Source organism: Bacillus cereus group sp. MYBK139-1 (assembly GCF_051916915.1).
Taxonomy (GTDB): domain Bacteria; phylum Bacillota; class Bacilli; order Bacillales; family Bacillaceae_G; genus Bacillus_A; species Bacillus_A pacificus.
This window is the reverse complement of sequence record NZ_JBQAHO010000001.1, coordinates 1,556,110-1,671,452: the sequence shown is the minus strand read 5'-3', so window position 1 is coordinate 1,671,452 and position 115,343 is coordinate 1,556,110. Positions and strand designations below refer to the sequence as shown.

Here is a 115,343-nt window from a genome sequence, read left to right as displayed (position 1 = left end):
AATTACATTTACGTATTAAGTAATGAAAAAGAGCATCTGTAAAAGGTGCTCTTTTTATATTTGTTTATTACTTTAAAATATTGGGAATTATGTGATAAAATAACGAAGAGAGGATGTGAATGATGAATGAACTTCTTCGAAAGTAATATATTTACATTGATATATACTTGTTTAGTAATCGGACTTATAGTTTTGTTTTTCATATCATTTACTTTGTTTATTAGAAGAGTATTACAAAGCGGTGCTGCAAAGAAACACCACGCGATTAATATGAACCAGAAGCTAGATCGAATTATTGAATTGTTTGAAAAAGATAAGAAATAGTGATAGAAGAAGTATGAAAAGGGGAAAGAGAATGGCCAATTATATAAAAGAATTACGTGAAAAAGTAGGACATGATTATGTTTTCTTAAACTTTGCCGGTGGTTGTGTATTTAATAAAGAAGGAGAAGTATTACTGCAAAAAAGAGGAGACTTTAACGCCTGGGGCTTTCCTGGCGGGGCAATGGAAATTGGAGAATCGGCTGCAGAAACCGCAATTCGAGAAATAAAAGAAGAAACCGGGTATGATGTAGAAATAAATGAGCTTATTGGAGTGTATACAAAATATTTTCAATCATATCCAAATGGAGACAGAGCTCAGTCAATTGTGATAGTCTTTTCATGCTCAATTGTTGGAGGAGAGAAAAGAGCAGACGGTGATGAAACGTTGGATTTGCAGTTTTTCCCGTTAGACGACATGCCACCGTTATTTTGTAAACAGCATGAAGATTGCTTGCAAGATTTATTGGAGAAAAGAGTAGGGGTATATCGTTAACATATAAAAAAGAAGCTAAATGAGATTAGCTTCTTTTTTATGTTTTACTTACTTCCACCAATCATCAAACATAGATGCTGGAACTTGTCTCTTATGTTCGCTCACTGTGTAACGTTTTTCAATTTTTTCTGCAACGTCAGTTGGAACTGCTTTACCTTCTAAATAGTCATCAAGTTGATCGTATGTAATACCTAACTCTGTTTCATCAGCTTGACCTGGTTTTTCATCTAATAAATCAGCTGTTGGCATTTTTAAGTACAGTCGCTCGTCTGCACCTAACTCTTGTAATAACGCGCGTCCTTGGCGCTTCGTTAATCCCGTTAATGGTAATAAATCTGCACCACCATCTCCGAATTTTGTAAAGAACCCTGTTACAGCTTCTGCAGCGTGATCTGTTCCGATAACAAGTAGCCCTTTTTGTCCACCGATTGCATATTGTGTAACCATGCGGATACGTGCTTTCACGTTGCCTTTATTGAAATCTGTTAATGATTCACCTAATAAGTTTTCATATTGATTTGAAAAAGCATCAACAGTTGAAGCAATATCAAATGCAACAGATTGATCTGCTTGAATGAATTGTAATGCTAATTGTGCATCATCTTCATCTTTTTGTACTTTATAAGGAAGACGCACGGCGATAAATGTTGCATTACCACCTTCATTACGAATTTCTTCAACTGCAAGCTGGGCTAAACGTCCCGCTAATGTAGAGTCTTGTCCGCCACTAATTCCAAGTACAAATCCTTTCGCACCTGTTTTTTTTACATAATCTTTTAAGAAATCAACACGTTTACGGATTTCTGCTTTTGGATCAATTACAGGTTGAACGTGTAATGCTTTCATAATCTGTTCTTGCAATGTCATTATGTTTTCCTCCTATTCATATTAAAGCGGTAAATAAGTTTATATGTATATTGGTACATACTTCTATCCTTTATTATTTCGCAAAATTAACGAATATACAATAGGATGTGTGTATGAATATGAATGTAGTCATTATAATGAAACTGCATCGTTTAAGCAATTTTTTTGAAACCTTTCAATAATGTAAGGTTTTTGTCATTTGAATCGATGGAAGCTATTTCCGCATTTTACTAATATAAGAACATAGTTAGTAGAAGGGCGGAGAAGTAATATGAACATTAGAGAACTCGCATATCGGAATGTGACGCGAAATAGAAGAACATATTCAGCATATTTTTTAAGTAGTGCATTTGCTATTATGGCTTTTTTTGTTTATTCATTTTTCGCGTTTCATCCGGCGTTAAGTGCTGGAAAATTAGGCCGGTACGTATTTGTAAGTATGTCTTTTGCACAGTCCATTATTTACTTATTTACGTTTTTCTTTATTTTATATTCAATGGGAATGTTTTTAAAAACGAGAAAGCGTGAATTAGGGATTTTAATGATGTTAGGTATGACAAAATATCAATTAAAGCGTCTGATCTTTTTTGAAAATATTATGATTGGGATAGGGGCAATTATTTTTGGGATTCTTGCAGGAATGTTATTTTCTGGAGTATTAATGTTTGTAGCTCCCATGATATTAAAGTTAGATATTTCCTTACCTTATTACATTCCAATGAAAGCCATTGTTGTAACGAGTATTATGTTTTTCGTATTATTTATGATCATTTCATTGTTTAGTGCAGGAATGATTCGAAAGAATAAAATTATGAAATTGTTTAGAGGATCAGCAGAAGCGAAGCCGGAACCGAAAGCATCCATTATTTCTTCTATATTAGCAGTCATATTGCTTAGTGTGGGATATGCGGGAGCACTTATGTCACACGGTGCAATGGTATTTATCATGATGATTCCTGTTACAACGGTAGTCATTATTGGTACGTATTTGCTGTATAAGCAGTTGAGTGTCTTTATTATTAGACTGTGTAAAAAAAGTAAACGTTTCTATTGGACACAGACAAATATTATTACGTTGTCCGATTTAGCTTACCGTATGAGAGATAACGCAAGAATGTTCTTTATTGTAACCATAATTTCAACTGTAGCATTTTCAGCAATAGGTACATTAGTTGGCTTTACATCAATGACAAAGGCGATTATGGAGAGACCAATTGCGTTTCACTATCATTCTAAGCAAGGAAATAGTAATGAATCACAGCATTTGAAAATGATTGACGAAGGATTAAAGAAACATAATATAGTAGCTTCTAAAACGAGTGTTTCAACGAAAAAGGCGGAGGAGCAGTCATTAAGCAGTGCCGTTTTTATAAAAGAATCAGATTATGAAAAATATGCGAAATTAACAGGAGAACCATTTCAAACTGTTGCAAATAAAGAAGCTCTATTTTTAGCAGTCGATATACCAGGACCACCGATGAAAGAAAGAAAAGAAATTACGTTACCGCATTTGAATGAACCATTAAAAGTGAAAAAAGTTACTACTTCTTCATTAAGTAAAATAATAAGAGGTAACGTTTATGTAATCTCTAACAATCAGTATGATGTATTACAAGATGGATTTAAAGAGGAAAAAGATTATGTGTACAAAACAGAAGGAACGAAAGATGAAGTTGAGGTTGGTAAAGAACTAACGCATCAGATGAATCCTTATGAAGAACATACAACGTTTAGTGCAGAAGAGTACGAACAAAACCAAAGTTTACAAATTGCAGGACCAATTCTGTTTGTAGGTTTCTTTATTGGGATTGTATTTTTCGTATGTGCAGGAAGCTTCCTTTATTTCCGTTTGTTTTCTGACTTGGAGGATGATACTCGTTTGTTTGAAATGATTCGAAAAGTAGGCTTAACAAGTGGAGAATTATCGAAAGTAGTTACAATTCGATTGGGACTTTTATTCTTCGTTCCAATAGGTGTTGCAACATTACATGGGGCAGTAGCGTTAACTGCACTCGGACAGATGTTTGAGTACTCATTATTTAAAGAAAATGCGATTGTATTAAGTATTTTCATAGGAATTCAAGTTGTATATTTTTTACTGATTCGATCTCGTTATTTAAAACAATTGAAGGAGAGATTACGTATTCGTTAAATGTGTTTTTTTAACTTGAGTACAAAATTTTCTAAAAAGAGGCAGGTATTACCAAAAAGTGATAAAATGGAAAAAGCGAGGTGAAAAAATTAATAAAAAGTAAGGGAGGAAGTAATATGAAAGCAACAGGAGTTATTCGAAAAGTAGACGAATTAGGACGAATTGTAATTCCTAAAGAATTACGTGATGTATTGGGAATACAAATCAAATCACCGCTTGAAATTTTCGTAGAAGAAGACAAAGTCATTTTACAAAAATATCAACCTTACAATGCTTGTCAAATAACAGGTGATGTTTCAAATCAAAACATATCATTAGCAAATGGAAACATTACTGTTAGTATAGATGGAGCGAAATATTTAATAAAAGAAATAGAAAAGTTTTTAAACAAGAGTGAGGTTTAGTCTTAATTTAAATTATTTTTAAAATTCCATATCATTCTTTAAAAACTATAAAAGGACCATTCAATTGGTCCTTTTATTTATCTCGTAATTTTTCGTGTCTAAAAATTACGAGATAAATAAAGTGAAACTTTAATCAGCGGGGGGTTCTTTATCCCCACTGATTATCAGCCCTCACCGATCGGGCGGCCTATTAAAGCGGGATAAAAGAGTAGTATAAAATTCGTAAGCTTTATTGAGAAACATTTTTAAGGAAGGAAAACGAAACACATAAAACGAATGTTAAATGTAAGTGTTTTCAAAAGTGGTCTGAAATGAAAATAATATATTTTCAGGAGGGATTACGATGAATAGTAGTACAGCGAATAAACAAAAAGGTATACAATTGATTCCTTTTACAGTAGATAAGGTGGTTGAACAAGTAAATGAAATTCCGCCAGGTGTACAACTCATTCACGCTCCGCAAGTATGGGAGAAGAGTGCGAAAGGAAAAGATATTGTCGTTGCCGTATTAGATACAGGGTGTGATACGAATCATATAGATTTAAAGGATCGTATTATCGGCGGAAGAAATTTCACGAAAGATTACGAAGGAGATCCAAATATTTATCTTGATAATAACGGACACGGTACTCATGTAGCGGGGACAATTGCAGCGACTGAAAATGGAATCGGTGTTTTAGGAGTGGCACCACTTGCTAAAATGCTAGTGTTAAAGGTTTTAGCAGGGGATGGTTCTGGAAGTTATGAGCAAATTATTGAGGCGATTCATTATGCTGTAAATTGGAGAGGGCCTAATAAAGAAAGAGTTAGAGTCATTTCCATGTCACTTGGTGGCCCGCAAGACGTTCCGGAATTACATGAAGCAATTCAAAATGCGGTAAAGCAAGATGTTCTCGTCGTATGTGCTGCTGGGAATAATGGAGATTGTAATGATAACACGGAGGAACTAGATTTCCCAGGTGCATACTCAGAAGTAATTGAAGTCGGCGCTGTCAATTTAGATCGGAAAATCGCATGTTTTAGTAATTCAAATCAAGAAATTGATTTAGTGGCGCCAGGCGATGAAATATTATCTACGTATCCTGAAGGGAAATATGCGGTATTAAGTGGTACTTCTATGGCGACACCGCATGTCGCTGGAGCACTGGCATTGCTCATAAAGCAGTGTGAAAGGGAATATGGTAGAAAGTTATCAGAACCAGAAATATATGCACAACTTATTAAAAGAACTGTACCTTTAGGATATGAACGTACATCTGAAGGGAATGGTTTATTAGATTTATTAAAAGAATAGAAAATACTAAAAAACATTTCATATTCATATGAGATGTTTTTTAGTATGGTTCTGTCGCATATATCGTGGAATCTAGTCTTGAATTCTTTTTCAAGAAATGTTTGTCGTAGCTACATCTATTTTTTTGAAGTAGAAGTTATGCATACAATAAAATGGAAAGATTGAGTTACTTACGGGACAATTCTATCGGGATTTTTTTAGACATTCGTTAATTATTTCGTATTCTTTGCTCGGTAGTGATATCAAAAAAGTGTGCTTTCGCTAAACTAAAAGCTAATGGAAGTGTATCGTTAGTTTTAATCTCGGAACGAGCGTTAATTCGCGCAATAAAGTTTTGGTTTGAAAGTTTTCCATGAATCATCGTTTCAGCACCTAATAATTCAGCGACTTCTACTGTAATTTCGACTGTGGATTCAGGAGAAGATTGAAGAACGATAGGTTCATCATGAATGTCTTCAGGACGAATACCGAGTATGATTTTTTTTCCATTATACCCTTTTTGCTTTAATGTCTTTAGTTGACCATCTGGTACTTTGAAGCGGATATTTTCCATGTGAAAATAGCTATCTTGTAATGTACCGGTAAAGAAATTCATAGCTGGAGAACCAATGAATCCGCCAACAAATATGTTCTCAGGAGTATCATATACCTCTTTTGGAGTTCCAACTTGCTGGATGAGCCCATCTTTCATAACAACAAGGCGTGATGCCATTGTCATTGCTTCTGTTTGATCATGTGTCACATATATAGTGGTCGTATTTAAACGGCGGTGAAGTTTAGAAATTTCTGATCGCATGCTTACGCGTAACTTTGCGTCTAAATTTGATAGAGGTTCGTCCATTAAAAATACTTTTGCATCACGGACTATAGCTCTTCCTAGTGCAACCCGTTGGCGTTGTCCACCTGATAATGCCTTTGGTTTGCGTTGTAAGTAATCTTCTAGTCCTAAGATTTTCGCCGCTTCCGTTACTCGACGATTAATTTCATCTTTTGGAAGTTTACGTAGTTTCAAGCCAAATGCCATATTATCATAAACAGTCATATGCGGGTAGAGTGCGTAATTTTGAAATACCATTGCAATGTTGCGATCTTTTGGAGCGACATCATTCATACGATCTCCATCAATATAAAACGAACCATCAGAAATGTCTTCTAGACCTGCAATCATACGTAGAGTTGTTGATTTTCCGCACCCAGAAGGACCGACAAATACAATAAACTCTTTATCTTCAATATGTAAATTAAAGTCAGAAACGGCAGTGATTTTATTATCATACACTTTAAAAATATGATCTAATACAAGTTCGGCCATAAATATCCACTCCTTTTTTGTAATTAATAGAATTATAAGATTATTAAAAGCGTAAGTAAATTGGCATTGTGCACAAAAGAATGAGGAGCTTTTATGCAAGTTTACATATTTAAGATATGAGAAAGCTTCTGTAGAACTTAAGTTCATCTATAGATATGGGAAGAAAGTATCCTTTTTTTCGTAGAAAAACAAGTTAATAGAGTTTCCGAACCACACAAGATACTATAAAACGATGATGATATAAGGGAAATGAATATTGTATCGTCTTTCATGAGATATCTAAAGAAAGAAATGCCATATAAACTGTTACTGCACCTTCAAAAGTTTTAATATTAATTCCTGTTTTTTCAATGAATTTATCAATTCGATACTGCAAAGTATTACGATGTAAATATAATTGTTTAGCTGCAAGAGAGACATTTAAGTTACATTGGAAGAATACTTTAACGCTATCTATTAGTTCTTTATCATTTGAAATATGTGCCAATAATTGATGCGTATATTTTCCTCTTTCTTCTTTCGGTAATGAAATCATTAATTGATAAGGGAGCAGTTGTTCAATGTATGTAATTTTTTTTGATAAATAGGGAGAAAGAACAGAAAATAATGTTCGTTCCCATTGATACAGGTAAGTAAATTCAGCTGTTTGCGTATAACGTCTTCCAACAAAGAAGGATAGGGATATAAAAAAATCTGTTTCTAGTGTATCTAAGGCTGTTTGCAATACAGATTCCGTTATGTTTTCTTCTAAGATGAGAACACCAGCTTGCGAGGTTTCCCATATCATTGTAGTAGTAAAAGAAAACATAGACTGTAAAGCATCTTGAAATTCTTCTCTTTCTACAATAGATTGTGTTGTGAAAAAGTGTAAAAAACGAACGGACCGTATAGGGATGTTGTTATTTCTGTATAATGCTTCATACCACGATTTTTCTTTTTCTGTTTTATAAAATGTATCAGTATGAATGGGTGTTAAGATGGATGAAAGCAATTGATGTTCCCTTTGATGTAATCGAATTTTTCGGATTCCGACTTTGTTTCCTTCAACTAAAAACCAGCTATAATCTTCTGACAACACAGCTTCATTAATTTTTATATCCTCACCATAATATGTTTTTAATTGTTGAATCATAGGAACACTCTCTTTCCAAAATAATAGTAACAATACATTAAAGAAGTATAGGTTCATTGCATGTATCTTTAAATTTTTGCACTAGAATCTAGTTTATTTTTGCTAGTATTTATAGCGTTTCTGTATTGTGAAGGAGATAGATTTGTTTCTCGTTTAAATGATTGTGCAAAGAATGATTGGGAAGAAAAACCGGTAATGGTTGAAATATTAGAAATCGAATAATTAGTAGTTTCTAGCAAAATTTTACTTTCTCTAATACGAGTTTGAATTAAATATTCAATAGGCGACACACCGACGAATTTCCTAAAGGAATGGGATAGATAATATTTATTAATATGACTAATGCTTGCTAATGTATCTAGGCTAATATTTTCGTGAAAATGCTGCTTAATATAGTTTTTAATAAATTCAATATCTTTATTAATTTTTTGAGTAGATGTTTTCTCTACATTAAAAGATTTTTTTCTCATCATCTTAAGTAGTAAAATTTCCAGAATATTTTGTATAATTAAGTCATAATCTTCTTGGTGGTTTTCCACTTCCTCCACCAATTGCTGAAGATAGAAGAGAAAGTTTTTTTGATCCTGGCTATAATTATGGATAGTGACTGGGCTAGGATTTTCTAAAGATGAAAAAGACAGACCTTGAATACCAAGTGCGATGTATTCAAGCGGGTAATCCGTATCAGACTTTTCCGTGTGCTCGATATTTGGATTAATGATAATCAAATTGTGTTCTTGGACAGGGATTTCTTCTTTGTAAAATATAAAAGTTCCTTTGCCCTTAGTAATATACAATAGCTCTGTAAAGTGATGAGCGTGAATGGTGCTATGCCAATCTTTATCGTATTTTGATTTTGTTATATAAAGAAGTTTTACTGGAAGATGGTTTCGTTGAAATTGTGGAATCTCATATACTTCATTGGACAAATGAATCCCTCCTTCGTAGACTTTTTATCTATTTTATAAAGATTTTAGTGGGATATTCAGTAAAAAGCAAGATATCTAAAAAACAGAACAAGATGTTTATTGTGAAAGCGTTATCTGTTTTGTATTCTTTAATTATGAAAGGAAGATTAGGAGATGGGGGTAAATAGAGATGAAAAAAAAGTTATTGTTGTCTGGGATGACAGCTTTGTTATCTTTTAGTTTAATAGCTTGCCAAGGTAATACTACAAAAGTTGATAACGCTAAGGATGGTAAAGGCTCCAGTGAAAAACAAACCCTTCATGTGGCAACACTTGAATCGGCTTATGGTAAAGAGATGTGGAGCAAAGTGATTGACGCATATGAAGCTGCTAATCCAAAAGTTGATGTTAAATTGACAGTGGACAAAAATCTTGAGGATGTCATAGGCTCAAATATGAAAGCAGGAAAGTATCCGGATGTTGTGTTGTTGGCAACCGGGAGAAAACAGGCGCTAACAGAAACTTTGATTAAAGATAAAGCATTAGAAGACATTACTGATGTTTTTGATAAAAATGTTTATGGTGAAGATGTTAAAGTCAAAGATAAGTTAGTACCAGGGCTTACTGGTACACCTGCAACTAATCCTTATAATGACGGTAACATTTATATGGCACCGATGTTCTATAGTCCAACTGGATTATTTTATAATGCTAGTTTATTTAAAGAAAAAGGTTGGGAAGTGCCGAAGACTTGGGACGAAATGTGGGCTTTAGGAGATAAAGCGAAAGCAGAAGGGATTTCATTATTTACTTACCCTACTACAGGCTACTTTGATACATTCTTCTACTCTTTACTACTAGGGGTGGGCGGGCCTGAGTTATTTAATAAAGCTATGAAATATACAGATGGTGTTTGGGAAACTTCTGAAGCAACAAAATCTTTTGAAATTATCGGAAAATTAGCAAAATATACAGAACCAACTACTGTTGCGAATGCAAATGATAAAGACTACAAGAAAAATCAACAGTTGATTCTCGATAACAAAGCTTTGTTTATGCCAAATGGTACGTGGGTAGTTGGTGAAATGAAAGAAGCTCCTCGATCTAAAGGGTTTGAATGGGGCATGATGGCTTTACCGACAATTGATGCTAATAGCGACCGTTATGCATTTACTTTCTTTGAACAAATGTGGATTCCATCAGCAGCTAAAAATAAACAACTTGCTAAAGATTTCATGACGTTTGTTTATTCGGATAAGGCAGCTGAAATTTTTGCTGAGTCGAGTGCGATCCAGCCTATCAAAGGCCTTTCTAATAAACTGACAGGTGAAAATAAATCATTCTATAGTATCTATGATAATGGAGTGAAAGTGGGAATAGGTGGATTTGCTGCAACGAAAGCTGTTGAAGGTGTAAGTATGCCAGATACATTATTTAGAACGATTGACAGTGTTGTTTCTGGTGATAAAAAGGTGAAAGATTGGCAAAGCTCTGTTGAAAAAGTGAGTGACCAATTACGGTCTGCATTAAAATAAATTCGTTTTCACTATGTACAATGGTGAGTCGCCTAGTCTCACCGTTGTACTTATTAACTGAGGTGATGGCATGAATAAGAAGACAGAAAAAAGAATTTTTATTTTTGTTTGTACTGCACCAGCACTAATCCTGTTAGCCATTTTTATGATTGTTCCTACGATTGAGGTATTCAGGATGTCCTTATATAAGTGGGGAGGATTTTCTAATAATAAGGTATTTGTTGGGCTCGAAAACTTCAAGATTTTATGGAATGATATGAACTTCTTTCGGTCTCTCCAAAACAGTATAGTCTTGATTGTTATCGTCACACTCATCACGATGGTGATGGCGATTTTGTTTGCCACTTTGTTAACAAGAGAAAAAATAAAAGGAAAAAGCTTCTTTCGAATTATTTTTTATATCCCTAATATTTTATCGGTTGTAGTTATCGCGGGAATATTTTCTGCAGTTTATGACCCAACTACAGGGTTGTTAAATAATTTACTTGCTTTATTTAACCTGGAACACCTACAAAAGATGTGGCTCGGAAATCAAAAAATTGCCATTTACAGCATTGGAGGGGCACTCATTTGGCAAGCGATTGGTTACTATATGGTCATGTATATGGCGGCAATGGCAAGTATCCCGGAAAGTTTTTATGAAGCATCTGCTTTGGAAGGTGCTGGACGGTTCAGACAATTTTTTAGTATTACTTTACCGTTAATTTGGAACAACATTCGGACGACGTTAACTTTCTTTGTTATTAGTACGATTAATTTAAGTTTTCTTCTCGTTCAAGCAATGACTGGCGGCGGACCTGATGGATCGACGGAAGTGTTTTTAAGCTACATGTATAAGCAGGCTTACACGAATTCTTCTTACGGTTACGGTATGGCTATTGGGGTGGTCATTTTCTTATTCTCATTCGCATTATCTGCAATTATCAGTGGTGTCACTAAAAGGGAAGTGTTGGAGTATTAAGGAGGTCCAAAAACGATGGAAACACAAAAAAGAATGACTACAGAAACAGTTTATCGAGATCCAAAAACGATAGAAACACAAAAAGAAATGACTGTAGAATCAGCTTATCCAGCCCCAAAAACAATGAAAACACAAAAAGGAATGACTACAGAAGCAATGTATCGCTGTTTTATCTACGTAGCACTTATTACGTTAGCAATTTCAATTGTTATTCCTGTTGCGTGGGTTTTCTTAGCCTCAGTGAAGCAAAATTCGGAGTTTTATGGAAGTCCTTGGGCCATGCCGAAAAGTTTCTATTTTCAAAACTTTATCGATGCTTTCCAAAAGGCAAACATGGGTACCTATATGTTGAATTCAGTAATGGTAACGGCGTTGGCCCTTCTTATTTTATTGATTGTGGCTTTACCAGCAGCTTATGTGTTGGCAAGATATACCTTTAGAGGAAGCAAATTAATAAATACTTTTTTTAAAGCTGGATTATTCATCAATGTGAACTACATTGTTGTGCCAATTTTCTTGATGTTATTGGACGGAGATAACTTTTTACGAGGCCAACTAGGTGATGGATTGCTACTAGACAATTTATTTATTTTAGCTGTGGTATATGCGGCGACGGCGTTACCATTCACGATTTACTTGCTGTCTAGTTTTTTTCAATCGCTTCCATCCACGTATGAGGAAGCTGCATTGGTTGATGGTGCTGGATATTTCAAAACAATGATTTCAGTTATGATTCCGATAGCTCGTCCAAGTATTATTGCCGTCATTTTATTTAATTTTCTTGCCTTTTGGAACGAATACATTATTGCTTTAACATTAATTCCAGGGCCGAATAAGACGTTACCTGTTGGGTTAATGAACTTGATGGCAGCTCAAAAATCTGCTGCAAACTATGGTCAAATGTATGCAGGAATGGTTCTTGTCATGCTACCAACTTTGATTTTATATATCATTGTTCAAAAAAAATTAACACAAGGAATGACCCTTGGTGGTTTAAAGGATTAGAGGAGGATTTACATGAAAAGGAAAAAAGGCCGAGTTACTTTACCGAGTGAAGAAAATTTTCTTAAGGAAACGAAAGAATTAATGGAACGATGGGGTGCAGATGCGATTCGCGATAGTGATGGAACGAAACTAGATGATGATATTAAACAATTGGATGCGAAAATTTATACGACTTATTTTGTTGCTCGAGCTCACAATGAGTTCGCAGAGAAGCATATGGATGAATGCCAGCAACTTTATTTAATGAGCTTGTTCAATACGGCGCTTACTGACACCCTCGAAATTGATTTTATGAAAGGCTACTTTGAGGAACAATTAAAACCGGATTATGTTCACAGTCCAAAAAAATACTGGGAGGTTATTGATCGGACAACAGGAGAAGTTGTTGACGTTAATGATTGGGAAGTAAAAGAAGATCAAAATCGTGTTTTGATTACGAAGGCGATTCCTTGGCATGAATATACGGTTTCATTCCTAGTCTATGCGATTTGGGATCCAACCCAAATGTACAATCATATTACTAATAATTGGGGAGATAAGCCACATGATATTCCTTTTGATGTCAGGCAGCCACATTCTAATGAATTTATGAAAAACTATTTAAAACAATGGCTGACAGAAAATCCGGATACAGATGTAGTCAGGTTTACAACGTTTTTCTATCATTTTACCCTTGTGTTCAATAATCTTGGCAAAGAGAAATTTGTCGATTGGTTCGGATATGGTGCAAGTGTTTCAGTTGCTGCTTTGGATGCTTTTCAAAAAGAAAAAGGCTATCGCTTAAGACCGGAGGACATTGTTGATCAAGGTTATTATAATACTTCGTTTCGAATTCCAACTCCAGCTTTTTTAGATTATATAGATTTTGTTCATAAGTTTGTTGCTGAAGAAGCAAAGAAACTTGTGGATATTGTCCATGAAAGTGGAAAAGAAGCAATGATGTTCCTTGGTGATAACTGGATTGGTACAGAACCATATGGGAAATACTTTGAGAATATCGGATTGGATGCAGTTGTAGGCAGTGTGGGCGGTGGGGCTACATTGCGTATGATTGCAGATATACCACATGTTCGATATACAGAAGGGCGTTTCTTACCTTATTTCTTTCCAGATACTTTTTACGAAGGTAACAACCCGGCGATTGAAGCGAATGAAAATTGGCTAACGGCGCGTAGAGCCTTACTGCGTAATCCTGTTGATCGTATCGGCTATGGGGGGTATTTAAGTCTAGCGTATCAATTTCCAGAATTTATCTCCTATATTGAAAAAGTCACTGAGGAATTTCGTGAAATTCATGACACAATCAAAGGTGTGAAGCCATACTGCGGTCTTAAAGTTGCGATTTTGAATTCTTGGGGCAAGTTGAGAACTTGGCAAACACATATGGTTGCTCATGCACTATGGTATAAACAAATTTATTCTTATTTAGGTGTTTTAGAGTCCTTGAGTGGGGCTGCAGTGGAAGTTACGTTCATGAGTTTTGATGATGTCATGAATGATGGGATATCTGAGGATATTGACGTCATTATTAATGCCGGTGATGTGGGAACAGCTTTTTCAGGAGGTGCTAACTGGATTAATGAAAAGTTAGTCACTACAATCAGAGCTTGGATGTATAATGGCGGAGGATTCATAGGTATTGGGGAACCTACAGCTTATCAGCATGAAGGACATTATTTTCAATTGGCGAATGTCTTAGGCGTTGATAAGGAACTTGGATTTAGCCTATCAACAGATAAATATTTTATTAATCCTGTCGAAAATCATTTTATTTCTGCTGACAGCAGCCAATTTGATTTTGGCGAAGGAATGAAGAATGTTTATGCGTTATCAGAAGAAACCGAAATAATTGAATATTCAAATGGTGAAGTTCATCTTTCTACTCATCCGTTTGGAGAAGGCAGAGCTGTCTATATAGCAGGGCTTCCATACAGTGAAGAAAATACACGTCTGCTGATGCGTGCTTTATACTATGCTGCCCATAAAGAAGAGGAATTTCAAAAGTATCATGCGAGCAATATTTATTGTGAAGTTCATGCATATCCATCCATCCGAAAAATGGCGATTGTTAACAATTCGATGGTCGAACAAATGACGTTTGTCTACGATGGACAAGGAAACAGGGTAGAAGTGACGTTGGCACCTAGTGAAATCAGGTGGGAGGATTTTTCAAATGAAGGCTAATATCGTATTCGTTATTAAAATTGTTGTGTTTCTCGTATGCCTATCTTTCATTATCGTCTACCAAAAAACAGCTGGTAAATTTGAACTGGGTATGATGTTGATTGGATTAGCTGGTCTTTTAGGGCTGCTTTATAATTACAATCGGAAATACGTATAAATCAATTAGGGCAAGTGGATTGATCAATGAACCGCAAATATATGTTCAACGATAACAATTGTAGAAAATTACTCAATACTTTAAATACAAACCTAGGGGTGCAGACAAATGAAAAAGGCAGTCGGCATTGATGTTGGGGGAACAAAGATTGCAGCGGGAGTTATTTCAGATACAGGCGAACTGCTTGAACGTACCGAAGTAAAAAGTGATCCTTTAGACCGGGAAAAAATGTTTGGTAGAGTTGTAGAAGCTGTGGAACAAGTTCTTAGAAAATCATCAATTTCCATCGCTGATATCGAGGGTATTGGTGTTGGAGTACCGGGAAAAGTGGATTGTGAGAATGGAATTGCCGTTTTTCAAAACAATTTACCGTGGAGCCAGTTTCCTATTTCAGTCCGTTTGCAGGAGCAATTTGGAATCCAGCGGATCACGATTGACAATGATGTCTATATGGCGGCTTTTGCTGAATGGAGAGCAGCACATGTAAAAGGAAATGAAACCTTTGTCTACGTGACTATAAGTACGGGAATATCTTGTTCTATCATCAATAAAGGCTCATTTTTTAGGGGGGCAGGGTTTGCTGGAGAACTAGGTTTGATCCCTGTTCTATCGAAGGAGGGGATCAATGAACGATTAGAAAAAATCGCTGCTGGACCAGGGATCCAGAGAATAGCCGAAAGAGACTTACAGGTAGATACTATTTCAACAAAAGATGTTTTTGCTAGTTATATAAACGGAGTACCAGAATATCAGTCCATTATCAATGAGGTAACTGATTATTTAGCTCAAGGTCTTTATAAGATTTCCTGTTTATTAGATCCGCATAGAATGGTTTTTGGTGGCAGTGTCATTGTGAAAAATCCATTTCTACTAGAGTTGATTAAAGTGAAGCTAAAGAGTTTTCAGCTGCCTGAGCAACAACATCTTTTGGAGCAGATGAGCATCAGTACATTGGCACAAAATAATGGAGTTGTTGGTGCAGGATTACGAGTATTTGAAGGTAAGTAATGGGGCGGCGTCGATCTTCATTTATGGAGAAAATGATGGCAAATAGGTAGAGGAGTGAACGAATATGTTTACATTAAGTCAAGAAAAATTAGTTTCGTTAGGTGCATTGATAACAACGGTGGAAATAAGACGGCAGCCTGATTTATGGATTGAAACCTTTGCTTTGTATATGGAGAAGAGCGAGAGAATTGATGAGTTTTTGCAAAAAATAGTAACGAAACATAATCGGGTTCGAGTTATTTTTACAGGCGCTGGAACGTCTGCTTATGTTGGTGATACAGTCACCCCTTATGTAATAGAAAAAGTAGATGAACAACAGTGGGAAGTACTAAGTATCCCGACAACTACGTTAGTTTCAAATCCTTACCAATTTTTCAAAAAGGATTTTCCAACCTTACTCGTTTCATTTGCTAGAAGCGGGAACAGCCCAGAAAGTGTCGCTGCCGTACAATTAGCTGAGCAAATAGTAAGCGATTTGTATCAAATCACGATTACTTGTGCGAAAGATGGAAAATTAGCTAAACAGGCCGTGAATAATGACAAAAACTTATTGCTATTGATGCCTGAAAAATCAAATGATCATGGTTTTGCAATGACAGGAAGTTATACTTGCATGGCGTTAACGGCATTACTTGTTTTTGATCCTATATCGACTGAAGAAAAATCAAAGATAGTGAAAGAAATTCATCAAATGGGTGAAAGTGTCATTCAAAGGGAAGGCGCTATCCAAAAGATAGTAGATTTGGATTTTGACCGAATTATTTACTTAGGTTCTGGTAGTTTAGAAGGTTTAGCAAAAGAATCACAATTAAAAGTATTAGAACTGACAGCTGGAAAAATTGTCACCGCTTTTGATTCACCGCTAGGATTCCGGCACGGTCCAAAATCATTTGTAAACGAAAAATCATTAGTTTTTGTGTTTGTTTCTAACAATCCGTATACACGTCAATATGATTTAGATATGTTAAACGAAATGCAACAAGACAACATTGCCAGCTATATATGTGCCATCGAGGTTAATGGAGAAACGAATTACGCTGGGAATATGTTTGTATTTGGTAGCGAGGCACAGTCTGTACCAGATGCTTACTTAGCATTACCTTTTGTTATGATTGGGCAAACAATATCACTGTTAGCCTCCGTGAAAGTAGGTAATACACCAGATACGCCTTCACCGACAGGAACGGTGAACCGTGTCGTTAAAGGTGTTACTATCTACGAATATGAGTAACTAGGTTAGGGGAAACATACATGTCTATTTTTATCTTTGCAGATAAGTTCTTTCTTGAGGAGAAGGTTGTAGGTCCTGGTTTTTTGGAGATAAAAGATGGGAAATTCGGTATATTTTTAGAGAACAGGCCAGAAGAAGCGGAAGAAATCATCGATTATGGAGGATATTGGATTGCTCCTGGTCTAGTGGATACACATATTCATGGTTTTAGAAATCACGACGTTATGGACAATAATTTTGAAGGACTAAATCAAATATCGGTAGGACTCCTTTCTTGCGGCGTTACATCCTTTTTACCGACAACTTTAACATCCTCAATAGAATCGTTGAATAATGTCGTTGAAATGATTGGTGCCAATTACAAGAAAGTACAGGGCGCAAAAATTAAAGGTATCTTTTTAGAAGGACCGTTTTTTACTGAAAAGCATAAAGGAGCACAAAACACGAAATATTTTTGTGACCCTTCAGTTGATATGTTGAAAGGTTGGCAGAAATTATCAAATGATTCTATTAAAAAAATTGCGATTGCACCTGAAAGAAAAGGAGCAGTGGAATTCATTGAATATGCTGTAGGAGAAGAGATTATAGTGGCATTGGCCCACAGTGATGCAACTTATGAAGAAACGAAGCAAGCTAGTGAAAAAGGTGCATCCATTTTTGTTCATACTTTTAATGGTATGAGTCCGCTGCACCATCGTGAACCAGGGATGGTTGGAGCAGCCATGAATTTAAAAGATGTTTTTGCCGAAATCATATGTGATGGACATCATGTTCATCCTGTTGCCTTAAATATTTTAATGAATGTTCGCGGCAGAGAAAAGGTTGTAATGGTATCCGATTGTATGATGGCCGGAGGTATGCCTGAAGGAACGTATCAATTGGGAGAATTTCCTGTGAAAGTAAAAGATGGGATGGCTCGTTTGGAAAGCGGAAGTTTAGCAGGTAGCATTTTGCAATTAAAAGATGCTGTAAAAAATGTCGTCGATTGGGGAATTGCCGCGCCCGAGCAAGCAATTTATATGGCGAGTACTGCACCAGCTAAAAGTATTCAACTAGATGGCGAATGTGGGAAAATCGCTGAGGGATATGTTGCTGACTTTATAGTACTGACGCCAGCGATGGATTTAGCAGCTACCTATCTTGATGGTGTGTGCCGTTTTCAAGCTTAAATATTTTTCTGAAAGAGGGATTTCAAATGATTTTATCTGTCACCATGAATCCATCTGTCGATATTTCCTATTCGACTCATGAATTAAAGTTAGATGTTGTTAACCGTGTGGAAACAGTTCATAAAACTGCTGGTGGAAAGGGCTTGAATGTGGCGCGAGTGATCGCTCAAATGGAAGAAGCTGTTCTAGCGACAGGTGTGCTTGGTGGTACGATTGGCGAATACATTGTTCAAGAATTAAATAAAAGCAATATTCCAAATGACTTTTTAAAAATTAAAAAAGAATCAAGAAATTGTATTGCCATTCTTCATGAAGGGATGCAAACAGAGATTTTAGAATCAGGACCGACATTATCCAACGAAGAAGGGGCAACTTTTTTAGAAAAATTTGAATGTCTGCTTACAAAAGCTTCACTTGTGACAATTTCGGGCAGTTTGCCGAAAGGGTTACCGAATAACTTTTATTATCAAATGTTAAAAATCTGTAATAACAATGGAATTCCAGTGATTATAGATTCGTCAGGAGAATCTTTGAAAAACGCCTTGGTGCATAAAGAAAAACCATTTGCCATTAAACCAAATAAAGCGGAATTATCTCAGTTGTTGGGCATTAACATGGAAATGGGAATCATAGATTTGAAGCAAGCATTAGACCATGAACTATTTACTGGAATTGAGTGGATTATCATGTCGATGGGTGGTGAAGGTGCTTTAGTTAGGCATGGCGAGGACTATTACAGAGTTACGATTCCGAAAATAGAAGTGATCAATCCTGTTGGGTCTGGTGATGCGACAGTTGCAGGATTAGCTGTGGCATTATATCAAAATCAAACGGTTGAGACTGTTCTTAAAACGGCGATGACTACAGGAATATTAAATACGATGGAAGTTGGTACTGGTTATATTAATATAAATAAGTTTAAACAATACTTTGATCTCATTAAAATTGAAAAAATAGATTGGTAGAGGAGAATGTTGATGTTAGAACTAACCAAGAATAAATTGGAAGCTCTAAAACGTTTATCTGCTGAAAATGGCATAATTGGAGCATTGGCTATTGATCAACGCGGTTCGTTGAAAAAAATGATTGCGTCTGGCGGTGCAAGTCATGTTGGAGATGAGGGCATTATCCGTTTCAAAGAATTGGTTTCTGAGGAATTAACACCATTTGCAACAGCAATTCTTTTGGACCCGGAATACGGACTGCCAGCGGCAAAGGTCCGAGATAAAGAATCAGGCTTAATAGTAGCGTATGAAAAAACCGGATACGATGCGTCAGAAGTAGGACGGTTACCAGATTTATTATCGGAATGGTCAGTGAAACGATTAAAGGCAGCAGGTGCCGATGCTATTAAATTCTTACTCTACTATGATTTCGATGAAGATGAAAAAATTAATAACTATAAACATGTCTATATGGAACGTATCGGATCTGAGTGTGCTGCTGAAGATATTCCATTTTTCCTGGAGATTGTTACTTATGATGCTGAAAATGATGATGCGAAAAATAAAGAGTACGCAAAAATAAAACCACATAAAGTGATTGAGGCTATGAAGGAGTTCTCGAAATCTCAATACCAAGTAGATGTTTTAAAAGTAGAGGTTCCGGTGGATATGAATTTTGTGGAAGGGTATACGACAGGTGAATTCGTTTACAGAAAAGAAGAAGCTGCTTCTTTTTTCAAAGAACAAAGTGAAGTAACTGAGCTGCCGTTTATCTTCCTAAGTGCAGGTGTAAGTGCTAAATTATTCCAAGAAACATTGAAATTTGCTAAAGAATCCGGTTCTACCTTTAACGGAGTGTTATGTGGTCGAGCAACCTGGAAGGACGGTGTGGCACCTTTTGCTATAAGCGGCGAACAAGCAGGTCGTGATTGGTTAAAAGATACTGGTAAAAGGAATGCTGAAGAACTAAATCTCGTGTTGAAAGAGACAGCCAACTCATGGTTTGCTAAAGTAAAACAAACAGCGGAGCTTCAAAGTTAGTACGATATCTTTCCTTCTATTTGTCCTTTATTTCTTTCTAGCTTTAAGTGATAATTGCATCAGAATCAATTTTTAAACGGAATGAAAAATTAAGAGCAGACATTCGTCTGCTCTTTTTTTAGTGTGTCCAACATGGTGAAAACCCTAGAATGAAAATCGAGAACAGCAAGGGCAGTAGTAACTATAGCTTCAGGTAAAGGTATATGGGGACCCTTTATATATAAAGAAAATGGTAAGTACTAATAGCCATGTACAATCAAACTAATTGAATTTTAGTGGGGTTTCGCCAAAAAATACACTTGAAAAAGCTAACAATATCTTTGTCTTGTAAGCGTTTTTAAAAAGACAATATACCTAAAAAAAGAAACAATATCTTTATTGTGTAGGCACTTTAAAAAAACTATTCTAAACATAAGTGAAAGCGGTGCCTTTCAGGTTTTTGTTTATTTAAAAATTAATGTGCAGGTATCGTCTTTAACCAAAATTTTAAATTCAAAGGAGGAGAAGAATTGGAAAATAAGCATTTCAAGAGAGTTTTTAATACCCTTCTTGCATGTATGTTGATTGTGCCAACACTTTTAGTAAGCATGATTGTGCCGCTACATGTAGGGGCAAATACGTCTAATCCATGGGTTACAATTTCATCTGTTGGAAACGAAATTAATGCATTAATAGAACAAAATGGTAAGTCATATGCAAGGCTTGGAGCAGGTGCTGGCAACGATAATGGGGCTAAAGCTGCAGTTTTTCAAGAGCAGAATAAAGTCGCTAAAGAATCAGGAACGATGGAATATAGTTTTATTCCAGAAACAAAGGGAGAAGATACTAGGTTCGGTTTCTATCCACATTATATTGACAATAATAATTTCGTTTTTGTAGGCTACGACTCACTTGGATGGTTCTACGAATACAAATATCAAGGGAAAGGTGATTGGTTAAAAACTAGACCTAATGTTCCACTTCCAGAGTCTGGAACTTCGCACTCTATTAAAATTGATTATAATAAAACCAATTTGAATATTACATTAGATGGAAAAGATTTATTTGGACCGGTTACGTTATCTAATGATGTAAATAACCTTCTTACAGGTAAGGAAGCGATTAAACTTGGTGCTTATGGAGATAAAAATAGTCAAGTGCTCATTGAATTAGGAAAGGCGTCTGGGGATGGAGGCACAGATCCAGGAAATGAAAAACTTGTCGACATTACGGATAATAAATTGGAAGAAGGCGACTTGAAAATTATCTCAGGTGACGGAAAAGTTACCTATAATGAAGATGGTTCAGCCACTTTCGGTGTTACATCTACCCAAAAGAATCGAATTGTCTACAACCAAATGAAGGCGATTAAAAATGGTGTTTTTGAAGCGGATGTTACTACTAATACTGATAAGATGAATCGTTTTGGATTCATCTATCGTGTTCAAAATTCATCTACATACACATATGTGGGAACAGGGGATACGAACGATCAGTATTTTGGAGAAACTTTTGGTCCTATAAACAATTGGACGTCGATGACTTCAAACGTGCCGTTAAAAGCAAAACAAACATACCATTTACGTTTAGTATTCATGGACGATGTTGCGACATTATACATTGATGGTAAAAAGGTAGATTCTTGGACTTTAACAGGTGGTGTAGATCAAGCTGGCTTACTAGGATTTGAAAAAAGCCGAGGTGCTGCCGATATTACGATTTCAAATGTCAAAATAAAGGAATATAGTGCACCAAAGCCTCCAGATACTCAACCAGTAGAAAATATAATAAAGTCAAAGTATATGGACGTCACAATTGACCAAGTATTCCCGCGGATTGTGAAATACAAAGTAGGCGATAAAGTAATGAGCGGACAGGAGGCTCCTGTTTACGGATTGAAAGTAAATGGTGGACTATACTATCCTAAAGTAAACTTTGAAAAGTTAAACGATAGTGAAGCACTATATACATTAAAAGTTGTAGATGAAATGAAAAACCTTGATGCGGTATTTAAGGTATCTGTAAAGGTGAATGATAATAAGGTTATTTATAGCTTCGATGAAATTAAGAATAATGGTAGTGCCAAAATCGAGACGGTTGAGTTTGCTGATATGAACTTTATATCGGTAAATTCGGAACAAAAAGGTGCAAAAGCTAAATTAACGAATATTAGTACAGATGTTAGGAAAACAGGTGATGTAGATGTAAGCGTAGATTCTTCTATGGGAGAAATAGGTACATCTACTAAAAATTATATAGCATTCTTGTCAACTGACGAATTGAGCGCAGGTGTATGGTCTAGTTCAGAAGTGGACGGCTATAAAAATTTAGTTGCAAATCGATATGTAAATAAAAATGGTGCTAAAGCAATGGGAATCGGTTCTAGTGCACTTTATTATCAAAGAGATTTTATGCCAGAACCACAAAAAGATAAACCAACTATTAAAATAGCTATTGCTAAAGATTTGAATAATGATAATAAGGCAGACTGGCAAGATGCGGCGATTGCATACCGTGATATTATGCAAGACATTAAAGGATACCAAGATGTAAACAATAATGTTGGAATGCGTATTGCAATGAATTTCGGCTCACAAGCGCAACAACCATTCTTAAAAACATCTGATAATGTGAAAAAGGTTGCTCTTGCTACAGATGAATTGGGGCAAGCGGTCATATTAAAAGGATATGCAAACGAAGGGCATGATAGTGGTCATCCAGATTATGGTGATGTGGGCGAACGTATGGGAGGCGTTAAAGATTTAAATACGCTTATTAAAGAGGGGCATAAGTATAATACCCAATTTGGTGTCCATATAAATGCTCAAGAAACTTATCCAGAAGCGAAAGCTTTCAATAATGATTTTATTGATCGTCCAAGTTCATTAGGATGGGGATGGTTAGATCAATCTTATACAATTAATAAATTAAAAGATTTGTATTCTGGATCGCGTGCGAAAAGACTAGATGAATTGAAAACGGCTGTTCCTGATCTTGACTTTATTTATTTAGATGTATGGTATCAAAATCAATGGGAATCAAATAGAATAGCAGATCAATTTAAAGATAGAGGTTGGAGATTAACAACGGAATTTGGTGGTTCTATGGCCAATTACTCAACGTGGCAACATTGGGCTACTGATAAAAACTACGGTGGACCGGAAAGTAAAGGGATTAACTCAGAAGTACTGCGCTTTATTAGTAATCACCAAAGAGATTCTTGGGTGTTGAATTGGCCTGAAGTAGGTGGAACCGCTGATCACCCATTGCTCGGTGGATTTGAATTAGCTGGTTTCGAAGGATGGCAATCTGATAAGAATTTCGATAACTTTATTCGTATGACATTTGATACGAATTTACCTACTAAATTCCTACAAAAATATTATGTAACGAACTGGACAAATGTAGAAGGGGATAAAAGCAAGACGAACTTAGAAAAGGAAATAAAATTGAAGGACCCAAGCAATGGGGATGTTGTCGATGTAACTAGAAAAGACAATGCTAGAGAACGTGTTATTAAGCTAAATGGAAATGTTATACTTGATGGCCATGCGTATTTAATTCCTTGGGTGAAACAAGACTTTAAAAATCCAACTGCTGATTCAGAAAAATTATATCACTGGAATTTAGAAGGTGGTACAACGACTTGGACACTTCCAGATGAATATAAAAATGCCACTACTGTTTATGTATACAAATTGACAGATCAAGGTAGAACAGATGTGAAAGAAGTAAAGGTCGTAAATAATAAGATAACTTTGACGGCTAGTGCTGCAACTCCTTATGTTGTCGTACCAAAAAGAGATAAGGGTTTGGAAATCCTTGACTACAATTGGGGCAAGGATGCTCATATATATGACGCGGGATTCAATACAGGAAAAGTAAGCGCATATACAACTATTGAGGGTGATAATAAAGCAGTAAGCGTCATCAGAACGAATCAAACTGGAAACAACCGTAATGTAAGTAGTGGAGATTACTACTTAAACATTGATAGTCCATCAAAAGATACAACTGTTTCCCGTGTCCTTACTGGTTTGGAACCGGGTAAAGATTATGTAGCAGAGGTATATGTTGAAAACAATAGTGATGTAAAGGCTGGAATTACAGTAACAGGTGGGAAAGAAGATGCTAGCAATTACACACTTCGCAGCCTGCAAAAAAACTATGTTAAGGCAGATTCACATGCCACAAATGATGGGTACAATAGCAAAATGCAAATCATGCAAGTGAGCTTTACAGCTGTATCTAATAGGGCTAAATTAACTCTAAGCCGTGATTCTGGGAAAGGAAACACAAAATTTGATGACATTCGAATCGTTCAAAAGTCTTTAAAAAATAATGTCTCACCGACGGAATTTAAACAAGATTTTGAATCGGTAGTACAGGGTATTTACCCATTTGTTATTGGCAATACAGAAGGTGTAGAAGACAACAGAATTCATTTGTCTGAATTGCATGCTCCATATACGCAAAAAGGATGGGCAGGTAAAAAATTAGTCGATGATGTATTAGGTGGGAATTGGTCCGTTAAAGTAAACACTGGAAATAAAGGTTTGCTGTACCGTACTATTCCTCAAAACTATCGTTTTGAACCAGGCGTAACTTATAAAGTATCATTTGACTACCAAACAACAGCAAATGCATTCCGCTTTATTTCAGGGGATCAAGAAATTGATGTTCGAGACATCGCAAGTGCAAAGGGACTAAGTGTGAATAACACTCTTACTGCATCTACTGACACAAAAACAGCAGAGTTTACTGTGACAGGTTCTGAGAATGGTCAAACTTATGTTGGAATTTTCAGTGATGGAACGAATTTAAACGGAGATACCGGAGCGGGTACGTTTATTTTAGATAATTTACGTATTGAAAGGGTGACTTCTGGTGGAGCGTTACAGAGATAAATAATCTAAATTTAAGAAAAAGGTAGTTTTATAGCTAGTGTAATATCGTAAATTAGAGGCCTATCTCGAAGGAGATAGGTCTCATTGTATTCATAAAATCATCGGAAACTGCTTTTGAAAAATGTTCTTTTGTATGTTTTTAGTGAGATGGTAAAAGTGAAAAGCAAGATGTCTAAAAAATACGACAAGATGTTGATTGTAGAAGTGTTTTTACGTACGTATAATGTAACAAAATAGCTTGCTAAACGAGCGATTCTAGTATGCTAATAGCTTCTTCGGAGAAAGCAAAACGTATATTCGAATGGTGGTTATCCCATACGTCCGTTCATAAAATGATAAAAGGTACATAGAACTTGCATCGTAACAACATAAACCGCTATAAGGTTAGAGGAGGTATATACTGATGATATATCAAGCTATCCAGCAGTTAATTGATCGTGCTATTGAAGTTCAATTGATTGAAAAAGAAGATGAAATATATACAAGGAACCAAATCCTTTCCTTACTTCGTTTAGATGACTTTGTAGTGGAAGCGTCAGCACCTGCGGCCGCAAAGAAAGTAATTTCGGAGTTATTGGAAGAGTTAATTGAATATGCTTGTATGCATAAAGTCATTGAGGCAGTAATGGAAGAGAAGGAGATTTTAGCAAGTGCAATTATGGATGTATTTATGTCCAAACCGTCCGTTATCAATTCTCTATTTTATGAAAAATACGAACAAAATCCGAAGGCTGCGACAAATTACTTCTATGAATTAAGTAAAAACAGCAACTATATCCAAATGAAGCAAATTGCCAAAAATATAAATTATAAAGTAAATACGGAATATGGTGCCATTGATATAACGATTAATTTATCAAAACCAGAAAAAGACCCTAAACAAATTGCTAAAGAAAGAGTATTGGAAAATACAAATTATCCAAAATGTTTACTCTGTATAGAGAATGAAGGATATAGGGGCAGAATTGGACATCCTGCACGCTCGAATCATCGTATGATTCGAATGAATATTACAGATGAAAGCTGGTTTCTACAGTATTCTCCGTATATATACTTCAATGAACACTGTATTGTATTGTCCTCAGACCACCGGGAAATGAAAATTGATCGTCAAACATTTTTACGCTTATTAAAATTTGTAGAAAAATTCCCGCATTATTTCCTCGGTTCCAATGCAGATTTACCAATTGTAGGAGGATCTATTCTAACACATGATCACTATCAAGGTGGAAACTATGAATTTGCTATGGCAAATGCAGCGAACGACCTAAATTTTGAACTAACTAAATTTCCAGAAATGCAATGTTCGATTATTAAATGGCCTATGTCAGTTATTCGCTTAAGAAGTAACGACATAGAACAAATAGTAAATGCAGGGGATTACATACTAGAGAGGTGGAAGGAATATAGTGATCCTTCTGTTAATTTATTTGCATTTACGAATGATGTTCCACATAATACGATTACTCCTATTGCTCGTTACCGGAATAATATGTACGAATTGGATCTAGTTTTACGGAACAATCATACAAGTGAGGAGCATCCATTGGGTATTTTCCACCCTCATGCGGAAATACAACATATTAAAAAGGAAAATATCGGTCTGATTGAAGTAATGGGGCTAGCTGTACTTCCTGCTCGTTTAAAAACAGAACTTCAGGAAGTGGAGAAATTCTTACTTAATATTCCAAGTAATATTTCAACACCTCATATACAATGGGCAGAACAATTAAAAACCAAATATGAAAATAGGATGAATGAACAAAATATACAGGAGATTATGAGAGAAGAATTGGGACGGAAATTTATTCAGGCGCTTGAAGATGCTGCTGTTTTTAAACGAGATGAAGAAGGGATATTAGCGTTCAAACGTTTTATTCAGACTTTAATTTAGGAAGGGACTTGGTAGTTATAGTGAGGAACAAAATCCTCAATGAATAAAGCTTCACAGTATTAAAAGAATAGAAAAACTAAAAAACATCTCATATTCATATGAGATGTTTTTTAGTATGGTTCTGTCGCATGTATTATGACATCTAATAAACCGGGGAATCTAGCATTTAAGTCATCTTCACGAATTGAAATGAAACGTTGAGTTCCTTCAAGGCGTGTATACATAACACCGGATTCACGTAAAACTTTGAAATGGTGTGATAAAGTTGATTTCGCGATTGGAATGTTTAACGCGCCACAAGATTGTTCGTTTTTTTCTAGTAGCATAGTTACAATTTGTAAACGAATTTGATCGCTAAGTGCATATAGAACAGAAGAGAATTGAATTTCTTCTCGATTTGGATGATAGAGAGTACGCATTTTTTCACCTGCTTGTATAAGTTAATATATTTGCACTATAACATATAAAGTGGTATATTTCTATTGTTCGAATATATTCGAACAATAGAAATATAGGGGGAGAAAAAATGAAGTATACAAAATTGCAAAAGGCAGGACTACATATTTCAAAATTGGGGTTAGGAACAAACGCTGTAGGGGGACATAATTTATATGCTGATGTGAATGAGGAAGAAGGAAAACGATTAATAGAAGAAGCTATCGGGCAAGGGATTACATTTTTTGATTCGGCAGATTCATACGGTTTCGGTAGATCAGAGGAATTGGTGGGAGAAGTATTGAAAGGAAAACGCCATGAAGTTGTACTTGCTACCAAAGGTGGAATACAACCGTTATTAAATGGAGAGGTTTATATGAATAATGAACCGAGCTATTTAAGAAATGCTGTAGAAAATAGCTTAAGAAGATTACAAACTGATTATATTGATTTATATTATTTACATTTTACAAACCCAGAAACAAGTTACATAGATTCAATTGGAGAACTTACTCGCCTAAAAGAAGAAGGGAAAATTCGTTCAATTGGAATATCTAACGTAAACGTAGAGCAATTAAAAGAAGCGAATCAGCACGGACACATAGATGTTGTACAATCACCGTATAATATGTTAGATCGTACTGCTAGGGAAGAACTTTTGCCATATTGTATAGAATCAGGTATTTCATTTATTCCTTACGGGCCTCTTGCTTTTGGGATACTAGGTGGTAAATATACAGAAGATTTCAAATTGAATAAAGGAGATTGGCGTCAAAGTGTAAATCTATTTGAAGAGAATACATATAAGAGTAACTTTAAGAAAGGTGAAAAATTAAAAGACTTAGCTAAAGAAAAGAATCTCGAATTATCGCATTTAGCTTTAGCGTGGTTATTAAACCAAAAAGGAATTGATACTGTTATTCCTGGTGGGAAACGAGCGGAGCAAATAAGAGAAAGTGTAAGAGCGGTGGAAGTTTCATTGAATGAAAAAGTCATGAAAGAGATTGAATCTATTTTAGAAGATTAATTGAAAGGGGGATAGTTTCCTCTTTTTATCCCGCTTTAATGGGCAGTAAGACCCCCATCTCAAAATTCAGCGAAAGTAAAGAAGGTAGGTGGGGGGGATCAACTGCCCATAAAAGCCCGATTGGTGAGGGCTGATTAAAGTTTCACTTTATATAAAAGGAGAAGATTTAAATGAAAAGAGTACTAGCTGTATTCTTTACAATCATGTTTATGATCGGTACAGATACTTTCTTAATTTCACCACTTTTACCAACTTTACAACAGGTGTATCATATTTCAACTGAGTTGTCAGGGTGGATGGTAAGTTCATATGCTTTAGGATATGCTGCATTTGCACTTATCGCTGGTCCTATATCAGATGGCTTAAATAGAAAAAAAGTGATGGTAATAGGAATGAGTTTTTTTGCTTTAAGTACGTTTTTATGTGGGATGGCACCGAGTTTTCTATGGATGTTAACATTTAGATTTTTAGCAGGTGTGAGTGCAGCCTTTGTATCTCCACAAGTGTGGGCATCTATTCCGCTCCTTATAGAGAAGGAACAAATTGTAAAGGCAATTGGGATTGCAACAGCAGGGTTATCAATCTCTCAAATTTTAGGGTTGCCAGTTGGATCGTATTTGGCAATGATACACTATACAACGCCATTCTTCGTCATCGGTATATTATCAGGATTACTTGTCATTCTTATTTATGTAGCATTACCAGAAATACAACCGGTTCATATAGGTGAAAGTAAAACAAACATCTTAGAGCGCTATAAACAATTACTTACAGATTCAAAAGTTTCACTTTCTTATTTTGCATATTTTGTTTTTCAAACTGGTAATTTTGCTGCATTTTCATTTTTCGGTGTGTGGCTGTCTATTCAGTTTGGCTTGCGAATTCATGAAATAGGAACAGCTATGCTCGTATTAGGATTAGGAAATTTAACTGGTAATATTTTTGGTCCTAGAATCGTAAATAAAATTGGTTATAACCTTTCTTTCTATGGTGGAATTATATTTACAGCAGTGCTATATGTATTACTTCCACATGTAAATAACATTATATTTGTGGAGTTATTATTTTTTGTTTTATTTTTTATGACAGGAATTTTGTTTGTATTAATGATGAGGCATTTACAAAACATGTCTAGTGTAGCAAGAGGAACAGGAGCCGCTCTAGCGAATGCTTCTATGTATATTGGTCAAATGATTGGCGCGGCAATGGCAGGAATGTTATTTGCGGCATCTCACAATTTTATATTTGTAGGTAGTTTTACTGCGTTATTATATATTATAGCTTTATTTCTGTTTAGAAAAAGTGAAAAGCTTACTGAAAATAGTGAAACAGGAATTGCGTCATAAAGTCTTTACAAATAAAAAAGAGCCCAAAAATAAAAATCCCTATAGAGATAGGGATTAATATATCGGCATATAGTTCCTTGGAAAAGGATATACTGAGTATAACATATAGGACTACTTATAATTGTGAAATAGATGTGAAAGTAATGTGAAAAATAACATAATAAAAAGCACTGTTTTAGCTAATGAACTAAAACAGTGCTTTTCTTTTTGATTGAACAGTTGCTGCATTTTCATCATGTATGCCTGCATCTTTAATAATTCGTTGTTTTGCTTTATTTAATAGATGGTTTACTGCTTCACCAAAATAGTTAGCTTCGCTTTTTGTGCGGGCTTCTCGTAAACATTTATAGTTTTCTAGCAGTTCCTCTTTTTCAGTGTTTGTTAAGAAATCTTCTATTTTCTTTTTTGTCATACGAAACACCCTTTCTTCTGACAAACGACGCAATAGAAAATATTTATTGTTTATTATAGCAATAATTTTTAAAGAAAGTACAGACTAACGTCGTAATAATTTGTCAATTTCTTGAATCTTCTCATCAGCTTTCCCAATTTGTTTATTTTTAGCCTGCTCACCACCGAGTGCTTGGTGTAGTAAGAAAGTCTGACCGGAAATAGCAGTCACAATGGATACTTTAATAATTTCTTTTATTAAGGTGACATCGAATAAAACGAGTCCAAGAAGTGCAGCTAGACTACCAGTGAAAATATCAGTCAAAAACCCAAAGTGAAAAAAAGTTTTCAAACGGCGTGGAAGCAATAACTTACCTTGGTTATTGATTAGATGGGAAACGAAACCGGTAATGCCACCAACGAGAACAGCAGTTAGCCATTGATACATTTCCATCGAATCCACTCCTTTTAGTGAATAAGATTCGATTATTTTATATTGATTCCTTTTAATATTTCATAGAAGCATATTGAGAAAGTTTGTTTGGTTTTTTTCTATATTCAATTTAATTATATCAGAAAAATCTGATATATATGAGTCTATTATATGAAGCAGTTATTCCTTAATATGAATGTAGAAAGGGGTGCGTGATATGAATATAGATTACCGAATAAGAAGTGTGGATGGTTATACAAAAAATATAGGGGAATTAGTCAGCATGCTGGAGCATACGAGGGCTGTAACATTACAGGAAATTAGCAATCTATCAGTTGAGCAATTAGACTCAATGCTAAGTGGTGGAAATTCCATCGGAGCTTTATTAAAGCATATAGCAGCTATCGAAAAAGCACATCAGCTTATTTCATTTCAAGAGCGTGACTTTACAAAGGAAGAATTAGAAATATGGAAAGACGCACTCTATTTAGGAGAATCGGGGAAAACGATTCGTGGTCATGAAATAAAGTATTATGTACAACTTCTACAAAGTGTTCGAGAAGAATCTCTGAAGTATTTGAGTAAACAAGATGATGAATGGCTTATGTCAGAAAGAAAGTGGCCTAACGGTGTAGCGCATAACCAGTACTATTTGTGGTTTCACGTGCTAGAAGATGAGATTAATCACCGTGGGCAAATTAGAATGATGAAAAAATTATTTGAAAATTTCGTTAAATAAAGTGGCTTTTTAAATGAATATTCCATATAATGAGAGTAATTAAAATGAGAACGGGGTGATGTATTATGGCGAACATAACTTATATGAATAATAAACCAAATACAAAGGTGGATGGAAAGGGCGAGACTGTATAAGTTAGCGCACGATCCTTCCGCTTAGCTTACACTAGGGAGGATATCAATTTGAATCAAAATATTTTAGAATCGTTCGGCTGGGATTCTTTTTTTGAGGAACAAGCTGTAGAGAACTTTGAAGTAGGGCGTATTTTACTCGAGCATAAGCATATATATCGAATTATTTGTAATGATGGTGAATATATGGCAGAGCTGTCTGGTAAGTTTCGGCATGAAGCAGTAACGAAGGGTGATTATCCAGCGGTTGGTGATTGGGTATATATAAAGAAAATAGAGAATGAAAAGAAAGCAATTATTCATCGTATTTTTCCAAGAAGAAGCTCTTTTTCTAGACAAGAGGCTGGTACTCGAACGGAAGAACAAGTAATAGCAACAAATGTAGATTATCTATTTTTAGTGAATGCACTTAACCATGATTTTAACGTAAGAAGAATAGAGCGCTATTTACTATTAGCGTATGAAAGTGGTGCAATGCCTGTTATTGTTTTAACAAAGAGTAGCTTATGTGAGGACGTGGAACAGAAAATCGTTGAAACAGAAGCTGTAGCAATTGGTGTTCCGATCTTCGTTGTTGATAGTTTAGAACATACTGGTATTGAATCGTTGCAGCAATTTGTTTCTTCAGGAAAAACAATTGCTCTAGTCGGATCATCTGGGGTTGGAAAATCCACTTTGTTAAATGCACTTATAGGAATTGAAGTAGCAAAAACGGGTGATATTCGTGAGGAAGATAGTAAAGGAAGGCATACGACAACTCATCGTGAATTGTTCCGATTACCGAGTGGTAGTTTAGTTATTGATACTCCTGGTATGAGGGAGCTACAGCTTTGGGAAGGAAGCGATGCAATTCAAACAACATTTTCTGATATTGAAGAACTAGCAAAAACGTGCCGTTTTAGGGACTGTAAGCATGAAAATGAGCCAGGGTGCGCAGTGCATAGTGCAATTGATAACGGAATTGTGACGATAAATCGTTTACAAAGCTATAAAAAATTACAAAGAGAACTAGCGTATTTTATGAGAAAACAAGATGCTATTCTTGCAAGGGCAGAGCGTGATAAGTGGAAAAAGATTTCTAAACAGCATAAAAAAATGTGAAAAGTCAAAGGGTGGTTCCCTTTGGCTTTTTGCATTTGTAAATTTTATAATAATATTATTCATATATATAGACAAAGGGAAATAAATTGTTTAAACTTTACAAAGTATTCATCATAATAGGTTATGAAAATAATAATTAGGGAATGGGAAATATTTATAATTCGTTAGATTTAACTTTTAAAATTGAAAAGCAGGAGGTTTGTAATGGGTAGACTATTAAATTGGTTTCGTGATATGAAAGTAGCAAAAAAACTATTAATTTCATTTTTTGTTATTTTAATTGCGGCTGTCTCTATTATAGGAGGCATGTCTTATCAAACAGCTAAAAAGAATTTTGAATCACAAATTACGAGCAGTGCTCACGACAATATAAAAATATTAGATAATTTAATCAATCAAATGATTGAGGCGAAATTTAATGATGTAAATAATTTTGCACGGGTGATTCAAGGGAATATGTATCAAGGGGATAATCAAGAGGAATTAAGAAAAATATTATCACAATATATCAATTTGAATAAAGATGTTGAACAAGTATATGTTGCTGGAAACGATAAAAAATTTGTACAAGAACCAAATATACAAATGGCAGCAGACTACGATCCAACAGAACGTTCTTGGTATAAAGATGCAGTAGCAAAACAAGGTGGTATTGTAATTACTGAGCCGTATAAGGCAAAAGGAAATGGACATATTGTCGTAACGATTGCAAAACAAGCAGAAGATAAAAACGGTGTTGTAGCGGTAGATTTAAGTTTAGATAATTTATTAAAAACAACGAAGTTAATTAATATTGGTAAAAAGGGATATGCTTTCATCTTAGATGGGAAACAAAAAATAATTGCACACCCTCAAGAAAAATCAGGAGAAAAAGCAGCCGATTCTTGGGCAAAGAAAATTTATGAAGATAATCATGGGGCTTTTTCTTATACGTATGACGGTAGCGAAAAACAAATGGTATTTGCTACAAATGTAAAAACAGGTTGGAAAATTGGCGGGACTATGTACTCAAATGAAGTAATTGAAGCTGCGCAGCCTGTATTTTATAATATGTTAATTGTTATGTTCATTTCATTAGTTATAGGTGGGGCACTTATTTATTTTGTGACACTTTCTATAACAAAGCCCTTAAAAAGATTAGTTGTCACTTCTAAAGAAATAAGTGAGGGAGATTTAACGCAAACAATTGATATTCATTCTAATGATGAAATCGGTCAACTTGCAAAAGGATTTAATGAGATGACAGATGCATTGCGAACATTAATCGGAAGAATTAATACTTCGGCTGGACATGTTGCAGCAGCATCAGAAGAGCTAACAGCAAGTGTAAGACAGGCGAGTGAAGCGACTGAGCAAATTACGATGGCAATGGACGAAATATCAAGCGGAGCAACAACGCAAACGACAAGTGTAGAAAATGGTGCAATGTTACTATTTGATGTAACAGAAGGCATTCAGCATGTAGCAAATAGTTCATCATCAATTAGTACGGCTTCTGCTCATACTCGTGAAAAAGCAGAAAATGGTGGGAAACTAGTCGGGAAAACAGTAAATCAAATGCAGTCAATTGCAGAATCTGTTTCACAATCAGATGAGGTTATTCAGTTACTAAATAATAAATCAAAGCAAATTGGTGACATATTAGAAGTAATTCAAAATATTGCAGATCAAACAAATCTTCTAGCTTTGAATGCGGCAATTGAAGCTGCAAGAGCGGGAGAGCACGGAAGAGGATTTGCAATTGTTGCAGATGAAGTACGTAAATTGGCGGAGAAGTCTAGCGTATCTTCTAGTGAAATAAGTAAATTAATATGTGAAATACAAGATGACATGAGTAAGACGGTAAAGTCTATGGGTCATGTAAATGAAGAAGTTCAATCTGGACTTGTTATTGCAAATGAAACGAAGCAAAACTTTACTGAGATTTTACAATCTACAAATGAAATTGCCGATCAAATTAAAACGATGGTTGAAACGGCTAACGGGATGTCAAAAGGTGCAAATGAAGTGTCTATTTCGGTAGGACAAATTGCAATGACAGCACAGAATAATGCGACGAGTACTCAAAACGTTGCAGCATCAGCAGAAGAACAATTAGCGTCCATTGAGGAAATTAGTTCTGCGGCGGGTACATTATCTCAAATGGCTGAAGAATTACAAGGGTTAATTGAAAGATTTAAAGTGTAATAAAGGACAGACTACTCCAAAATAGCAGTATGCGATTTTGGAGTAGTCTGTTTTTACTATGTAACATGAAATGTGATAGAGAGTATGTTTATGATGTTTAAAGGTATATCATGTATAATATTTGTCGAAAAATAGAGGTATTTGTTAACTTTATGTATAATTATAATCATATAGAATGCAAATAAAGGAGATTATTAATATGGGAGTGTACTGGGGGACCAAAAGACATTCTTGGCTTAGTTATGTCTCATTTTGGTTAAGTATTTCGTTTTTCATGGTTTTTCTCATTGAAGTGTTTATTTTAAAAACACTTTCAAATAGTTCGGTGCAAATTGTTAAATACTTTTATTTTATATTTGTACCAGTAAACATCTTTCTTAGTTTAAAGTTACTCTTTAAGAAGAATGAAAAGAAAGCATTACCTATTTTTAGTTTCATTGTATCCTTATTGTTTACAATTTTAATACTAGTATTAGCATTAGCAGCTACGGGGAAATTCTTTTAAGGAGAGTGTTATAAGTCACTCTTCTTTTTTGTTGTTGCAAGGAAATAATAAGTGGAGGATGGACAAAGAAAGCATTTCCTTAAGTTTGATATGATTTGAAAGCTTTAGAAGGGTATTAAGAAATGAATTAAGATACAATCCACAAAGTAATACAGAGAATCAGGTGTTTTATATGCAGTTATGGAGCAAATGAATACGGTAAAAACGGCGATATATGGTACAATACATATGGATAGTGATAGAGATAAAGGGTATATAAAATACTCATCGTTTTTTAGTAAGAGAGGGGTTATCTTATGCTATACGAGGATTTGATGACATTGTTTCAAGCAGCTCCGAAAGAAGAAGGTAGAGGCGGCTGGAAATATATAATCCAGGAACGAAATGATAAATATGAAATTGTTAATGAAATGTTGAAAAATCAAATGAGTGTTGAATTGTATTTTAATGAATATGATGAGGTGAAAATCACTTTATATAAAGATGGAATGCCTATTTCGACGATGCAAAGAATTGCGATTTCAAAAGTTGAATTAGACGAAGAAGAAGAAGGGATTCAATTCGTTTTAGAACGTATGCCTAGTCGGATGATTCGGTTGCAATTAAAGCCGTATTTAGCACTCGAAATGGGGCCGTACTGGGAAGTATGTGATGATTGTGAATGAACATATAAAAGAAGCATCCAATAACATGGATGCTTCTTTTATGTTTTTTGAAGTTGTTTAAAAGCAATAATCGGAAGTAAAATGATGCTGACCCACCCGATTATAGGATATAGAATGTGGAGTAATTCACTGTAACCAACGTAACTAAAGCAATAACTTATTAGTAAAATGAAGAAAATAATATTGTTATTTTTCCAGCCAGTGATGGATTGCATTTGTTTTGTCATTCCGAACACATTGCCAACTAAAGTTGTGAATACTTCACCGAAAATGATAAGAACAAAGAAAAAGTGAAAAGTGGCATTGAATTTTCTTATGACTTCAGCCATTGGAATGTTATATTGATAAAATTGGTCGACTGATAAGATAGCTAAATGGCTACATAATAATATTAAAGAAAGTCCTGCCCCACCTAAAATACCGCCCCATAAAATGGCCTTTCGATCTTTTACTTCACTGGCTAACGGGACGAGGACGCTTTGGGCGAGAGAAAGATTTAAGGCGACATATGTAATAGGACTAGTTATCCACTTCATATTCCAGGTTTCTGCAGGAATAGTGTTACTAATAGGAGTTGTACCGTGAAAAAACGTTGTAATAGCAAGTCCGATAATGAAAATCATCATAATAGGTACGACAAGTGTATTAACTTCAAAAACCCCTTGTAATCCGCGACTACCTATAATGAGACAGGCGATTACTGTAATGAAAATACCGAGTTGTCTTGGTAAACGAAGTTGCTCTTCAAATACCGCTCCAGCGCCTGATAACATAACGCTCGTTACACCAAATAATACGAGTAATAATAGTGTATTTACAACATTTCCAAATACATCCCCAAATAAGTATTTGTTAAATTCTTGCGCTGAAAATGCACCGATTTGTGAGGAGAGTAACATCATCTTTGTGCCAAGCCAAATAAAAAAAAATCCACTTACACATATACCAATAGTTCCATAAAATCCGTTCACTGTAAAAAATTCAACAATTTCTCGTCCAGTAGCAAATCCAGCTCCAACGACTGTTCCAATATAAGTAGCAGCAACTTTCTTTGCTACTTGCCATTGTTGATTGTCCATGTTATCCCTCTTTCTACTACGATGAGCTTGATTTACTATTATGCATATGTATGAGCTTGGACAATTAGACGTATGAACTGTTAGAAAACATACATGAATGAAAAGATATTAGGGAAGTATTAAAGGTGTTAAAACTTTGTTACATATGAGCCAATCGTTCGAAAGGATAGGAAATGTATGGTAATATGTAACTAGGTTCTTAAAAGATAAACATTATGAAATGATAAGAGGAGTGGATTGTATGAGTACGAAAACAAATGTTGTTGAAGTATTAAACAAGCAGGTAGCAAACTGGAATGTGTTATATGTGAAACTACATAATTATCATTGGTATGTGACAGGGCCACACTTCTTTACATTACATGAGAAATTTGAAGAGTTTTACAATGAAGCTGGAACGTATATTGATGAATTAGCAGAACGTATTTTAGCATTGGAAGGTAAGCCGTTAGCGACAATGAAAGAATATTTGGCAACATCTAGTGTGAATGAAGGGACAAGCAAGGAATCTGCAGAAGAAATGGTGCAAACATTAGTGAATGATTACTCTGCATTGATTCAAGAATTAAAAGAAGGCATGGAAGTTGCTGGTGAAGCTGGCGATGAAACATCAGCGGACATGTTGTTAGCAATTCATACAACATTAGAACAACATGTATGGATGCTAAGTGCGTTCTTAAAATAAAGTGAAACTTTAATCAGTGGGGGGCTTACTGCCCATTAAAGTGGGATAAATATAAGAATATAAAGAAAAAAGTCATTGAAAAATTCTTTCAATGACTTTTTTGTGATTTTTCAGTTTTCTTTTATGCTATAATATAGTAAAAAGGAGGCGATGCGATGTTTCGCTTTTTCAAAACTGGAAAAGAAGAGCGTGAAATTACGAAAGATGAATTGGAACAAGCGATGGCCAAGTTTTTAGAAAAGAATGCTAATATCGTTTATACAGTATTAGTAAATGATGATTATACAGTGAATTATGATTTGTTAAAGCCGTATTTACCTGCATTTCCAACAAACCATTTTCTTATTACGAAGGAAACGCTTGAGGTATTTGAACATACAGAAGAAAACTTAAACTTAGTGAAAGAAATTGATATCGTACAAAAGGCAGTAGATCAGTATGTAACAGAAAAAGAAATGTTTCCAATTGTAGAAGGTAGTGAAGATCGCCTCATATGCGGAATGAAACTAGGACCTTACTTAGATCGTATATTAAAAAGAGACTTATATATTTCAGAAAAACATTATTTAGTTTCAAGTAAACCAGATAGAAAAAAACAAAAGAGTGGGTAGATGTATTGAGAACAACAATAAATATATTGTTGTCTTTTTTTGTGTGATGAACTATTAAAAGAAGCTATTAAATATATAGAAGACAAAAGTAATAAGTAGTAAGAAAGGGAGATGCATCATAATGGATGTATCTCCCTTTTATCCTTATAAATGAAAAGCATTCGCTAGTAAGCGATAAGAATTTAATTTATCTTCAAATCGATGAGTAATTGTGACAATCATAAATTCATCAGTATTGTACGCTTTGCTTAAGTTTACGATTTGTTCTTTCACAGAAGAGGGATCACCGACGATCATACGTTGACGATTCTCTTTTATACGGAATAAATCATAGGCGCTGTATGAATAATTTTGTGCAGTTTCAATAGAAGGTGTACCAGTTGTACGCTTTCCTTGTTCTAGTAATAAGATTGATAAATCTAAACTAGAAGCAATTTTTTCCGCCTCTTCAGTTGTTTCACCGCAAATAACAAAAATAGCGACGATTGATTTTGGTTTATCTCCTAAATAGGAAGGTTGGAATTGTTTTTGATAGGCCTCCATTACCTCGGGTCCACCGTATCCGTTTATGAACTGTGCGAATGCAAAAGAAGCACCTTGTTGTGCGGCAATCTTTGCACTCTCTCCGCTAGAGCCAAGCAACCACATGTCAGGAGATGTGGGAATTACAGGAGTAGCCTTTAAATTTGCATAATGATGGTTTTCTGGTACTTGATCATGTAAGTACATTGCAACATCTGCAATTTGCTCTGGATATTGATCAAGTGAGACCATTTTTCCTTCTTGAAGCGCGCGAGTTGCAATTGGCATACCGCCAGGTGCTCTGCCGACACCAAGGTCAATACGATTTGGATAAAGCGCTTCTAAAACACGGAAATTCTCAGCAACTTTATACGGGCTATAGTGAGGTAACATAACACCACCCGAACCGACTCTCATCCGCTCCGTTTTCGCTGCAATATGAGAAATAAGTATTTCTGGACTTGAGCCAGCAAGGCTTACAGAATTGTGATGTTCTGATACCCAAAAGCGTGTATATCCGAGTTTTTCAACTTCTTGCGCAAGCGTAACTGTATGTGAAAAAGCTTGGGCTGCCGTACTACCATCTGAAATAGGGGATTGGTCTAATACACTTAATTTGATCATAGAATATACCTCTCAATCTTAATGTACATCCTATTATATATTTACTTACGAAAAATGCGTAATGAAATGCTCAAAATAAAAAGTGGATAAATTACATATCCACTTTTAACGTGAAAATCCTCGTTCATAATGATTCATTTCGACTACATTTAGAATATATTCGTAGTTATCAATCTCAAGTTTTAGTTGTTCACGTTCTTTTTTAGATAGATGCATATTACTAAGTTTGTTGCATAGCTGTTGTTTCTTTTCTTCTAAATACTTCTTTGTAGCATTGTAGTCGTAAGTTGGTTTCATATTCAACCACTCCTTATTTGCTGTTGCTATATTATACGAAGCGTAAAGAGATGTGAGAGCTATCTCTTATGTATTTTTAGTGAATATTTAACTTGCTCTGTTGTTATGTTTATAGAAATTTATGAATAAAATGCACTAAACGACTAATGCCCATTTGATGAAGTAAGGGGTGGAATTGTGCAGAAAGATATAATGTATAACACGGAGATGGATGAAACGTTAAAAATTATAGATAAAGGATTAAAGGAGACGACGAGCCCGAAACAAATTATTGTAGTAGGGGCTGGCATGGCTGGATTAGTTTCGGCATCTTTATTAAAAGCTGCGGGACATGAAGTGAAGATTTTTGAAGCAAACAACCGGGTAGGCGGCCGCATAGAGACAGTTAGAATGGAAGATACCGGTTTATATTTGGATGTAGGGGCAATGAGAATTCCGTATTCGCATACATTAACGATGGCATATATAAGAAAATTTGGGCTACAGGTAAGCCCTTTTATTAATAGGAATGAGACTGATATTATTTACGTAAACGGCCGAAAAACGACATTAAAACAATATGAAAAAGATCCAAATATATTAAAGTATCCTGTGGAAATGAATGAAGTTGGGAAAACGTCTGAGGAGCTATTATTGTTAGCGGTGCAGCCTATTATAAATTTTATTAAAAAGAACCCAGAGAAAAATTGGGATGTTGTAGTAAAGGATTTTGGGAGATACTCTACAGGACAATTTTTAAAATATCACCCTTATCAATATAATACTTACTTTTCACCAGTAACAATTGAGATGATTGGCGTTTTGTTGGATTTAGAAGGTTTTTTAGAAAGGTCATTCGTTGAGACATTACGTTTTTTATACATTATGCAAGAGGAGAGCGGATTTTGTGAAATAATAGGCGGGAATGATAGATTGCCAAAATCTTTTTTACCACAATTAGAGGAAGATATTATATATAATCAAAAATTAATGAAGCTACATCAGCATGATAATGGTGTGACAGCTTTCTATCGAAACGAAGAAACGTTTGAATATAGTAGTATTACAGGGGACTTAGTTATTGTGACCATTCCGTTTTCAACAATGCGGTTTGTAGAAGTAGATCCATTTGATTCTATATCGCATGAGAAATGGAAAGCAATTCGTGAATTGCATTATATGCCTGCGACAAAAATAGGAATTCAATTTAAAAGTCGATTTTGGGAAGAACAAGGACAATTAGGTGGCAGAATTATAACGGATTTGCCAATTCGTTACGCCTATTATCCAAGCTATGGAATTGGAGGAAAGGGACCAGCAATGATGCTAGGAAGCTATACGTGGTCATATGATGCGTTGTTATGGGATGGATTATCAAAGGGAGATCGTATTTATTACACATTACAAAACTTAGCAACGATATTAGGTGGTCAAGTATATGATGAATTCTTATCTGGTATATCAAAAAGTTGGACGTTGGATCCATATGCACTTGGAGGGTTTGCTCTATTTCAGGCAGGTCAAGAATCAGAGTTGCAACCAGCGATTGTCAAACCAGAGGGAAGAATATTCTTTGCTGGAGACCATACAACGTTATATCACGGATGGATACAAGGGGCAATTGAATCTGGCGTTCGTGTTGCGGTAGATGTAAATGAATTAAATGTATAAAATTCAGAAATTTCTTTACTGTATAGTTTGAGATGGATATTATTATATATAAAAGAATTATAGGGAGTGTTGAAAGTGAATCCGTTATTATTCGATTTTCCTTCTGAATTTTATACTGGAAGGCTATTGATTCGAATGCCGAAACCGGGTGATGGTAAAGCTGTATACGATGCCATTCAAGCTTCTATGAAAGAATTAAAACCATGGATGGTTTTTGCACAAAAAGAGCAAACAGAGGAAGAAGTAGAAGTGAGCATTAGAAAATCGCATATTCAATTTTTGCAGCGTGAGGATTTAAGGTTACTAGTTTTTTCGAAAGAAACAGGTGAGTTTATTGCATCAGCTGGATTGCATCGTATTAATTGGGATATACCTCAATTTGAAATCGGGTATTGGATTGATTCAAGATTTAGTGGACAGGGCTATATGGTAGAGGCTGCAAAGGGGATAACGGATTTCGCCTTTTCTGAACTAAAAGCAAATCGCGTAGAAATTCGTTGTGATGCTTTAAATAAGAAGAGTAGAGCGATCCCTGAAAAATTGGGCTTTAAATTAGAAGGTACGTTAGAAAGTGCGAGTGTTGCAGTAGATGGAAATGGATTAAGGGATATGTGTGTATTTGCGATGACTAGAAATACATATGAAAAAGAAGAGCTGTAGAGAAACGGCTCTTCTTTTTGTGCATTATGGTACAGGATGTCCGTTAGAGCTTTCAAAAATTGTAAACCATTGTTGACGGTCTAAGTTAACTTTTGTAGCAAGTGCGGCCGTTTTAACACGATCTAATTTACCAGAGCCGACGATGGGCATCATATTAGCTGGATGTGCAAGTAACCAAGCATACATAACCGTATCGATACTAGAAACACCTAGCTCAGTAGCAACTTTTTGCACAGTTTCACGTACACGTACAGCACGTTCTGATTGACCAGTAAAGATTTCTCCGCCAGCAAGAGGTGACCAAATCATTGGATTGATTCGTTTTTCCTGACATAAATCAATTGTTCCCTTTTCAAAATGCTCAAGCTGCAGAGCTGATACTTCAATTTGGTTTGTAATAAGCGGGAAATCTAAGTATGAACTTAACATATTGAATTGGGAAGGTAAAAAGTTAGATACACCAAAATGACGAACTTTTCCTTCTTGTCTTAAGCGTGAGAACGCTTCTGCCACTTCATTTGGATCCATGAAAGGATCAGGACGATGGATAAGTAATACGTCAATATAATCTGTATGTAAATTTTTAAGTGAAGCTTCTGCACTTTGAATAATATGTTCTGCACTAGTGTTGTAGTGAGCAACATAACGCTCTGGAAATTTTGGTGATGGGGGAGCGATTCCACATTTTGTGATGATTTGCATGTTTTCACGTAAGGAAGGCTTTAGTTGTAATGCCTCTCCGAACAGTCCTTCACACGTATAACCGCCATAAATATCAGCGTGATCAAAAGTAGTAATTCCCATATCCATACAATCTTCAATGAAAGAAAGTAATTCTTGTTTCGTCATATTCCATTCTGCTAAACGCCAAAAACCTTGAATAATACGAGAAAATTCTAGCGTTTCGGCCATTTGAACTCGTTCCATTATAAGTACCCCCTTGATGAATGATTATTATTTTGAAAAGGCTTTCTTACTACATGTTATTATATAGTTAATTAGGTGTACATACAATAAATATGTTTAGCCACAAAAACGTTTTTCTCTATATGTTATAATGTAGAAATATATAGCTATAAGGAGATGTAAGGCATGATTCCAGTAACAATATTAACTGGTTTTCTTGGATCAGGGAAAACGACATTATTAAATCGTATTTTATCAGAGAATCACGGTCAGAAATTAGCGGTGATCGTAAATGAAATCGGGCAAATTGGTATTGATAATCAGTTGATTATGAATGTTGAAGAAGAAATTATGGAAATGACAAACGGCTGTTTGTGCTGTACTGTACGTGAGGATTTACTCGTTGCGTTAAAACAATTACTGGACGTAAAAGCAGAAGGGAAAATGGACTTTGATGGATTAGTAATTGAAACGACTGGTCTTGCAAATCCAGGTCCTATTATTCAAACATTCTTTTTAGATCCTGTTATTCAATCTGCATACCAAATTAATGGTGTTGTAACAGTAGTAGATAGTTATCATATACATAAACATTTTGAAAAAGGGCTAGAAGCAAAAGAACAAATTGCATTTGCTGATGTTGTATTAGTGAATAAGTTAGATTTAATTGAAGAGAGTGAAAAAGAAAATCTCTTACATGAACTTCAAGGAATAAACCCGACTGCAAAGTTAATTCAGTCGACTAATTGTGATGTGGATATTCCATCGTTACTACAAATTCAAACGTTTAAAACGAAAGATACGTTACAAATTTATCCTCATACAGAGCATAATCATTTAGAAGGTGTAAAATCGTTTGTACTACGCGAAGAGCGTCCGTTAGATTTACAAAAACTAAATGAGTGGATGTCAGCTGTCGTTCAAGAACTAGGAGAATACTTATATCGCTACAAAGGAATTTTATCGATTGATGGAGTGGATAAACGTATCGTTTTCCAAGGTGTACATACGTTATTTGCTGCTTCGTATGATAGAGAGTGGCAAGAGGGCGAAGATCGAGTAAGTGAAGTTGTTTTCATCGGAAAAGATATTAATAAAGAATGGTTCCAAGCACATTTTGAGGAGTGTGTGAAGTAAGTCTGCGCATATTGCAGGCTTATTTTTTGGATTAACTAAGCACTTTGTAGAGAAATGCTAGATTGCAAAAAATGAAGGATAATAAAAAAGCCTGTTTTCACAGGCTTGTATGTTCATCTAAAAGTAACTCCATTACAACACCTACAACAGGGCCTTCATCATCAATATCGCCATTTAAACGGAATCCAAATGATTCATATAATCCCATTGCAAGTTTGTTATCTGGATGTAAACTTAAATAAATTGTTTTACATTCAAATTTATTTTGTAAGAATTGAATAAGCAAGCGAAGGAAACGTTTTGCGTATCCTTTTCCTTGATATTGTTGGTCAATCATAAAGCGGTCTAACCATACGCTTTTACGTTTTTCACAATACCATCCATACATTGCATATCCTACAAGTGTTTCTCCATCATATAAACCTACTGACGTTCCGTTTCTCTCATATAATGATTCTGCTAGAGAAAACGCATTGCTTTCAATAAATTGCTGCTGGTCTTCTGCGACGTTTAAAGCAGCTACCGAACGCCAATTTTTTTCTGTTACTTCACAAATGTGAAGAGTCATAATTCCAACTCACCTTCTAAATTGATATAGCTTGAAAGCTAATATGGATAATTTTACTTGTTATTTTGGTCAAGTCAAGTAGAAGCACATAAAAAAGAAGAGGTTGCCCAAAAATAGCTGAATAGCTACTTTTGGGCAACCTCTTTAATGTTTATGCTTCATTATGTTAATAAGAGCATCTCCATTGGTGAGCTCAATATTTTTATTCACTGCACATTGCACTCGTTGAAGGGGCACTTGGTTTTGTATTGTCTGCTGTATGTAATATCCTACAGGAGAAATTCTGGATTGTGTTTTTAGGAACAAATTGATCCTTATATTTATCAATTTGGATAACTAGTTAAAATAAAGATGCTGGTTTAGGATTTGCTATTGTTACAAAATAGGTAAGGCTTATAAAAGCAGAACCCTTATAAGGTTCTGCTTTTATTTGGTGTAATTAATTGTCTATATCTAGTGTAAATCCCCATATAGGTTTTTTTTCTTCAATTAACTCAACATCTGTCCTATTTACTTCCATATGAAATTCCCCACGACCTGGTACAGACATATTTAGTTCGTGTCCTACCTGTGGATTATTTGTAGCAATAACTACTTTGAATTCGCTTGCAGTTAGTACTCCGAAATTATGTCCTTTATATTTTGCGAATAATGTAACATTATAGGCAGCATCTAAATCTGACTTTTTAACTTGTTTTATCAATAGATTATTATCCCACGCATGAGGTATAAACCCATTTTTTAACTCCGCAATGTCTCTTGAAACAATATTAATGAATTCACCATCTTCTTTACCTAAAGAATACTCTTTGCCTTGATACACCCCATATAAACCTTTTCTAATCACAAAAAACAACCTCCATTATTTATTTTTGGTAGCAGGTATAAATCTATCTAAATCACTACTAAATACTCCTACCAATGTCTCTTCTCCATTTATTACAGTATAAATCTCGGCACCATCACTAGGTGACATATATTGCCCCCATGCTGTTTCGTATTCTGGAATAATGTGTCCGTTTTCGGCAGCTGTAAAACCATTTCCTGTTTGAGGAAATGTAACATACTCATTTGGTTTTACATTTAAAGAATCTCCAAATGATTCAGCGTAAGGAATTTTCATTTTATCAACTTGATTTGTTTTAAATCTAATAGTTGCGTAATCACTAGTTGTAGTGTAAGGTGTTCCTTCATAATCTAAGCGTAGTGATTCATATACATCCTTAGGGGAGTGAATTTGTTTCACATCTTCCATTTTAGCTACACAACCTCCTACGGAATTAAAATATTCAGTTTCCTTCAGGTAATTTTCGACACTGTCCAAACTAATTACTTTTTGTAATAATGTATCTTGATTTGGTGCTGGAACAGAATCTCGTATTTTTTTCATAATTTGAATTTCTTCAGCATTCAATTCAGTGTAATGTTTCACTTTAAGGTTATGGAATTGTTCGTTTGATATATTTGCCTCTTTTAAAACATTATCTATTTGCGAAGCAAATCCCTCGCCTATATGTTCCGATAAATTTTCACGGTTAAAACTTGGAGTAACCTCTACAGCTTTTGGAGTAGTACCTATATTACCTTCACCTTTAGCAAACTGGTAGGTTGAAAGTTTTTCTTCGGCTTGTCTAAAAGCAGCACTATCAAATACAGATCTACCACCATTACCGCCTGCGAAAGCCAAATTATCGCCTTTATTAAATAATTGTCCAGCTTTTGAGATACCTTGAGAGAATTTAGCCCCTTGTGCTAGTTTTGCAGCCTTACTAACCCCTTTATCTCCAAGAAGACCTAATCCAATTTGTGTTAAAGCATAAGATCCCCATCTCGCACGGGTCTCTGCATCACCATTTATTACATCTTTATTAAAAGAGTCGGATAATGCATTCCACATAGCAGGTAAAGCTTCATCTAAATGGGTGACAGTGTAGCCCATGCCTTTCCAAGTTTCCCAGTCACCTAATGCTTTTATACCGTCAATTGTATCTCCAACAGCATCTCCCGCACCATCTACTATACCATCCCATACTTTTCCTAAGAAAGATTTTTCAGGTGCTTTACTAGACTTAGTCGTTTTTTGGGATGTTACATCTTCACTATCTGCAACGCGGAATTTCTCAGCAATTCTCTTTAATTCTTCTTCAACATGTACAAGCGCATTAATAGCTGTGAATGCGGATGGTCTCGCATTGTTAAACATTTGAATGAAGTTTTGATTTGATGCGCCTGTCCATTGAAAACACATGTAATCAATTTGATTGCATAAGTTATTATGTATAGATTCTAATGCGTGCTTTGTATCGTTTGCCCGTTTTGCAACTCGTTCCAATTCTTCGGGCGTTACTTTTATTTGAACCATTTTTTTCCTCCCTTTCCCGATTAAAATTATGAGGTAAGGAAGGGGAAATGTAAATACTTAATATTAAGAAAAAATAGCTATATTATATGAAAAAATTATGGATGAATCTAATGTAAATGTGAAGTGGATATAGAGTTTTTATGAGCATGAAAAGATGTAGTTTCAATTGAAACTACATCTCTAAAATGAACTACTCTTGATTCTTAAAGATTTTCTCATCCATATTAAAGTTAAAATAAAAAACTGTCTCCAAAAGGTCTTATTTAAAGACCTTTTGAGACAGCCTCTTCTTATTAAAAATTGGTTAGTTAGTAGCTTCTTTCAATGTGTTTACGTTTTCTTCCATTAAAGTGAAGTAATCTTTATTATTTTTCGCATCGTCTTCAGAAATAGTAGCTAAGTGATTTAAGCGTAAAATCTTTGTACCTGTTTCTTTTTGAATAACGGATGCTACTTTTGGAGTAGAAAATGTTTCAAATAAAATATATTTTAGATTATGTTCTTTTACTGTTTTTGTAATGTCAGCAAGTTGTTTTTGAGATGGTTCATCAGAAGCTGAAATACCGGCGATAGCAATTTGTTTCAGGCCATAGCGTTGTTCCCAGTATCCATAAGCCGCATGAGAAACTAAAATATCTTTCGTTTTTGCATTCGCAACTGCTGCTTTAAATTGATCATCTAAATCAGTAAATTTTGTTTGAAGTGCTGCAAAGTTTTTTTCGAACTCTTGTTTATGGTCAGGTTGTAATGCTACAAGTGCATTTTTAATTTTTTCTGCTTGTTTCATTGCTAGAGTAGGGTCTAACCAAATGTGTGGGTCTTTATCGTGATGATGTTCATCCTCTTTATGGCCGTCTCCGTGATCATGATGCTCTTCTTCAGTAGAAGTACGCAGTTCAATACCTTTTGATGCATTTACAATTTTAACGTTTTCTTTTTGTAATGTTTTTTCCATTTTTTCAGCAAATGGTTCTAATTCAGCGCCGTTATAAACGAATAAATCGGCTTTTGCAACTTGTACTGTTTGTTTCTGACTTGGTTCAAATGTATGAGAATCTGCACCAGGTGGGTAAATTGCTTCAACAGTTACATAGTCGCCACCAATTTTTTTTGCGAAATCTGCAAGAGGAAAAATAGTTGTATAAACAGTTAGTTTTCCGTCTTTCTTGGCATTACCTTCTTTTGTATTTGAGCAGCCAGTAAAAATTAAAGTGAAAATAAGTAAGAATGAAAGTATAGTCAATCTTTTAGGCATGAAGTTCTCCTCTTTTCTTTTTTTACGGATATATTTTCCCCAATTATAGAAGAAAAATATCATTTTAATACAAAACGGAATAATTACGTTTTAGTTTGCGAACTTAGTATAATACATCTTTTATAAAGTTGCAATAAATAATAATCATTCCGATTTGATTTTGTTATAAAGTTGTCAAATATAGATGTGTTATTTTTGCGAATACATGCATATGTGACAACGTAGTGTTCATATATATGAAAGGAGGGTGTAGAGGGGGATGAGTGTTTGGGTTATTTAATGGAAGCTATTTTATTGATATTAGCGGTAGTACTACCATTAGCCGTAGTCTTAATTTTTTTAAGAAGATTAATAAGTAATTTAGGAGATGCATCAACCGTAACAAAATTACGAGAAAAAGATGAGAAAAAAGAGTGAGTAAAGCACTATGCGTACGCATAGTGCTTTACTTGTGGTAAAATGAGAGAAGGAAACTCCTAAAAGTTGTATGTTACTAAAGGAGAGAAAAGTAAAATAAGAGGTATATGCATATATGAATAAGCGAACAGCGTTAGTACTTGGTGCAAGTGGTTTAGTTGGGCAAGAGATAACGCGTCTATTACTTGAATCAGATTACTACGATTCGGTTACTATTTTTGTAAGAGAACCAATGCAATGGCAACATGAAAAGTTACAGCAAAAGCAAGTAGATTATTTGGCATTAGAGGAATATAAAGAGTTCTTTGCTGTAGATGACGTATTTAGTTGTCTAGGAACAACAATCAAAAAAGCAAAAACAAAAGCTAATTTCAAAAAGGTAGATTATGAATATACGTTACGAGCGGCTTGTTTAGCTGAAAAACAAGGGGTGCAAAATTTCCTTGTTGTGTCCTCAATGGGAGCGAATCCTAAATCGTTTTTCTTTTATTCACAAGTGAAAGGAAGAATGGAAGAGGAATTGCAAAAGTTAGTAATCGGTGGTATTCACATTTTTAGGCCATCTTTATTAGTAGGAAATCGACAAGAATTTCGCTTAGGTGAACGAATGGCGGAAAAATTATCTCGTATTATTCCTTTTATATTTAAAGGGGCATTCAAAAAGTATAAACCGATTTCAGCTAAAGATGTGGCGAAAGGGATGTATATAACTGCATTGCGAGAAGAATCAGGTATCCACATTTATAATTCAAATGAAATTACAACGATAGAATAAATAAAACCGAGAAGAAAAGCTTCTCGGTTTTATTTATTTGTACTGATTTTCCCAGGCGCTCGCTCGTATTGATACGGTTCTTCTAACTCAAAGCCAAGTTCATTGGCGGCTATTCGTGGGAAGTAAGGATTGCGAAGTAACTCACGTCCGATAAAAATTAAATCTGCTTCGTTATTATTTAAAATTTGCTCTGCTTGTGCCCCAGTCGTAATCAATCCAACTGCACCAGTTGCAATGTTAGCATGTTCTTTAATATGTTTAGCATATTGTACTTGATACCCAGGATAAACATCGATGCGTGCAGGTACAACAGCCCCAGAGCTACAATCGATTAAATCTACTCCTTGTTCTTTCATCCATTTTGTATACTGAACATAATCTTGAACTGTTAACCCGTCAGGATGATAATCATTTGCTGAAATACGGACAAATAACGGTCCGTTCCAAACTTCATTTATGGAGTCAATGATTTCGCGTAAGAAACGATAGCGGTTTTCAGGTGAACCACCATATTCATCAGTCCGCTTATTGGTAAGTGGAGAAAGAAATTCATTAATAAGATAACCGTGAGCACCGTGTATTTCAATAACGTCAAATCCAGCTTGTTTGGATCGTACTGCAGCTTGCTGAAAAGCTAATACAGTATCTTTAATTTGGTGTTTGCTCATCTCTATTGGCATTTTCATTGTTTCATTAAATGGAATGGCTGAAGGAGCTAACGCATCTGTTTCTAATGCTGCTTTTCTTCCAGCGTGAGCGAGTTGGATGGCAGCTTTTGCACCATTATCGTGTATAAAAGTTGTCGTTTTATGTAAGCCTTCAATTAAACTGTCATCCCAAATGCCTAAGTCTTTATTTGAAATTCGCCCTTCAGGTAACACGGCTGTTGCTTCAATCATAACTAAACCAACTTGACCGGCAGCTCTTGTTCCATAATGAATGAGATGGAAATTCGTTACTTGGCCATCCCCGTTTTCCGATGAATACATGCACATAGGTGACATAACAATCCGGTTTTTTAATGTAACGTCTTTAATTGTATAAGGTGAAAAAAGTTTGTAATTCATCCAATAGCCTCCTAGATTGAATTTTCTTACATTGTATCATTCTCGTTTTTGTTTCTCGAATAAAACGCTTATACGAAAAATTTTGTCTATTCGTGTTACAATAATGAATATGAATTGAATTGGAGGATGACATATGTACCAAGCTTATTATGAAAGTGAATTAGGCTTGCTAGAAATTACAGCGAACGATAAAGGAATTACGTCTGTTATATTTGTTGATGAGAGACAAGAAGAACATACAAATGAAATGATAGATCAATGTATAAATGAGCTCGATGAATATTTTAAGGGGAATAGAAAAGAGTTCACAGTCCCGTTGTCTCCTGAGGGAACAGCATTTCAAAAAAATGTATGGGATGCGCTCTATACGATTCCTTATGGCGTAAGTGCTTCATATTTAGATATTGCAGAGAAAGTCGGAAATACGAAAGCTGTACGAGCCATAGGAGGAGCAAATAGTCGCAATCCGATTTCAATAATCGTTCCGTGTCATCGTGTAATAGGAAAGAGTGGGAAACTTGTTGGGTATGCGGGCGGTTTATGGAGGAAAGAGTGGTTATTAAAACACGAAGGTATTTTGAAATGACGTATGGATGGGAAGAGGGATTGTTTTGAAATGTATAAATTGTGGGCAACTTTGCGAGGGAAATCAGTTAAATTGTGAAAGTTGCCAGCGGACTTTGCATACTGAACAGAGTGAAGGAAGTTCGCTAATAGACAAGGAATTAGAAGTATATGTGGGGAGACAATATCCGTATTACAAAAGGAAATGGGAGCTTGAGGAAAAGCGGATTGCTAGGTGGAGCTGGAATGGTTGGGCAACTCTTTTTAATGTAGGTTGGCTCGGATATCGTAAGTACTATTTACCGGCAGCATTATTTGTATTGTTATTAGTAGCGTGTGATGCGTTTTCTTATTATATGGGCTTCAATGTAGCACTGCCGATCATTAATATGGTGCCTCTTACGTTTTTATTACTCGTTTTTATTTTATTTGGAATGGCGATTTTTGCGAATGGATTATATTATCAATTTGCAGAAAGGCGTATATATCGAATAAAGGCACGAGAAATTCAAGATGAGTCGGTTGAGAAGTACCTCATTCGTGATAGTGGTGGAACGAGTAAAATGGGAGCGACAATCGTTACGATTTTAGCGGTTGCTAGTATTTTTATCAGCCATTTCTTTTTCCCGACTGATCGAGATATTATTCAAAAGGTTCGTACAAGCTCGCTATATGAATATCCATTCTTTTCAATTGGTGAATCGTTTGAAAATTATTTTAGAAATCCGGGTTGGGCATATTATCGTGGCACTGAAGGATTAGAATTGGTAGAGTTCCAAGGGGATAGTCCGGATATGTCGAAGAAAAAGGTTACGATCCAATTTGTTGTGGATTATAAATTGGGTGAGATCGAGCCATACTCACTTATGATTAATGGCGAATCTAAAAATGAGGAAGAATTTTTAAAGATAATGGACGAAATATTTAAAGTTCAAAATCCATTTGACATAGAGGATGGATTACAAGTAAAAGAAATAGAAAAAGAAGTGGATAGTAGAGCTCTCTATCCGCTTCTTTTTTTGTATATACGAAAATAATATTTGAAATAATCTGAATCTTTTGTATAATAATATATATTATACTGGCTTTCATTTATCCCGCTTTAATGGGCAGTAAGACCCCCACCTCAAAATTCAGTGAAAGCAAAGAAGTTAGGTGGGGGTCGGGCTGCCCATAAAAGCCCGATTGGTTCAACTAATAATCAGTGGGGGATGAAGAACCCCCCCGCTGATTAAAGTTTCACTTTATACATATAGATTGGGGGAAGGAACAATGAAGAGAAAGGTAACAACGATTGCTGCAGTTGCATTATCGACTAGCGTATTAGTTGCAGGTTGCGGAAATGGGGAGAAGGCATCTACAACGAAGAAAGAAGCAGGTAAGGGGGCAGCAGATAAGCAAGTATTAAACTTACTAGAAACAGCAGAAATTCCTTCAATGGATACGTCAAAATCAACAGACTCTGTATCATTCCGTGCCTTTGTAAATGCAATGGAAGGATTATATCGTTTGGATAAGGACAATAAACCAACTCCAGGTATGGCAAAAGACGTGAAAATTAGTGAAGATAAAAAGACATATACATTTGAATTACGTGATGCGAAATGGTCAAATGGTGATCCAGTTCGAGCACAAGATTTTGTATATGCATGGCAACGTACATTAGATAAAGCAACGGCAGCTGAGTATGCATTTATTTTATTTGATGTGAAAAATGCACAGAAAGTAAATAAAGGAGAGTTACCGTTAGATCAATTAGGAGTGAAAGCGAAGGATGATAAAACGTTAGTAGTAGAATTAGAACAACCAGCACCATATTTCCTTGAGCTTACTTCATTCCCAACATTCTTCCCTTTAAATGAAAAATATGTGAAAGAACAAGGAGATAAATACGGATTAGAAGCAGATAAATTATTATATAATGGACCGTTTACGATGAGTGAATGGAAACATGAAAGAAGTTATCAGTTAAAGAAAAACCCTAATTATTGGGATAAAGATACTGTGAAGTTAGAAGAAATTAATGTGAATATTGTGAAGGAAACGAGCACAGGAGTAAATTTATATGATAGTGATCAAGCGGACCGTGTTATTTTAACTTCTGAATTTGTTGATAAATATAAAAAGAATAAGCCAGATGAATTTAAAACGAAGTTAGATCCACGTATGTATTTCTTACGATTTAACCAAAAAAATGCAACGTTTAAAAATCAAAAAGTTCGTGAAGCGATTGACCTAGCATATGATAAAAAAGGAATTGCAAATGTTATTTTAAATGACGGGTCATTGCCAGCATATTTCTTAGTACCTGAAAAATTTACGACAGGACCAGATGGGAAAGATTTCCGTTCTGTAAATAAAAATTTCCGTGACAGTAAAGATAATGCAGCAAAAGCAAAAAAATTATGGGAAGAAGCGAAGAAGGAACTTGGCCAAGATACAATTACAGTAGAATTACTAAATGATGATAACGGTAGCCGTAAAAAAGTAGGCGACTTTATTAAAGAAGAGTTAGAGAAAAACTTACCTGGTATTAAAGTGAATTTGAAACAGCAGCCATATAAGCAGAAGTTAGATTTAGAAAAGAAATTCGAATATGAATTTTCTTTATCTGCATGGAGTCCAGACTATCCAGATCCAATGACTTATATTGATATGTTTGTTACTGGAAGTTCATTTAATGAAATGGATTATTCTAATCCGAAGTATGATGATTTAGTAGCGAAATCAAAAGGAGAGCTATTAAAAGATGATAAAGCACGCTGGAAAGCACTTGCAGAAGCTGAAAAAATCTTAATTGGTCAAGATGCGGCGATTTCTCCTACGTATCAACAAAGTACAGCATATTTAGAGAAACCGTACGTAAAAGGTATTGCGAATCATACGTTTGGTGGGGACTTCAGTTATAAATGGGCATATATTACAAAAAAATAGTATAATAAAAGATGAGTGAATTTTCGCTCATCTTTTATTTGTATAGGAGGAATTATAGTTGTTAAACGGAATCAATCATCTATGTTTTTCAGTATCTAATCTAGAAGATTCTATTGAATTTTACGAAAAAGTATTGGAAGGAGAATTATTAGTTAGAGGAAGAAAACTTGCATATTTTAATATATGTGGAGTATGGGTAGCACTTAATGAAGAAATACATATTCCGAGAAATGAGATTTATCAATCTTATACACATATTGCGTTTTCTGTTGAACAGAAAGACTTTGAACGTCTACTGCAGCGATTAGAAGAAAATGATGTTCATATTTTAAAAGGAAGAGAACGTGATGTAAGGGATTGTGAATCTATCTATTTTGTTGACCCAGACGGGCATAAGTTTGAATTTCATTCAGGGACATTGCAAGACAGACTTAATTATTATAGGGAAGATAAACCTCATATGACATTTTACTAAGGAGGAAAAGAAGTTGCATGCGCTAGTAATTGGTGGAACAGGAATGCTAAAGAGGGTGTCTATGTGGCTTTGTGAGCAAGAGTTTCATGTTTCTATTATTGGAAGAGATGAAGTGAAATTAGAAAATGTTAAACGAGAGAGTGCTATACCAGAAAATATCACATGCCTTCCGTTAGATTATCATAATGATGACGATGTGAAGGTAGCTATTAAAAACACAATTGAGCGGAATGGACCAATAACGTTAGTTGTCGCATGGATACACTCAAGTGCAAAGGATGCGTTATCACTCATTTGTAGAGAATTAGACTTGTCGTCTGAAACATACAACGTTTTTCATATTTTAGGCAGTAAAGCGTCGAGAATAGCCTCACAAAAAATAGGCGGTACGCGATGTAGCTATCATAGAATAATTTTAGGTTTTATATTAGAAGATACATACGGAAGATGGCTTACTCATGAAGAAATATCGGATGGAGTAATAAAAGGAATTGAAAGTAAATGTGATGAATGGATTGTAGGACGAGTAGAACCGTGGGAATTACGGCCAACATGGTAAGGGGGAATTGAAGTGAAGACAACGGTATATGTAACAAGGAATGGTGAGACGGAATGGAATGTAGCGAAGCGAATGCAAGGACGAAAAAATTCTGCTTTAACTGAAAATGGTATACTGCAAGCTAAGCAATTAGGAGAGCGAATGAAAGATTTATCTATTCATGCGATCTATAGTAGTCCGAGTGAAAGAACCCTTCATACTGCAGAGTTAATAAAGGGAGAACGTGATATACCGATAATCGCGGATGAGCATTTCTATGAAATTAACATGGGTATATGGGAAGGACAGACAATTGATGATATAGAAAGGCAATACCCAGACGACATACAGTTATTTTGGTATGAACCACATCTTTTTCAGTCAACATCAGGAGAAAATTTTGAGGCTGTTTATAAAAGGGTAATTGAGGGGATGCAGCTTCTTTTGGAAAAGCATAAAGGAGAAAGTATATTAATTGTCTCCCATGCGGCAGCGGCAAAGCTACTTGTAGGACATTTTGCGGGTATTGAAATAGAAAATGTGTGGGATGATCCATTTATGCATAGTGCTAGTTTGAGTAGTATAGAATTTGAAGAAGATAAAGGTGAAGTGAAGCAATTTGCAGATATAAGTCATTTTCAATAAAGCGGGATAAACGTAAAAAAGGCCGCAAAACGGCCTTTTTTGTAGGTATAAAAACTAACAATTACGTTTTTTATACCAGAAGTGATCGAATTTCTTGTTTTTGCAAGATGGGAATTTATGTCCGCCCTTGCAATCGTTCCACTTGTGTCCGCCATCGTGACAGTCTTTACCATGATCACATGTATCATCGCAAGAGTGACCGTGTCTGTTAGGGAAGAATTCGCATTTTTTACAGAAACTTCGTTTTGTCCAGAAAAATTTCTTTTCAAAGCGTATGCATTTTGTAACGAAAGTACAATGTTTTCTGCGAGTACGTTTTGTAACTAAAACGCATTCTTTTCTACGCGTTACTTTCGTAACGAACGTCCATTTTTGAACACGTACACGAGTACATTTTGTAACAAATGTCCATTTTTTTACATGCGTACATTTTGTAACGAACGTACAATGTTTCACGCGAGTACATCTTGTTCTTGGACATTTACCCCCAGTTGTACATTTACATCCAGTTGTACAATTATGATGAGTGAATTTATCATCATCGCATTCAAAAGTACTTGGATCTTGGTGTAAGAAATCCTCCATCCCAGCACTTTTGATTTCCTCGACAGCTTTTCTAATATCACGTTTCATAGAAATCCTCCTTATCATGTATTCAGGTGAAAAGGTATTCTTTTTCCTTAACAGGATATGTATGTAGGTATATTTCTGAACAGGACAAGAGTGTAATTTTATATAAATGGTTGATAGTGGAGGTATGGACAAGGCGGAGTGCATACATTGAATGAAGAGAACTGAGAAGGGATGTGAAAATATGCTACCTTCATATGATTTTTTTATTCATCCAATGAACCTGGTGGAATTGAAAAAAGAAATTTGGTCAGATAATCCAGTGCCAGCAAAATTAACTTATGGAAAAAAGAAGTATGACATTGATATCGTATACCGAGGGGCTCATATTCGTGAATTTGAGAAAAAGTCTTATCATGTTATGTTTTATAAACCGAAAAAATTTCAAGGTGCGAAAGAGTTTCATTTAAACTCTGAGTTTATGGATCCGTCTCTCATACGAAATAAATTGTCTTTAGATTTTTTTCATGATATTGGTGTACTTTCACCGAAATCACAACATGTATTTATAAAAATTAATGGTCAAATTCAAGGTGTATATTTACAATTAGAATCAGTAGATGAAAACTTTTTGAAAAATAGAGGATTACCGAGTGGCTCTATTTATTATGCGATAGATGATGATGCAAATTTCTCTTTAATGAGTGAGAGAGATAAAGATGTTAAGACCGAGCTTTTTGCGGGTTATGAATTTAAATATTCGAATGAAAATAGTGAAGAACAATTGAGTGAATTTGTATTTCAAGCAAATACTTTGTCAAGGGAATCTTATGAAAAAGAAATTGGGAAGTTTTTGCATGTTGATAAATATTTACGATGGTTAGCTGGCGTTATTTTTACACAAAACTTTGATGGTTTTGTTCATAACTATGCACTATATCATAATGATGAAACAAATTTATTTGAAGTGATACCGTGGGATTATGATGCGACTTGGGGGCGAGATGTACAAGGGAGACCACTTAATCATGAATATATTCGTATTCAAGGTTATAACACGTTAAGTGCAAGATTGTTAGATATACCTGTATTTAGAAAGCAATACCGAGGTATTTTGGAAGAAATATTAGAAGAACAATTTACTGTTTCATTTATGATGCCGAAAGTAGAAAGTTTGTGTGAGTCGATTCGTCCTTATTTACTACAAGATCCATATATGAAAGAAAAATTAGAAATATTTGATCAAGAAGCTGATATGATTGAGGAATATATAAATAAAAGAAGAAAGTATATACAAGATCATTTACATGAATTGGATTAATTTTGAAAGAGATTGGAACATTATCAATCTCTTTTTTTGTATAATAAAGATGTATTGGTAGAATTGACGTAATATGTACTTAATAAAGAATGAGGATGTGGAAACATGACGATAAAATGGATTGAGTGGGCAAAACAAATACAATCTATAGCTCAGGCGGGTTTAACGTATTCTAAGGATGTGTATGATATAGAACGTTTCCAACAATTACGGGATATTTCCATTTCGATGATGTCACATTACACTAAGACAGATTGGGAAGTTGTAGAGAAGTTATTTGCAAGCGAGACAGGCTATCAAACACCTAAAGTTGATATAAGAGCAGTTGTTTTTCAAAATGAAAAGTTATTATTTGTGAAAGAAAAAAGTGATGGGAAATGGGCATTGCCAGGTGGATGGGCTGATATCGGTTATACGCCGACAGAAGTAGCAGCAAAAGAGGTTTTAGAGGAGACAGGGTTTGAAGTAGATGATTTTAAGCTACTCGCTATATTTGATAAAGAAAAACATCAACCATCGCCTTCAGCAACGCATGTATATAAAATTTTTATTGGATGTAAAATTATTGGTGGTGAAAAGAAAACTAGTATTGAAACAGATGATGTGGAGTTTTTTGGTGAGGATGAATTGCCTAATTTATCGATTGCTAGAAATACAGAAGAGCAAATTAAACAAATGTTTGCCTACATAAAAGAACCTCAGAAAGAAATAGTAATAGATTAATAATGCTTATGCCGATAATAATGTTGGAATGAAGATATTGGCAGAATGCAACCTTTATGTAATAATGGGATGGTATGTGAAGAAAAAAGGAGATAGAAAATGAAATGTTAGCAAATATAATAGAACAGTTATTGCAGTTCTTTGCAAGCTTAGGTTATTTTGGGGTAGCGCTCGGTTTAATGATTGAAATCATCCCAAGTGAAATTGTACTTTCATATGCCGGTTTTTTAGTGGCAGAGGAGAAAATTAGTTTTGTTGGTGCTGTTATTGCAGGAACGATCGGTGGTACGCTAGCACAGATTTTTTTATACTGGCTTGGATACTACGGAGGACGTCCAGTTGTAGAGAAATATGGGAAATATCTGCTTATTAATAAACACCATTTAGACATAGCAGAAAATTGGTTTAAGCGTTACGGAGCAGGAGTAATCTTTTCGGCACGTTTTATCCCAGTCGTACGTCATGCAATTTCTATTCCAGCAGGATTAGCTAAGATGCCATTAAAACTATTCACACTGTATACAGTAGTTGCGATTATTCCGTGGTCAATACTATTTATATATTTAGGTGAAAAGCTTGGTGGAAATTGGCGACATATTAAAGAATATGCATCTGATTACACACATTACATAATTATAGGAGCGATTCTCTTTATTGCTCTATACTTCGGTTTAAAGTATTTCAAAAAGAAAAAAGCAGCGCGTTAAAGTCAATGATTTTTCATTGGCTTTTTTACTTGTTTCGGTTCTAAAAAAAAAGAGTTGTCCATAATGTGTAATAATAAAGTGTAGCGGGGGAATGTGATGAAAGGGTCACCGTTTATACGTGGAACGATATTTTTAACAATGGCAACGATGATATCTAAAATGTTAGGTTTTATATATGTTATACCATTTACAGCTATGGTCGGTACGAGTGGATACGTTTTATACACGTATGCTTATCGTCCATATACAATTATGCTCAGCATTGCGACGATGGGACTACCACTTGCAGTTTCAAAGATGGTATCAAAATATGATCAACTAAATGATTATCATACGGTTAAGAGAGTGCTGAAAAGTGGAATTGTTTTTATGTTTATAATGGGAATTATTTCGTGTTTTACGTTGTATATGCTAGCTCCGTATTTGGCTAAACTTGTAATCGATGGAAATGATCAAACGGGGAATAGTATAGCGGCGGTCACTACTAATATTCAAATTGTAAGTTTTGCGTTAATACTTGTACCAGTCATGAGTTTATTAAGGGGCTTTTTTCAAGGGTTCCAATCGATGGGGCCTTCTGCTCTAAGTGTAGTTGTAGAGCAATTTTTTCGGGTATTAACCATCTTGATAGGAAGCTTTGTCGTTATATATATTTTAAAAGCTTCTATCTCACTAGCTGTTGGTATTTCAACATTCGGTGCTTTTATGGGAGCGATAGGTGGACTAACTGTTTTAAGTGCGTATTACATAAGGAGGAGAAAGCACTTAAAGAAAAAAGAAATGGCAAGTATACCACAAACAACGAAATCTTTTTTCTCACTCTATAAGGAGCTCTTTACATATTCAATACCATTTGTTGTGGTTGGTTTAGCAATTCCGTTGTATCAGACGATTGACACATTTACAATTAATAAATTGCTTATACAAATGGGATATATGCAAGGAGAAGCAGAGAAGATTAATGCAATAATTGGACTTGTTCAGATGGTTGTACTTATCCCAGTTTCCGTTGCGACTGCTTTTAGTATGTCACTCGTACCTGAGATGACAAAAGCTTATACAGCAGGAAATGTGAAGTTACTGTACAAACATTTTACGAGGACAAATCTATTAGTAGTAGGTATTACGGTACCAGCGGCGATTGGAATGATGATGTTAGCAAAACCGGTATATACTCTTTTATTCGGTGCCGGAAATGATCCAGAGATGGGAAGTATTATTTTACAGTATTACGCTCCTGCCTGTATACTATTTTCGCTTTTTACAGTAACAGCTGCGATGCTCCAAGGAATCAATCAGCAACAGAAAACGGTGCTAGGGTTAGTGATTGGCATTATTGTAAAGATAGTTTTAAATATTGTATTGCTTCCGTATTTCGATTATGTAAGTTTTATTATTTCAACATACGCTGGTTACACGATTTCAGTTGGCTTTAACTTGTGGATGCTTTCTAAATATGTTATAAAGGCAACATAAGCTTTTTAAGGCAGAGAGCGCTCTGTCTTTTTCTTTGTTTAAAATATTTTTCTTGTAAAAACGTTTTCAAAATAATTTTTCTATTGAAATTTAAACGCATGTTTCATATGCTGAGAATGGCGGTTCAAAAACTGTTATGTAAGAGAGGTAGATTCCTACATGTAAAAAGAATCGGGGTGATAGTATGTTAAATATTTATTTAACAGACCGAAACGGAAAACTACAAGAGATTGAGGAAATGCAAAAGGGTTGCTGGATTAATGTACTTCATCCAACGGAAGAAGAAATTCAATATCTAGTACAAACTTTAAATGTAGACTTAGATTTCATTAAAGACCCTTTAGATGATGAAGAACGTTCTCGTATTGAAAAGGAAGACAGTAATACTTTAATAATCGTGGATATTCCAACAGTTAGACATGATGAAGAAGGAAATTCGATTTATGACACGATTCCAATAGGTATGATTGTTATGCCAGATTGTTTTGTGACAATTTGTTTAGAGGAAAACCCAATATTTGAACGTTTTATTAATCAACGTATTAAAGAATTTTATACGTTTAAAAAGACACGATTTGCACTTCAGCTCTTATATACGATTTCTACTTATTATTTAAGATACTTAAAGCAAATTAACAGAAAAACAATTGATTTAGAGCATCAATTAAATCAGTCGATGAAAAATAAAGAGATTTTCACATTGCTAGGTCTTGAAAAAAGTTTAGTTTACTTTACAACATCATTAAAGGCGAATAAAATCGTAATTCAAAAGTTAATGCGTAACAGTACATTTTTAAAAATGTATGAAGACGATCAAGATTTATTAGAAGATGTATTAATTGAAAATAAACAGGCTATTGAAATGGCGGAAATATATAGTCACATTTTAAGTGGAATGATGAATACTTTTAGTTCCGTTATATCAAATAACTTAAATAGTGTTATGAAACTGTTAACGTCTATTACAATCATTTTATCGTTACCAACGATGGTTTCTAGTTTCTTTGGAATGAACGTAAAAGTTCCGTTTGAAGGGGAAGCGCACGGTTTTGTAATTGTACTTATAATATGTGTAACACTATCTTTCACATTAGCATTTGTTTTTTGGAAGAAACGTTACTTTTAATGATAAGAAAGCTGCTCTAGCATAGTTATATAACTGCGCTAGAGCAGCTTTTTTGCTATGAAATCGAAAGTTTTGAATAGAATATAGCTTATGAAATGTAATGTATATGATAGAGGGGAATTCCGTATAAGTCTTGTTCAATTAATGAAATAGGGTTAAAATTACATATTGTTAATGAAAAGTTGGAGGAAATACATCATGGAATTGTTTCAATTACCGAAAGCATTCCTGCAAATGAATACAATCTTTATCTCCATATTGATCGAAGCACTTCCTTTTGTGCTCATTGGTGTATTTATTTCAGGATTCATTCAAATGTTTGTTACAGAAGATATGGTAGCAAAATGGATGCCGAAAAACCGATTTCTGTCTGTTTTAATGGCTACTTTTTTAGGGATGATGTTTCCGGGCTGTGAATGTGGAATCGTTCCGATTGTAAGGCGATTAATCGGAAAAGGGGTTCCGCCATATGCCGGGATTGCATTTATGTTAACTGGACCAATCATTAATCCAGTCGTATTATTTGCAACATACGTTGCCTTTGGAAGTAGTATGCACATGGTATGGTATCGTTCTATTGTAGCGATTATCGTAGCAATTATCGTTGGAATTATATTATCATTTATGTTTAAAGAACATCAATTACGAGATGATCACTTCCCAGAAGTGAATCATAAGCGTCCATTACGTAAAAAAATGTGGGATGTATGTACGCATGCTGTTGAGGAATTTTTCTCGATGGGGAAATATTTAGTATTAGGTGCGTTAATTGCAGCAGCAGTTCAAACGTTCGTACAAACTTCAACACTTCTTGCTATAGGACAAGGTCCGTTTTCTTCACCAGCTGTTATGATGGGACTTGCTTACATTTTATCACTTTGTTCAGAAGCAGATGCATTTATTGCTTCGTCATTCCAAAGTACATTTTCAACAGCATCACTTGTCGCGTTCCTCGTATATGGACCGATGGTGGATATTAAAAATATGTTTATGATGCTTGCGACATTTAAAACAAAATTTGTAATTGTCGTTACAGTTACAGTTACACTTGTTGTTTATGCAAGCTCACTACTCATTTATGCGATGGGGTGGTAGGTTATGTTTCGAGCATATATATTATTAGGTTTTACAATCTTAATCGCGCAGCTTCATATTTCAGGTAATATTACGAAGTATATTAATATGAAGTATGCCTACTTATCAAAAACAGCAGCTATTATTTTAGGTTTTTTAACGGTCGTTCAAATAATTATCGTTTTCCAAAAAGAACATCAAAAAGAAAAAGAAAGAGAACAGCACAATTGTGGTTGTGATCATAGCCATTGCGGGCATGATCATTCGAAAGATGAAAATACTTGGTGGAAAAAAGCATTTTCGTACACATTGTTTTGTTTTCCGATAGTCTCAGGTTTGTTTTTCCCAATTGCAACGTTAGATTCAGATATTGTTAAGGCGAAAGGATTTCATTTTCCTGTTGCGCAAGCGGAAAGTACAGATCCATTTATGAGAAGGCAATTCTTAAGGCCTGACACGAGTATATATTACGGAAAAGAAGGATACCGTGGTGTAATGGAAAAAGGAAAGAAAGAGTTTGTAACGAAAGATAGTGTTACTTTAAATGATGAGAACTTCCTAAAAGGTATGGAAACAATTTATAATTACCCTGGCGAGTTTACTGGGAAAAAGTTATCTTTTAAAGGGTTTGTTTTCAAAGATGATTCTTCTAAAAAAGAACAGTATTTCTTATTCCGTTTCGGTATTATACATTGTGTAGCAGATTCTGGTGTATATGGTATGTTAGTGAAAAAGCCAGAAGGAGTAGAATGGAACAATGATGATTGGATTCAAGTTGAAGGAGAAATATCAACGGAATTTTATCAGCCATTCCATGCGAACATTCCTGTTTTAGAAGTAACGAAATGGAATAAAGTTGAACAACCGAAAGAGCAATATGTATTTAGAGGAGCCGATTGATAACATCGGTTCTTTTTTATGGACTAAAGGTTCTGAATGTTGTTAATATTAAACAGGTAGTAGTAATAAGCTCATATTGTTCTAGTGTTAATAGGGAAGGGAACTTTTGCCGAACTTCTTTGCTCTAATCAAATTTTGTGGTGGGAGTCTTAATGTCTGCAAATAGCGGATTAAATAATCAAAGAGGTGATACAATGACTGAAGTAAAAGGAAAAACAGCTAATGAGTCTAGAGTGTTTAAAACGAGCCGCGTATTTCCAACAGATTTAAACGATCATAATACGCTATTTGGTGGAAAGATATTAGCCGAGATGGATATGGTTGCTTCCATTTCAGCAACGAGGCATGCAAGGAAAGAATGTGTCACAGCATCTATGGATTGGGTAGATTTCTTACATCCTGTTCGCTCTTCAGATTGTGTTAGTTATGAATCTTTTGTAATTTGGACGGGTAGAACTTCTATGGAAGTATTTGTGAAGGTAGTAGCAGAAGATTTAATTTCAGGTGAGAAACGTATCGCAGCAACATCATTTGTTACTTTCGTTGCACTTAGTAAGGACAACAATCCAGTTCCAGTTCCTCGAGTAATTCCTGAAACAGAAGAAGAGAAAGAATTACATCGCATTGCTGTGTTGCGTGCAGAACAACGTCATATACGTAAGGCGGAGAGTAAGAAAGTAGCCACATTATTAACTTTTTGAGTTGAATATTAAGTCGTTAAAGGTATTATAACGGACTGAAATGTTTTTCATATGAAAAGCGGACACCTAACAATAGGTGTCCGCTTTTATAGTTTTTTCATCCACATATCATATGACTGTAACTACTTAGCAGAAGCAAGCAGCACCGACGATGATTAAGAGGATAAATAATACGACTAATAGCGCGAATCCATTACCATGTGCGAAGCCCATTGTTATTTCCTCCTTTTATTTTAAGATACAACATACAATATGCAAATGAGCTATCGTTTGATATGGACATATATCATGCAATGACATATTTTCTTGAATGATATTGTATAAAAAAAGGGAAGATATAGAAATAACAGTAAGTGGAGAAAGGAAAATATCCATGAAACACTTTTTCGTTGTAATCCTTTGTGTAATAGGTGTATTCATTTGGATGAACATCGATGTGGAAATGGGGAAAAAAATGGCTAGTGAATATGAAGTAGGACAAGTTCGATTAGGTGAATTTCAACTGTATACGAACGGTGAAGAGTTATATACGAAAGTATTTGAGGATATACGTAAGGCGGAGAAGTACATATATATCCATTTTTATATTGTAGGTAAAGATGAAATAAGCAAAGAGTTTTTGCAGTTGCTTGAGAAAAAAGCATCTAGCGGAGTAGAAGTGAAATTGTCAGTTGATCGAATAGGTGGATATAAGCTGAAGAAAAAGACAATTCGTCAACTACAAAGCAACGGTGTCCAGTTTACGTTTAGTAAAAAACCTAAATTGAAACATTTATTCTATTCGTTGCATCAGCGAAACCATAGACGAATTGTTACGATAGACGGAAAAGTATCATATATCGGCGGCTTTAACATCGGAAAGGAATACCTTGGACAAGATCCGAAATTTGGCCCGTGGCGTGATTATCATGTGCGAGTCATTGGGAATGGTGCCACGGATATGGAAAGACAATTTGCTGCTGACTGGAAAGAAGATACAGGAGAAAAAATGCCTGTACATGAAAGTCTACCTGCAATTGGGAATGTAAAATATCAATATTTATTTTCAGATGGAAAAGGGTTATGGGAAAAATATGGAGAGCTTTTAAAGCAGGCTAAAAAGTCTTTAATTATTGCTACACCATATTTTGTACCAAGTAAAGAAATGATGAAAGAGTTAAAAGGTGCATTAAACCGCGGTGTCAATGTGAAAATTCTCGTACCATTTAAAAGTGATGCAGTATTGTTAAAACAAGCTGCCTACCCGTATTTGAGAGAGATGAACCATGCTGGAGCGGAGATTTATCAATATCGGAATGGTTTTTTTCACGGGAAAGTAACAATCATTGATGGAGAAATTGTTGATATAGGTACAGCGAATTTTGATAATAGAAGTTTTTATTTAAATTGTGAATCTAATTGTGTCGTATATGATAAAACAGTTGTTGCTGACGTATGGGATCGACTAAAAGAAGACTTCCATAAATCAAAAAGATTTTCGGAAGAAGATTTTGAGAAAATTAGTAAATGGGATTGGTTTTTAGCAAGAATAGCAAATGTTATAGCATCATATTTATAGCATATAGACAAAAAGTAGGGAGGCACTTTCATGGATTGTATGAAAGAATTGATGAGGTATAGTTATATGCTTATATATAAGGTTGGGGAGTATACAGGACAGGTAAGAGACGAAGAATTAAAGGAGCTATTACAGCATCATTTACCATATATGTTGCAAGCATATAATGAACAAGTGAATTTTCAAGAAGGAGAGAACGTACAGCATATAACTTGTGAACCAATTTCATTTCATTTTCATGAAATGGAAAAGGAAACTGATAGTAAATATACAGGTGATATTTATATTGCAACTTGTTATATTTCGCATTTGAAACGGTTAGCGTTAAAGTTTGCTCAAGTGGCAGTTGAAGTTGCAAATCCAGAATTTCGCTCGTTTTTAGAAAACTGCTTCCTGAAAATGAATCGTTATGCCTATAGTGTATGGCAATATGTCGTGAAGAAAGAGTATAAGATTAAACATGTATATGAAAAGGAGAAGTTTGCATAAGAAACTAAGGCGGAAAGATAGGCGCCTTAGTTTTTTACTTTTTGTGGAGAAAAAATGACTATATGTACATATCTATTATCAGAAAATTTACAAATATTTACCGTTTATTTACTATTTTTCAATCTTTCCTTTAAAAATAGAGAGTAATATGGGATTGTACATATTCTATCAAAAGGAGGAAACGCAAATGAACAAATGGGTTAAATCATTAACTGCCATGGCACTTGCAAGTTCTTTATTAATGGTAGGTTGTAGTAAAGGTGAGGACAAGAAGAAAGAAGACGATACAACAACACAACAAGAGGATAAAAAGGATAAAGAAACAAGTGGAACTGAGAAGTCTACGGATTCTAAAGAAAAGAAATAATGTAATAATAGAGCTTCCTCTTTTATGTGAGGAAGCTTTTTTGTTGTAAATTGATTGAGATTATTGAAAAATAGAGAAAGAATGAAAGAGGGGGAAAACAAATGAAAGTATGTATATTGGGAGCAACAGGGCGAGTAGGTTCAAGCATAATTAAATTAGCATTAAAAGATTCAGCAGAAGTGAATGCATTAGCACGTGATTCAAGTAGAGTAGAAATAAATCATGAAAGATTACGAGTTATAGAAGGTAATGTATTAAATGAAAATGATATAAAGAAAGCGATAGAAGGAAGCGATATAGTAATTAGTGCACTTGGAACGGATCAAAATGGGACGTTAGCGAAGAGTATGCCACAAATTATAAAGAAAATGGAAGAAGAAGGAGTTCGTAAAATCATTACAATAGGAACAGCCGGTATTTTACAAGCAAGAACAAATCTAAATTTATATCGTTTTCAATCAACGGAATCAAAGAGAAAGTCGACAACAGCAGCAGAAGATCATTTAGCTGCATATAAGATACTTAGTAGTAGTAATTTATGCTGGACGGTCGTTTGTCCGACGCATTTAATTGACGGTGATGTGACAGGTATATATCGAACTGAAAAAGATGTATTACCAGAAGGAGGAGCAAAAATAACAGTTGGTGATACAGCGCAATTTACGTGGAATCTATGTAGTAAAAACAAATATGAGAATAGCCGAGTAGGGATTTCCTATTAAAAAACCATCCCGAAATTGGGATGGTTAAAAGACGATATAACATACAAATATAATAATCATAATGATTTGGAGAATGGCTTTCGCTACTGTACTGCTTAAAAAACCAACTACAGTAGCAACTCCTACTAGAAAGGCGTCTTTTGGCGCTTTTTTATGCATGAGTTCTGTAATAAATACCGATAAGAACGGTATGATAATTAAACCGAATGGTGGGAAAAAGAAAGATCCGACGATGATAGAAATCATACCGACACGTTCTCCCCATTTAGAACTTCCGTATTTTTTTAAGAAATATCCATTTGCAATAAAATCAGCAACGAAAATGAATAGTGTGAAAATGACTTGAATAATCCAAAAGGAAGTTGTTAGTTCTCCGCCATTTATACCGAAATGGTAAATGAAATATCCAGCCCAGACAGCGAGGATGCCTGGAATGATAGGATAAATAAAGGCGAGAAATGAAACAATGAAACAGGCAATGATACAGATTGTTAATAATACTGTCACTTTATAGCTCCTTTTTTATATCTAATTTATGTACAGCAATTTTTTTGACTTGATGTCCATCAAGTTCTAATGCCTTAAATTGAAAACCGGCATATTCGATGGAGTAGCCAGCTTCAATATTTACGTCAACGGCTTGCGATAATAGCCAGCCTCCGATTGTATCTAAGTCGCTCTCATCAATATGTAAGCCAAACATATCATTTACTTCAGAAATAAGTACTTTTCCATCTAAAACAGTAAGTTTAGGCGTACGCTTTTCAATCATAGGTGATTCATCCGCATCAAACTCATCTTGAATTTCCCCAATGATTTCTTCAAGAATATCTTCCATTGTTAAAAGTCCAGCAGTACCACCATATTCATCCATAACGATTGCCATCTGAACGCGATTTTTTTGTAGATGAACTAACGTTTTGCGAATTGGAACAGTTTCAAATACAGTTAGTACTGGATGTATGTAAGATTCAAGTGGCTTATGAATGCCTTTTGTTTGATCATGAAATACTTCTTTCGTATTGATCATACCGATAATATCATCTTTATCTTTTTCGATGATAGGGTAGCGTGTATACTTTTCAGTTGCGACGATATCCATATTTTCTTCTAACGTATTTTCAGTAGATAAGCAAATCATTTCTGTACGAGGGACCATAATTTCTTTCGCAACTCGGTCGTCAAATTCAAAAATATTATTTACATATTTATATTCGGTTTGATTTATTTCTCCGCTTTTAAAACTTTCACCTAAAATGAGTCGTAGTTCCTCTTCAGAATGGGCAAGTTCATTTTCTTTCGCAGGTTCTAAACCGAGTAGTTTTGTGAAAAAGATAGCAGTACTATTAAGTAACCAAATGAACGGGTACATAATTTTATCAAATAAAATAAGTGGTCGTGCAAACTTAAGTGTGATTGCTTCTGCTTTTTGAATTGCAAAAGACTTTGGAACTAATTCACCTAATACAACATGGAAAAATGTAATCACACTAAAAGCAATAATAAAGGATAAAGTATTTGCCATTGTTCCAGTAATATTAATTTTTTCAAAGAGTGGTCGTAGTAAATGTTCCACAGTCGGTTCACCAAGCCAACCAAGCCCTAAAGAAGTAATTGTAATCCCGAGCTGACAAGCTGATAAATAAACGTCTAAATTGGATATGACACTTCTTGCAGCTAAGGCTTGTTTATTTCCTTCATTTGCAAGCTGATCAATTCGACTTTTTCGTACTTTTACAACAGCGAATTCTGATGCAACGAAAAAGCCGGAAATAAGGATAAGTATAAAGATGAGAAAAATATTTAATATGTCCAAGTGTATTCTCTATTCCGTCGTTTGGAATAAAGATGTCACCTCCTGCAATTATGTTATACTTTTATAATAAATCCAAATGAAAAGAATAGTCAAAGAAAAAGGGTAAATATTGGTATGTTTCTGCAATGGTTTTTGAATTTGCTGTTATTTTGTCCGCTATACAAAAGGAATAACCCCCTACTTTCAGATTCTAGAGGGTTATTTCAAATTAAGGTTTTGGAATACTTCTCGTTAAAGCGTATGATTGTTGTTTAAAATGGTTTGTCGTCCATAGTGTTTGAAGGAATGAGAGTATGCAATACGGGATATACAAAAGCAATAAGCTAATTGTAACAATAATAGGTGCATTTCCGCCGAATTGAACGATAAATTGCAATAGTCCACTTGCGTGAAAAACGCATTCCATAAAAACAAATGAAAGAATAATGGAACCTAAAATAGATTTATGATTCGAGGTAAGCGCAAAAAACAATGTATCTACAAGGAAAGAGGATTGTTTTATTTCATATTCATTTGTATTACTTAAGAAAGGAATCCATTTTTTTATTGCTTGCATAACGATAATCATGGAAGTACTACAAACGATGATAAAAGATGAGTAGTAAGGAATCTTTATAAATTTTGTGATGTATAGGAGTAGTAATAAGACTGCGCATTGTAATAATACAGTACATAAAGAATAAGGAATCCATCTTAATAAAGAAGCGAACTTTTTAACCGATTGAGGTGCTTTAAAAAATAAATGGCCAATCCCTAAGCTGATGAAGAATCCGATCGCAAGAGTAAAGGTAAAACGAACAATCGATAAAAAATATATTTCCCACATGTAAGGGAATAACGGTGTTGATTGATTAGCAGTATGTACCATCTGATTTGCTGAGAAAAAGATAGATTCGTGCATCCAATCAATCTTTGGAATTGTCATCGAATAAAGTTGTGCGAAGTTATGGAAAATGCTTATAAAGCCGGTTATGTATGAGTATTTATGTGTAATGAATAAAGCTGGAATAGGACTAATGATAAATATAATGAGAACACCAACGATAAATTTATATATATGTGAGCGCAATAAAGACATGTAATCACCTACTCTTTGAATATTCAGAAAATTCTTATTCTTATTTTAGCTTTTTTCGCAGTAAGTTACAATATATTTTTCTTAAAGAAGTTTAGTATTGTAGTGGATAGAATTGAATGAAACGTGAATAAATTATGACAAGAAAATGAATAATTTTCAGAAAAATAAAATAAATCATTTATTTTTTTCTGAAAATATAATATAGTTATGGCACAGAAAGTATTTTAACATAAGGAGGCTGTTTATGAGGATTAAAGGGAATTATGTGCCGAAAAGGGAAGTTTTATTTTGCTCAAGTTCAATTACGATAGGGGAAGCACTAGAGCATTTAAATAAAACTGGTTATCGTTGTGTACCAGTTTTAGATGAAAAAAAAGAGAAATATTTAGGGAATATATATAAAGTAGATATTTTAGAATATAAAGGTTCTCTGGAAGAAAATGTATTGCAATTATTAAACGATAAAGAAGGATATGTCAGAGAAGATTCTTCGTTCTTTAAAGTATTTTTTACAATAAAAAAATTACCTTATTTATCAGTAGTTGATGAAAAAGGAGTCTTTCTTGGGATTTTAACGCATAAAAAGGTTTTTGAGCTATTAGAAGATGCCTGGGGCGTTCATTCTAGTAAATATTCTGTCATGATTGGGACACAAGATTATAATGGGGCTATTCAAAAATTATCGACAGTATTAAAAAAATATACAGGTATCCAAAGTTTAATGACTTTTGATAATGATGCCTTATTAGTTCGTAGAATTATGTTTACATTAGGAGAAGAGTTTAACGATGGTGAATTAGAGACGTTATTGAAAGATTTAGAAGATCACGGATTTAGAGTGGTGTATGTGGAAGAGATGAAAAATCCACGTGAAGTTGAAACGATAGAATAATCTGCAAAAGCCGTCTATTATTGGATGGCTTTTGTTATGTTACGTGTATAAAATTATTTGAAAATAATGATAGGATAATAAGTGAGTCTGAAACAATATTTGTGCAAAAGAATAAAAAATGTAGATAATTTTGATTTTCAAAAAAGTCAATTTGAAAATATGTTTTTATTTTTCAACTAAATATGTTACTATATGTGTGATAAAAACAAAGAGGTCTGACAACTATACTCCACGCAATACCACTCTAATGATTTAAAAATTCAAAAAAATCAAAAATCAAAAATTAATAATTAGAGTAAAAATAAGGGGAATGGAGAAATTATGGAGAAAGACACTGCTTTGTAAGGGGCATATTTTATCAGCTTGAGCAGAGAGGAGGATGCATAGCATATTGTGAAATTAGAGATAAACAATGAAAAATTGCTATGCAAATGAAAAGCATGAAGGGACGTTTAAGGCCAGGTGATACGGTAGCAATCGGTTTAATGTTATTTGCACTATTTTTAGGAGCAGGAAATTTAATTTTTCCACCAGTTTTAGGGCAACAAGCTGGAGAGAATGTTTGGGTTGCTACAATTGGATTCCTTGTAACGGGAGTCGGATTACCCCTATTAGCTGTAACAGCTGTCGCGTTTGTAGAGGGGGACTTGAAAGCGCTATCTTCTAGAGTTCACCCTATATTTGCGTTTGTTTTCCCATTGATTAGTTATTTAGCGATTGGACCATTTTTCGCGATTCCGCGTACGGGAGCCGTTTCATTTGAAATGGGTATGAAGCCATTTTTATCAGAGGCATTAGTTTCCGAATGGTACATGCTATTTCTTTTCACTATAATTTTCTTCGGAATAACTTGGTATTTATCTTTAAATCCATCAAAATTAGTGGATTGGTTCGGGAAATTTCTTACACCATTGTTAGTATTAATTGTTGCTGTAATTGTCGGAAAGGCAATTGTTGATCCGATTGGAGAACCAGCTGCACCGCTAGAGGCATACAAGGAAAATGCTTTCTTTGGTGGATTTATTCAAGGGTATTTAACGATGGATGCAATTAGTGCGCTTGTATTTGGAATTGTAGTTGTACAAGTTATCCGCTCTAAAGGAATAAAAGAGAGTAATCAAATTGCAAAAATAACAGTAGTATCAGGTATTATCGCTGTACTTGGTTTAACGTTAATCTATTTATCACTTGCTTATCTTGGTTCAACAAGTACATCACTTGGGGTATCAGAGAATGGTGGACTTATTTTAACGAATGTTGTAAATGAGTTATATGGAACAAGTGGTAAAATTTTATTAGGACTTGTTATTGTACTTGCTTGTTTAACAACTTCTGTTGGATTAACATCAGCCTGTGCTGGCTTCTTTACAAACTTATTCCCAAAACTTTCGCATAAAACGATTGTAACAATGGTATGTGTATTTAGTTTAATTGTATCTAATCTAGGTTTAACACAATTAATCGCAGTTACTTTACCAGTGTTAATGATCATTTATCCAGTTGCAATCGTATTAATTGTACTTTCTTACTTCCATAAATGGATTGGGAAGCGTAATACCATTTATATTGGAGCTATTTTAGGTGCATTATTAATTAGTTTCTTTAACGGTTTAGAAAGTGCGAAGATTAAAATTGAAGCCATTTCTAACGTACTACAAATGTTACCATTATATAATGAAGGAATAGGATGGTTAATCCCATCATGTATTGGCGGGATCCTCGGTTTCTTCTTCTATAAATCAAATGAATCAAGTGAAATACAAAAGAAAGGTGCTTAGGCGCCTTTCTTTTTTTAAAGGGGATTTTTTTATTTTGTCTAAGTAATAAATGGAAGGAGTGATAAAATGGCTAATTTTGAAGATTTCTTAACTTTGGATTTACGGATTGGGACTGTAACACATGCAGAGGAATTTAAAGAAGCAAGAGTTCCAGCGATTAAACTAGAGATTGATTTTGGAGAGCTTGGAATGAAGCAGTCAAGTGCTCAAATTACGAAGAGATATACCTCAGAAGATTTAATCGGTCAGCAAATCGTTGCAGTTGTAAATTTCCCGCCAAAACGTGTAGCTGGATTTAAATCAGAAGTGCTTGTTTTAGGAGGAGTACCTGAAGCGGGTGATGTTGTATTACTGCAGCCTAATATGGAATTACCAAATGGAACAAAAATTAGTTAATGTAAAGGCGGGGGAACATGGATATTGGACGCGAATACGTACAGTGTGCCATTTCGAATTTTGAAGCAACAAAGAAACAAGGGGAACGGGTGCTTTCACAATTATCATATGAGCAGATTGAATGGTCTTCTCATGAAGCAACAAATAGCATAGCAATTATAATTAAGCATCTGCACGGTAATATGCGTTCTAGATGGACGGATTTTTTAACATCTGACGGTGAAAAAATAGATCGTAACCGAGATGCTGAATTTGAAGGGGGTTATTCTTCTAAGAAAGAGGTACTCGCAGCATGGAATGAAGGTTGGGAATATGTTTTTAAAACGATGAGTGCGCTAACGCCAGAACATTTATTGCAGACGGTATATATTCGCGGTGAAGCACATACTGTCATGCAAGCAATTGAAAGACAAATTTCTCATTATGCTTTGCATATTGGACAAATGATTTACATCGGTAAAATGTTAAAAGAAAATGAGTGGGAATGTTTAAGTATTCCTAGAGGAAAGTCTAACTTTTATTTAGAGAAAAAACGTTCAACATAATAATAGGAAAGAAACCGATATAAAATTGGAAGTAAGAAAACAAGCCAAATGATAGATGGCTCTGCAGTCATAAGAATGCTACCAACAATCAGCCCATATATAATAAGAAAGAAATTAATAAGTGTATTCACAGGGATAAATCGTGAGATAAAAACTTGCTGTCGTTTAAAACAATCACTATGAAATACATAAAAGCGGAAGTACCATGTGGTAGTAATAAGATCTTTCTTTCGCGTAATTCTTTTTTTGCATGTATGACAGATGAACGGTGGTTGCATCTCATTACACTCCATTTTTTATATTTGTAATAATGTAGGACAAAAGTAGGTACAAAGTGTATAACCCTATATACGCTCCTGATATAAGGAAAAATGGATTTAGTAAAATCCCATGAATACTTGTCATAAAAACTAAGTCTTGTATTAAAACATCATATATATGAATAGAAATGATTGTACCGAGTACATAAAGTGCTAGATATGCTGAAATATGTAACGCAACACGGATGGTAGGATGCTTAGCAAGCCAATAAAAGATAAATGATAGTACAATGGGTAGTGTTCCTATTAGTAGTTTCAATTCATTTCACCTCATTAACAATATAGCCGGAATTTAGACGGTCTATTCTCTAGAGCTTGTACATAACTTGAAATAGAGAGGTGATAGTATGAATCGAGGCTTTTTTTATGTGAAATTCACGAGTGTACGTAAGTTAGTATTATTTATTATTGCTACAGTACTAGCGACTTTTTTTCTTATTAGTATGATGGTAACCTCTATGAAAGAGACAAAGTCAACGTATTTATATAATTGGTTAAATGAGTTATCAATGAATGGTTACATGTACGTTCTTGGGAAAGAGAATCATTATTTTACACAGGAATATCGAAATTTAAATCAAGATTTTTCAATATCTTCGTTTCTCTTTTCTATGGCTACGAATATTCGTTTTAACGATGTACGCAGTTTTGTCGGCAAAGAGCTACCTGGTTTCGGTAAGTACGATACAGAAATTGTTATTGCGGGTGAAGGAACAAATTATTCTAACTTGCCTATAGAGTCGAGCGTTCCACTTGAAGAAGTAGTAAAAGAACGGACTGGAGAAGGTGGACAGGCTCAAAAGCCGGATACGAATAAAGAGAAAAAGCAACCAGCTCAAACGACAGGAAAACGACAAGTTGCATTTATTTATCATTCGCATAGCTGGGAATCTTATTTGCCATTATTGAATTTAACAAATGATCCAAATCCGAATAAAGCCACAAGTTCCGTAACGAATATTTCAATAGTCGGCGACCGATTTCGTGAACAATTAGCAAATGAAGGAATCGGAGCAACTAACGACAAGACTGATGTTGGTCAAAAGTTGATTAGTAAAGGGTTAAATAGTAATAGTTCTTATAAAATGTCACGGGAAATTGTACAAGAAGCAATGGCCGGCAATAAAGAATTACAATACTTCTTTGATTTACATCGTGATAGTGCTCGGAAAAATGTCACGACAAAAATAATCGGTGATAAATCATATGCAAAGCTTGCGTTTGTAGTAGGGAAAGGTAACAAAAACTATGAAAAAAACTTGCGATTAGCAACGGCTTTACATGAGACGATTAGTAAGAAATATCCAGGCGTTAGTCGTGGTGTCATTCAAAAAGGATTCCAAACAGGAAATGGTGTCTACAATCAAGATTTGTCAGGACAAGCGATATTAATTGAAGTTGGTGGCGTAGATAATACAGAGGAAGAACTAAATCGATCGATTGATGCGCTAGCTAAAGCGTTTGGTGAATATTTCTGGCAGGCAGAAAAAGTGAATGGATAAAGTGAAACAGAAATGAATGCGAGAGTCTGAAAAAACGTGAGTGTAATGCTTGCGTTTTTTTGTAGTGATGAGATGTCACAGAATAGACATAATTTGTCGTTGTTATAGTAATATCGAAATTTGTCAAATTATACTGGGAGATTTACAAAGGGATTTTCGGGAAAGTAGAGAAAATCTTTTTACAAGGAAAGTTTTTTATTATGAAATTGGTAGGGTGATTGAAGTGATTAGGGAAATCAAAGTAGAAGATGCAGCATCATTTTTGCAATTAAGTAAGCAACTAGATGAAGAAACGAAATTTATGTTATATGAACCAGGAGAAAGGAAATTCACAGCCGAGCAACAAGAGCAAATGATTCAGCGCTTTGTAGAAAATAAATATGCAACAATATTGGTAGCAGTTGAAGAAGAGAGAATAGTAGGGTTTATTTTAGTGAATGGAAATCATATTCAAAGAAAGAGACATGTAGCAAGTATTGTAATTGGGATTTTGCAAGAGTATAGTGGGCGAGGTATTGGGACTAAATTGTTTAAAGAGGTCGAGAAGTGGGCAAGATTACATGATGTATGGCGTTTAGAATTAACGGTAATGGCCCACAATACAAGAGCTCAGGCACTATATAAAAAAGCTGGATTTGAGAAGGAAGGTGTCAAAAGAGCTGCTCTTATTATCGATGGAGAGAACATCGATGAGTATGAAATGGCCAAATTATTAAAATAAGAGGTTGTTATATGAAAAAAAGATGGATACTACTTGGTATCGTAGCGGCGATACTCATAGTTGGAGTAGCGGGAATCAATTATAAAATGTATAAGGATAAGCAAGCGCGCGAGGTGAATGTAAATAACATATTTCCGAAAGCGAAAGAAACGATTGCGAATATGGATGGGGATATTGCGGTAATTAGTAATCCGAATTCGATGCTTGTGCTTGTGAATAAAAGTAGGCGTTTACCAGACGGGTATAGACCGCCAGATTTAGTTATTCCGAAAGTGCGCTACTCTAGTGAAGGTGATCAAGAAAAGAAAAAAATGAGGAAAGAAGCAGCCGGTGCGCTTGAGGAAATGTTTCAGCAAGCGGATAAGGAGCGTGTTTTCTTATTTGCAGTCTCTGGATTTAGATCTTTTGATCGGCAAAAAGCGTTAAATACAATGTATAAAAAACAAGATGGAGAAGCAAAAACAGCAATGTCGAGTGCAGTTCCTGGAACGAGTGAACATCAAACAGGACTAGCTATGGATATCACATCACAATCTGCTAAGTTTCAGTTAGAGACAATTTTTGGTGAAACGAAAGAAGGGCAGTGGCTTTCTGAAAATGCCCATAAATTTGGTTTTGTCATTCGATATACAAAAGAGAAAGAATCGATTACGGGCTATCGATTTGAACCATGGCACGTGAGGTATGTGGGAAATCCACAAGCTACATATTTATATGAAAATCAACTGACACTTGAAGAAGTAGCGGAGTGAACAATTGAGGGGAGAGAAGGATTATGACGGTGTTATATAAGAAAAAAGTACACGCATATGTGACAAGAGAAAAAGAAGGAGTTATGCAACTGCTTGTTTTTAAACATCGTGATATACCTGAAGCTGGTATACAAGTGCCAGGGGGAACAGTTGACGAAGGGGAAACGCTAGAAGCAGCGATTTTACGTGAAGTACAAGAAGAGTCTGGGTTACGTCATTTATGCATAGAACAATTCCTAGTTGATTACATCATACATGTAAGAGAAAAAAAGGAATATGAAAAACGCCATTTCTTCCACGTAACATTACTAACAGATGTAAAAGATCGTTGGGAACATATTGTAAGTGCCGGTGAGGAAGATGAAGGCTTAGTATTTTGCTATGAATGGATTGATATTACAAAATGCCCTGAATTAGCGGGGAAACAAGGTGAGTTTTTACATTTGTTAGATGAGGTATATGTAAAATAATAAAAGAGTCTGAAGCGGAAGTTAATTCGTTTCAGACTTTTTTTATTTTTCAGGAAATAAAAGGTTTTTACAGTGGTAAGTTGAATTCTTTTAATTGGATTGTATTTGTATATGCGAGGAGCGGAGAAAATGAACAAGTAATAGATACATGTTATCAATAAAAGGCTTTATAGAAGGAGAATGACGATGGAGATTCAGTTCAATACACTACTACAAAAAGAATTAACAATTCATGATATACAAAAAGCAATGGCAGCTGGGCAATTAACTTCAAAAGAATTAGTTATGTATTACCTTCATAGAATCGCAAAGTATGATCAAGGCGGACCGAAAATCAATTCTATTTTAGAAATCAATCCGGAAGCTATCTTTATTGCAGAAGCGCTAGATCATGAAAGAAAAACAAAAGGTGTAAGAGGTCCATTACATGGTATACCGGTTTTACTTAAGGATAATATTGAAACGAATGACTCTATGCATACAAGTGCAGGTACGATTGCGCTAGAACAACATATAAGTAGTGAAGATGCATTTCTCGTTACGAAGCTGCGAGAAGCAGGAGCAGTGATAATAGGGAAAACAAATATGACAGAATTAGCAAATGCAATGTCATTTGAAATGTGGGCTGGATATAGTGCAAGAGGTGGGCAAACAATAAACCCTTACGGTACGGGTGAGGATGATATGTTTGTTGGGGGCTCAAGTACAGGATCTGCCATAGCAGTTGCTGCTAACTTTACAGTAATATCGGTTGGAACAGAAACGGATGGTTCTATTTTGAGTCCAGCTGTTCAAAACTCTGTAGTCGGTATTAAACCGACTGTTGGTTTAATTAGTCGTAGAGGCATTATTCCGTTTACGTATTCGCAAGATACAGCGGGGCCATTTGCTAGAACAGTAACAGATGCCGCTATTTTGCTAGGGAGTTTAACAGGGGTAGATGAGAAAGATGTAGCTACTCGTAAAAGTGAAGGGATAGCAGAACATGATTATACAAAGTATTTGGATGTTAACGGTTTAAATGGAACAAAGATTGGTGTATATAACAACGCACCAAAAGATTATTATGAATCTGGTGAGTATGATGAGAATTTGTTTAAGGAAACAATTGAAGTATTACGTAGTAAGGGTGCGACAGTAGTAGAGGATATTAATATTCCGTCTTTTCATAGAGAATGGAGCTGGGGGGTATCGCTCTATGAATTAAAGCATAGTTTAGATAACTATCTTTCGAAATTGCCTTCTACTATACCAGTCCATTCTATTTCAGAGTTAATGAAGTTTAATGAAAACATAGCAGAAAGAGCTCTGAGATATGGACAAACTAAGTTAGAAAGAAGAAAAGATTTTCCTAATACGTTAAGAAATCCACAATATTTAAATGCAAGATTAGAAGATATATATTTTTCACAAGAACAAGGCATTGATTTTGCACTGGAAAAATATAATCTTGATGCGATTCTGTTCCCTTCTTATATAGGCTCCACTATATGTGCCAAAGCAGGTTATCCGTCTATAGCAATACCTGCGGGATATATGGATAACGGGAGACCATTTGGAATTACGCTTGCAAGCACTGCTTTTTCTGAGGGGACTTTAATTAAACTCGCATACGCTTTTGAACAAGCGACAAAGCATCGGAAATCTCCTAACTTATCATAAATAAAATAAATAGGGCAGGAAATCCTGTCCTATTTATTTTGTTTATTAAAGTGAAATGTTTTCTTGCTTTGTCTTATCATATTTTAATAAGTTAAATGATAAACAAGCAGAGCACAATATAAGGATTGAAGCGAGAATATAAATCGTACGAACACCGAACAAATCGGTAATAATGCCAACACTCAGCATAGAAAGGCCAGAAGCTGTTGAGAGGAGAGCGCCGTGAGCTGTATACATTTTTGATAGTAAAGAAGGAGCGACGCTGGATTGTAAAACAGTTGTTTGAGAAATATCTCTAATTTGATAACATGGTCCCATTAGAACGCACAGAAAAAGCGCAATAAAGCCGCTACTTGTCATACCATATAAAAATGTAAGAATACTAAACAGAAGAGAGCCTATTGCCATAGAGCGTATTAAATTGTTTTGAATGTATGTACTCATTTTCCATGCTAATAGACCGCCAATTAACGTCCCAACATAATAACTTGTATTAATAAATCCCCACCATTCTTCTCCTTTATGAAGGACAGTTGTTACATAAGCCATCGTAATAGCGCCGATCCATATCGTCCCTGCAAAGGTTTCAATTAAGTCCATACATGTAACAGTACGGAGAGAAGGGTTTTGAAATAAGAGTTTCCAACCTTCCAATAAAGTAGCACCTTTTGAAGAAGAAGGCTCTATTACTCGTTCAGTATGTATGAATCGTAATGAGAAGTGTAGTGCAACACATCCGAAAATCATCAAAATATTATTCATCATGAGTGTAGAAGAAGCACCGATAAGAAGCACAATAACACTTGTAAATGAATAAGCAGCGGCTTGTGCAATTTGTGTGGAAAAGGAAAAAATACTATTTACTTTTACTAATTTTTCTTTCGGTGTAAGTCGCGGAAGAATACCGTATAGTAATGGAGCGCTCCAGCCACTACATAATGAAATGAAAAAAATGAAAATGAATAGTACTACAATGTTTGTGGAAAGGACCGGGAATAATATCATTAATAAAAATAATAGAGCAGTTTTTATCCATTGTAGTGTAAACAGTAATGAATAAGATGGAAAACGATTCATTACAAGTGGTGCAGATGTATTTGCTATAAGATTAGTTATGACTTGTAATAATGGAAAAAGAGCAGTTAATGTAGCTGATTTCGTTGTGATATACATATGAGTTGTAATAATCATTACGTATACGATGTCAGCGAGAGTAATGCATATTTTCGATCCTAAATAGTAAGTCAATGAACGTTTTTGCAATAAGCACACACCCTTTCTGGGGAAAATATGACAGTAGTTATAATAATTATAATGTGAAAAATAAATTTTGAAAGAATTAAATTTTTTGTCACTTTTTGAAAGGGAATTTCATGTATAATGAAGAATATATTAATATAGTATTTTAATAATACTCATTATAACAGTGAATATGTACAATAGCTCGTAGTAAGCGCCTACGTATGAGAAAGGGCGGATAAACCATTCTTTTCTTCATATACATATAGAAAATGAGAAAGAAAGTGAGGGTTGCATATGGCTGCTTGGGTAATTTGGTTTATAATAGCTGGTATTTTATTTATTGCGGAAATGCTGTCGATTACATTTTACATGCTTTGGCTTGGAATTGGAGCTGTTGTCGGAGGTCTTATTGCTTTGTTTGTTCCTGAAGCACTATTGCTACAAGTTGTTGCTGGTGCGATTGTAAGTTTAACATTGACTTTCTTTACGAAAAGAATATCAAAAAACTTTCGGGAAGCAAAAGGTTTTACTGATACAGTAGATATGCTTGCAGGTAAAAAAGGGATTGTTATGCAAGCGATTACAAATGAAGCGAACGGTATTGTGAAAGTGGATGGAGATACTTGGACAGCTATTGCAGATGATCCAATTGATGCTGGAGAAAAAGTTATTGTTATAAAGAGGCATAGTACTATATTACAAGTAAAAAAGGAGAGTGAATAAATATGGTAGTATTAACGTTAACGATTATTTTTGCACTAATTGTTGTTACATTTATCGCATTAACAATTAAAATTATTCCACAGCAAAAAGTTGGAGTCGTTGAAAGATTTGGTAAGTTTCAGCGTGTTATGCAGCCGGGATTAAATTTATTAATCCCGATTGTGGATCGCGTTCGCGTATATCACGACTTGCGTATTCAACAAACGAATGTACCACCACAAAAGGTAATTACGAAAGATAATGTACAAGTGGAAATTGATACAATTATTTTCTATCAAGTCGTTGAACCGGAACTTGCGACATATGGTATTTCGAACTATGAATACGGTGTACGTAACATTACTTCAGCAACGATGCGTCAAATCATTGGTAAAATGGAACTGGATGAAACGTTATCTGGTCGTGAAAAAATTTCAACAGAAATTCGCTTAGCACTTGATGAAGCAACAGAAAAATGGGGCGTTCGTATTGAACGTGTTGAAGTTGTTGATATTAATCCGCCAAAAGATGTGCAAGCGTCAATGGAAAAACAAATGAAAGCAGAGCGTAATAAACGTGCGATCATTTTAGAAGCTGAAGCTGCAAAACAAGATAAAGTTCTTCGTGCTGAAGGGGAGAAGCAAAGTAAAATATTAATGGCTGAAGGGGATAAAGAGGCACGTATTCGAGAAGCTGAAGGTATTAAAGAAGCGAAAGAGTTAGAAGCGCAAGGGGAAGCAAGAGCGATTGAGGAAATTGCAAAAGCAGAACAAAACCGAATTGAATTACTTCGTGAAGCGAATTTAGATGAACGTATACTTGCTTACAAATCATTTGAATCATTAGCTGAAGTTGCGAAAGGACCAGCAAATAAAGTCTTTATTCCATCTAATGCAATTGAAACACTTGGTACTCTTGGGGCAATTGGAGAAATCTTTAAAGAAAAACAAGCGAAGAAACTGCCTTTAAATAATACAGAAAAAGAACAATAAGAGTGAAAAAGAGAAATGGGATGCCATTTCTCTTTTTATTTTTTATCATTTTTTAATTTATAAATTAAATGAGTAAGGGACGGGGGACCGTTTCTTACTCATATACACTAAAAAATTTTTAAGATTTCATAATATGAAATAAAGGAGAATCTGTAAGAAATAGAATTGATATAATGATTGAAAATTCAGTCATCTAATGAAGTTTCTAAACTTTTTAGTATATTATTATTGGAAATTGGAGGGGAAAGAATGGCAATTAGAACAGGGGAACAGTATATTGAAGGATTGAGAAAAAGAAATCCTGAAATTTGGATTGGAGGAAGAAAAGTAACGGATGTAGTAAATGAAGATGTTTTTCGTGAACCAATTATACAAATTGCGAACTTGTATGATATGCAGCACAATCCAGAATATCAAGATAAGATTACTCATATATGCGAAGAGACAGGAGAAAGGGTATCAAATGCATTTTTAGTACCGAAAAATTATGAGGATTTAAAAGTACGCCGTGAATTATTTGAAGTGTGGGCAAAAGCTACTTATGGTTTAATGGGTAGAACACCTGATTTTTTAAATGTAACGGTTACTTCAATGGCAAGTAATTCGTGGTTTTTTGAGAAGTTTAATCCAGAATGGGGAGCGAATATAAAAAATTATTATAAACATATAAGGGATAATGATTTGTTTTTAACACACGCAATTATTAATCCGCAAAATGATCGGAGTAAGGCCTCCCATCAACAAGAAGATGAAACAATGCATTTAGGGGTAGTAAGTGAAACAGCGGAAGGAATGTATGTTAGTGGTGCTAAAATGTTAGCGACACTGGCGCCGATTACGGATGAGGTAATAATATATTCCTATCCAAGTTTTAAGCCAGGTGATGAACGTCATGCAATTTCTTTTGCAGTTCCAATTGACGCACCAGGTCTAAGAATTCTATGTCGTGAGCCAATGCAAGATGGAAAACGATCTTTATTTGATCATCCACTCGCATCAAGGTTTGAGGAAATGGATGCATTACTAGTATTTCATAATGTGTTTATCCCGTGGGATAAAGTATTTATTTATCAAAGTGTGGAAGCTGGGAATCAATTGTATCCTAAAACCGGAATTGGTCATCAACCAGCACATCAATCTGGGGTAAGAGGGTTAGTAAAACTATCTTTTGCAGCTGAAGTAGCTATGAAATTAGCAGATTCGATTGGCGTAGATGGGTTTTTAAATGTACAAAACCAGTTAGCAGAGCTTATGCAAGATGTCGAAACGATACGCGCTCTCCTGCAAGTAGCTGAATATGAGTATGAAACGAATTCATATGGAGAAGTTATTCCTGCGAGGTTGCCGCTTGATACGATCCGCAGTTTATTACCTAAGATGTACCCGCGGGCTATTGAGATTATTCAAACTATAGGTGCTGGTGGATTATTAATGTCACCGACAGGTGCTGATTTTATGAATCCCGAGATTCATGATGATATGCAAAAGTATTATATCGGGCGTGAAGGAGTATCCTCTGAGGAACGGGTTCGTTTGTTTAAATTAGCATGGGACTTATGTGGTGAGGCTTTTGGACAACGGTTATTACAATATGAGCGTTATTATTCTGGAGATCCGGTGCGTAAAATGGGAATGTTTTATAATGCGTACAAAAAACAACAAACTTTTTCACTTGTGAACAATGCGTTGCAATCGAGTTCATCTGAAGGGGCCTTAAGTTAAATAAAAATGTTTGCGCTTACATTTTTATTTGGAAGAGGAAGGAGCAATAGATGATAAAAAGAATTTTACTGTTAGGATGTAATTCTTCTTATAATTTTAACAATTTCTAGAACTTGAGAACTGTAACTGGAATAGGGGAGGTATATGATTTGATCGCTTCCATCGGTAAAATTTGCAAAATTCTAAATTGTTTCACGAGTGATGAGCCTGTGCTAGGTAATTCGGAAATAGCGGAAAAGCTAAAGATGAATGCAAGTACGGTTCACCATCTTGTTCGTACGTTGTGTGCAGAAGGAATGCTCATACAAGATGAGCAAAGAAAATATAGATTAGGTTGGAAATTGTTAGAGTGGGGAAATCAAGTCATGTTTCAGCAAGAGATATATAGTGGAGCGATTCCGCTTGTTGAAGAGCTAGTAAGAAATTTTAGTGGTACTGTGCATATCGGTATGTTTGATCGTGGTGATGTTGTATTTATATTGAAAGTTTCATCGAAGGAGTCCGTTCAAATTTCAACACATGTTGGATCAAGAGAACCTGCATATTGTACAAGCACAGGGAAAGTGCTGCTTTCATTTCATTCATCACCCTTAGAATATACTTCAGAAAAAGGGCTTTTACGACGAGCACCCAATACCATTACATGTGTCAAACAATTCCAAACAGAGTTACAGAAAATTCGTAAGCAAGGTTATTCAATTAGTGATAACGAAAATGAGCATGGACTATATGGAATTGCAGCTCCTATTCGATCTTATACTGGGAGAACTATTGCGGCGCTTAATATTGTTGGACCTATATCATATATGCAGGGAAGTAATCGTGAAATCATAATTCAAAGTGTGATGAATACAGCAAATTTGATTTCCAAGGAATTTGGTTATTTGGAAATTTAATTTTAGAAGAAAAGAGATGAGTATCATTTATATACATGAGCAGTGTATACCTGAATTAACGAAATCTATAGTTTCAATTGGAGCATTTGATGGTGTGCATAAAGGTCATCAAGCTGTAATTAAAAATGCAGTTGAGAAGGCAAAGGTATTAAGGATAACAAATGTTGTGTATACATTTGATCCACCACCACGCTCATACTTTCAAGGGGCGAAAGTATTAACACCTATTGATGAGAAGGTGAAACGTATTCAAAGTCTTGGTGTTGAACATGTGATTGTAATTCGGTTTGATGAGTCTTATATAACAAAAAGTGCGAGTTGTTTTATTCAAGATATAAAAAGACTAGGCCCTGTAGAAATTTTTGTTGGCCAAGATTTTAAGTTTGGAAAAAATCGGGAGGGCAATATAGATTTGCTAAGAGAGCACTTCAATATTTCTATAGTGAAAGATATTTGCTGTGATGAAGGTGAGCGAATATCTTCAACGAGAATTAGAGATTATGTTTATCAAGGAGATTTACAAAAGTCTAACTCTTTGCTCGGTTGGTCTTTTAAAACAATATAACTAAAAAGGAATTATGAGGAGGAAATAATATGTCTAAAACATTGCAATCTTTTAATTTACTAAAATGGATTGATGAGAATAAGGAGTTATTGAAGCCACCAGTAAATAACAAAGTTATTTGGCAAGATTCAGAGTTTATCGCCATGATATTAGGTGGTCCAAATAGAAGACGTGATTTCCACGTAGATCCTTCAGATGAATTTTTCTATCAAATTAAAGGTGAATGTTATGTGGAATGTATTACAGAAGAAGGGAAGCGGGAAGTCGTCACAGTAAAAGAAGGGGATGTATTTATGCTCCCAGCTATGGTACCGCATTCACCACATCGCGTTGCTAACACATATGGGCTCGTAATTGAAAGAAAACGTAGCCAAGGAGAACTTGAGGATTTCGTTTGGTTCTGTGATGAGTGTAATCATGAAATGCATCGTGTACGCGTCCAATTAAGTGATATTGAAAAACAAGTAAAAGAAGCAATTCATAGTTTTAATTCAAATAAAGAAATTCGAGCGTGTAAAAACTGCGGTCATATTATGCCAGAGGAAGTGGAGGAATGGAAGTGCGAATAGATTTTCATACACATATTATTCCTGAAACTTTTCCAGATTTTGAAGAGAAGTTTGGTGGCGGTCGTTGGCCGATATTAAATCGGACTTGTACATGTGGTGCAAGTATTATGGTTGGAGGTAAAAATTTTCGAGACGTGACAGACCAAGTATGGTGTCCTAAGAAAAGAATTGAAGATATGGATCGTGAAGGTGTTGATATTCAAGTTCTATCACCAATCCCCGTTACATTTTCGTATTGGGCAAAACCAGAGGAAGCCGAAAGTATGGCACGTATTCAAAATGATTTTATTGCAGAAACAGTTTTAGCATATCCAGATCGTTTTGTAGGATTAGGAACGGTTCCGATGCAAGATGGAGAAACTGCGATTCGTGAAATGGAGCGTTGTATAACGGAATTACATTTACATGGTATTGAAATTGGTACAAACGTAAATGGAAAAAATTTAGATGACCCATCGTTTATTGAATTTTTTCGAATGGCTGAAAAATGGCAAGTTCCGATTTTTATTCATCCATGGGAAACATTAGGACGTGATAGAATGCCACATCATAATTTTATGTATACAGTTGGGATGCCGAGTGAAACGGCACTTGCGGCAGCTACATTAGTATGGAGTGGAATAATGGAGAAGTTTCCACTGCTAAAGGTTTGTTTTGCGCATGGCGGCGGCTCTTTCCCATATATTTTGCCAAGGTTAGATCAAGGCTGGAAAGTATGGCCGCATTTACGATTGACTACGCATCCTCCTAGTTATTATGCAAAGAAATTTTATTTTGATTCTTTAAATTATGATCCTATTAATTTGAAATATATGATTGAAAGGTTTGGGCATGAAAAGATTTTCATGGGTTCAGATTATCCATTTTTATTGCGAGAAGTTGATCCGGGTAAAGTGATTGATGAAACAGCCAGTTTATCAGAGGAACAAAAAGCAGCAATGCTTGGGGGAAATGCTGCGGAATTTTTAAATATTGATATAAAAAAACGAGGTGTAGCATATGCAGAGAGTACAAACACCTGAGGATAAACTAAGTGAGTTAGGAATTACACTACCAGCTATTCGCCCGGCAGTTGGAAATTATGTTAGTTGTGTAAGAGTAGGTAACTTATTATTTACTGCTGGACAAGGCGTAGATGAGTATCACGGGAAATTAGGAAAAGATATTTCAATTGATGAAGGGTATAAAGCGGCAAGGCAATCGATGTTGAATTTGTTAAGTGTTGTGAGAAATGAACTAGGTGATTTAAATAAGGTAAAACGAATTGTAAAAATACTTGGTTTTGTAAATAGTACGGAAGACTTTATTAATCAGCCAAAAGTAATGAACGGTGCATCGGATGTATTAGTAGATATATTTGGAGAAAAGGGGAAACATGCTCGCTCAGCAGTCGGTATGGCTCAGTTACCTAATAATACAACAATTGAAATTGAGATGGTTTTAGAAATTGAGGAGTAGGAGGTAAGGAAGGTGAACAAAGAATTATTAGCGGACAAACTGAAAGTGAAAGATGCGAAATTGTTTATTGATGGACAGTATGTGGATTCTGTATGTGGTGAAACGTTTGATACGTTCAATCCAGCAACGAATAGAAAGCTTGCATCTATTGCAAAGGCAAATGAAGAGGACACCAAAAGAGCAATTGATGTGGCAGAACGTACATTTAAAAGCGGCATTTGGAGTAAAATGCCTGTGGAAGAGCGATCAAATATTTTATGCAAAATGTCGGATTTGATTATGGAAAGAGTGGATGAACTAGCTTATATAGAAACTCTGGATGTGGGAAAGCCAATTAAAGAAAGTAAAGGATTCGATATACCACGTTCGGCTCATAATTTTCGCTTCTTTGCTGAAATGGCTAAATATATGGTGCACGAGCACTATGACAAACATAATTTTATGTCATATGCAAAGTATGCTCCTGCGGGAGTGACAAGTTTAATCATTCCTTGGAATTTGCCATTTATGCAAATGACATGGAAAGCATCAGCGGCACTTGCTTCTGGTAATACTGTTGTTGTCAAACCAGCCTCTTATACTCCATTAAGTGCAGTTATGCTTGGTAAAATTGCAAATGATGCAGGACTACCACCAGGTGTACTTAATATTATTACAGGTCCGGGAAATACTGTTGGGACAAAAATGACAACACATCCAGCTGTTAGAAGAATTTCATTTGTTGGAGAAAGTAATACAGGCAAGACAATTATGCGTAATGCATCAGAGAACTTAATACCTGTTTCATTAGAACTAGGAGGTAAATCAGCGAATATCGTATTTGAAGATGCAGATCTAGATGAAGCAGTACAAGGCTCAATTGAAGCTATTTATCGGAATCAAGGAGAAATTTGTTTAGCTGGTTCAAGATTACTAGTGCAAGAAAGTGTATATGAACAGTTTTTAGAGAAATTTGTAGAGGCTGTAAAAAGAATAAAAGTTGGAGATCCTCTTTCTGAAGAGACAGATATGGGAGCGCTTGTATCAAAATCTCATTTAGAAACAGTTGATCGTTATGTAGAAATAGGAATTTCAGAAGGGGCAAAATTAGCCTATGGTGGAAAAAGAGTAGAGAGTCTAGTGGAAGGAAACTTTTATGAACCTACTATTCTATATGATGTTGATAACAGTATGCGTGTAGCACAGGAAGAGATATTTGGTCCAGTTTTAGTTGTTATTCCATTTAAAACGGAGGAGGATGCAATTCGTATTGCGAATGATTCCATTTATGGACTAGCTGGAGTTGTTTGGACAAATGATCTTAGACGAGCACAACGAGTGGTTTCGCAAATTGATTCAGGCTTACTATGGATTAATTGTTGGTATGTCCGAGATTTACGTACTCCATTTGGAGGTTCAAAGGCAAGTGGTATTGGTAGAGAAGGTGGGCGTCATAGTTTCGAATTTTATACAGAAGCTAAGACGGTAACGATGAAATTATAAGGATAATATTTTAACTTAACATACAAAGAGCTCCCATCTGGTGTTTATAAAAATAAGTAGATGGATGGGGGCTAGTCTACAATGTAAAGAATTGAGGATATATAAATTAAAAAATGAGGTGAGAGCAATTGTTAATGAAAGAGTTAGCTGATGAACTATTACAGGCTGAAGATTCACGTATAGGGATACCTCCTTTTACTGAGAGATATGCTGATTTATCAGTTGAGGATGCTTATAATATTCAGCTTGAAGTAGTAGAAAGAAAGTTGGAAAATGGGCATTGTGTAATCGGAAAGAAAGTTGGACTTACGAGTGTTGCGATGCAGGAGATGCTTGGGGTAAATGAACCAGATTATGGACATTTGTTAGATGACATGAAAATAGAAAATGGAAGTACAATCGCAATAAGTTCTTTTCTATCTCCGAAAGTAGAAGCAGAAATAGGATTTGTTTTAGAGAGAGATTTAAAAGGGCCTAATATTACATACATTGATGTACTGATGGCAACAAAGTATGTTGTACCTACACTTGAAATAATTGATAGCCGTATTGCTGATTGGAAAATCAAATTGGTTGATACAGTAGCGGATAATGGCTCGTCAGCAAAGGTTGTAATTGGTAATACATTATCTAGCATAAATAAAGTAGATTTACGTACAACTGGGATGACACTATATAAAAATAATAGTTTAATTGCAACAGGTGCTGGGGCGGCCGCATTAGGGCATCCTGCACAAGCTATTGCCTGGTTAGCTAATAAACTACATGAATTTAATATTGGATTAAAAGCAGGTGAGTTAATTTTACCAGGTGCGTTATCTGGTGCAGTCTCAGTGAATAGTAAAGACAGTATTCAAGCTGACTTCGGATCACTCGGATCGGTTTCTGTTACATTCATATAGGTTAAAGTGTTGAGAAAAGGGGGGATAGACGTGAAGAAAGTAAAGGCGGCTATAATTGGATCAGGTAATATTGGTACGGATTTAATGTATAAATTAAAAAATAGTAAAGTTATAGAGCTAAATGCCATGATTGGAATAGAATCCGAATCGGATGGTTTAAAGAGAGCGAAAGAAGCCGGATATGAGGTTTTTGATAATGGAATACAGGCGATTATTGATAATCCCAGTTTAGCTGATATTGTATTTGATGCAACTTCAGCTAAAGCACATAGTTATCATGCGAAAACGTTAGAAGAGCTTGAAAAAATAGTAATTGACTTAACACCGGCTGCATATGGGCCATTTGTTTGTCCTGCTATTCGAAATAATAATTTTTTAGATAAGAAAAACGTTAATATGATTACGTGCGGGGGACAAGCAACAATCCCGATTGTTCATGCTATTAATGAGGTGGCGAATGTTACATATGCAGAAATCGTTGCTACAATTTCCAGTTTAAGTGCAGGTCCAGGTACAAGAGCAAATATTGATGAATTTACAATTACGACAAAGCGTGGAATTGAAGAAGTTGGTGGGGCTGATAAGGGGAAGGCGATAATTATATTAAACCCTGCAGAGCCACCTATATTAATGAGAGATACGATTTATTGTGAAGTTAAGGATATGGATGAGGTTTCTATCTATGAAGTAATTCATAAGATGGTTGAACGGGTTAGGACGTATGTTCCTGGTTACTCTTTGAAACAAGAGCCAATGTTTGATGGGAATCGTGTAACTGTATTTTTAGAAGTTGAAGGAGCTGGAGATTATTTTCCTCCTTATGCCGGTAATTTAGATATAATGACAGCTGCAGCATTAAAAGTAGGTGAAGAATTTGCAACGCAAATCATTTCAGAGAAGAAAAGAGGTGTAATGAATGAGGCGAAATAGTGAAAGACCAGTGAGAATAACAGAAGTTTGTTTACGTGATGGAAGTCATGTAATGAAACATCAATTTACAGAAGAGCAAGTTCGATCTGTAACAAGGACATTAGATGAGGCAGGTATGCATTATATCGAAGTGAGTCATGGAGATGGTTTAGGTGGCTCTACTTTACAATATGGGAAGTCATTAGTTAATGAAATGAAGCTCATTGAAGCCGCGGTAGATGAGTGTAGGCAAGCTAAAGTAGCTGTCTTGTTAATTCCTGGTATTGGAACGATTCATGAATTAAAGCAAGCTGCAAATATCGGTGCGAAACTTGTTCGTGTCGCAACACATGTAACAGAAGCGGATGTTTCCGCTCAACATATTCAATTTGCACGTGAGTTAGATATAGAAGTGTGCGGTTTTTTAATGATGGCACATTCTGCATCGGTTGAAAAGTTAGTAGAGCAAGCAAAGCTTATGGAAAGTTATGGTGCAGAAGCAGTTTATGTAACAGATTCTGCAGGAGCTTTATTGCCTCATGAAGTACGTGAACGTATTCGTGCTTTGCGTCAATCTTTAAATATTGAAATTGGTTTTCATGGTCATAATAATCTTTCGGTTGCAGTAGCAAATACAATTACTGCAATTGAGGAGGGCGCGACACGTATTGATGGAAGTGTACGATGTCTTGGGGCAGGAGCTGGAAATACTCAAACAGAAGTATTGCTTGCTGTTTTGGATCGTATGGGATATAAGCTAGATATAGATTTATATAAGATGATGGACGTCGCAGAGGAGATTGTTGCCCCGTTATTACCAGTACCACAAGAAATTCAAAAAGGCAGTCTAGTAATGGGATATGCAGGGGTATACTCTAGCTTTCTATTACATGCTGAAAGGGCGGCACAACGCTTTAATGTAGACGCACGTGATATTTTAATAGAACTGGGGAAAAGAAAAGTAGTTGGAGGACAAGAGGATATGATTTTAGATGTAGCTGCAGAATTAGCAAAGATAAAAATGGAGGTGTAACATATGGCTTTAGTGAAAGGGGCAGATATAGAAATTATTGACTATTTACTTCAAGCTGAAAAGGAAAGAAAAGAAGTAGTAAAAGTAACGGATAAGCATCCTGATTTAACAGTAGAGGATGCTTATAAATTGCAAAAACGTTTAATTGAACAAAAAATGAGCGAAGGTTCTAAAAGAGTTGGTGTGAAACTTGGATTAACGAGTAAGGCAAAACAACAAATGATGGGGATTGATGAAGCGATTTACGGATACTTGTTGCACGATATGCTTGCATTCGAATGGGAGCCATTACAATATGAAACGCTGATTCATCCGAAAATAGAGCCAGAGATTGCTTTTTTAATAGGTGAGGATTTACAGGGAACGAATGTGAAAGCTGACGATGTATTAAAGGCAACAAAATATGTTGCGCCAGCTTTAGAGGTGATTGATAGTAGATATTTAAATTTTAAATTTACATTACCTGATGTAATAGCAGATAATTGTTCCTCTTCAAAATTTTTGTTAGGAAGTAAATGGATTGATGTTAAGAATATAGATTTAGCAAATGTAGGAATGGTTATGTCAAAGAACGGTAAGATTGCTACGACTGGGACAGGAGCAGCTGTACTGGGACATCCAGCAGAGGCAATTGCTTGGGCGGTAAATAAACTTGGTTTACAAAATGAAGGATTTAAAAAAGGTGATATTGTATTAAGTGGAGCATTATCTGAAGCGATTGCATTTAAAGCCGGAGATTCTATCATTGCACAATTTGATGATTTGGGAAGTGTAGCAATGTTTTGTGAATAAATAGTAAAGCGAGAGATAAAAATGCCCATTATACAAATTCAAATAATAGAAGGTAGAAAGCAGGAGCAAATTCAAAATCTAATATTTGATGTTACAGAGGTAGTTGCGAAAAACTTAGATGTAGATGTTGGACGGGTTCGTGTTTTAGTGAATGAAATCCCAAGTTCTCATTGGGGAGTAGGCGGAAGGTCTAAAGAAAGTTTAAAAGAAAATTAGTTAGTAATAAAAGCAATTTTCATTCTTATATGAATGAGGATTGCTTTTATTGTTTTGAAATTTTTAAATAATATGTTAGAATTTAGTCTTGGTTTTAAGGAGATAAGGGGGAATATACATACAAATACTACTAATACGTCACGGAGAATCCGAAGCGGACATTTTACAGGTACATGAAGGACGAGCTGACTTTGAATTAACAGAAAAGGGAAGACAGCAAGTGCAAAGGCTTGTACAGAAAGTGAAAGCAGATTTTCCGCCAGATTTCATTTGGGCAAGTACATTAAAACGTGCTCGTGAAACAGGTGAAACGTTAGCTGAAGGAATTGGATGTCCAATTCAACTAGAAGAGGAATTAATGGAGTTCAATAATGGAGTGCAAGCAGGCTTATCATTTGAAGAAGCAAAGAAATATCCAGAGCCAAAGTTTCTTCATGATCGTTTTGAAAACGGGGAGTCATTTATTGAATTTAGAATGAGAATAGAAGGAATCTTTTCTAAAATCGTAACAGAGAATACTTATGAACGGATAGCAATTGTTGCACACGGTGGTGTAATAAATAGTCTATTACGTGCGTTCTTCAAAATGCCAATTTCAATGGACTATTATTTTAAAATGGGAGATACGGGAATAAGCTTAATTGAAATTGACGGTGAACAAAAAACGGTACATTTCATTAATGATACGAATCATTTGGACGGGATGTAGAGAATTATGTACAAAGTTGTATTTTTCGATGTTGACGGTACGCTTTTAAGTGAGATTGATAGAAGTATGCACGAAAGTACAAAAGAAGCGATACAAAGGTTAATAGATAAAGGGATTCATGTAGTTGTTACGACAGGGAGACCATATAGCTTATGTTCGCAATTTATGGAACTAGGCATAAATACGTTTATTTCTGCAAATGGTGCCCATATAAAATGTGGTGAAAAAGTTATACATAAATCAGTACTTTCACGTGAAATCGTTCATGATATCTCGAGATTTGCTGAATTACATGGTCACGGTATTTCTTATTTTACCGAGGATTTTGCAATGAACGGAATAGCCTCGGATAATGAGCGTGTAATGCAAGCGCTTAGCGAGACGTTGAATTTAGAGAAGTATCCTGAAAAAAGTAGGGATTTGTCAGAAGAAATCTATTGCTTATGTCTGTATTCAGATGAAATAGAAGCTCAAAAATTTCTTGAAAGATATCCTATGCTTACGTTTGAGCGTTTTCATAATTACGTAATAAATGTATTGGAAGATAGTAAAGTATCGAAGCTCACCGCAATTCAAAAAGTATTAGATCATTTGAATATTTGTAAATCAGAAGCGGTTGCTTTTGGTGACGGTAGAAATGATATTGAGATGTTGCAGTATGTAGAATTAGGTATTGCGATGGGGAATGCTGGAGAAGAGTTAAAAACAAGAGCTGATTTTGTTATAAAGAAGGCGAGTGAAGGTGGTATTTTATTTGCCTTAGAGAAGTTTCATGTCGTCTAACATACCTTTATTGAAATAAAGGTATGTTAGGATCTTTTATATGCTCACATAGTAAAATATGAACTTGCCCACGATGATGATAAAAGTGTGCAACAATTTCAAGCAACCATTCAAATCGTGAATAAGAAATACCCCAATAAGCAGTCTTCATTTCTGCTAATTGTTCATTTGAATAGGATAAAAAAGTTTTAGAAAGTAAATCATAGCCCTGTATCATCGCTTGTTGCATTTGCATAATTGTTTCGGGTGTTTGTTCTTTATAAAAAGTGTGTAGTTGTTTTTCCGTACTACCATTTAAAATGAGTAGATCTGCATGGCAAATAAGAGAAAGATGTGCACACATTTCAAATACAGATCGTTTTGCGTGAATGGGTTGTATTTTTAAATCGACATCATTATATTGGTTAAGCATTTGAATAGAAGTATCAACAGCAACTTTAAGTTGATGCAATGCAGATTGTACAAACATTGTAATTCTCCTCTTCTCCGTATATAATAGTTTCTTGAGGGTATTATATCATACTCAAAATTCCGAAAATTCTAGTAGTTTGACTAGCATATTGAAAAGTATTATATTGTAAAAGGTCATATGAAACGTGAAATAGAATGGAATGCAATTATTGAGTTAGGAGTTAGACCAATGAGTTTGAAATATGGAAGAGATACAATTGTTGAAGTTGACTTAAATGCAGTAAAACATAATGTAAAAGAATTTAAAAAACGAGTGAATGATGAAAATATTGCAATGATGGCTGCTGTAAAAGCGAATGGGTATGGTCATGGGGCAGTTGAAGTTGCGAAAGCTGCTATTGAAGCAGGAATAAATCAGCTTGCAGTTGCATTTGTAGATGAAGCGATAGAGTTAAGAGAAGCAGGAATTAACGTGCCGATTTTAATTTTAGGCTATACGTCAGTAGCGGCTGCGGAAGAGGCAATTCAATATGACGTTATGATGACTGTTTATAGAAGTGAAGATTTACAAGGTATAAATGAAATCGCAAACCGTCTTCAAAAGAAAGCGCAAATTCAAGTGAAAATTGATACAGGGATGAGTCGTATCGGTTTACAAGAAGAAGAGGTTAAACCATTTTTAGAAGAATTAAAACGTATGGAGTATGTGGAGGTAGTAGGAATGTTTACACATTACTCTACGGCAGATGAAATCGATAAATCATATACGAATATGCAAACAAGTTTATTTGAGAAAGCTGTCAATGCAGCAAAAGAATTAGGAATTCATATTCCGTATATTCATAGTTCAAATAGTGCAGGTTCAATGGAACTTAGCAATACATTTCAAAATATGGTTCGTGTAGGTATTGGGATTTATGGAATGTATCCTTCAAAAGAGGTAGATCATTCAGTTGTTTCTCTACAGCCTGCGTTGTCGTTAAAATCAAAAGTAGCCCATATTAAGCATGCGAAGAAAAATCGCGGTGTAAGTTATGGGAATACGTATGTAACGACTGGTGAAGAATGGATTGCCACTGTACCGATTGGTTATGCTGATGGCTATAACCGTCAGTTATCTAATAAAGGGCATGCATTAATAAATGGAGTTCGAGTACCTGTTATTGGTCGTGTTTGTATGGATCAGCTTATGTTAGACGTTTCAAAAGCAATGCCAGTACAAGTGGGAGACGAAGTAGTATTCTACGGTAAACAAGGCGAAGAAAACATCGCAGTAGAAGAAATAGCGGATATGTTAGGTACAATTAACTATGAAGTTACATGTATGTTAGACAGAAGAATCCCGCGAGTTTATAAAGAAAATAATGAAACGACTGCTATTGTAAATATACTAAGAAAAAACTGAATCGATATGATTCAGTTTTTTTTATTTTTGACAAATGAAAAATGTTCTATTTGTACCGTGTAGTTGAATGTTTTTAAAACCTACGGATTCCAGTGAAGAAATTATTTCTTCATTTGAATAACAAGCCTCTTCAAAAGAAAAATCACTTCTTGCCCAATTATTATCTATGTCATGTTGAAATAGTATAAAGTTCATGATAGCTTTTTTATTTTCATCATCATATGTAGAATCAATCGTACAAACATATTCATCCGCTGAAATATGAAACGAAGCAATCCAATTTTCAAGAAACCCTTTTTCCATATTCATATCAAATACGAATGTACCTTCGCTATGTAATACGGAATAAACATTGCGAAAAACACGTTTTAATTCATCTAATTTCAAAATATGGTTTAAGCTATCGCCAGTAGAGATAACATATTGAAATTGCTCATTTATGTTGAAATAGCGAGCATCATCGACGATAAAGGTTGCGTTTGGCGCGTTTTGACGTGCGTATTCAATCATTTGGGCAGAACCATCTATACCAGTTACTACAAAAGTATTATCAATTAATTTCTTAGTAAGGTGACCAGTCCCGCAGCAAAGATCTAAAATATGAGAGTGTGGTGGTGCATATTGTAAAATGAGTTTTTCCAAAAGTAGATAGGAGTGTTCAGCGTAATGCCCCCAATGTTTATTATAAATGGATGCGAAAATATCATAATCAGAATATATTAGTTTTTTAGACACATGCATTCACCTCAAAATTCATTACATTATAGTAGTCATGCTTCGCTTTCATTTCAAAACCACATTGTGTATATAGTTGTAAAGCATTGATGTTTTTTGTTGCAACGTCTAATTCAATTGTTGAAGCTCCTTCTGTAATAAGGGTATGTACCATATAACTAAGAATATCTTTTCCGTATCCTTTACCTTGATAGGAAGGATGAACGGCAAATCCTGATAGTATAGTAGATTGCTCTTGCTTCGAAACTGTAATCGTTCCTATCACTTTTTCGTCGATAAGAGCACTATATACTTGATGAGAAGGTGAATTCATCATTTTTTGTAACCATATAGAGGTATTTTCTACTGAATCTCCAAAGGCTTGACTGGAAAGGTCAATAAGATCAAGAAGTGATTCTGAAGATGCAAGAGTGAGCTGTATAGTATTCTTTGTTGGTTTTTGCACTTCTTTTGCTTGGAACTCCATACTATATTCACTATATAAATAAGGTAACTTCATATGCTTTGCAAATTCTTTCCCGGAAGCAGAATCCCCATTCATAATAAGAAGTACTTCATCTACCTCTCTTTTTCGTACTTCTTTCATTGCGGTTTGCAAAAGAATAGCACCTATATGTTGTTTCCTATAGTTTGGGTGAACAAACCCTATTAACTCCAGTTTTGTCGGTCTTTCAAAGTCATACATACTTAATGCACCAATTAATTGAGTATCGTCATAGAGTAAAAAATCATGTATCTCTTCTTTATTACGAGCAGTTAAAAAGTTTATATGTAAATCTGACGAGTAATCAATTTGATCGTGTTGCCCGCAAATATGAGCTAAATCTTTCATGTGCTGAATTTCGTTTGCTGTTAAAGATTTTTTTCGTTCAATATTCATTTTATAATCCCTCACATTCGTATTTAAAAATAGGATGGATGATTTAGCCACTTCTCTAACTCCACACTGCCCTGAATAGATAATAACCGGTACAAATATCGATAAGGATGTCTACATTCTGCAAGACGAGGAATGGGCATAATGGTTTCGTAACCTTGTTTAAAAGCATGAGCTTCCTTTTCTGTAAATACATATTCTAAGCTGATAAAATCAAGTTCTCGGGGAGCAACTGCATAGGCTTCTGTATCTACTAAACCTGTAATAGTTGTACCATCTGATAAAAACTGAGTAGGGTCCATATCAATTAAAACGAGCGTTGCTTCCTTTGGTACCGGTAAGGAAGAAAGTTGTTGTTCAAAAGTAGGAAATGCGTTACGGATGCTCGCATTATTGGAATAAAACCTATTTACAAGTTCTTTACTGACTTTTAATATGTGAGACTTACATTCTTCTAGTGGAACTTGGAAAGTACCTGATGGATTTCCTATAAACTCTGCTTGAAACGAATGAATTTCTGCTAGTCCTTTTCCAAGGCTGAATAAAATTGAATCAGATTGTCCGACAAAGGATTGCAGCGTACTTCCTGTTAGTTTTTCGACACTAACATACTTTCGGCCATTTAAAACATGTTTTTGCAAAATAGTGGGGATGGGCAAGTTAGTATGCTTTTTCAATAATTCGTGTATATATTCTAACTGATGTACGTTCCTTGGATCGATTCCAAAAAGGTTTTTGCATCCCCACCAAAAATCATTGTTTGGTTCTTCAGTCATTTTTGAGGAACGAACGATGACTTCTTCATCTTTTGTTTGGACGAGAAACACATCGCTTGCATGGTCTTCATAACTTGGATGTAAAGTTTGAACAGATAAAATAGGTGAAGCGAAGAGTTGTTGTAGCATGAAGGTGCTCCTTTTCTGTAAATTCGATAAATTCATTATATAACAGAATGTGTACGAAGTGGGTAATGATAGGGACAACATAGAACTTAAATAAATTTACGGTGAGAAATCAGTGTGAAAATTATATTTTTCTACTTTTGTATGAATTGTCAAAATAATTTTTTGATGATAAATCTGTAAAAATACAAAATATAAATCTCATATTTTTTAGTAAATGAAGAGTTAAGCACACTTTCAATAGGGGTATAAAGTAGGTTATGAAAAATATTTCTCAATAATAAAATGAAGAGAAAAATGTGAAGAAATAGAATAGATTCCTTTATAATAGTTTTAAATTAATTAATATAATTAATTATTAATAATATTAGATAGGAGAGAATATGATGGCAAACGTACTCGTAATAAATTTCCCTGGAGAAGGTCATATAAATCCGACTTTAGCTATTGTAAGTGAGTTAATTCGGCGAGGGGAGACAGTTGTTTCGTATTGTATTGAAGATTATAGAAAGAAGATTGAAGCAACAGGTGCACAATTCCGAGTGTTTGAGAATTTCCTCTCTCAAATTAATATTATGGAGCGAGTAAATGAAGGTGGGAGTCCTTTGACAATGCTGTCTCATATGATGGAAGCATCAGAACGTATTGTTACTCAAATTGTAGAAGAAACAAAAGGGGAAAAGTACGATTATTTGATATATGATAATCACTTTCCAGTAGGACGTATTATAGCCAATGTTTTAAAGTTACCTAGTGTTTCTTCTTGTACAACGTTTGCTTTTAATCAGTACATTACTTTTAACGATGAACATGAATCAAGAGAAGTAGATGAAACGAATCCATTGTATCAATCTTGTTTAGCGGGAATGGAAAAATGGAACAAACAGTATGGAATGAAATGTAATAGTATGTATGATATTATGAACCATCCTGGTGATATTACAATTGTGTATACTTCAAAGGAATATCAGCCGCGTTCAGATGTATTCGATGAATCGTATAAGTTTGTTGGCCCATCAATTGCTACTCGAAAAGAAGTAGGTAGCTTTCCTATGGAAGATTTAAAAGATGAAAAATTGATTTTCATTTCTATGGGAACAGTTTTTAATGAACAACCTGAGTTATATGAAAAATGTTTTGAAGCGTTTAAAGATGTAGAAGCGACAGTCGTATTAGTTGTTGGTAAGAAGATAAATATAAGTCAATTTGAAAACATTCCGAATAACTTTAAGTTGTATAATTATGTGCCGCAATTAGAACTATTACAGTATGCTGATGTATTCGTGACACATGGCGGTATGAATAGTTCAAGTGAAGCACTATATTACGGTGTCCCGTTAGTTGTAATTCCGGTAACAGGAGATCAGCCTTTAGTTGCGAAACGAATAAATGAAGTAGGGGCTGGAATAAGGCTTAATCGCAAAGAATTAACTTCTGAAATGTTACGTGAGTCTGTAAAGAAAGTGATGGATGATGTAACGTTTAAGGAAAAAAGTCGTAAAGTTGGAGAGTCACTTCGAAATGCTGGTGGTTATAATAGGGCAGTTGATGAAATATTAAAAATGAATTCATACTCAAAACTTAAATAAATGTTTGGAGCACACTTACTGTAATATGTAAGTGTGTTTCTATAAATAAATTACATAAAAAATCATTGTAAAGGTGAAACTTTTGTGTATATAAACTGATATCTTTGAATTGGCATTGAAATTACGTTAAAATAATACTAAGAAAATATATAAGTTTTGGGGGTAATGAATGAAGAAAGTATTTGAATACATATTATTAACAATTGGCTCGATTATTGTAGCGGGTTCATTGGAGCTTATTTTAGCACCTAACGGATTAGTAGATGGCGGGGTAACTGCTATTGCAATTATGGCGAATAAAGTTGCTGGGTTGCCGCTTTATGGGGTGTTCTTAGGAATTAATATTCCGATTTTATTATTTACTGCAAAAGTAATGGGAAAGAAGTTCTTTATTCGTACATCCTATGCAAATGTTGTTACAACACTCGGATTGATTTATTTAAAACCATTTCCAGCAATTACAACTTCTGAATTGTTAATTGTTCTTTATGGAGGAGTTCTATTTGGTGTTGGTGTAGGGATTGTAGTAAAAATGGGCGGAGCAATTGATGGATCAGAAATGTTAGCTGTTTGGATGAATAAACATTTTAAAGTGCCGATTAGTACATTTTTACTTGCTGTAAATGCAGTTATTTTTATCTTTGTTGCCATTTTGTTTTCAATTGAACAAGCGATGTTCTCATTAGCAATTTTCTATATTGTTACGAAGATGATTGATTTCATATTAGATGGTATTAATCAAGGAAAGAGCGTTATGATTATTTCTGGTAAGAATAAAGAAATAGGCGATTTACTTATGAAAGAACTGCAATTATCCGTTACATATCTACATGGAGAAGGTGGTTTTTTAGGAGAACATAAGAGAATCATCTACTGTATTACAAACCGTTTCATTTATCCGAAAATGAAAGATCTCGTTCTCTCTGTAGATCCAACTGCTATAATTGAAGCGTCTTATTCAACAGAAACAACTGGTGTCAAACGTCCGGGAAGGGCAGCGAGATCAGAAAAATAGTGAATGAAATAGCTCCACGTAAGTTATACTTACGTGGAGCTATTCTTATTTTGGGAACCAGGCCTTTTTCAATAATTGGACAACGGTTTCGATACGATTCTCTGGAATACTACCAAAACCGAGTAATACATATGACTCCTTCTTCACATTATGAACAGAATCGTATGTCGAGAGAGGGTATAACTTAATACGTTCTTTTGCAGCTGCATGAATAAGTTCTTGTTCGTTCATACCATTATGAACGTGAAGTACAATATGAAGTCCGGATTGTTCACCGAGTATATGCACGTTATTCCCCATTTCGTTTGTAATAGATTTAATTAAAGAAATATGCTTTCTTTTATATAACGTACGACTTCGGTTAATATGACGTTCCCAATCCCCACTTTGAATAAAGGTAGCAAAGGTAAGTTGTTGCATTGTAGAAACCGTTTGTTTATACATACCACCAAGTTTTTTATAGGTTTTTAACAGATGAGGTGGTAAAACGATATATCCCATTCGTAAAGAAGGTAAAAAAGATTTCGAAAAAGTTCCCATATAAATAACACGTTCATTTGAATCTAGTCCTTGTAAAGAAGGAATAGGTTTTCCAATATAGCGAAATTCTCCATCATAATCATCTTCAATAATATACCCTTTACAATCATTCGCCCATTTTAATAACTCGAGTCTTCTAGATAACGGCATAATGATTCCGAGTGGAAATTGGTGAGATGGAGTGACATATGCCACATTGGAACCCGATTCACGTAAAGCAGAAATATGAATTCCTTTATCATCTAAAGGGATAGGGTGAACAGGAAGGCCAGAACTTTGAATCATAGCAGGTATACGGTGAAATCCAGGGTTTTCGATTCCGTATTCTTTTTTTGAACCAAGTAGTTGAAGGAGTAGCCAAAGAAGAGGCTGCGTACCTGCTCCAATAATAATTTGATCAGGTGAAGAATGTACCCCGCGAGCATGATATAAATATTTTGAAATATGTTCTCGTAGAACGAGCTCACCTTGTAGATCCTCTTTGGCAAATAATTCATTTTCATACTGAAATAAAGTTTCGTGTAATGCTCTTTTCCAGTTTGTTATGGGAAAAGCTTTTTGATCAATAAGTCCTTGACTACAATCATAATTATATTGTTCTTTTTCTTTATTGTTAGCACTGTTTGACGCAATTTGTTGTTTCTTTTGAATGACATCAATATCTACTTCCGCAACAAAAATCCCGCGTTTCGGTTTGCTTTCTACGTAACCTTCAGCTAGTAATTGTTGATAAGCGGATTCAACTGTAATACGGCTCACATTAAGCTGCATAGCTAAATTTCTGTGAGAAGGAAGGCGTGTACCAGCACATAGTGATCCATGAGAGATTTCGCGTTTCATATATTCGTAAATTTGTAAGTAAATAGGTGTTTTATTTTGTAACACTAAAGGAATATTCAAATCCATTTATAGACGCTCCTTTTTATCCCGCATTAACGGGCAGTAAGACCCTCACCTCAAAATTCAGCGGAAGCAAAGAAGTTAGGTGGGAATCAACTGCCCGTAAAAGCCCAATTGGTGAGGGCTGATTAAAGTTTCACTTTATACTGGCCTTATAAAAAACAATAGAACTGTCACTTAAACTAAGGGCAGTCGCTTTCTATAATAATGATATAACATTTAGAAAATTTTATAAATAGTAAGGGGCGAATCATAATGAATGTTAAAGCAGTAGTAACAGAAGCGGATCTACACGATGTATTTCCCGTATTACAACAATTAAGAACGAAAATTTCAAGAGAAGAGGCAAGTTCTTTATTTCAAAAAATGAAAGAAGAAAATTATAAACTATTTTCGCTACGTAATGAAGATGAAGAAGTTGTTAGTCTAGCTGGTGTAGCGATTTGTACGAATTTTTATAATGAGAAACATGTTTTTGTGTATGACCTTGTAACTGCGGAAGCTCACAGATCAAAAGGGTATGGTAAGATTCTGCTGTCATATGTAGAAAAATGGGGGGAAGAAAAAGGATGCAGTTCTATCGTTCTTACATCTGCGTTTCCAAGAATTGATGCACATCGTTTTTATGAAAGAGAGGGCTTTAATAAGGTAAGCTATTCTTTTTATAAAGCGTTATAATATTAAGTAGGTTCCATATGTAAAGATATATGGAACCTATTTTCTTTTTCAGATTTGAGCTAGGAACAGGTCTAGCAATATGATTTGTCGAATATTAGAAATTAAAAATGGAATCTTGAATTTAGAGAATGTTAGGAGCGTTTAAACTTGGAAAAAATAAAGAAATTATCTATACCAAATGATGTAAGAGTCATCATTATTTCTGATATTCATGGAGAATTAGATCTTTTTAAGGAACTACTACATAAAGTTAATTTTCAAGATGAAGATTATTTAATTATTAATGGCGATCTTTGTGAGAAAGGAAGAAATAGTATTGGCGTCGTAAACTATGTGATGGATCTAGTAGTTAGTAAGCCAAACGTTTATGTAGTTGAAGGGAATTGTGAAGTTGTAGTTGAAGCGCTTGTAAATGAAAATCCGGCGCTAATACATTATTTATGTACGCAAAAGAATACAATTTTTAATGAATGGCTAGGGCAATTGAATATGAACGTTCATGAAGAAAGTGATATCCGTGAATTGAAAAGAAAATTAATGAGCCATTTCTCAAAAGAAATAAAGTGGCTAACAGAATTACCAACAGCGATTGAAACGGAAGATTATATTTTTGTACATGCTGGCCTTGAAGATAGAGAGGATTGGAAAGAAACAGAACGAAAAAATGCGATAGCAATGCCGGAGTTTTTCAATCAATCACATAAAGCAAATAAGTATGTAGTTGTTGGACATTGGCCTGTTGTGAACTATTCTGATGAAGCACCGTCTAATAATCCTGTTATTGATAAGGAAAAAAAGATTATTGCAATTGACGGCGGAAATACGATTAAAGAGGCAGGGCAATTAAATGCATTTATCATTCAGAGGAAACCAACAGGTGATAAGTTTTCTTATACATATGTAGACTGTTTTCCAGAGTATGAAGTAATAGCAGATTTTCATGCCGATGCAACAATGCAGGGCGGGGTTACCTATCCACATTATTACATAGAGCCTATTGAGAAGAAGCAAGATTACACAATATGCAGGCAAAAGGAAACGAATACATTACTTTATGTGAAAGATGAATATATTAGGCAACTTGATTCAGGTGAATACACAGTGAAAACGGATATATCTTGTGCGCAAATAAGTGTAAGAAAAGGTGACTTTGTTTCTCTTATTGATGGTAGCTGCTCAGGATATGATTTAATTAAAAAAGATGGAGTAGAAGGTTGGATAGAGAAAGGGATTTTAGTTGAGATAGAAAAGACGAAAAAGAAAATATTTAGCTGAAATAGGAGGGATGTAACCTCCTATTTTTTTAAGAAGTAGATTGCTTGCTATCTTTAATAAGTAAATAAATCGTACTCGGTAAAATGACAAGCGTCATTCCTAAAATAATCGCTAGTATAGCATAACCTCTATAAGGAGTAGAAACGATAAATGGAAGCCCCGCTAGGAAAATACCTGCTATCATCATTGAAATACTACTAATATTTGAAGCTCTTTTTTCAAGGTGCTTATCATTCCATTCCAAGGAAACGGTTGATTTAGTCGTATCAATTTTGGAACTGAAATAACCTATTAATATAAATAAAAGCCCTAATCCTAAAAATATAAAATGATCAAGAGGAAGTGAAAAACCAAGAGCTATAAGGGCAATGACAATATCGACAAAAAATAAGAATAGTAACATTGTGTTGCCGATCCAATGGAGAAATTTCTCGTTACTCGTTGCTTTAGATAAAGCTAAAAATAAAAAGAATAAGAAGGAACATATAATTATATTTACGATCACAAAAGTACTATTATCCATTGTTGATGTAGGTGTTCCATTGAAGTCCCATTTCGTAACAATACGTAATGGTAAGAAGAAATAGAGAATAATATTTGTCGTAATAATAGTGAGAAGTAAAGCAATGCTAAATCGATTATTCACTGAATCACCAGCTTTCTACATGAATAATTGGTATCTTATAACAAAATTATACAATATAATAAACGATATCTGTTTTGATTTTTCAGAAAAAATATTATAATTATATATGAAATAAAGAGGAGTGTAGGAGGAAATTATGAAAAGCGTAATCGTAAAAGGGGATAAAGTAACAATTCGTACAATTGAAGAATTAGATATAAAAACATTATGGGATCTCGTATTTAAAGAAGAAAATCCAGAATGGAAAAAATGGGATGCACCGTATTTTCCGTTTTCAATGCAAGAATACTCATCCTATAAGGAGAAGATGCAAACTCGTTTAAAAGAAGAACCTCTATCCAATTTAATTATAGAAAATAACGGTCAAGTTATAGGGACGGTCGGATTTTATTGGGAGTATAAACCGACGCGTTGGTTGGAGATGGGGATTGTCATTTATAATCCGGCTTACTGGAATGGCGGCTACGGTACAGAAGCGTTAACGTTATATCGAGATTTACTATTTGAAAAGATGGAGATTGGTAGAGTAGGGCTCACGACTTGGTCTGGTAATGAACGAATGATGAAAGTAGCGGAGAAAATAGGAATGAGTTTAGAAGGTAGAATGCGCAAATGTCGTTATTATAACGGAACGTACTATGATTCTATTCGAATGGGGATGATTCGTGAAGAATGGGAAGCACTATGTGTAACAAAGGGGTGAAGGGATATGTACGCTATTATTGCTACATTTGATCGTGTGTTTACTAATAAAATTACAGAATTGCAAAATGAATTAACAAATATCATTGGCACAAATCAATTAGCCGGAGTAGAACCTCATATTACGTTAGCTGATTATAATGAGTTAGATGTTCATTTGTATAAGGAGAAATTAGGAGAGTTTGTAGCTATTCAAGAAAATACGGACCCAGTAACTTTTCCTTCTGTTGGAGTTTTTCCTACTAATGGAACGGTCTTTCTAGCACTGACTGTTACTGATGAATTGTTAAATTTTCATCATTCTTATCATGATTATTTTAAAACTTTTCATGACAACCCAAATTCATATTACGTACCGGGAAAGTGGGTTCCGCATTGTACGATTGCAAATAGATTACATACAAATCAGTTTTTAAGTGTAATGGAATACATTTATGAAAAATTTGATTTTGCAACAGCTTCAATTGAAAAATTAAAATTAATTAAGGTGAATTATGAAAATGGTTCTGCCATTTCTTCTAGTATATTAGCAGAATATAAGTTAAAGAGAATGGAGACAACGAGATGACATATGTAATTAGAGAAATGAAGCAAGAAGATATTCATGCTGTACAATCAGTAGCGAAAATAGCTTGGCATGATACATACGAAGGCATTATTCCGAGAGAGATTCAAGACAGTTTTTTAGACGAGGCTTATTCTGATGAAAAAATGAAATATCGTCTTGAGAATACACATTTATTCGTTGCAGAAGAAGAGGGAGAAGTAATTGGCTTTGCAAATTTCTCACCTGTTAGACTGCAAAACGAAGCAGAATTAGGAGCAATTTATTTGTTACCAGATCAACAGGGGAAAGGGATAGGAAGTGCTTTATTACAAAAAGGGTTAACGGTATTAAAAGGAATTCGGAAACTATACATTCATGTAGAAGCAGCGAATGAAAAAGGAAAGCGGTTTTATGAAGCGAAAGGTTTTGCACAATTAGAGGAATTTGAAGAAGATTTTGAAGGACATATGATGCAGACAGTAAGGATGGTTTTATACATATAAGGAGGACTAGAAGTGAAAATTTTTGATTTTAATAAAAAAGTAGGAAAGCAAATCACAGCATTTCAATCTAATTTCATAATGTCGAAAATAGTAAATCATCAAGGGAATATACATATCGGTGCTATGCATTTAAAAGAGAATGGAATAATTGGATATCATGAAGCAGTTGTATCGCAACTGCTTCTTATTGTGGACGGAGAAGGATATGTATGCGGGACAGATAAAGAAAAAGTGAAGGTGGAAGCGGGACAAGCTGTGTTTTGGGAGAAGGGTGAGTTTCATGAAACGAGTACGGAAAAGGGATTGATGGCAATTGTGATTGAGTCGGAGGAACTTGAGAAAGGAGTTTTAATGAAAGAAGTAGGAAAGTTTGATGATTAAGGTGTATAAGGAGGGGGAATATGCGCAAAGTTACACAAATAGTAATCTATGTAGCAGCAGTACTATTTGTCACACTAGCTATGATAAATGGAGAAACGTGGAAAGATAAAATTGTTGTTTCGCTAGCTGTTCTTATATTTACTGGATTTTCTTTAGTATGGAACACATTTGTTATAAATCTTCTGGAGAAATTCAATAGAAAAAGGAGTAACTAAATGTTAAAACAAGGAAGAATTATAATTGTTATTGGCACATTAGTAACACTCATCGCGAGTTTTATGGTGCCAGCAGACAATAAAACAAGATTAATAAATGTACTTGTAATATTTTTATTCGGTGTAATAGCTGTGTGGTCTTCAGTTTTATTTGAACGAATTTATCAAAAGATACATAAAAAGTGAAATAAATAAAACTTTTGTCGATTGGAGTAGTAGTGAAACTAGAGGGATTAAAACAATTTTGATGATTATTGTTATAATGGTCGAATCGGCACATAAATGTAATTTTGATTATGTAGACAGCCAAACTAGCAATAGAAGTTACGGTTAATAAGTAAGAAGTTGAATGAAATCTTTTCTTATATTAGATTTTACTCTAGTTATAGGAGACCATGGGTTATGTTGTAGGCGATACCATTAAGTTTGAGGATTAAGAGAGGAACGTATGAATATGCGATCATTAAAGGCTGGGAAATATATTACATATGTTGCAGTTTTGATACTTCTTATATTTTCTATGTTATTGCCATATAGCCTACCTAAAAAGATTGCTCTTATTATTATTTTTTTAATTTTAGGGGCCATTTCCTTGGGAGCGAATAAAGTAGTAGGACGAATATATAACAAATTTAAAGAATAATAAAGTTTGAAAAAGGATAGGGACAATCCGATATTAATTAGGAAAATAAACAGGATTATACGTTAGAGATGGTTATGGGATAGGTGGTACTATTAAAATTGGAGATTAAGAGAGGAGCAAACTAATATGCAACCATTTAAGGCTGGAAAATATATTACATATGTTGCAATTGCTATATTTCTTGTAGTCGCTATAATGTCTCCTTATGAATTACCTAAAAAGGTTGGTTTTATTATAGGTGTTCTTATTTTGGGAGCATGTGCACTTGGTACTAATAAGTTTTACGAATGGATGTATAGTAAATTTAAACATAAATAAGGTTAATACAAGAGGGGGAGATCATCATGATAATAATACCTATTAAGGGCGATTTCAAGAGGGATAACCCACAAAGGTTTCGGAGGAGGTTTTTCTTGAAACCTAAAAAAAAGGGGTAAGCACACATGTTTAAACAAGGACGTATTTGCAGGGTGGTTTTTCCCATTTAATTTATGGCAGAAACTATTTTTCAGTATTGGGATGTTGGCATATGGAAGTTCAGTATTATTTAATCGTTTAGCTAAAAAAATTACAAATAGAGTTGAATAAACACCTAGGAATTTTGTATTGATTGGGAAATGATAATAATAAACTTTCCATAAGAGTTGGAGAGAGCTGTACATTAATAAGTAAGTAGCGAACATCATCTTATGGTTTTGAAATTAAAGGATATTTTTTGAAAGTGAAGTGTTATATATTACCGCTAGTGATAAGTATGTGAATGTGTGTTAATTTAATGAAAAAAGTCGTCTATTACAGGCGGTTATTTTGTAATATATGTAATATTATTTAATGATTATTTTTTTTCGCTTATTAATTTTGTATGCTCATTTAAATAAATATCTATTAGATTTCTTAATGTAATAGTTTCTATTTCAAGAGGGATTTCGATTTCATCTTCATCATACTTATTAAATATAACTGTTGTATCTCTTCGAACATCTGCCCCAAAAATATTCGCACTTATTTTTTCGTGATGACTTTTTTTGTTTAAAACTTTATCTACAGTTTCTGCTATCCAATCACCGAATGTGGATACCTCCACATTTAAAAAAGCTTCTAAAGTATCGAATTCTTTTTGTAGTCTAATAACTAAGCTACCTGTACTAAGTAATTCGAATTTGTAATCCATATTATGTTCTCCTTCAAAAAATTAATTTTATCGATTTTGTCTTGGAAATGCAGAAATAATTTTCCCATTAATAAGATGTAGGGTGAAATATGGATAACGATAAACATTGTTAAGAGTGAACGGTATCAACGAACGTATTGAACAAAAACATTTCTCATTATACGTCTCAAACCTCTAAAGTATCGTAATTCAGCGAACAAAGCTTTTTATTATCGATACATCGCTCGCATTCTAATATTTTTAAATCTTAATCGTTTATAAATTCGGCCAGCAGCTGGGTTGTTATAAAATAAGCCATCCGTTTGGACAGCTCATTTACATAATTCTCGTTATTGAAAGTGAAAATTATTTGATAAAGTAATCCCAATAACTTATTACTACAAGTATTAAAGATAATACTGTATAAACAATAGATCCTATTAAAATAGGATTTACACTTAATTCAAATTTTTCTTCCTCTACTTTAATACCCAATCTAGCTTGAGCTTGAAGGCGAACACTGTTGCTAGAAAATCCGCCTTTACTGCTAAAGTAATATGTAATAATGACAAAACATATTCCAGCGAAGAAAGTTAAATCAATAAAACTCCATTTTAAGAGCTTAGATAATTTATATACAATTCCAGCTTCAATCATTATAGTTACAAGTAATCCTAATCCTTTTTTCATGTAATCAATCCTTTTGTATTCTCTAATGATTTCGAAATTTATCACTTATAATCATTTTATCATGTGATAAGAAGAAAAAACGAGGGGTTTTTATTATATATTGTGTTCATAATCAATTAACATAACGTCTCATGATTGGTAGCAGGCATAAGGAGAAATCCTACCCTCAAAAGGAATCTGCCGTTTTCTTTTTATATAATTTTATGCAACTTTATATGTATCCCTATCCTAGCGTAGATTTTAGGGTTTAGGGTTCTCGTATGTTACTGAATTAGCTAAAAACCTGTGTGAAATCTTGCATGCTCTTAACGTGGATTTTTCCAATATACTGGGGCTCCCCTAATAGTGTGTATTCCTCAGTAGTTTGATCTTGTAGGAAATTCAATGATGTTACTCCGCAATTGCATAATTCGCTCTACAACATCTAGTGTGGCAAGTTTAATTGTTTCTTGGCCAGGCGTACTAGGTAAGGTGTCGGCATCTAGACATTTATAAAATACATTTCATTTTTAGCACCGAGCTGTATATTTGAAACAGTTTTAAATCGTTCAACAATAGTTGACTTTCCGGAGAGTTTTATCAGCTTATATGCGGAAAGAAGTGCCTCATAATGAGAGGTAACAAATTCTTCTTTACTATATGGTATAAATGAATCATGGAAGCCGAGTAAAATTGATTATAATGTTCCATTCTCTTTAAATACTCCCCACAGATCTTGAAAGTCTGTTTCATAACCGAGAGACTCTATATCTCCAATAATAAATCAGTTATGGGCTGCTTCTTCTTTTAGGTAAGCGAATACTTGTTCATGATCTTTCTTTGTTAATTTTTGCATCATAACGAATCGACCTCTTTTTCATTTTTCTAAATATTACAACTTAAGTTTTTTGAAATCAATATAAAATTTTATGTTTAGTTCACAAACTTTCGGAAAAACTAGGAAAGATATGACAAAGGAGGTTATGAACGGTGGATCATCCAATTCAAGGGTTAATGAAAGCGGCAATGGAAAATTTAAAAGAAATGGTCGATGTAAATACGATTGTTGGAGAGCCTGTTCAAACGGCTGACGGTGGTGTAGTGTTAACGGTTTCTAAAGTAGCGTTCGGGTTTGGAGCAGGAGGTTCTGATTTCCAAACGAATGATGGACAAAGAGCGAACGGTAACCCTGCATTTGGTGGCGGTAGCGCGGGTGGTGTTTCTATTACACCAGTAGCATTTCTTGTGGTGAATAAAGATGGAGTAAATATTCTTCATTTACAAAATGCGACACATTTAGCAGAGAAAATGATTGAATTAGCTCCACAAACAATTGATAAAATTCAATCGATGTTCCAAAAAGATGAAAAGAAAGAGGGAAATCATCATCCTCAAAACCCAGATGAAATCCTTTAAAAACGCCTGCTTACGAGCAGGTGTTTTTTCTTGTAATCACTATGTAATAAAACACATGAAATTGTAAATAGTTTTTGAAGTTTTTTCTATGTTTCTAAAATTTTTCATGTTAAAATATGCTATAGAATTGAAACATATAAAACGAAGGTGGCTAGGTGCTTTGTCTGGAGGATCTGACCAAGTAAAGAATATGATATATATTAATGGTAATCGTCGAGGTCATTGTTTTATTACATCAGGAATTACGTTTAAAGAGTTTGCAAGTAACATCCCTTCACCGCTTCATCAAGTGTTGCTTTTAAAGCATAATTTTGAATGGACAGATTTTCATTATCATACTTTATTTGAATATGTTGAGGAAGAAAATATACATAAGTTAATTCAAGCAGAGATTGATGAATTTGATGAATTTTGTTGGGTAGATTTTGATGATGCAAGCGATTTAGATGAACTAGAGCCAAAAGAAATTGCAGAGCTTTTATATTTGGCTCACAAAAAAGAACCACTTGCAAGAACGTTCTTTCCGTTATTGAAAAATAGATTTGTTTATTTTTCACATGATGACGGATGGTACAACAAAGTGTATTATCGTAGAATTGCTGATTTTGTAGGAATGTTAAGTAAAGTCATTCCTTATAAACTCGGTGCTTTCGGTAAGAAACGTTTTTCTTTCTTCCAAAAATCAAAAATTTTCCCAGCAATTTCAAAAGAAGTGATTATGGGGCTTATTCCATTAATGGAAGATGGTCTTTATATTGATCTGGCAGGAAAAATTGAGTCAAGAAGAGGTCTTGAAATTCCGGTATATGTAGTGGGTTCGTATGAAAGTACGGATGAGGTACTAGATAATATCGATGAATTGAAAGAAGAAGCAACAGAGACTGGTTGGCTTATTTTTGATAAGAAAGAACAAGAGTGGCAATGGGTTGTAGACTAAGAAAACTTGGCGCATGCAGTCAAGTTTTCTTGTCTTTTGAAAGGAGTACAAATGAAGAAGTATTATACAATTATGGGTATTGTAAGTATTATTCTTGTGGCAATTTTACTTATCACTTGTCCAAAAGAATCAGATTTTAAATTGTATCTAGAAGATAAGTATGCATTGAAATGTGATGAGAGTAGTTTTGAATGCACACAAAATGTAGATGGTAAAAAAGAAAAACTAAAATTTGAAAGTACAGATGCACGAAATGGTGTATTCTTTATGACTGTAAAGCAAACATTTAAAACAGAAGCTGGTGTTACGAAAGAATATAGCGGAGTAGGAATGTTTGGTACATTTCTTTTTGTTTCAGAGAAGACTTTCTAGTAATAGAAGGTCTTTTTCTTATGCTTATGTTCATATAGATGAAGTAAGACAAGCATAGGAGGGGTATTGATGAAGAACACATGTATTGTTTGTGGCGGTGAGGAGTTTTTCTCTTCTACATTATACGCACGTACGAAACAAGATTGGGCATATGCACCAAATATGTATCGATTTGAAAAGGTGTTTATTGAGCATCGGGATGAAGAAAATTATCCAGTGTTTCAAGAAATTACAGCGAAACATTGTTGTGGATGTGGTCATATTATGTTGTATCACGAATGAACACACCAAGTATAACTTGGTGTGTTTTTTTAAAACGCTGACAAAGCAAGCGGATAAAGTAAAGTAAATAAAACAGAAAAACTACCAAAACCAATTGCGGTATATCCAAGTGTTCTTGCTCCAAAATTGACAGCTAATAAGCCGACTAAAATCGCAAGAGAACCGAGTGTAACTGGATAAAATGCAATGGAGAAAAGCGAAAGAAATAAAGCGACATAGCCTATCATTGCACCGGTATTTGTACCTTCTATTTCATTTGCAATTTCTTTACGCTTATGTCTAATTGGTATGCCAGCTGGTGATATTTCAGCTGCATACTCTTCGTTTTTTTCACCACTTTTAAAATGATGATTTCTCTTTCTTCGCATGTACATCCCTCTCTTTCAATTGGGTGTATCTATAGTATCTTTCAAAATGAGAAGAGCATGAGTATGAGTTAAACCCAAGTAAAGCAAAAATTGGAGAATAAAGATTCCTTCATTAGCATGTACATCTCCTTATGAAGATAAAACAGGGATTTTGGAAAATGATGTAGAATGAAATGAGTGACAAAACGTGAAGGTAGGGGATTGCATGACAAAATTTAATTGGCATGAGTCAGCAGAGAAAAAATGGGATAGTAGTGCAGAATTTTGGAACCAAAATAGTCAGGAGATGTGGGATAGTGGGAGTAGGAGTACGATTATTCCATTTTTTGAACAATACGTGAAGAAAGAAGCCAAGGTGCTTGACGTTGGTTGTGGTGATGGATACGGTACATATAAATTAAGTCGCGCGGGCTATAAAGCAGTTGGAGTAGATTTATCAGAAGTGATGATTCAAAAAGGGAAGGAGCGCGGAGAGGGACCGGATTTATCCTTTATAAAAGGAGATCTTTCTTCCTTACCGTTCGAAAATGAACAATTTGAAGCAATTATGGCAATTAATTCTTTAGAATGGACCGAGGAGCCATTACAAGCATTAAATGAGATAAAGCGTGTTTTAAAAAGCGATGGGTATGCATGTATTGCAATTTTAGGACCGACAGCAAAGCCACGAGAGAACAGTTATCCTCGTTTATATGGCAAGGACGTTGTTTGTAATACGATGATGCCTTGGGAATTTGAACAGTTAGCGCAAGAACAAGGTTTTGAAGTTGTAGATGGTATCGGTGTATATAAGCGCGGAGTAAATGAGCAGATGTTAGGTCAACTACCTACAGAATTACAACAATCGTTAACATTCTTATGGGTATTTATGTTAAAAAACGTATAAAGAAATGAAAGAATTTTTAGGAGGTAAATAAGTGCAGAAAATACAAAAAACTGATACAATATCATCAGAACCAATTAAAGGGGGACTAGGGTATATGACAACTACTACAACAGTTAAATCCGACATTGAAATCGCACAAGAAGCGAGTATGAAGAAGATTCAAGAAATTGCAGCTGATTTAAATATTTTAGAAGATGAATTAGAGCCATACGGGCATTATAAAGGTAAGTTATCTCTTGATATTTTTAAGCGCTTACAGAATGAGAAAGACGGTAAAGTTGTTTTAGTAACAGCGATTAACCCAACTCCAGCTGGAGAAGGTAAATCAACAGTAACAGTTGGTTTAGGTCAAGCTTTTAATAAAATTGGTAAGAAAACAGTAATTGCACTTCGCGAACCATCTCTTGGGCCAACGATGGGACTAAAAGGCGGAGCAGCAGGTGGTGGTTTTTCACAGGTTGTACCTATGGAAGACATTAACCTTCACTTTACTGGAGATATCCATGCGATCACAACTGCTAATAACGCGTTAGCGGCGTTTATTGATAATCATATCCAACAAGGAAATACACTTGGAATTGATACGCGTAAAATCGTTTGGAAACGCTGTGTTGACTTGAATGATCGTGCCCTACGTAACGTAGTAATTGGTCTTGGTGGACCCGTTCAAGGTGTACCACGTGAAGATGGTTTTGATATTACAGTAGCATCTGAAATTATGGCCGTATTCTGCCTTGCGACAGATATTCAAGATTTAAAAGCACGTCTATCACGCATCGTAGTTGCTTATAATTTTGCAAATCAACCTGTAACGGTTAAAGATTTAGGTGTAGAAGGTGCGTTAACATTATTATTAAAAGACGCATTAAAACCAAACTTAGTACAAACGCTAGAAAATACACCAGCTATCATTCACGGCGGACCATTTGCGAATATCGCGCACGGTTGTAACAGTGTTATCGCTACAACAATGGCAGCAAAATTAGGTGATTATGTTATTACAGAAGCTGGATTTGGTGCTGATTTAGGTG

127 protein-coding genes and 3 pseudogenes (2 of these 130 only partly in view) are annotated in these 115,343 nt (G+C 34.8%); 95 read left to right on the top strand and 35 right to left on the bottom strand.

Going from position 1 to position 115,343, the window contains the following annotated elements; translation table 11 throughout:
* The 3 genes from ACTFRS_RS08565 to ACTFRS_RS08555 all read left to right on the top strand — a co-directional run.
* Window positions 1-19: the end of a transglutaminase domain-containing protein gene (locus ACTFRS_RS08565; protein ID WP_431084977.1), read on the top strand. 1,142 nt of this gene lie to the left of the window's left edge; only the last 19 of its 1,161 coding nucleotides appear in the window; the start codon falls outside the window, past its left edge; the stop codon is at window positions 17-19.
* Between the two features lie 107 nt (window positions 20-126).
* Window positions 127-324 (top strand): DUF4083 domain-containing protein, encoded by a 198-nt coding sequence (locus ACTFRS_RS08560; protein ID WP_440023748.1) that lies wholly within the window; start codon window positions 127-129, stop codon window positions 322-324.
* Between the two features lie 31 nt (window positions 325-355).
* The gene (locus ACTFRS_RS08555) at window positions 356-817 is read left to right on the top strand and encodes an NUDIX hydrolase (protein WP_242294153.1); all 462 of its coding nucleotides are present in this window, start codon (window positions 356-358) and stop codon (window positions 815-817) included.
* 48 nt (window positions 818-865) lie between these two features.
* Here ACTFRS_RS08555 and nadE read toward each other — a convergent pair whose 3' ends face one another.
* Window positions 866-1,684: an ammonia-dependent NAD(+) synthetase gene (nadE, locus tag ACTFRS_RS08550; RefSeq protein WP_049112898.1), complete on the bottom strand. Its 819-nt coding sequence runs from the start codon at window positions 1,682-1,684 to the stop codon at window positions 866-868.
* Between the two features lie 271 nt (window positions 1,685-1,955).
* Between nadE and ACTFRS_RS08545 the strand changes: the two genes are divergently transcribed.
* The 3 genes from ACTFRS_RS08545 to ACTFRS_RS08535 all read left to right on the top strand — a co-directional run bounded on the left by ACTFRS_RS08545 (window position 1,956) and on the right by ACTFRS_RS08535 (window position 5,534).
* The gene (locus ACTFRS_RS08545; protein WP_242294154.1) at window positions 1,956-3,836 is read left to right on the top strand and encodes an FtsX-like permease family protein; all 1,881 of its coding nucleotides are present in this window, start codon (window positions 1,956-1,958) and stop codon (window positions 3,834-3,836) included.
* Window positions 3,837-3,952: 116 nt separating this feature from the next.
* Window positions 3,953-4,240, top strand: coding sequence for an AbrB/MazE/SpoVT family DNA-binding domain-containing protein (locus tag ACTFRS_RS08540; RefSeq protein WP_000648331.1), 288 nt, complete (start codon window positions 3,953-3,955; stop codon window positions 4,238-4,240).
* 343 nt (window positions 4,241-4,583) lie between these two features.
* The gene (locus ACTFRS_RS08535; RefSeq protein ID WP_001089044.1) at window positions 4,584-5,534 is read left to right on the top strand and encodes a serine protease; all 951 of its coding nucleotides are present in this window, start codon (window positions 4,584-4,586) and stop codon (window positions 5,532-5,534) included.
* Between the two features lie 208 nt (window positions 5,535-5,742).
* On the opposite strand, the gene ACTFRS_RS08530 is transcribed toward ACTFRS_RS08535, so the two are convergent.
* The 3 genes from ACTFRS_RS08530 to ACTFRS_RS08520 form a co-directional block, all read right to left on the bottom strand.
* Window positions 5,743-6,846: an ABC transporter ATP-binding protein gene (locus tag ACTFRS_RS08530; protein WP_016717250.1), complete on the bottom strand. Its 1,104-nt coding sequence runs from the start codon at window positions 6,844-6,846 to the stop codon at window positions 5,743-5,745.
* Window positions 6,847-7,114: 268 nt separating this feature from the next.
* Window positions 7,115-7,978: a PucR family transcriptional regulator gene (locus ACTFRS_RS08525; RefSeq protein WP_242294155.1), complete on the bottom strand. Its 864-nt coding sequence runs from the start codon at window positions 7,976-7,978 to the stop codon at window positions 7,115-7,117.
* Window positions 7,979-8,046: 68 nt separating this feature from the next.
* Window positions 8,047-8,907, bottom strand: coding sequence for a helix-turn-helix domain-containing protein (locus tag ACTFRS_RS08520; protein WP_000064377.1), 861 nt, complete (start codon window positions 8,905-8,907; stop codon window positions 8,047-8,049).
* A gap of 196 nt (window positions 8,908-9,103) precedes the next feature.
* On the opposite strand from ACTFRS_RS08520, the gene ACTFRS_RS08515 reads away from it, so the two are divergent.
* The 12 genes from ACTFRS_RS08515 (at window position 9,104) to galT (ending at window position 26,900) form a co-directional block, all read left to right on the top strand.
* Window positions 9,104-10,420, top strand: coding sequence for a carbohydrate ABC transporter substrate-binding protein (locus ACTFRS_RS08515; RefSeq protein ID WP_431085037.1), 1,317 nt, complete (start codon window positions 9,104-9,106; stop codon window positions 10,418-10,420).
* Window positions 10,421-10,490: 70 nt separating this feature from the next.
* Window positions 10,491-11,381, top strand: a complete 891-nt coding sequence (locus tag ACTFRS_RS08510; protein WP_139867588.1) for a carbohydrate ABC transporter permease — start codon at window positions 10,491-10,493, stop codon at window positions 11,379-11,381.
* A 15-nt stretch (window positions 11,382-11,396) separates the two neighbouring features.
* Window positions 11,397-12,386 (top strand): carbohydrate ABC transporter permease, encoded by a 990-nt coding sequence (locus ACTFRS_RS08505; RefSeq protein WP_139867586.1) that lies wholly within the window; start codon window positions 11,397-11,399, stop codon window positions 12,384-12,386.
* Between the two features lie 12 nt (window positions 12,387-12,398).
* The gene (gene gnpA, locus ACTFRS_RS08500) at window positions 12,399-14,570 is read left to right on the top strand and encodes a 1,3-beta-galactosyl-N-acetylhexosamine phosphorylase (protein ID WP_242294761.1); all 2,172 of its coding nucleotides are present in this window, start codon (window positions 12,399-12,401) and stop codon (window positions 14,568-14,570) included.
* The gene (locus ACTFRS_RS08495) at window positions 14,560-14,727 is read left to right on the top strand and encodes a DUF6903 family protein (protein ID WP_000646587.1); all 168 of its coding nucleotides are present in this window, start codon (window positions 14,560-14,562) and stop codon (window positions 14,725-14,727) included. Before gnpA ends, ACTFRS_RS08495 begins: the two co-directional genes overlap by 11 nt.
* A 108-nt stretch (window positions 14,728-14,835) precedes the next feature.
* Window positions 14,836-15,735 (top strand): ROK family protein, encoded by a 900-nt coding sequence (locus ACTFRS_RS08490; protein WP_139867582.1) that lies wholly within the window; start codon window positions 14,836-14,838, stop codon window positions 15,733-15,735.
* 64 nt (window positions 15,736-15,799) lie between these two features.
* A complete protein-coding gene (locus ACTFRS_RS08485) occupies window positions 15,800-16,966 on the top strand; it encodes an SIS domain-containing protein (RefSeq protein WP_440023749.1) in 1,167 nt (388 codons plus the stop codon).
* Window positions 16,967-16,986: 20 nt separating this feature from the next.
* Window positions 16,987-18,135, top strand: coding sequence for an N-acetylglucosamine-6-phosphate deacetylase (nagA, locus tag ACTFRS_RS08480; protein WP_242294764.1), 1,149 nt, complete (start codon window positions 16,987-16,989; stop codon window positions 18,133-18,135).
* A gap of 26 nt (window positions 18,136-18,161) precedes the next feature.
* Window positions 18,162-19,100 carry a tagatose-6-phosphate kinase gene (gene lacC, locus ACTFRS_RS08475; protein ID WP_242294765.1) on the top strand — a complete coding sequence of 313 codons (939 nt, stop codon included), beginning with the start codon at window positions 18,162-18,164 and terminating at the stop codon, window positions 19,098-19,100.
* 12 nt (window positions 19,101-19,112) lie between these two features.
* Entirely contained in the window at window positions 19,113-20,120 is a 1,008-nt protein-coding gene (gene lacD, locus ACTFRS_RS08470; RefSeq protein WP_139867576.1) for a tagatose-bisphosphate aldolase, read from the top strand.
* A gap of 509 nt (window positions 20,121-20,629) precedes the next feature.
* A complete protein-coding gene (locus tag ACTFRS_RS08465) occupies window positions 20,630-25,006 on the top strand; it encodes an endo-alpha-N-acetylgalactosaminidase family protein (protein WP_440023750.1) in 4,377 nt (1,458 codons plus the stop codon).
* Between the two features lie 403 nt (window positions 25,007-25,409).
* A complete protein-coding gene (gene galT, locus ACTFRS_RS08460) occupies window positions 25,410-26,900 on the top strand; it encodes a UDP-glucose--hexose-1-phosphate uridylyltransferase (RefSeq protein WP_139867572.1) in 1,491 nt (496 codons plus the stop codon).
* 110 nt (window positions 26,901-27,010) lie between these two features.
* On the opposite strand, the gene ACTFRS_RS08455 is transcribed toward galT, so the two are convergent.
* Window positions 27,011-27,319, bottom strand: a complete 309-nt coding sequence (locus ACTFRS_RS08455; RefSeq protein WP_001259915.1) for an ArsR/SmtB family transcription factor — start codon at window positions 27,317-27,319, stop codon at window positions 27,011-27,013.
* 107 nt (window positions 27,320-27,426) lie between these two features.
* On the opposite strand from ACTFRS_RS08455, the gene ACTFRS_RS08450 reads away from it, so the two are divergent.
* Window positions 27,427-28,362, top strand: coding sequence for an aldo/keto reductase (locus ACTFRS_RS08450; RefSeq protein ID WP_440023751.1), 936 nt, complete (start codon window positions 27,427-27,429; stop codon window positions 28,360-28,362).
* A 170-nt stretch (window positions 28,363-28,532) separates the two neighbouring features.
* Window positions 28,533-29,708 carry an MFS transporter gene (locus ACTFRS_RS08445; RefSeq protein ID WP_139867567.1) on the top strand — a complete coding sequence of 392 codons (1,176 nt, stop codon included), beginning with the start codon at window positions 28,533-28,535 and terminating at the stop codon, window positions 29,706-29,708.
* Window positions 29,709-29,895: 187 nt separating this feature from the next.
* On the opposite strand, the gene ACTFRS_RS08440 is transcribed toward ACTFRS_RS08445, so the two are convergent.
* Window positions 29,896-30,120, bottom strand: a complete 225-nt coding sequence (locus ACTFRS_RS08440) for a hypothetical protein (protein WP_000162606.1) — start codon at window positions 30,118-30,120, stop codon at window positions 29,896-29,898.
* An 84-nt stretch (window positions 30,121-30,204) separates the two neighbouring features.
* Window positions 30,205-30,552, bottom strand: coding sequence for a DUF4257 domain-containing protein (locus ACTFRS_RS08435; RefSeq protein ID WP_000426318.1), 348 nt, complete (start codon window positions 30,550-30,552; stop codon window positions 30,205-30,207).
* A 196-nt stretch (window positions 30,553-30,748) separates the two neighbouring features.
* Here ACTFRS_RS08435 and ACTFRS_RS08430 point away from each other — a divergent pair, with 196 nt between their 5' ends.
* The 6 genes and pseudogenes from ACTFRS_RS08430 (at window position 30,749) to ACTFRS_RS08405 (ending at window position 35,859) form a co-directional block, all read left to right on the top strand.
* The gene (locus ACTFRS_RS08430; protein ID WP_139867565.1) at window positions 30,749-31,270 is read left to right on the top strand and encodes a DinB family protein; all 522 of its coding nucleotides are present in this window, start codon (window positions 30,749-30,751) and stop codon (window positions 31,268-31,270) included.
* A gap of 182 nt (window positions 31,271-31,452) precedes the next feature.
* Window positions 31,453-32,502, top strand: coding sequence for a ribosome small subunit-dependent GTPase A (gene rsgA / locus ACTFRS_RS08425; RefSeq protein ID WP_139867563.1), 1,050 nt, complete (start codon window positions 31,453-31,455; stop codon window positions 32,500-32,502).
* A 204-nt stretch (window positions 32,503-32,706) separates the two neighbouring features.
* Window positions 32,707-33,747, top strand: a pseudogene (locus ACTFRS_RS08420) (cache domain-containing protein); the annotation flags it as partial.
* Window positions 33,742-34,689 (top strand): methyl-accepting chemotaxis protein, encoded by a 948-nt coding sequence (locus ACTFRS_RS08415; RefSeq protein WP_407707378.1) that lies wholly within the window; start codon window positions 33,742-33,744, stop codon window positions 34,687-34,689. The pseudogene ACTFRS_RS08420 and the gene ACTFRS_RS08415, both read left to right, overlap by 6 nt.
* 199 nt (window positions 34,690-34,888) lie before the next feature.
* The gene (locus tag ACTFRS_RS08410; protein ID WP_000539578.1) at window positions 34,889-35,194 is read left to right on the top strand and encodes a hypothetical protein; all 306 of its coding nucleotides are present in this window, start codon (window positions 34,889-34,891) and stop codon (window positions 35,192-35,194) included.
* Window positions 35,195-35,490: 296 nt separating this feature from the next.
* Window positions 35,491-35,859 carry a DUF3979 family protein gene (locus ACTFRS_RS08405; protein ID WP_000965086.1) on the top strand — a complete coding sequence of 123 codons (369 nt, stop codon included), beginning with the start codon at window positions 35,491-35,493 and terminating at the stop codon, window positions 35,857-35,859.
* A gap of 38 nt (window positions 35,860-35,897) precedes the next feature.
* On the opposite strand, the gene ACTFRS_RS08400 is transcribed toward ACTFRS_RS08405, so the two are convergent.
* Complete coding sequence (locus ACTFRS_RS08400) at window positions 35,898-36,938, bottom strand: YkvI family membrane protein (protein ID WP_139867561.1); 1,041 nt, start codon at window positions 36,936-36,938, stop codon at window positions 35,898-35,900.
* A gap of 241 nt (window positions 36,939-37,179) precedes the next feature.
* On the opposite strand from ACTFRS_RS08400, the gene ACTFRS_RS08395 reads away from it, so the two are divergent.
* A complete protein-coding gene (locus tag ACTFRS_RS08395) occupies window positions 37,180-37,623 on the top strand; it encodes a Dps family protein (protein ID WP_000105198.1) in 444 nt (147 codons plus the stop codon).
* Window positions 37,624-37,778: 155 nt separating this feature from the next.
* Window positions 37,779-38,234, top strand: a complete 456-nt coding sequence (locus ACTFRS_RS08390; protein ID WP_000488187.1) for a DUF3939 domain-containing protein — start codon at window positions 37,779-37,781, stop codon at window positions 38,232-38,234.
* Between the two features lie 144 nt (window positions 38,235-38,378).
* Here the strand turns inward: ACTFRS_RS08390 and ACTFRS_RS08385 are convergent, their stop codons facing one another.
* Window positions 38,379-39,380, bottom strand: a complete 1,002-nt coding sequence (locus ACTFRS_RS08385) for an LLM class flavin-dependent oxidoreductase (protein WP_000594053.1) — start codon at window positions 39,378-39,380, stop codon at window positions 38,379-38,381.
* A 105-nt stretch (window positions 39,381-39,485) separates the two neighbouring features.
* Window positions 39,486-39,677, bottom strand: coding sequence for a DUF3896 domain-containing protein (locus ACTFRS_RS08380; protein ID WP_000805517.1), 192 nt, complete (start codon window positions 39,675-39,677; stop codon window positions 39,486-39,488).
* 177 nt (window positions 39,678-39,854) lie between these two features.
* On the opposite strand from ACTFRS_RS08380, the gene ACTFRS_RS08375 reads away from it, so the two are divergent.
* Window positions 39,855-41,327, top strand: coding sequence for a flavin monoamine oxidase family protein (locus tag ACTFRS_RS08375; RefSeq protein ID WP_139867559.1), 1,473 nt, complete (start codon window positions 39,855-39,857; stop codon window positions 41,325-41,327).
* 75 nt (window positions 41,328-41,402) lie between these two features.
* Window positions 41,403-41,987 (top strand): GNAT family N-acetyltransferase, encoded by a 585-nt coding sequence (locus ACTFRS_RS08370; protein ID WP_139867557.1) that lies wholly within the window; start codon window positions 41,403-41,405, stop codon window positions 41,985-41,987.
* A 24-nt stretch (window positions 41,988-42,011) separates the two neighbouring features.
* On the opposite strand, the gene ACTFRS_RS08365 is transcribed toward ACTFRS_RS08370, so the two are convergent.
* On the bottom strand, window positions 42,012-42,914 hold the full coding sequence (locus tag ACTFRS_RS08365; RefSeq protein WP_000442792.1) for an aldo/keto reductase: 903 nt from the start codon (window positions 42,912-42,914) through the stop codon (window positions 42,012-42,014).
* Between the two features lie 165 nt (window positions 42,915-43,079).
* Here ACTFRS_RS08365 and ACTFRS_RS08360 point away from each other — a divergent pair, with 165 nt between their 5' ends.
* Complete coding sequence (locus tag ACTFRS_RS08360) at window positions 43,080-44,030, top strand: CobW family GTP-binding protein (RefSeq protein ID WP_000613439.1); 951 nt, start codon at window positions 43,080-43,082, stop codon at window positions 44,028-44,030.
* Window positions 44,031-44,127: 97 nt separating this feature from the next.
* Here ACTFRS_RS08360 and ACTFRS_RS08355 read toward each other — a convergent pair whose 3' ends face one another.
* From ACTFRS_RS08355 to ACTFRS_RS08340, 4 genes are all read right to left on the bottom strand, one after another.
* Window positions 44,128-44,598, bottom strand: coding sequence for a GNAT family N-acetyltransferase (locus tag ACTFRS_RS08355; protein WP_139867555.1), 471 nt, complete (start codon window positions 44,596-44,598; stop codon window positions 44,128-44,130).
* A gap of 439 nt (window positions 44,599-45,037) precedes the next feature.
* Window positions 45,038-45,445 (bottom strand): hypothetical protein, encoded by a 408-nt coding sequence (locus ACTFRS_RS08350; RefSeq protein ID WP_000619626.1) that lies wholly within the window; start codon window positions 45,443-45,445, stop codon window positions 45,038-45,040.
* Between the two features lie 15 nt (window positions 45,446-45,460).
* Window positions 45,461-46,960, bottom strand: coding sequence for a WXG100 family type VII secretion target (locus ACTFRS_RS08345; RefSeq protein WP_139867553.1), 1,500 nt, complete (start codon window positions 46,958-46,960; stop codon window positions 45,461-45,463).
* A gap of 304 nt (window positions 46,961-47,264) precedes the next feature.
* Window positions 47,265-48,215 carry a metal ABC transporter substrate-binding protein gene (locus tag ACTFRS_RS08340; protein ID WP_001126183.1) on the bottom strand — a complete coding sequence of 317 codons (951 nt, stop codon included), beginning with the start codon at window positions 48,213-48,215 and terminating at the stop codon, window positions 47,265-47,267.
* A gap of 267 nt (window positions 48,216-48,482) precedes the next feature.
* Between ACTFRS_RS08340 and ACTFRS_RS08335 the strand changes: the two genes are divergently transcribed.
* A complete protein-coding gene (locus ACTFRS_RS08335; protein WP_000540927.1) occupies window positions 48,483-48,632 on the top strand; it encodes a hypothetical protein in 150 nt (49 codons plus the stop codon).
* Window positions 48,633-48,747: 115 nt separating this feature from the next.
* Window positions 48,748-49,407 (top strand): oxidoreductase, encoded by a 660-nt coding sequence (locus ACTFRS_RS08330; RefSeq protein ID WP_001992819.1) that lies wholly within the window; start codon window positions 48,748-48,750, stop codon window positions 49,405-49,407.
* Window positions 49,408-49,436: 29 nt separating this feature from the next.
* On the opposite strand, the gene namA is transcribed toward ACTFRS_RS08330, so the two are convergent.
* Window positions 49,437-50,474, bottom strand: a complete 1,038-nt coding sequence (namA, locus tag ACTFRS_RS08325; RefSeq protein WP_139867549.1) for an NADPH dehydrogenase NamA — start codon at window positions 50,472-50,474, stop codon at window positions 49,437-49,439.
* Between the two features lie 133 nt (window positions 50,475-50,607).
* Between namA and ACTFRS_RS08320 the strand changes: the two genes are divergently transcribed.
* The 6 genes from ACTFRS_RS08320 to ACTFRS_RS08295 all read left to right on the top strand — a co-directional run bounded on the left by ACTFRS_RS08320 (window position 50,608) and on the right by ACTFRS_RS08295 (window position 55,630).
* Entirely contained in the window at window positions 50,608-51,060 is a 453-nt protein-coding gene (locus ACTFRS_RS08320; RefSeq protein WP_000283894.1) for a methylated-DNA--[protein]-cysteine S-methyltransferase, read from the top strand.
* A gap of 25 nt (window positions 51,061-51,085) precedes the next feature.
* Window positions 51,086-52,075 (top strand): DUF2628 domain-containing protein, encoded by a 990-nt coding sequence (locus tag ACTFRS_RS08315; RefSeq protein ID WP_139867547.1) that lies wholly within the window; start codon window positions 51,086-51,088, stop codon window positions 52,073-52,075.
* A gap of 235 nt (window positions 52,076-52,310) precedes the next feature.
* Entirely contained in the window at window positions 52,311-53,972 is a 1,662-nt protein-coding gene (locus tag ACTFRS_RS08310) for an ABC transporter substrate-binding protein (protein ID WP_440023754.1), read from the top strand.
* A 58-nt stretch (window positions 53,973-54,030) separates the two neighbouring features.
* Entirely contained in the window at window positions 54,031-54,447 is a 417-nt protein-coding gene (fosB, locus tag ACTFRS_RS08305) for a FosBx1 family fosfomycin resistance bacillithiol transferase (RefSeq protein ID WP_242294515.1), read from the top strand.
* Window positions 54,448-54,460: 13 nt separating this feature from the next.
* Window positions 54,461-55,006 carry a short-chain dehydrogenase gene (locus tag ACTFRS_RS08300; RefSeq protein WP_139867543.1) on the top strand — a complete coding sequence of 182 codons (546 nt, stop codon included), beginning with the start codon at window positions 54,461-54,463 and terminating at the stop codon, window positions 55,004-55,006.
* A gap of 12 nt (window positions 55,007-55,018) precedes the next feature.
* Window positions 55,019-55,630, top strand: coding sequence for a phosphoserine phosphatase 1 (locus tag ACTFRS_RS08295; protein WP_440023756.1), 612 nt, complete (start codon window positions 55,019-55,021; stop codon window positions 55,628-55,630).
* Between the two features lie 54 nt (window positions 55,631-55,684).
* Here ACTFRS_RS08295 and exsB read toward each other — a convergent pair whose 3' ends face one another.
* Entirely contained in the window at window positions 55,685-56,263 is a 579-nt protein-coding gene (gene exsB / locus ACTFRS_RS08290; RefSeq protein ID WP_139867539.1) for an exosporium protein ExsB, read from the bottom strand.
* Between the two features lie 181 nt (window positions 56,264-56,444).
* Between exsB and cotH the strand changes: the two genes are divergently transcribed.
* From cotH to ACTFRS_RS08250, 8 genes are all read left to right on the top strand, one after another.
* Window positions 56,445-57,521, top strand: coding sequence for a spore coat protein CotH (gene cotH, locus ACTFRS_RS08285; protein WP_242293818.1), 1,077 nt, complete (start codon window positions 56,445-56,447; stop codon window positions 57,519-57,521).
* 105 nt (window positions 57,522-57,626) lie between these two features.
* A complete protein-coding gene (locus ACTFRS_RS08280; RefSeq protein WP_440023758.1) occupies window positions 57,627-58,244 on the top strand; it encodes an NUDIX hydrolase N-terminal domain-containing protein in 618 nt (205 codons plus the stop codon).
* Window positions 58,245-58,348: 104 nt separating this feature from the next.
* On the top strand, window positions 58,349-58,951 hold the full coding sequence (locus tag ACTFRS_RS08275) for a DedA family protein (RefSeq protein ID WP_049113522.1): 603 nt from the start codon (window positions 58,349-58,351) through the stop codon (window positions 58,949-58,951).
* A 96-nt stretch (window positions 58,952-59,047) separates the two neighbouring features.
* Complete coding sequence (locus ACTFRS_RS08270) at window positions 59,048-60,427, top strand: putative polysaccharide biosynthesis protein (protein WP_440023760.1); 1,380 nt, start codon at window positions 59,048-59,050, stop codon at window positions 60,425-60,427.
* A gap of 184 nt (window positions 60,428-60,611) precedes the next feature.
* On the top strand, window positions 60,612-61,553 hold the full coding sequence (locus ACTFRS_RS08265) for a magnesium transporter CorA family protein (RefSeq protein ID WP_000932390.1): 942 nt from the start codon (window positions 60,612-60,614) through the stop codon (window positions 61,551-61,553).
* A gap of 198 nt (window positions 61,554-61,751) precedes the next feature.
* Complete coding sequence (locus ACTFRS_RS08260) at window positions 61,752-62,648, top strand: permease (protein WP_000418724.1); 897 nt, start codon at window positions 61,752-61,754, stop codon at window positions 62,646-62,648.
* A gap of 3 nt (window positions 62,649-62,651) precedes the next feature.
* The gene (locus tag ACTFRS_RS08255) at window positions 62,652-63,527 is read left to right on the top strand and encodes a TIGR03943 family putative permease subunit (RefSeq protein ID WP_440023762.1); all 876 of its coding nucleotides are present in this window, start codon (window positions 62,652-62,654) and stop codon (window positions 63,525-63,527) included.
* 194 nt (window positions 63,528-63,721) lie between these two features.
* On the top strand, window positions 63,722-64,228 hold the full coding sequence (locus ACTFRS_RS08250; protein WP_000141166.1) for an acyl-CoA thioesterase: 507 nt from the start codon (window positions 63,722-63,724) through the stop codon (window positions 64,226-64,228).
* Between the two features lie 126 nt (window positions 64,229-64,354).
* Here ACTFRS_RS08250 and ACTFRS_RS08245 read toward each other — a convergent pair whose 3' ends face one another.
* On the bottom strand, window positions 64,355-64,441 hold the full coding sequence (locus ACTFRS_RS08245; RefSeq protein WP_000505094.1) for a YjcZ family sporulation protein: 87 nt from the start codon (window positions 64,439-64,441) through the stop codon (window positions 64,355-64,357).
* 160 nt (window positions 64,442-64,601) lie between these two features.
* Here ACTFRS_RS08245 and cls point away from each other — a divergent pair, with 160 nt between their 5' ends.
* From cls to ACTFRS_RS08225, 4 genes are all read left to right on the top strand, one after another.
* Window positions 64,602-65,786: a cardiolipin synthase gene (gene cls, locus ACTFRS_RS08240; protein ID WP_139867533.1), complete on the top strand. Its 1,185-nt coding sequence runs from the start codon at window positions 64,602-64,604 to the stop codon at window positions 65,784-65,786.
* Window positions 65,787-65,816: 30 nt separating this feature from the next.
* On the top strand, window positions 65,817-66,275 hold the full coding sequence (locus ACTFRS_RS08235) for a spore coat protein (protein ID WP_000340557.1): 459 nt from the start codon (window positions 65,817-65,819) through the stop codon (window positions 66,273-66,275).
* Between the two features lie 187 nt (window positions 66,276-66,462).
* Entirely contained in the window at window positions 66,463-66,642 is a 180-nt protein-coding gene (locus ACTFRS_RS08230; protein ID WP_001045960.1) for a hypothetical protein, read from the top strand.
* 101 nt (window positions 66,643-66,743) lie between these two features.
* On the top strand, window positions 66,744-67,364 hold the full coding sequence (locus ACTFRS_RS08225) for an NAD(P)-dependent oxidoreductase (protein WP_440023763.1): 621 nt from the start codon (window positions 66,744-66,746) through the stop codon (window positions 67,362-67,364).
* 24 nt (window positions 67,365-67,388) lie between these two features.
* Here the strand turns inward: ACTFRS_RS08225 and ACTFRS_RS08220 are convergent, their stop codons facing one another.
* From ACTFRS_RS08220 to ACTFRS_RS08210, 3 genes are all read right to left on the bottom strand, one after another.
* Window positions 67,389-67,871 (bottom strand): DUF456 domain-containing protein, encoded by a 483-nt coding sequence (locus tag ACTFRS_RS08220; RefSeq protein ID WP_000217327.1) that lies wholly within the window; start codon window positions 67,869-67,871, stop codon window positions 67,389-67,391.
* 1 nt (window position 67,872) lies between these two features.
* Window positions 67,873-69,180 carry a hemolysin family protein gene (locus tag ACTFRS_RS08215; protein WP_000353720.1) on the bottom strand — a complete coding sequence of 436 codons (1,308 nt, stop codon included), beginning with the start codon at window positions 69,178-69,180 and terminating at the stop codon, window positions 67,873-67,875.
* Between the two features lie 208 nt (window positions 69,181-69,388).
* A complete protein-coding gene (locus ACTFRS_RS08210; RefSeq protein WP_139867529.1) occupies window positions 69,389-70,258 on the bottom strand; it encodes a hypothetical protein in 870 nt (289 codons plus the stop codon).
* Window positions 70,259-70,502: 244 nt separating this feature from the next.
* On the opposite strand from ACTFRS_RS08210, the gene cbpA reads away from it, so the two are divergent.
* The 4 genes from cbpA (at window position 70,503) to ACTFRS_RS08190 (ending at window position 73,869) form a co-directional block, all read left to right on the top strand.
* Window positions 70,503-71,150, top strand: coding sequence for a cyclic di-AMP binding protein CbpA (cbpA, locus tag ACTFRS_RS08205; RefSeq protein ID WP_087994535.1), 648 nt, complete (start codon window positions 70,503-70,505; stop codon window positions 71,148-71,150).
* 440 nt (window positions 71,151-71,590) lie between these two features.
* Window positions 71,591-72,928 (top strand): branched-chain amino acid transport system II carrier protein BrnQ4, encoded by a 1,338-nt coding sequence (gene brnQ4, locus ACTFRS_RS08200; RefSeq protein ID WP_396022959.1) that lies wholly within the window; start codon window positions 71,591-71,593, stop codon window positions 72,926-72,928.
* Between the two features lie 66 nt (window positions 72,929-72,994).
* The gene (gene csaA, locus ACTFRS_RS08195) at window positions 72,995-73,324 is read left to right on the top strand and encodes a chaperone CsaA (RefSeq protein ID WP_139867526.1); all 330 of its coding nucleotides are present in this window, start codon (window positions 72,995-72,997) and stop codon (window positions 73,322-73,324) included.
* Window positions 73,325-73,341: 17 nt separating this feature from the next.
* The gene (locus ACTFRS_RS08190; RefSeq protein WP_139867524.1) at window positions 73,342-73,869 is read left to right on the top strand and encodes a DUF1572 domain-containing protein; all 528 of its coding nucleotides are present in this window, start codon (window positions 73,342-73,344) and stop codon (window positions 73,867-73,869) included.
* Here ACTFRS_RS08190 and ACTFRS_RS08185 read toward each other — a convergent pair.
* On the bottom strand, window positions 73,842-74,147 hold the full coding sequence (locus tag ACTFRS_RS08185) for a hypothetical protein (protein WP_033677760.1): 306 nt from the start codon (window positions 74,145-74,147) through the stop codon (window positions 73,842-73,844). The two genes, ACTFRS_RS08190 and ACTFRS_RS08185, sit on opposite strands and share 28 nt — an antisense overlap.
* 4 nt (window positions 74,148-74,151) lie before the next feature.
* Window positions 74,152-74,448: a hypothetical protein gene (locus tag ACTFRS_RS08180; protein ID WP_440023766.1), complete on the bottom strand. Its 297-nt coding sequence runs from the start codon at window positions 74,446-74,448 to the stop codon at window positions 74,152-74,154.
* Window positions 74,449-74,536: 88 nt separating this feature from the next.
* Here ACTFRS_RS08180 and spoIIP point away from each other — a divergent pair, with 88 nt between their 5' ends.
* The 5 genes from spoIIP to ACTFRS_RS08155 all read left to right on the top strand — a co-directional run bounded on the left by spoIIP (window position 74,537) and on the right by ACTFRS_RS08155 (window position 79,296).
* Entirely contained in the window at window positions 74,537-75,691 is a 1,155-nt protein-coding gene (spoIIP, locus tag ACTFRS_RS08175; protein ID WP_139867520.1) for a stage II sporulation protein SpoIIP, read from the top strand.
* A gap of 223 nt (window positions 75,692-75,914) precedes the next feature.
* Window positions 75,915-76,412, top strand: a complete 498-nt coding sequence (locus ACTFRS_RS08170; RefSeq protein WP_139867518.1) for a GNAT family N-acetyltransferase — start codon at window positions 75,915-75,917, stop codon at window positions 76,410-76,412.
* A gap of 11 nt (window positions 76,413-76,423) precedes the next feature.
* Window positions 76,424-77,164, top strand: a complete 741-nt coding sequence (locus ACTFRS_RS08165) for a M15 family metallopeptidase (RefSeq protein ID WP_139867516.1) — start codon at window positions 76,424-76,426, stop codon at window positions 77,162-77,164.
* A gap of 23 nt (window positions 77,165-77,187) precedes the next feature.
* Complete coding sequence (locus ACTFRS_RS08160) at window positions 77,188-77,634, top strand: NUDIX hydrolase (RefSeq protein WP_139867514.1); 447 nt, start codon at window positions 77,188-77,190, stop codon at window positions 77,632-77,634.
* A gap of 186 nt (window positions 77,635-77,820) precedes the next feature.
* Window positions 77,821-79,296: an amidase family protein gene (locus ACTFRS_RS08155; RefSeq protein WP_440023768.1), complete on the top strand. Its 1,476-nt coding sequence runs from the start codon at window positions 77,821-77,823 to the stop codon at window positions 79,294-79,296.
* A gap of 45 nt (window positions 79,297-79,341) precedes the next feature.
* Here the strand turns inward: ACTFRS_RS08155 and ACTFRS_RS08150 are convergent, their stop codons facing one another.
* Window positions 79,342-80,559: an MFS transporter gene (locus tag ACTFRS_RS08150; protein ID WP_440023770.1), complete on the bottom strand. Its 1,218-nt coding sequence runs from the start codon at window positions 80,557-80,559 to the stop codon at window positions 79,342-79,344.
* 273 nt (window positions 80,560-80,832) lie between these two features.
* Here ACTFRS_RS08150 and ACTFRS_RS08145 point away from each other — a divergent pair, with 273 nt between their 5' ends.
* From ACTFRS_RS08145 to ACTFRS_RS08070, 16 genes are all read left to right on the top strand, one after another.
* The gene (locus ACTFRS_RS08145) at window positions 80,833-81,261 is read left to right on the top strand and encodes an NfeD family protein (RefSeq protein WP_000741991.1); all 429 of its coding nucleotides are present in this window, start codon (window positions 80,833-80,835) and stop codon (window positions 81,259-81,261) included.
* A 2-nt stretch (window positions 81,262-81,263) separates the two neighbouring features.
* Window positions 81,264-82,232: an SPFH domain-containing protein gene (locus ACTFRS_RS08140; RefSeq protein ID WP_440023772.1), complete on the top strand. Its 969-nt coding sequence runs from the start codon at window positions 81,264-81,266 to the stop codon at window positions 82,230-82,232.
* A 249-nt stretch (window positions 82,233-82,481) separates the two neighbouring features.
* Window positions 82,482-83,954 carry a 4-hydroxyphenylacetate 3-hydroxylase family protein gene (locus ACTFRS_RS08135; protein ID WP_139867504.1) on the top strand — a complete coding sequence of 491 codons (1,473 nt, stop codon included), beginning with the start codon at window positions 82,482-82,484 and terminating at the stop codon, window positions 83,952-83,954.
* Window positions 83,955-84,103: 149 nt separating this feature from the next.
* Entirely contained in the window at window positions 84,104-84,850 is a 747-nt protein-coding gene (locus ACTFRS_RS08130; protein WP_098669089.1) for an IclR family transcriptional regulator, read from the top strand.
* 16 nt (window positions 84,851-84,866) lie between these two features.
* Window positions 84,867-85,415, top strand: a complete 549-nt coding sequence (locus tag ACTFRS_RS08125; protein WP_440023773.1) for an FAD synthetase — start codon at window positions 84,867-84,869, stop codon at window positions 85,413-85,415.
* 29 nt (window positions 85,416-85,444) lie between these two features.
* On the top strand, window positions 85,445-85,984 hold the full coding sequence (gene nbaC, locus ACTFRS_RS08120; RefSeq protein ID WP_000047733.1) for a 3-hydroxyanthranilate 3,4-dioxygenase: 540 nt from the start codon (window positions 85,445-85,447) through the stop codon (window positions 85,982-85,984).
* Window positions 85,969-87,006 carry an amidohydrolase family protein gene (locus tag ACTFRS_RS08115; RefSeq protein WP_000453802.1) on the top strand — a complete coding sequence of 346 codons (1,038 nt, stop codon included), beginning with the start codon at window positions 85,969-85,971 and terminating at the stop codon, window positions 87,004-87,006. The genes nbaC and ACTFRS_RS08115 overlap by 16 nt, the downstream gene beginning before the upstream one ends.
* A complete protein-coding gene (locus tag ACTFRS_RS08110) occupies window positions 86,984-87,442 on the top strand; it encodes a RidA family protein (RefSeq protein WP_001190048.1) in 459 nt (152 codons plus the stop codon). Before ACTFRS_RS08115 ends, ACTFRS_RS08110 begins: the two co-directional genes overlap by 23 nt.
* A 12-nt stretch (window positions 87,443-87,454) precedes the next feature.
* Window positions 87,455-88,924, top strand: a complete 1,470-nt coding sequence (locus ACTFRS_RS08105; RefSeq protein ID WP_242293822.1) for an aldehyde dehydrogenase — start codon at window positions 87,455-87,457, stop codon at window positions 88,922-88,924.
* Window positions 88,925-89,052: 128 nt separating this feature from the next.
* The gene (locus tag ACTFRS_RS08100; RefSeq protein ID WP_276608972.1) at window positions 89,053-89,826 is read left to right on the top strand and encodes a 2-keto-4-pentenoate hydratase; all 774 of its coding nucleotides are present in this window, start codon (window positions 89,053-89,055) and stop codon (window positions 89,824-89,826) included.
* Window positions 89,827-89,856: 30 nt separating this feature from the next.
* Complete coding sequence (locus tag ACTFRS_RS08095) at window positions 89,857-90,756, top strand: acetaldehyde dehydrogenase (acetylating) (protein WP_440023776.1); 900 nt, start codon at window positions 89,857-89,859, stop codon at window positions 90,754-90,756.
* Window positions 90,743-91,768, top strand: coding sequence for a 4-hydroxy-2-oxovalerate aldolase (gene dmpG, locus ACTFRS_RS08090; protein WP_440023778.1), 1,026 nt, complete (start codon window positions 90,743-90,745; stop codon window positions 91,766-91,768). The genes ACTFRS_RS08095 and dmpG overlap by 14 nt, the downstream gene beginning before the upstream one ends.
* 3 nt (window positions 91,769-91,771) lie before the next feature.
* The gene (locus tag ACTFRS_RS08085; RefSeq protein WP_440023780.1) at window positions 91,772-92,560 is read left to right on the top strand and encodes a 2-keto-4-pentenoate hydratase; all 789 of its coding nucleotides are present in this window, start codon (window positions 91,772-91,774) and stop codon (window positions 92,558-92,560) included.
* A 15-nt stretch (window positions 92,561-92,575) separates the two neighbouring features.
* Window positions 92,576-92,776 (top strand): 4-oxalocrotonate tautomerase, encoded by a 201-nt coding sequence (locus ACTFRS_RS08080; RefSeq protein ID WP_313897260.1) that lies wholly within the window; start codon window positions 92,576-92,578, stop codon window positions 92,774-92,776.
* 118 nt (window positions 92,777-92,894) lie between these two features.
* Window positions 92,895-93,485, top strand: coding sequence for a histidine phosphatase family protein (locus ACTFRS_RS08075; protein WP_139867486.1), 591 nt, complete (start codon window positions 92,895-92,897; stop codon window positions 93,483-93,485).
* Window positions 93,486-93,491: 6 nt separating this feature from the next.
* Window positions 93,492-94,268 (top strand): Cof-type HAD-IIB family hydrolase, encoded by a 777-nt coding sequence (locus tag ACTFRS_RS08070; RefSeq protein WP_440023781.1) that lies wholly within the window; start codon window positions 93,492-93,494, stop codon window positions 94,266-94,268.
* A gap of 7 nt (window positions 94,269-94,275) precedes the next feature.
* On the opposite strand, the gene ACTFRS_RS08065 is transcribed toward ACTFRS_RS08070, so the two are convergent.
* Complete coding sequence (locus ACTFRS_RS08065) at window positions 94,276-94,737, bottom strand: DinB family protein (protein WP_440023783.1); 462 nt, start codon at window positions 94,735-94,737, stop codon at window positions 94,276-94,278.
* 171 nt (window positions 94,738-94,908) lie between these two features.
* On the opposite strand from ACTFRS_RS08065, the gene alr reads away from it, so the two are divergent.
* Window positions 94,909-96,084 (top strand): alanine racemase, encoded by a 1,176-nt coding sequence (gene alr, locus ACTFRS_RS08060; RefSeq protein ID WP_431085039.1) that lies wholly within the window; start codon window positions 94,909-94,911, stop codon window positions 96,082-96,084.
* Window positions 96,085-96,105: 21 nt separating this feature from the next.
* Here alr and ACTFRS_RS08055 read toward each other — a convergent pair whose 3' ends face one another.
* Genes ACTFRS_RS08055 through ACTFRS_RS08045 form a run of 3 tightly spaced genes read right to left on the bottom strand, consistent with a single transcriptional unit; the run spans window position 96,106 to window position 98,601 of the window.
* Window positions 96,106-96,819 (bottom strand): class I SAM-dependent methyltransferase, encoded by a 714-nt coding sequence (locus ACTFRS_RS08055; protein ID WP_242293826.1) that lies wholly within the window; start codon window positions 96,817-96,819, stop codon window positions 96,106-96,108.
* On the bottom strand, window positions 96,812-97,699 hold the full coding sequence (locus ACTFRS_RS08050) for a GNAT family N-acetyltransferase (protein WP_139867477.1): 888 nt from the start codon (window positions 97,697-97,699) through the stop codon (window positions 96,812-96,814). The genes ACTFRS_RS08055 and ACTFRS_RS08050 overlap by 8 nt, the downstream gene beginning before the upstream one ends.
* 23 nt (window positions 97,700-97,722) lie before the next feature.
* Entirely contained in the window at window positions 97,723-98,601 is an 879-nt protein-coding gene (locus ACTFRS_RS08045; RefSeq protein ID WP_139867475.1) for a nitrate reductase, read from the bottom strand.
* A 383-nt stretch (window positions 98,602-98,984) separates the two neighbouring features.
* Here ACTFRS_RS08045 and ACTFRS_RS08040 point away from each other — a divergent pair, with 383 nt between their 5' ends.
* Window positions 98,985-100,187, top strand: a complete 1,203-nt coding sequence (locus tag ACTFRS_RS08040) for a macrolide family glycosyltransferase (protein ID WP_139867472.1) — start codon at window positions 98,985-98,987, stop codon at window positions 100,185-100,187.
* Between the two features lie 169 nt (window positions 100,188-100,356).
* Entirely contained in the window at window positions 100,357-101,202 is an 846-nt protein-coding gene (locus tag ACTFRS_RS08035; protein ID WP_000755119.1) for a YitT family protein, read from the top strand.
* A 45-nt stretch (window positions 101,203-101,247) separates the two neighbouring features.
* Here ACTFRS_RS08035 and pdxR read toward each other — a convergent pair whose 3' ends face one another.
* Window positions 101,248-102,648 carry a MocR-like pyridoxine biosynthesis transcription factor PdxR gene (gene pdxR / locus ACTFRS_RS08030; protein ID WP_440023786.1) on the bottom strand — a complete coding sequence of 467 codons (1,401 nt, stop codon included), beginning with the start codon at window positions 102,646-102,648 and terminating at the stop codon, window positions 101,248-101,250.
* A gap of 249 nt (window positions 102,649-102,897) precedes the next feature.
* On the opposite strand from pdxR, the gene ACTFRS_RS08025 reads away from it, so the two are divergent.
* Together ACTFRS_RS08025 and ACTFRS_RS08020 are read left to right on the top strand one after the other, a co-directional pair.
* Window positions 102,898-103,320: a GNAT family N-acetyltransferase gene (locus ACTFRS_RS08025; RefSeq protein ID WP_139867468.1), complete on the top strand. Its 423-nt coding sequence runs from the start codon at window positions 102,898-102,900 to the stop codon at window positions 103,318-103,320.
* A 147-nt stretch (window positions 103,321-103,467) separates the two neighbouring features.
* The gene (locus ACTFRS_RS08020; protein WP_439194583.1) at window positions 103,468-104,595 is read left to right on the top strand and encodes a metallophosphoesterase; all 1,128 of its coding nucleotides are present in this window, start codon (window positions 103,468-103,470) and stop codon (window positions 104,593-104,595) included.
* A 28-nt stretch (window positions 104,596-104,623) separates the two neighbouring features.
* On the opposite strand, the gene ACTFRS_RS08015 is transcribed toward ACTFRS_RS08020, so the two are convergent.
* Window positions 104,624-105,241, bottom strand: coding sequence for a DUF1648 domain-containing protein (locus ACTFRS_RS08015; RefSeq protein WP_139867463.1), 618 nt, complete (start codon window positions 105,239-105,241; stop codon window positions 104,624-104,626).
* A 136-nt stretch (window positions 105,242-105,377) separates the two neighbouring features.
* Between ACTFRS_RS08015 and ACTFRS_RS08010 the strand changes: the two genes are divergently transcribed.
* From ACTFRS_RS08010 to ACTFRS_RS07975, 8 genes are all read left to right on the top strand, one after another.
* On the top strand, window positions 105,378-105,944 hold the full coding sequence (locus ACTFRS_RS08010) for a GNAT family N-acetyltransferase (protein WP_061688174.1): 567 nt from the start codon (window positions 105,378-105,380) through the stop codon (window positions 105,942-105,944).
* A 6-nt stretch (window positions 105,945-105,950) separates the two neighbouring features.
* Complete coding sequence (locus ACTFRS_RS08005) at window positions 105,951-106,511, top strand: 2'-5' RNA ligase family protein (RefSeq protein ID WP_242293832.1); 561 nt, start codon at window positions 105,951-105,953, stop codon at window positions 106,509-106,511.
* Complete coding sequence (locus tag ACTFRS_RS08000) at window positions 106,508-106,993, top strand: GNAT family N-acetyltransferase (RefSeq protein WP_000222822.1); 486 nt, start codon at window positions 106,508-106,510, stop codon at window positions 106,991-106,993. The genes ACTFRS_RS08005 and ACTFRS_RS08000 overlap by 4 nt, the downstream gene beginning before the upstream one ends.
* Window positions 106,994-107,005: 12 nt before the next feature.
* Window positions 107,006-107,374, top strand: a complete 369-nt coding sequence (locus tag ACTFRS_RS07995) for a cupin domain-containing protein (protein WP_242293833.1) — start codon at window positions 107,006-107,008, stop codon at window positions 107,372-107,374.
* Between the two features lie 20 nt (window positions 107,375-107,394).
* Window positions 107,395-107,589, top strand: coding sequence for a hypothetical protein (locus ACTFRS_RS07990; protein WP_139867456.1), 195 nt, complete (start codon window positions 107,395-107,397; stop codon window positions 107,587-107,589).
* Window positions 107,590-107,775, top strand: a complete 186-nt coding sequence (locus tag ACTFRS_RS07985; protein WP_000917620.1) for a hypothetical protein — start codon at window positions 107,590-107,592, stop codon at window positions 107,773-107,775.
* A gap of 268 nt (window positions 107,776-108,043) precedes the next feature.
* Window positions 108,044-108,232 (top strand): hypothetical protein, encoded by a 189-nt coding sequence (locus ACTFRS_RS07980; protein WP_139868120.1) that lies wholly within the window; start codon window positions 108,044-108,046, stop codon window positions 108,230-108,232.
* Window positions 108,233-108,358: 126 nt separating this feature from the next.
* A complete protein-coding gene (locus ACTFRS_RS07975) occupies window positions 108,359-108,550 on the top strand; it encodes a hypothetical protein (RefSeq protein WP_078420030.1) in 192 nt (63 codons plus the stop codon).
* A 517-nt stretch (window positions 108,551-109,067) separates the two neighbouring features.
* Here the strand turns inward: ACTFRS_RS07975 and ACTFRS_RS07970 are convergent.
* The 4 genes and pseudogenes from ACTFRS_RS07970 to ACTFRS_RS07955 form a co-directional block, all read right to left on the bottom strand.
* Entirely contained in the window at window positions 109,068-109,403 is a 336-nt protein-coding gene (locus ACTFRS_RS07970; RefSeq protein ID WP_139867454.1) for a hypothetical protein, read from the bottom strand.
* 209 nt (window positions 109,404-109,612) lie between these two features.
* Window positions 109,613-109,696, bottom strand: a pseudogene (locus tag ACTFRS_RS07965) (GNAT family N-acetyltransferase); the annotation flags it as partial.
* A 52-nt stretch (window positions 109,697-109,748) separates the two neighbouring features.
* Window positions 109,749-110,072, bottom strand: a complete 324-nt coding sequence (locus tag ACTFRS_RS07960; RefSeq protein ID WP_113711465.1) for a hypothetical protein — start codon at window positions 110,070-110,072, stop codon at window positions 109,749-109,751.
* A 371-nt stretch (window positions 110,073-110,443) separates the two neighbouring features.
* A pseudogene (locus tag ACTFRS_RS07955) lies at window positions 110,444-110,832 on the bottom strand (GNAT family N-acetyltransferase); the annotation flags it as partial.
* A 209-nt stretch (window positions 110,833-111,041) separates the two neighbouring features.
* On the opposite strand from ACTFRS_RS07955, the gene ytfJ reads away from it, so the two are divergent.
* From ytfJ to ACTFRS_RS07935, 4 genes are all read left to right on the top strand, one after another.
* The gene (gene ytfJ / locus ACTFRS_RS07950; RefSeq protein WP_000349987.1) at window positions 111,042-111,467 is read left to right on the top strand and encodes a GerW family sporulation protein; all 426 of its coding nucleotides are present in this window, start codon (window positions 111,042-111,044) and stop codon (window positions 111,465-111,467) included.
* Between the two features lie 160 nt (window positions 111,468-111,627).
* Window positions 111,628-112,404, top strand: a complete 777-nt coding sequence (locus tag ACTFRS_RS07945; protein WP_000014090.1) for an oxalate:formate antiporter — start codon at window positions 111,628-111,630, stop codon at window positions 112,402-112,404.
* A gap of 51 nt (window positions 112,405-112,455) precedes the next feature.
* On the top strand, window positions 112,456-112,776 hold the full coding sequence (locus tag ACTFRS_RS07940; RefSeq protein ID WP_440023789.1) for a hypothetical protein: 321 nt from the start codon (window positions 112,456-112,458) through the stop codon (window positions 112,774-112,776).
* A gap of 69 nt (window positions 112,777-112,845) precedes the next feature.
* On the top strand, window positions 112,846-113,058 hold the full coding sequence (locus tag ACTFRS_RS07935; RefSeq protein ID WP_000798747.1) for a hypothetical protein: 213 nt from the start codon (window positions 112,846-112,848) through the stop codon (window positions 113,056-113,058).
* Between the two features lie 29 nt (window positions 113,059-113,087).
* On the opposite strand, the gene ACTFRS_RS07930 is transcribed toward ACTFRS_RS07935, so the two are convergent.
* Window positions 113,088-113,426, bottom strand: coding sequence for a hypothetical protein (locus ACTFRS_RS07930; RefSeq protein WP_001253199.1), 339 nt, complete (start codon window positions 113,424-113,426; stop codon window positions 113,088-113,090).
* A 187-nt stretch (window positions 113,427-113,613) separates the two neighbouring features.
* Here ACTFRS_RS07930 and ACTFRS_RS07925 point away from each other — a divergent pair, with 187 nt between their 5' ends.
* Window positions 113,614-114,312 (top strand): class I SAM-dependent methyltransferase, encoded by a 699-nt coding sequence (locus tag ACTFRS_RS07925; RefSeq protein ID WP_143881051.1) that lies wholly within the window; start codon window positions 113,614-113,616, stop codon window positions 114,310-114,312.
* Window positions 114,313-114,406: 94 nt separating this feature from the next.
* On the top strand, window positions 114,407-115,343 hold the 5' portion of the coding sequence (locus ACTFRS_RS07920; protein ID WP_011040261.1) for a formate--tetrahydrofolate ligase. Its footprint extends 752 nt past the window's final position; 937 of the gene's 1,689 nt are visible here — the first part of the coding sequence; its start codon is at window positions 114,407-114,409; the stop codon falls past the right edge of the window.

Excerpts from the sequence above, each read along its gene's own strand:
- ACTFRS_RS08560 (WP_440023748.1), top strand. The coding sequence starts at position 127 with ATGAACTTCTTCGAAAGTAATATATTTACATTGATATATACTTGTTTA.
- ACTFRS_RS08555 (WP_242294153.1), top strand. The coding sequence starts at position 356 with ATGGCCAATTATATAAAAGAATTACGTGAAAAAGTAGGACATGATTAT.
- nadE (WP_049112898.1), bottom strand. The coding sequence starts at position 1,684 with ATGACATTGCAAGAACAGATTATGAAAGCATTACACGTTCAACCTGTA.
- ACTFRS_RS08545 (WP_242294154.1), top strand. The coding sequence starts at position 1,956 with ATGAACATTAGAGAACTCGCATATCGGAATGTGACGCGAAATAGAAGA.
- ACTFRS_RS08540 (WP_000648331.1), top strand. The coding sequence starts at position 3,953 with ATGAAAGCAACAGGAGTTATTCGAAAAGTAGACGAATTAGGACGAATT.
- ACTFRS_RS08535 (WP_001089044.1), top strand. The coding sequence starts at position 4,584 with ATGAATAGTAGTACAGCGAATAAACAAAAAGGTATACAATTGATTCCT.
- ACTFRS_RS08530 (WP_016717250.1), bottom strand. The coding sequence starts at position 6,846 with ATGGCCGAACTTGTATTAGATCATATTTTTAAAGTGTATGATAATAAA.
- ACTFRS_RS08525 (WP_242294155.1), bottom strand. The coding sequence starts at position 7,978 with ATGATTCAACAATTAAAAACATATTATGGTGAGGATATAAAAATTAAT.
- ACTFRS_RS08515 (WP_431085037.1), top strand. The coding sequence starts at position 9,104 with ATGACAGCTTTGTTATCTTTTAGTTTAATAGCTTGCCAAGGTAATACT.
- ACTFRS_RS08510 (WP_139867588.1), top strand. The coding sequence starts at position 10,491 with ATGAATAAGAAGACAGAAAAAAGAATTTTTATTTTTGTTTGTACTGCA.
- ACTFRS_RS08505 (WP_139867586.1), top strand. The coding sequence starts at position 11,397 with ATGGAAACACAAAAAAGAATGACTACAGAAACAGTTTATCGAGATCCA.
- gnpA (WP_242294761.1), top strand. The coding sequence starts at position 12,399 with ATGAAAAGGAAAAAAGGCCGAGTTACTTTACCGAGTGAAGAAAATTTT.
- ACTFRS_RS08495 (WP_000646587.1), top strand. The coding sequence starts at position 14,560 with ATGAAGGCTAATATCGTATTCGTTATTAAAATTGTTGTGTTTCTCGTA.
- ACTFRS_RS08490 (WP_139867582.1), top strand. The coding sequence starts at position 14,836 with ATGAAAAAGGCAGTCGGCATTGATGTTGGGGGAACAAAGATTGCAGCG.
- ACTFRS_RS08485 (WP_440023749.1), top strand. The coding sequence starts at position 15,800 with ATGTTTACATTAAGTCAAGAAAAATTAGTTTCGTTAGGTGCATTGATA.
- nagA (WP_242294764.1), top strand. The coding sequence starts at position 16,987 with ATGTCTATTTTTATCTTTGCAGATAAGTTCTTTCTTGAGGAGAAGGTT.
- lacC (WP_242294765.1), top strand. The coding sequence starts at position 18,162 with ATGATTTTATCTGTCACCATGAATCCATCTGTCGATATTTCCTATTCG.
- lacD (WP_139867576.1), top strand. The coding sequence starts at position 19,113 with ATGTTAGAACTAACCAAGAATAAATTGGAAGCTCTAAAACGTTTATCT.
- galT (WP_139867572.1), top strand. The coding sequence starts at position 25,410 with ATGATATATCAAGCTATCCAGCAGTTAATTGATCGTGCTATTGAAGTT.
- ACTFRS_RS08455 (WP_001259915.1), bottom strand. The coding sequence starts at position 27,319 with ATGCGTACTCTCTATCATCCAAATCGAGAAGAAATTCAATTCTCTTCT.
- ACTFRS_RS08450 (WP_440023751.1), top strand. The coding sequence starts at position 27,427 with ATGAAGTATACAAAATTGCAAAAGGCAGGACTACATATTTCAAAATTG.
- ACTFRS_RS08445 (WP_139867567.1), top strand. The coding sequence starts at position 28,533 with ATGAAAAGAGTACTAGCTGTATTCTTTACAATCATGTTTATGATCGGT.
- ACTFRS_RS08440 (WP_000162606.1), bottom strand. The coding sequence starts at position 30,120 with ATGACAAAAAAGAAAATAGAAGATTTCTTAACAAACACTGAAAAAGAG.
- ACTFRS_RS08435 (WP_000426318.1), bottom strand. The coding sequence starts at position 30,552 with ATGGAAATGTATCAATGGCTAACTGCTGTTCTCGTTGGTGGCATTACC.
- ACTFRS_RS08430 (WP_139867565.1), top strand. The coding sequence starts at position 30,749 with ATGAATATAGATTACCGAATAAGAAGTGTGGATGGTTATACAAAAAAT.
- ACTFRS_RS08415 (WP_407707378.1), top strand. The coding sequence starts at position 33,742 with ATGACAGATGCATTGCGAACATTAATCGGAAGAATTAATACTTCGGCT.
- ACTFRS_RS08410 (WP_000539578.1), top strand. The coding sequence starts at position 34,889 with ATGGGAGTGTACTGGGGGACCAAAAGACATTCTTGGCTTAGTTATGTC.
- ACTFRS_RS08405 (WP_000965086.1), top strand. The coding sequence starts at position 35,491 with ATGCTATACGAGGATTTGATGACATTGTTTCAAGCAGCTCCGAAAGAA.
- ACTFRS_RS08400 (WP_139867561.1), bottom strand. The coding sequence starts at position 36,938 with ATGGACAATCAACAATGGCAAGTAGCAAAGAAAGTTGCTGCTACTTAT.
- ACTFRS_RS08395 (WP_000105198.1), top strand. The coding sequence starts at position 37,180 with ATGAGTACGAAAACAAATGTTGTTGAAGTATTAAACAAGCAGGTAGCA.
- ACTFRS_RS08390 (WP_000488187.1), top strand. The coding sequence starts at position 37,779 with ATGTTTCGCTTTTTCAAAACTGGAAAAGAAGAGCGTGAAATTACGAAA.
- ACTFRS_RS08385 (WP_000594053.1), bottom strand. The coding sequence starts at position 39,380 with ATGATCAAATTAAGTGTATTAGACCAATCCCCTATTTCAGATGGTAGT.
- ACTFRS_RS08380 (WP_000805517.1), bottom strand. The coding sequence starts at position 39,677 with ATGAAACCAACTTACGACTACAATGCTACAAAGAAGTATTTAGAAGAA.
- ACTFRS_RS08365 (WP_000442792.1), bottom strand. The coding sequence starts at position 42,914 with ATGGAACGAGTTCAAATGGCCGAAACGCTAGAATTTTCTCGTATTATT.
- ACTFRS_RS08360 (WP_000613439.1), top strand. The coding sequence starts at position 43,080 with ATGATTCCAGTAACAATATTAACTGGTTTTCTTGGATCAGGGAAAACG.
- ACTFRS_RS08355 (WP_139867555.1), bottom strand. The coding sequence starts at position 44,598 with ATGACTCTTCACATTTGTGAAGTAACAGAAAAAAATTGGCGTTCGGTA.
- ACTFRS_RS08345 (WP_139867553.1), bottom strand. The coding sequence starts at position 46,960 with ATGGTTCAAATAAAAGTAACGCCCGAAGAATTGGAACGAGTTGCAAAA.
- ACTFRS_RS08340 (WP_001126183.1), bottom strand. The coding sequence starts at position 48,215 with ATGCCTAAAAGATTGACTATACTTTCATTCTTACTTATTTTCACTTTA.
- ACTFRS_RS08330 (WP_001992819.1), top strand. The coding sequence starts at position 48,748 with ATGAATAAGCGAACAGCGTTAGTACTTGGTGCAAGTGGTTTAGTTGGG.
- namA (WP_139867549.1), bottom strand. The coding sequence starts at position 50,474 with ATGAATTACAAACTTTTTTCACCTTATACAATTAAAGACGTTACATTA.
- ACTFRS_RS08320 (WP_000283894.1), top strand. The coding sequence starts at position 50,608 with ATGTACCAAGCTTATTATGAAAGTGAATTAGGCTTGCTAGAAATTACA.
- ACTFRS_RS08310 (WP_440023754.1), top strand. The coding sequence starts at position 52,311 with ATGAAGAGAAAGGTAACAACGATTGCTGCAGTTGCATTATCGACTAGC.
- exsB (WP_139867539.1), bottom strand. The coding sequence starts at position 56,263 with ATGAAACGTGATATTAGAAAAGCTGTCGAGGAAATCAAAAGTGCTGGG.
- cotH (WP_242293818.1), top strand. The coding sequence starts at position 56,445 with ATGCTACCTTCATATGATTTTTTTATTCATCCAATGAACCTGGTGGAA.
- ACTFRS_RS08280 (WP_440023758.1), top strand. The coding sequence starts at position 57,627 with ATGACGATAAAATGGATTGAGTGGGCAAAACAAATACAATCTATAGCT.
- ACTFRS_RS08275 (WP_049113522.1), top strand. The coding sequence starts at position 58,349 with ATGTTAGCAAATATAATAGAACAGTTATTGCAGTTCTTTGCAAGCTTA.
- ACTFRS_RS08270 (WP_440023760.1), top strand. The coding sequence starts at position 59,048 with ATGAAAGGGTCACCGTTTATACGTGGAACGATATTTTTAACAATGGCA.
- ACTFRS_RS08265 (WP_000932390.1), top strand. The coding sequence starts at position 60,612 with ATGTTAAATATTTATTTAACAGACCGAAACGGAAAACTACAAGAGATT.
- ACTFRS_RS08260 (WP_000418724.1), top strand. The coding sequence starts at position 61,752 with ATGGAATTGTTTCAATTACCGAAAGCATTCCTGCAAATGAATACAATC.
- ACTFRS_RS08255 (WP_440023762.1), top strand. The coding sequence starts at position 62,652 with ATGTTTCGAGCATATATATTATTAGGTTTTACAATCTTAATCGCGCAG.
- ACTFRS_RS08250 (WP_000141166.1), top strand. The coding sequence starts at position 63,722 with ATGACTGAAGTAAAAGGAAAAACAGCTAATGAGTCTAGAGTGTTTAAA.
- ACTFRS_RS08245 (WP_000505094.1), bottom strand. The coding sequence starts at position 64,441 with ATGGGCTTCGCACATGGTAATGGATTCGCGCTATTAGTCGTATTATTT.
- cls (WP_139867533.1), top strand. The coding sequence starts at position 64,602 with ATGAAACACTTTTTCGTTGTAATCCTTTGTGTAATAGGTGTATTCATT.
- ACTFRS_RS08235 (WP_000340557.1), top strand. The coding sequence starts at position 65,817 with ATGGATTGTATGAAAGAATTGATGAGGTATAGTTATATGCTTATATAT.
- ACTFRS_RS08230 (WP_001045960.1), top strand. The coding sequence starts at position 66,463 with ATGAACAAATGGGTTAAATCATTAACTGCCATGGCACTTGCAAGTTCT.
- ACTFRS_RS08225 (WP_440023763.1), top strand. The coding sequence starts at position 66,744 with ATGAAAGTATGTATATTGGGAGCAACAGGGCGAGTAGGTTCAAGCATA.
- ACTFRS_RS08210 (WP_139867529.1), bottom strand. The coding sequence starts at position 70,258 with ATGTCTTTATTGCGCTCACATATATATAAATTTATCGTTGGTGTTCTC.
- cbpA (WP_087994535.1), top strand. The coding sequence starts at position 70,503 with ATGAGGATTAAAGGGAATTATGTGCCGAAAAGGGAAGTTTTATTTTGC.
- brnQ4 (WP_396022959.1), top strand. The coding sequence starts at position 71,591 with ATGAAGGGACGTTTAAGGCCAGGTGATACGGTAGCAATCGGTTTAATG.
- csaA (WP_139867526.1), top strand. The coding sequence starts at position 72,995 with ATGGCTAATTTTGAAGATTTCTTAACTTTGGATTTACGGATTGGGACT.
- ACTFRS_RS08190 (WP_139867524.1), top strand. The coding sequence starts at position 73,342 with ATGGATATTGGACGCGAATACGTACAGTGTGCCATTTCGAATTTTGAA.
- ACTFRS_RS08185 (WP_033677760.1), bottom strand. The coding sequence starts at position 74,147 with ATGCAACCACCGTTCATCTGTCATACATGCAAAAAAAGAATTACGCGA.
- spoIIP (WP_139867520.1), top strand. The coding sequence starts at position 74,537 with ATGAATCGAGGCTTTTTTTATGTGAAATTCACGAGTGTACGTAAGTTA.
- ACTFRS_RS08165 (WP_139867516.1), top strand. The coding sequence starts at position 76,424 with ATGAAAAAAAGATGGATACTACTTGGTATCGTAGCGGCGATACTCATA.
- ACTFRS_RS08160 (WP_139867514.1), top strand. The coding sequence starts at position 77,188 with ATGACGGTGTTATATAAGAAAAAAGTACACGCATATGTGACAAGAGAA.
- ACTFRS_RS08155 (WP_440023768.1), top strand. The coding sequence starts at position 77,821 with ATGGAGATTCAGTTCAATACACTACTACAAAAAGAATTAACAATTCAT.
- ACTFRS_RS08145 (WP_000741991.1), top strand. The coding sequence starts at position 80,833 with ATGGCTGCTTGGGTAATTTGGTTTATAATAGCTGGTATTTTATTTATT.
- ACTFRS_RS08140 (WP_440023772.1), top strand. The coding sequence starts at position 81,264 with ATGGTAGTATTAACGTTAACGATTATTTTTGCACTAATTGTTGTTACA.
- ACTFRS_RS08135 (WP_139867504.1), top strand. The coding sequence starts at position 82,482 with ATGGCAATTAGAACAGGGGAACAGTATATTGAAGGATTGAGAAAAAGA.
- ACTFRS_RS08125 (WP_440023773.1), top strand. The coding sequence starts at position 84,867 with ATGAGTATCATTTATATACATGAGCAGTGTATACCTGAATTAACGAAA.
- nbaC (WP_000047733.1), top strand. The coding sequence starts at position 85,445 with ATGTCTAAAACATTGCAATCTTTTAATTTACTAAAATGGATTGATGAG.
- ACTFRS_RS08115 (WP_000453802.1), top strand. The coding sequence starts at position 85,969 with ATGGAAGTGCGAATAGATTTTCATACACATATTATTCCTGAAACTTTT.
- ACTFRS_RS08110 (WP_001190048.1), top strand. The coding sequence starts at position 86,984 with ATGCAGAGAGTACAAACACCTGAGGATAAACTAAGTGAGTTAGGAATT.
- dmpG (WP_440023778.1), top strand. The coding sequence starts at position 90,743 with ATGAGGCGAAATAGTGAAAGACCAGTGAGAATAACAGAAGTTTGTTTA.
- ACTFRS_RS08085 (WP_440023780.1), top strand. The coding sequence starts at position 91,772 with ATGGCTTTAGTGAAAGGGGCAGATATAGAAATTATTGACTATTTACTT.
- ACTFRS_RS08070 (WP_440023781.1), top strand. The coding sequence starts at position 93,492 with ATGTACAAAGTTGTATTTTTCGATGTTGACGGTACGCTTTTAAGTGAG.
- ACTFRS_RS08065 (WP_440023783.1), bottom strand. The coding sequence starts at position 94,737 with ATGTTTGTACAATCTGCATTGCATCAACTTAAAGTTGCTGTTGATACT.
- alr (WP_431085039.1), top strand. The coding sequence starts at position 94,909 with ATGAGTTTGAAATATGGAAGAGATACAATTGTTGAAGTTGACTTAAAT.
- ACTFRS_RS08050 (WP_139867477.1), bottom strand. The coding sequence starts at position 97,699 with ATGAATATTGAACGAAAAAAATCTTTAACAGCAAACGAAATTCAGCAC.
- ACTFRS_RS08045 (WP_139867475.1), bottom strand. The coding sequence starts at position 98,601 with ATGCTACAACAACTCTTCGCTTCACCTATTTTATCTGTTCAAACTTTA.
- ACTFRS_RS08040 (WP_139867472.1), top strand. The coding sequence starts at position 98,985 with ATGGCAAACGTACTCGTAATAAATTTCCCTGGAGAAGGTCATATAAAT.
- ACTFRS_RS08035 (WP_000755119.1), top strand. The coding sequence starts at position 100,357 with ATGAAGAAAGTATTTGAATACATATTATTAACAATTGGCTCGATTATT.
- pdxR (WP_440023786.1), bottom strand. The coding sequence starts at position 102,648 with ATGGATTTGAATATTCCTTTAGTGTTACAAAATAAAACACCTATTTAC.
- ACTFRS_RS08025 (WP_139867468.1), top strand. The coding sequence starts at position 102,898 with ATGAATGTTAAAGCAGTAGTAACAGAAGCGGATCTACACGATGTATTT.
- ACTFRS_RS08010 (WP_061688174.1), top strand. The coding sequence starts at position 105,378 with ATGAAAAGCGTAATCGTAAAAGGGGATAAAGTAACAATTCGTACAATT.
- ACTFRS_RS08005 (WP_242293832.1), top strand. The coding sequence starts at position 105,951 with ATGTACGCTATTATTGCTACATTTGATCGTGTGTTTACTAATAAAATT.
- ACTFRS_RS08000 (WP_000222822.1), top strand. The coding sequence starts at position 106,508 with ATGACATATGTAATTAGAGAAATGAAGCAAGAAGATATTCATGCTGTA.
- ACTFRS_RS07990 (WP_139867456.1), top strand. The coding sequence starts at position 107,395 with ATGCGCAAAGTTACACAAATAGTAATCTATGTAGCAGCAGTACTATTT.
- ACTFRS_RS07985 (WP_000917620.1), top strand. The coding sequence starts at position 107,590 with ATGTTAAAACAAGGAAGAATTATAATTGTTATTGGCACATTAGTAACA.
- ACTFRS_RS07980 (WP_139868120.1), top strand. The coding sequence starts at position 108,044 with ATGCGATCATTAAAGGCTGGGAAATATATTACATATGTTGCAGTTTTG.
- ACTFRS_RS07975 (WP_078420030.1), top strand. The coding sequence starts at position 108,359 with ATGCAACCATTTAAGGCTGGAAAATATATTACATATGTTGCAATTGCT.
- ACTFRS_RS07970 (WP_139867454.1), bottom strand. The coding sequence starts at position 109,403 with ATGGATTACAAATTCGAATTACTTAGTACAGGTAGCTTAGTTATTAGA.
- ACTFRS_RS07960 (WP_113711465.1), bottom strand. The coding sequence starts at position 110,072 with ATGAAAAAAGGATTAGGATTACTTGTAACTATAATGATTGAAGCTGGA.
- ACTFRS_RS07940 (WP_440023789.1), top strand. The coding sequence starts at position 112,456 with ATGAAGAAGTATTATACAATTATGGGTATTGTAAGTATTATTCTTGTG.
- ACTFRS_RS07935 (WP_000798747.1), top strand. The coding sequence starts at position 112,846 with ATGAAGAACACATGTATTGTTTGTGGCGGTGAGGAGTTTTTCTCTTCT.
- ACTFRS_RS07930 (WP_001253199.1), bottom strand. The coding sequence starts at position 113,426 with ATGCGAAGAAAGAGAAATCATCATTTTAAAAGTGGTGAAAAAAACGAA.